This is a genomic window from Propionimicrobium lymphophilum DSM 4903, assembly GCF_000423485.1.
Lineage (GTDB): Bacteria > Actinomycetota > Actinomycetes > Propionibacteriales > Propionibacteriaceae > Propionimicrobium > Propionimicrobium lymphophilum.
Genome location: NZ_KE384026.1, coordinates 57672 through 171512, shown reverse-complemented (window position 1 = coordinate 171512; position 113841 = coordinate 57672). Strand labels below are relative to the sequence as shown.

Annotated in this window: 99 protein-coding genes, 1 tRNA gene, 1 other RNA gene and 1 pseudogene (1 of these 102 cut by a window edge); 50 read left to right on the top strand and 52 right to left on the bottom strand. The window is 54.1% G+C overall.

All coding sequences use genetic code 11. The features are described from left to right. The coding region (locus G556_RS10725) for an InlB B-repeat-containing protein (RefSeq protein WP_036916246.1) at positions 1-2369 on the bottom strand (2369 nt) is incomplete at its 3' end. 650 nt (positions 2370-3019) lie between these two features. After that, complete coding sequence (locus tag G556_RS0108300; RefSeq protein ID WP_028822437.1) at positions 3020-3868, bottom strand: HAD family hydrolase; 849 nt, start codon at positions 3866-3868, stop codon at positions 3020-3022. A 271-nt stretch (positions 3869-4139) separates the two neighbouring features. On the opposite strand from G556_RS0108300, the gene G556_RS11485 reads away from it, so the two are divergent. Further along, entirely contained in the window at positions 4140-4391 is a 252-nt protein-coding gene (locus tag G556_RS11485; RefSeq protein ID WP_155941790.1) for a hypothetical protein, read from the top strand. Here G556_RS11485 and ssrA read toward each other — a convergent pair. The 7 genes from ssrA to prfB all read right to left on the bottom strand — a co-directional run bounded on the left by ssrA (position 4370) and on the right by prfB (position 11472). Next, positions 4370-4738, bottom strand: a transfer-messenger RNA (tmRNA) gene (ssrA, locus tag G556_RS11325). The genes G556_RS11485 and ssrA overlap by 22 nt on opposite strands. Before the next feature lie 85 nt (positions 4739-4823). Next, complete coding sequence (locus G556_RS0108285; protein ID WP_028822436.1) at positions 4824-6668, bottom strand: DUF2207 domain-containing protein; 1845 nt, start codon at positions 6666-6668, stop codon at positions 4824-4826. Further along, complete coding sequence (gene smpB, locus G556_RS0108280) at positions 6665-7141, bottom strand: SsrA-binding protein SmpB (RefSeq protein WP_028822435.1); 477 nt, start codon at positions 7139-7141, stop codon at positions 6665-6667. Before smpB ends, G556_RS0108285 begins: the two co-directional genes overlap by 4 nt. Positions 7142-7320: 179 nt before the next feature. Further along, positions 7321-8652, bottom strand: coding sequence for a M23 family metallopeptidase (locus G556_RS11140; protein ID WP_051176807.1), 1332 nt, complete (start codon positions 8650-8652; stop codon positions 7321-7323). Positions 8653-8679: 27 nt separating this feature from the next. Then, positions 8680-9594, bottom strand: coding sequence for a permease-like cell division protein FtsX (gene ftsX / locus G556_RS0108270; protein ID WP_016455869.1), 915 nt, complete (start codon positions 9592-9594; stop codon positions 8680-8682). Between the two features lie 21 nt (positions 9595-9615). Next, positions 9616-10302: a cell division ATP-binding protein FtsE gene (gene ftsE / locus G556_RS0108265; RefSeq protein ID WP_028822433.1), complete on the bottom strand. Its 687-nt coding sequence runs from the start codon at positions 10300-10302 to the stop codon at positions 9616-9618. A gap of 60 nt (positions 10303-10362) precedes the next feature. Continuing rightward, on the bottom strand, positions 10363-11472 hold the full coding sequence (prfB, locus tag G556_RS0108260) for a peptide chain release factor 2 (protein ID WP_016455867.1): 1110 nt from the start codon (positions 11470-11472) through the stop codon (positions 10363-10365). A gap of 102 nt (positions 11473-11574) precedes the next feature. Here prfB and G556_RS0108255 point away from each other — a divergent pair, with 102 nt between their 5' ends. Together G556_RS0108255 and G556_RS0108250 are read left to right on the top strand one after the other, a co-directional pair. After that, entirely contained in the window at positions 11575-12042 is a 468-nt protein-coding gene (locus G556_RS0108255) for a GatB/YqeY domain-containing protein (RefSeq protein ID WP_028822432.1), read from the top strand. 65 nt (positions 12043-12107) lie between these two features. Beyond that, positions 12108-14321, top strand: a complete 2214-nt coding sequence (locus G556_RS0108250; protein ID WP_028822431.1) for an NADP-dependent isocitrate dehydrogenase — start codon at positions 12108-12110, stop codon at positions 14319-14321. Here G556_RS0108250 and G556_RS0108245 read toward each other — a convergent pair. Together G556_RS0108245 and G556_RS0108240 are read right to left on the bottom strand one after the other, a co-directional pair. Then, positions 14318-15646, bottom strand: coding sequence for an MATE family efflux transporter (locus G556_RS0108245; RefSeq protein ID WP_028822430.1), 1329 nt, complete (start codon positions 15644-15646; stop codon positions 14318-14320). The genes G556_RS0108250 and G556_RS0108245 overlap by 4 nt on opposite strands. A gap of 181 nt (positions 15647-15827) precedes the next feature. Further along, positions 15828-15901 (bottom strand) — tRNA-Val (locus G556_RS0108240). An 88-nt stretch (positions 15902-15989) separates the two neighbouring features. Here G556_RS0108240 and G556_RS0108235 point away from each other — a divergent pair. Then, positions 15990-16691, top strand: a complete 702-nt coding sequence (locus G556_RS0108235; protein WP_028822429.1) for an HNH endonuclease family protein — start codon at positions 15990-15992, stop codon at positions 16689-16691. Here the strand turns inward: G556_RS0108235 and G556_RS10715 are convergent. Both G556_RS10715 and G556_RS0108225 read right to left on the bottom strand, forming a co-directional pair. Then, positions 16688-17497 (bottom strand): cytochrome c biogenesis CcdA family protein, encoded by an 810-nt coding sequence (locus tag G556_RS10715; RefSeq protein WP_051176805.1) that lies wholly within the window; start codon positions 17495-17497, stop codon positions 16688-16690. The genes G556_RS0108235 and G556_RS10715 overlap by 4 nt on opposite strands. After that, positions 17494-18207: a DsbA family protein gene (locus G556_RS0108225; protein ID WP_036916245.1), complete on the bottom strand. Its 714-nt coding sequence runs from the start codon at positions 18205-18207 to the stop codon at positions 17494-17496. The genes G556_RS10715 and G556_RS0108225 overlap by 4 nt, the downstream gene beginning before the upstream one ends. 205 nt (positions 18208-18412) lie before the next feature. Here G556_RS0108225 and G556_RS0108220 point away from each other — a divergent pair, with 205 nt between their 5' ends. From G556_RS0108220 to G556_RS0108210, 3 genes are read left to right on the top strand one after another with little or no spacing between them, the layout of a single operon-like run. Then, on the top strand, positions 18413-19210 hold the full coding sequence (locus G556_RS0108220) for a sirohydrochlorin chelatase (protein ID WP_028822427.1): 798 nt from the start codon (positions 18413-18415) through the stop codon (positions 19208-19210). A gap of 56 nt (positions 19211-19266) precedes the next feature. Further along, a complete protein-coding gene (locus tag G556_RS0108215; protein WP_081675560.1) occupies positions 19267-19854 on the top strand; it encodes a DUF3000 domain-containing protein in 588 nt (195 codons plus the stop codon). Further along, the gene (locus tag G556_RS0108210; RefSeq protein ID WP_036916244.1) at positions 19851-21056 is read left to right on the top strand and encodes an HRDC domain-containing protein; all 1206 of its coding nucleotides are present in this window, start codon (positions 19851-19853) and stop codon (positions 21054-21056) included. Before G556_RS0108215 ends, G556_RS0108210 begins: the two co-directional genes overlap by 4 nt. Here the strand turns inward: G556_RS0108210 and dxs are convergent. The 3 genes from dxs to G556_RS0108195 form a co-directional block, all read right to left on the bottom strand. Next, positions 21045-22949, bottom strand: a complete 1905-nt coding sequence (gene dxs, locus G556_RS0108205) for a 1-deoxy-D-xylulose-5-phosphate synthase (protein WP_051176804.1) — start codon at positions 22947-22949, stop codon at positions 21045-21047. The genes G556_RS0108210 and dxs overlap by 12 nt on opposite strands. A 130-nt stretch (positions 22950-23079) precedes the next feature. Then, complete coding sequence (locus G556_RS0108200; protein ID WP_051176803.1) at positions 23080-24483, bottom strand: FtsX-like permease family protein; 1404 nt, start codon at positions 24481-24483, stop codon at positions 23080-23082. A gap of 74 nt (positions 24484-24557) precedes the next feature. Further along, on the bottom strand, positions 24558-25256 hold the full coding sequence (locus G556_RS0108195; RefSeq protein WP_036916294.1) for an ATP-binding cassette domain-containing protein: 699 nt from the start codon (positions 25254-25256) through the stop codon (positions 24558-24560). Positions 25257-25359: 103 nt separating this feature from the next. Between G556_RS0108195 and G556_RS0108190 the strand changes: the two genes are divergently transcribed. The 3 genes from G556_RS0108190 to G556_RS0108180 all read left to right on the top strand — a co-directional run bounded on the left by G556_RS0108190 (position 25360) and on the right by G556_RS0108180 (position 27760). After that, the gene (locus G556_RS0108190) at positions 25360-26106 is read left to right on the top strand and encodes a sensor histidine kinase (RefSeq protein ID WP_233418210.1); all 747 of its coding nucleotides are present in this window, start codon (positions 25360-25362) and stop codon (positions 26104-26106) included. Continuing rightward, positions 26103-26771 (top strand): response regulator transcription factor, encoded by a 669-nt coding sequence (locus G556_RS0108185; RefSeq protein ID WP_028822420.1) that lies wholly within the window; start codon positions 26103-26105, stop codon positions 26769-26771. Before G556_RS0108190 ends, G556_RS0108185 begins: the two co-directional genes overlap by 4 nt. Positions 26772-26857: 86 nt before the next feature. Then, entirely contained in the window at positions 26858-27760 is a 903-nt protein-coding gene (locus tag G556_RS0108180) for a universal stress protein (protein ID WP_016455852.1), read from the top strand. A 61-nt stretch (positions 27761-27821) separates the two neighbouring features. Here the strand turns inward: G556_RS0108180 and acnA are convergent, their stop codons facing one another. Together acnA and sepH are read right to left on the bottom strand one after the other, a co-directional pair. Continuing rightward, positions 27822-30497 carry an aconitate hydratase AcnA gene (acnA, locus tag G556_RS0108175; protein WP_028822419.1) on the bottom strand — a complete coding sequence of 892 codons (2676 nt, stop codon included), beginning with the start codon at positions 30495-30497 and terminating at the stop codon, positions 27822-27824. A gap of 72 nt (positions 30498-30569) precedes the next feature. After that, positions 30570-31667: a septation protein SepH gene (gene sepH / locus G556_RS0108170; protein WP_028822418.1), complete on the bottom strand. Its 1098-nt coding sequence runs from the start codon at positions 31665-31667 to the stop codon at positions 30570-30572. Positions 31668-31924: 257 nt separating this feature from the next. Between sepH and G556_RS0108165 the strand changes: the two genes are divergently transcribed. Beyond that, entirely contained in the window at positions 31925-32218 is a 294-nt protein-coding gene (locus G556_RS0108165) for a DUF4193 domain-containing protein (RefSeq protein WP_016455849.1), read from the top strand. Here G556_RS0108165 and G556_RS0108160 read toward each other — a convergent pair. Continuing rightward, complete coding sequence (locus G556_RS0108160) at positions 32215-32487, bottom strand: DUF4235 domain-containing protein (protein ID WP_016455848.1); 273 nt, start codon at positions 32485-32487, stop codon at positions 32215-32217. The genes G556_RS0108165 and G556_RS0108160 overlap by 4 nt on opposite strands. 59 nt (positions 32488-32546) lie before the next feature. Between G556_RS0108160 and dut the strand changes: the two genes are divergently transcribed. The 3 genes from dut to G556_RS0108145 are packed head-to-tail and all read left to right on the top strand — an operon-like array spanning position 32547 to position 34871. Next, positions 32547-33017 (top strand): dUTP diphosphatase, encoded by a 471-nt coding sequence (gene dut / locus G556_RS0108155; protein WP_211219454.1) that lies wholly within the window; start codon positions 32547-32549, stop codon positions 33015-33017. Between the two features lie 28 nt (positions 33018-33045). Next, positions 33046-33732 carry a DUF3710 domain-containing protein gene (locus tag G556_RS10710; protein WP_036916243.1) on the top strand — a complete coding sequence of 229 codons (687 nt, stop codon included), beginning with the start codon at positions 33046-33048 and terminating at the stop codon, positions 33730-33732. Further along, the gene (locus G556_RS0108145; RefSeq protein WP_028822416.1) at positions 33729-34871 is read left to right on the top strand and encodes a class I SAM-dependent RNA methyltransferase; all 1143 of its coding nucleotides are present in this window, start codon (positions 33729-33731) and stop codon (positions 34869-34871) included. Before G556_RS10710 ends, G556_RS0108145 begins: the two co-directional genes overlap by 4 nt. Before the next feature lie 29 nt (positions 34872-34900). Here G556_RS0108145 and G556_RS0108140 read toward each other — a convergent pair whose 3' ends face one another. After that, a complete protein-coding gene (locus G556_RS0108140; RefSeq protein WP_155941789.1) occupies positions 34901-35326 on the bottom strand; it encodes a hypothetical protein in 426 nt (141 codons plus the stop codon). A 174-nt stretch (positions 35327-35500) separates the two neighbouring features. On the opposite strand from G556_RS0108140, the gene msrB reads away from it, so the two are divergent. Further along, positions 35501-36442: a peptide-methionine (R)-S-oxide reductase MsrB gene (msrB, locus tag G556_RS11940; protein WP_028822414.1), complete on the top strand. Its 942-nt coding sequence runs from the start codon at positions 35501-35503 to the stop codon at positions 36440-36442. On the opposite strand, the gene G556_RS0108130 is transcribed toward msrB, so the two are convergent. Genes G556_RS0108130 through G556_RS11935 form a run of 3 tightly spaced genes read right to left on the bottom strand, consistent with a single transcriptional unit; the run spans position 36439 to position 38427 of the window. After that, positions 36439-36735 carry a DUF5960 family protein gene (locus tag G556_RS0108130; RefSeq protein WP_016455842.1) on the bottom strand — a complete coding sequence of 99 codons (297 nt, stop codon included), beginning with the start codon at positions 36733-36735 and terminating at the stop codon, positions 36439-36441. The genes msrB and G556_RS0108130 overlap by 4 nt on opposite strands. Then, positions 36725-37075, bottom strand: coding sequence for a hypothetical protein (locus G556_RS0108125; RefSeq protein WP_028822413.1), 351 nt, complete (start codon positions 37073-37075; stop codon positions 36725-36727). The genes G556_RS0108130 and G556_RS0108125 overlap by 11 nt, the downstream gene beginning before the upstream one ends. Beyond that, on the bottom strand, positions 37072-38427 hold the full coding sequence (locus G556_RS11935) for a Y-family DNA polymerase (RefSeq protein WP_233418216.1): 1356 nt from the start codon (positions 38425-38427) through the stop codon (positions 37072-37074). Before G556_RS11935 ends, G556_RS0108125 begins: the two co-directional genes overlap by 4 nt. A 276-nt stretch (positions 38428-38703) precedes the next feature. Between G556_RS11935 and G556_RS0108115 the strand changes: the two genes are divergently transcribed. Continuing rightward, positions 38704-38922 carry a DUF6767 domain-containing protein gene (locus G556_RS0108115; protein WP_036916242.1) on the top strand — a complete coding sequence of 73 codons (219 nt, stop codon included), beginning with the start codon at positions 38704-38706 and terminating at the stop codon, positions 38920-38922. Here the strand turns inward: G556_RS0108115 and G556_RS0108110 are convergent. Further along, positions 38919-40043: an alkaline phosphatase family protein gene (locus tag G556_RS0108110; RefSeq protein WP_028822410.1), complete on the bottom strand. Its 1125-nt coding sequence runs from the start codon at positions 40041-40043 to the stop codon at positions 38919-38921. The two genes, G556_RS0108115 and G556_RS0108110, sit on opposite strands and share 4 nt — an antisense overlap. Next, on the bottom strand, positions 40040-40615 hold the full coding sequence (locus G556_RS0108105; protein WP_016455838.1) for a DUF5998 family protein: 576 nt from the start codon (positions 40613-40615) through the stop codon (positions 40040-40042). The genes G556_RS0108110 and G556_RS0108105 overlap by 4 nt, the downstream gene beginning before the upstream one ends. A 68-nt stretch (positions 40616-40683) precedes the next feature. On the opposite strand from G556_RS0108105, the gene G556_RS0108100 reads away from it, so the two are divergent. The 4 genes from G556_RS0108100 (at position 40684) to G556_RS0108085 (ending at position 46585) form a co-directional block, all read left to right on the top strand. After that, positions 40684-41733 carry an App1 family protein phosphatidate phosphatase gene (locus tag G556_RS0108100; protein WP_016455837.1) on the top strand — a complete coding sequence of 350 codons (1050 nt, stop codon included), beginning with the start codon at positions 40684-40686 and terminating at the stop codon, positions 41731-41733. A 45-nt stretch (positions 41734-41778) separates the two neighbouring features. After that, positions 41779-44181, top strand: coding sequence for a DNA gyrase/topoisomerase IV subunit A (locus G556_RS10705; RefSeq protein WP_233418215.1), 2403 nt, complete (start codon positions 41779-41781; stop codon positions 44179-44181). Between the two features lie 27 nt (positions 44182-44208). Beyond that, on the top strand, positions 44209-45129 hold the full coding sequence (locus G556_RS0108090; protein ID WP_016455835.1) for a DUF368 domain-containing protein: 921 nt from the start codon (positions 44209-44211) through the stop codon (positions 45127-45129). A 61-nt stretch (positions 45130-45190) separates the two neighbouring features. Further along, complete coding sequence (locus G556_RS0108085; RefSeq protein WP_028822409.1) at positions 45191-46585, top strand: MFS transporter; 1395 nt, start codon at positions 45191-45193, stop codon at positions 46583-46585. Here G556_RS0108085 and G556_RS0108080 read toward each other — a convergent pair. Further along, positions 46582-48645, bottom strand: coding sequence for a DNA gyrase/topoisomerase IV subunit B (locus tag G556_RS0108080; protein ID WP_028822408.1), 2064 nt, complete (start codon positions 48643-48645; stop codon positions 46582-46584). The genes G556_RS0108085 and G556_RS0108080 overlap by 4 nt on opposite strands. Before the next feature lie 79 nt (positions 48646-48724). Between G556_RS0108080 and G556_RS0108075 the strand changes: the two genes are divergently transcribed. The 4 genes from G556_RS0108075 to G556_RS0108060 all read left to right on the top strand — a co-directional run bounded on the left by G556_RS0108075 (position 48725) and on the right by G556_RS0108060 (position 52490). Next, positions 48725-49693 carry a 2-hydroxyacid dehydrogenase gene (locus G556_RS0108075; RefSeq protein ID WP_028822407.1) on the top strand — a complete coding sequence of 323 codons (969 nt, stop codon included), beginning with the start codon at positions 48725-48727 and terminating at the stop codon, positions 49691-49693. Positions 49694-49815: 122 nt separating this feature from the next. Continuing rightward, positions 49816-50013 carry a DUF7455 domain-containing protein gene (locus tag G556_RS0108070; RefSeq protein ID WP_016455830.1) on the top strand — a complete coding sequence of 66 codons (198 nt, stop codon included), beginning with the start codon at positions 49816-49818 and terminating at the stop codon, positions 50011-50013. A gap of 129 nt (positions 50014-50142) precedes the next feature. Further along, positions 50143-50334 (top strand): hypothetical protein, encoded by a 192-nt coding sequence (locus tag G556_RS10700; RefSeq protein WP_211219453.1) that lies wholly within the window; start codon positions 50143-50145, stop codon positions 50332-50334. A gap of 197 nt (positions 50335-50531) precedes the next feature. Continuing rightward, complete coding sequence (locus tag G556_RS0108060; protein ID WP_155941788.1) at positions 50532-52490, top strand: hypothetical protein; 1959 nt, start codon at positions 50532-50534, stop codon at positions 52488-52490. A gap of 175 nt (positions 52491-52665) precedes the next feature. On the opposite strand, the gene G556_RS0108055 is transcribed toward G556_RS0108060, so the two are convergent. Then, the gene (locus G556_RS0108055; RefSeq protein WP_028822405.1) at positions 52666-54228 is read right to left on the bottom strand and encodes an RNA polymerase sigma factor; all 1563 of its coding nucleotides are present in this window, start codon (positions 54226-54228) and stop codon (positions 52666-52668) included. Between the two features lie 320 nt (positions 54229-54548). On the opposite strand from G556_RS0108055, the gene G556_RS0108050 reads away from it, so the two are divergent. Continuing rightward, positions 54549-55484 (top strand): sigma-70 family RNA polymerase sigma factor, encoded by a 936-nt coding sequence (locus G556_RS0108050; protein WP_016455826.1) that lies wholly within the window; start codon positions 54549-54551, stop codon positions 55482-55484. 54 nt (positions 55485-55538) lie between these two features. Here G556_RS0108050 and G556_RS0108045 read toward each other — a convergent pair whose 3' ends face one another. The 3 genes from G556_RS0108045 to G556_RS10695 are packed head-to-tail and all read right to left on the bottom strand — an operon-like array spanning position 55539 to position 59451. Then, the gene (locus G556_RS0108045) at positions 55539-56927 is read right to left on the bottom strand and encodes a mannitol dehydrogenase family protein (protein WP_028822404.1); all 1389 of its coding nucleotides are present in this window, start codon (positions 56925-56927) and stop codon (positions 55539-55541) included. Next, positions 56924-58339: a glucuronate isomerase gene (gene uxaC / locus G556_RS0108040; RefSeq protein WP_028822403.1), complete on the bottom strand. Its 1416-nt coding sequence runs from the start codon at positions 58337-58339 to the stop codon at positions 56924-56926. The genes G556_RS0108045 and uxaC overlap by 4 nt, the downstream gene beginning before the upstream one ends. A 59-nt stretch (positions 58340-58398) precedes the next feature. Continuing rightward, positions 58399-59451, bottom strand: a complete 1053-nt coding sequence (locus G556_RS10695; protein ID WP_036916240.1) for a LacI family DNA-binding transcriptional regulator — start codon at positions 59449-59451, stop codon at positions 58399-58401. Between the two features lie 193 nt (positions 59452-59644). On the opposite strand from G556_RS10695, the gene gndA reads away from it, so the two are divergent. Together gndA and G556_RS0108015 are read left to right on the top strand one after the other, a co-directional pair. Then, positions 59645-61108 (top strand): NADP-dependent phosphogluconate dehydrogenase, encoded by a 1464-nt coding sequence (gene gndA, locus G556_RS0108030; RefSeq protein ID WP_028822402.1) that lies wholly within the window; start codon positions 59645-59647, stop codon positions 61106-61108. Between the two features lie 793 nt (positions 61109-61901). Further along, on the top strand, positions 61902-62324 hold the full coding sequence (locus G556_RS0108015) for an LPXTG cell wall anchor domain-containing protein (protein ID WP_028822400.1): 423 nt from the start codon (positions 61902-61904) through the stop codon (positions 62322-62324). Positions 62325-62394: 70 nt separating this feature from the next. Here the strand turns inward: G556_RS0108015 and G556_RS0108010 are convergent, their stop codons facing one another. Together G556_RS0108010 and G556_RS0108005 are read right to left on the bottom strand one after the other, a co-directional pair. Continuing rightward, positions 62395-63276, bottom strand: coding sequence for an acyl-CoA thioesterase (locus G556_RS0108010; protein WP_028822399.1), 882 nt, complete (start codon positions 63274-63276; stop codon positions 62395-62397). A gap of 10 nt (positions 63277-63286) precedes the next feature. Next, positions 63287-65161 carry an AMP-dependent synthetase/ligase gene (locus tag G556_RS0108005; RefSeq protein WP_028822398.1) on the bottom strand — a complete coding sequence of 625 codons (1875 nt, stop codon included), beginning with the start codon at positions 65159-65161 and terminating at the stop codon, positions 63287-63289. A gap of 166 nt (positions 65162-65327) precedes the next feature. Between G556_RS0108005 and G556_RS0108000 the strand changes: the two genes are divergently transcribed. Further along, a complete protein-coding gene (locus G556_RS0108000) occupies positions 65328-68117 on the top strand; it encodes an FAD-binding and (Fe-S)-binding domain-containing protein (RefSeq protein ID WP_233418209.1) in 2790 nt (929 codons plus the stop codon). Here G556_RS0108000 and G556_RS10690 read toward each other — a convergent pair. After that, positions 68114-70021 carry a M3 family metallopeptidase gene (locus tag G556_RS10690; protein WP_051176801.1) on the bottom strand — a complete coding sequence of 636 codons (1908 nt, stop codon included), beginning with the start codon at positions 70019-70021 and terminating at the stop codon, positions 68114-68116. The genes G556_RS0108000 and G556_RS10690 overlap by 4 nt on opposite strands. Positions 70022-70061: 40 nt before the next feature. Between G556_RS10690 and G556_RS0107990 the strand changes: the two genes are divergently transcribed. Both G556_RS0107990 and G556_RS11730 read left to right on the top strand, forming a co-directional pair. Continuing rightward, positions 70062-71351 carry an MFS transporter gene (locus tag G556_RS0107990; protein ID WP_028822396.1) on the top strand — a complete coding sequence of 430 codons (1290 nt, stop codon included), beginning with the start codon at positions 70062-70064 and terminating at the stop codon, positions 71349-71351. A 176-nt stretch (positions 71352-71527) separates the two neighbouring features. Next, a complete protein-coding gene (locus G556_RS11730) occupies positions 71528-73969 on the top strand; it encodes a helix-turn-helix transcriptional regulator (protein ID WP_051176800.1) in 2442 nt (813 codons plus the stop codon). A gap of 309 nt (positions 73970-74278) precedes the next feature. Here G556_RS11730 and G556_RS0107975 read toward each other — a convergent pair whose 3' ends face one another. Further along, positions 74279-74617 carry a hypothetical protein gene (locus G556_RS0107975; protein ID WP_028822395.1) on the bottom strand — a complete coding sequence of 113 codons (339 nt, stop codon included), beginning with the start codon at positions 74615-74617 and terminating at the stop codon, positions 74279-74281. A 627-nt stretch (positions 74618-75244) separates the two neighbouring features. On the opposite strand from G556_RS0107975, the gene G556_RS0107970 reads away from it, so the two are divergent. From G556_RS0107970 to modB, 3 genes are all read left to right on the top strand, one after another. Next, positions 75245-75622 carry a TOBE domain-containing protein gene (locus G556_RS0107970; protein WP_028822394.1) on the top strand — a complete coding sequence of 126 codons (378 nt, stop codon included), beginning with the start codon at positions 75245-75247 and terminating at the stop codon, positions 75620-75622. A 44-nt stretch (positions 75623-75666) separates the two neighbouring features. Further along, positions 75667-76461: a molybdate ABC transporter substrate-binding protein gene (gene modA / locus G556_RS0107965; protein ID WP_028822393.1), complete on the top strand. Its 795-nt coding sequence runs from the start codon at positions 75667-75669 to the stop codon at positions 76459-76461. A 69-nt stretch (positions 76462-76530) separates the two neighbouring features. Beyond that, the gene (gene modB / locus G556_RS0107960) at positions 76531-78057 is read left to right on the top strand and encodes a molybdate ABC transporter permease subunit (RefSeq protein WP_028822392.1); all 1527 of its coding nucleotides are present in this window, start codon (positions 76531-76533) and stop codon (positions 78055-78057) included. Here the strand turns inward: modB and G556_RS0107955 are convergent. The 4 genes from G556_RS0107955 to G556_RS0107940 form a co-directional block, all read right to left on the bottom strand. Next, entirely contained in the window at positions 78051-78899 is an 849-nt protein-coding gene (locus tag G556_RS0107955) for a GNAT family N-acetyltransferase (protein ID WP_028822391.1), read from the bottom strand. The genes modB and G556_RS0107955 overlap by 7 nt on opposite strands. Next, positions 78899-80044 carry a flavodoxin-dependent (E)-4-hydroxy-3-methylbut-2-enyl-diphosphate synthase gene (gene ispG / locus G556_RS0107950; protein WP_028822390.1) on the bottom strand — a complete coding sequence of 382 codons (1146 nt, stop codon included), beginning with the start codon at positions 80042-80044 and terminating at the stop codon, positions 78899-78901. The genes G556_RS0107955 and ispG overlap by 1 nt, the downstream gene beginning before the upstream one ends. A gap of 8 nt (positions 80045-80052) precedes the next feature. Beyond that, positions 80053-81258 (bottom strand): 1-deoxy-D-xylulose-5-phosphate reductoisomerase, encoded by a 1206-nt coding sequence (gene dxr / locus G556_RS0107945; protein ID WP_028822389.1) that lies wholly within the window; start codon positions 81256-81258, stop codon positions 80053-80055. 140 nt (positions 81259-81398) lie between these two features. Beyond that, the gene (locus G556_RS0107940; RefSeq protein WP_233418208.1) at positions 81399-81881 is read right to left on the bottom strand and encodes a histidine phosphatase family protein; all 483 of its coding nucleotides are present in this window, start codon (positions 81879-81881) and stop codon (positions 81399-81401) included. Positions 81882-81911: 30 nt separating this feature from the next. Here G556_RS0107940 and cbiB point away from each other — a divergent pair, with 30 nt between their 5' ends. Genes cbiB through G556_RS0107905 form a run of 7 tightly spaced genes read left to right on the top strand, consistent with a single transcriptional unit; the run spans position 81912 to position 89697 of the window. Next, entirely contained in the window at positions 81912-82883 is a 972-nt protein-coding gene (gene cbiB, locus G556_RS0107935; RefSeq protein WP_051176832.1) for an adenosylcobinamide-phosphate synthase CbiB, read from the top strand. Beyond that, positions 82876-84315 carry a cobyric acid synthase gene (locus G556_RS0107930; protein WP_036916288.1) on the top strand — a complete coding sequence of 480 codons (1440 nt, stop codon included), beginning with the start codon at positions 82876-82878 and terminating at the stop codon, positions 84313-84315. The genes cbiB and G556_RS0107930 overlap by 8 nt, the downstream gene beginning before the upstream one ends. Further along, on the top strand, positions 84312-84887 hold the full coding sequence (cobO, locus tag G556_RS0107925; RefSeq protein WP_024110592.1) for a cob(I)yrinic acid a,c-diamide adenosyltransferase: 576 nt from the start codon (positions 84312-84314) through the stop codon (positions 84885-84887). Before G556_RS0107930 ends, cobO begins: the two co-directional genes overlap by 4 nt. After that, positions 84881-87289 (top strand): bifunctional hydrogenobyrinic acid a,c-diamide synthase/histidinol phosphate aminotransferase CobBC, encoded by a 2409-nt coding sequence (locus G556_RS0107920; protein ID WP_028822385.1) that lies wholly within the window; start codon positions 84881-84883, stop codon positions 87287-87289. Before cobO ends, G556_RS0107920 begins: the two co-directional genes overlap by 7 nt. Next, positions 87282-88352 carry a nicotinate-nucleotide--dimethylbenzimidazole phosphoribosyltransferase gene (gene cobT, locus G556_RS0107915; RefSeq protein ID WP_028822384.1) on the top strand — a complete coding sequence of 357 codons (1071 nt, stop codon included), beginning with the start codon at positions 87282-87284 and terminating at the stop codon, positions 88350-88352. Before G556_RS0107920 ends, cobT begins: the two co-directional genes overlap by 8 nt. Then, complete coding sequence (gene cobU / locus G556_RS0107910; protein ID WP_028822383.1) at positions 88352-88882, top strand: bifunctional adenosylcobinamide kinase/adenosylcobinamide-phosphate guanylyltransferase; 531 nt, start codon at positions 88352-88354, stop codon at positions 88880-88882. The genes cobT and cobU overlap by 1 nt, the downstream gene beginning before the upstream one ends. Further along, on the top strand, positions 88879-89697 hold the full coding sequence (locus G556_RS0107905) for an adenosylcobinamide-GDP ribazoletransferase (protein ID WP_028822382.1): 819 nt from the start codon (positions 88879-88881) through the stop codon (positions 89695-89697). The genes cobU and G556_RS0107905 overlap by 4 nt, the downstream gene beginning before the upstream one ends. On the opposite strand, the gene rlmN is transcribed toward G556_RS0107905, so the two are convergent. After that, positions 89670-90779, bottom strand: a complete 1110-nt coding sequence (gene rlmN / locus G556_RS0107900) for a dual-specificity RNA methyltransferase RlmN (RefSeq protein WP_028822381.1) — start codon at positions 90777-90779, stop codon at positions 89670-89672. The two genes, G556_RS0107905 and rlmN, sit on opposite strands and share 28 nt — an antisense overlap. 74 nt (positions 90780-90853) lie before the next feature. Here rlmN and G556_RS0107895 point away from each other — a divergent pair, with 74 nt between their 5' ends. Beyond that, a complete protein-coding gene (locus tag G556_RS0107895; protein WP_016455797.1) occupies positions 90854-91138 on the top strand; it encodes an ACT domain-containing protein in 285 nt (94 codons plus the stop codon). Between the two features lie 3 nt (positions 91139-91141). Continuing rightward, positions 91142-92494, top strand: coding sequence for a PFL family protein (locus G556_RS0107890; RefSeq protein WP_028822379.1), 1353 nt, complete (start codon positions 91142-91144; stop codon positions 92492-92494). Here G556_RS0107890 and G556_RS0107885 read toward each other — a convergent pair. From G556_RS0107885 to rpsB, 5 genes are all read right to left on the bottom strand, one after another. Then, positions 92491-93243 carry a phosphatidate cytidylyltransferase gene (locus G556_RS0107885; RefSeq protein ID WP_231376311.1) on the bottom strand — a complete coding sequence of 251 codons (753 nt, stop codon included), beginning with the start codon at positions 93241-93243 and terminating at the stop codon, positions 92491-92493. The two genes, G556_RS0107890 and G556_RS0107885, sit on opposite strands and share 4 nt — an antisense overlap. Positions 93244-93354: 111 nt before the next feature. Continuing rightward, entirely contained in the window at positions 93355-93909 is a 555-nt protein-coding gene (gene frr, locus G556_RS0107880; protein WP_255325100.1) for a ribosome recycling factor, read from the bottom strand. Positions 93910-93968: 59 nt separating this feature from the next. After that, the gene (pyrH, locus tag G556_RS0107875) at positions 93969-94682 is read right to left on the bottom strand and encodes a UMP kinase (RefSeq protein ID WP_028822378.1); all 714 of its coding nucleotides are present in this window, start codon (positions 94680-94682) and stop codon (positions 93969-93971) included. A gap of 129 nt (positions 94683-94811) precedes the next feature. Continuing rightward, entirely contained in the window at positions 94812-95621 is an 810-nt protein-coding gene (tsf, locus tag G556_RS0107870; RefSeq protein WP_028822377.1) for a translation elongation factor Ts, read from the bottom strand. 23 nt (positions 95622-95644) lie between these two features. After that, a complete protein-coding gene (rpsB, locus tag G556_RS0107865) occupies positions 95645-96490 on the bottom strand; it encodes a 30S ribosomal protein S2 (protein WP_016455791.1) in 846 nt (281 codons plus the stop codon). 256 nt (positions 96491-96746) lie between these two features. Here rpsB and G556_RS11130 point away from each other — a divergent pair, with 256 nt between their 5' ends. Together G556_RS11130 and G556_RS10675 are read left to right on the top strand one after the other, a co-directional pair. Then, positions 96747-97670 (top strand): M23 family metallopeptidase, encoded by a 924-nt coding sequence (locus G556_RS11130; RefSeq protein WP_051176797.1) that lies wholly within the window; start codon positions 96747-96749, stop codon positions 97668-97670. An 8-nt stretch (positions 97671-97678) separates the two neighbouring features. Further along, positions 97679-98038, top strand: a pseudogene (locus G556_RS10675) (sugar phosphate isomerase/epimerase family protein); the annotation flags it as partial. Between the two features lie 40 nt (positions 98039-98078). On the opposite strand, the gene G556_RS0107845 reads toward G556_RS10675, so the two are convergent. Further along, positions 98079-98981: a tyrosine recombinase XerC gene (locus G556_RS0107845; RefSeq protein ID WP_233418207.1), complete on the bottom strand. Its 903-nt coding sequence runs from the start codon at positions 98979-98981 to the stop codon at positions 98079-98081. Positions 98982-99085: 104 nt separating this feature from the next. Between G556_RS0107845 and def the strand changes: the two genes are divergently transcribed. The 3 genes from def to G556_RS0107830 all read left to right on the top strand — a co-directional run bounded on the left by def (position 99086) and on the right by G556_RS0107830 (position 102404). Next, on the top strand, positions 99086-99664 hold the full coding sequence (gene def, locus G556_RS0107840; protein ID WP_016455787.1) for a peptide deformylase: 579 nt from the start codon (positions 99086-99088) through the stop codon (positions 99662-99664). A 102-nt stretch (positions 99665-99766) separates the two neighbouring features. After that, positions 99767-101395, top strand: coding sequence for an NAD-dependent malic enzyme (locus G556_RS0107835; protein WP_233418206.1), 1629 nt, complete (start codon positions 99767-99769; stop codon positions 101393-101395). A gap of 31 nt (positions 101396-101426) precedes the next feature. Further along, positions 101427-102404: a bile acid:sodium symporter family protein gene (locus G556_RS0107830; protein ID WP_028822374.1), complete on the top strand. Its 978-nt coding sequence runs from the start codon at positions 101427-101429 to the stop codon at positions 102402-102404. Here the strand turns inward: G556_RS0107830 and G556_RS0107825 are convergent. Further along, positions 102401-103210, bottom strand: coding sequence for an ABC transporter ATP-binding protein (locus G556_RS0107825; RefSeq protein WP_028822373.1), 810 nt, complete (start codon positions 103208-103210; stop codon positions 102401-102403). The two genes, G556_RS0107830 and G556_RS0107825, sit on opposite strands and share 4 nt — an antisense overlap. 108 nt (positions 103211-103318) lie before the next feature. Here G556_RS0107825 and G556_RS0107820 point away from each other — a divergent pair, with 108 nt between their 5' ends. After that, positions 103319-104641: a threonine/serine exporter family protein gene (locus G556_RS0107820; RefSeq protein WP_028822372.1), complete on the top strand. Its 1323-nt coding sequence runs from the start codon at positions 103319-103321 to the stop codon at positions 104639-104641. A gap of 341 nt (positions 104642-104982) precedes the next feature. Further along, positions 104983-105375, top strand: a complete 393-nt coding sequence (locus G556_RS0107815) for an Rv1486c family protein (RefSeq protein WP_155941787.1) — start codon at positions 104983-104985, stop codon at positions 105373-105375. Here G556_RS0107815 and fabI read toward each other — a convergent pair. The 5 genes from fabI to G556_RS0107790 all read right to left on the bottom strand — a co-directional run bounded on the left by fabI (position 105372) and on the right by G556_RS0107790 (position 110898). Further along, positions 105372-106142, bottom strand: a complete 771-nt coding sequence (gene fabI / locus G556_RS0107810; RefSeq protein ID WP_028822370.1) for an enoyl-ACP reductase FabI — start codon at positions 106140-106142, stop codon at positions 105372-105374. The two genes, G556_RS0107815 and fabI, sit on opposite strands and share 4 nt — an antisense overlap. A 3-nt stretch (positions 106143-106145) precedes the next feature. Next, positions 106146-106862, bottom strand: a complete 717-nt coding sequence (fabG, locus tag G556_RS0107805; RefSeq protein WP_028822369.1) for a 3-oxoacyl-[acyl-carrier-protein] reductase — start codon at positions 106860-106862, stop codon at positions 106146-106148. Positions 106863-106948: 86 nt separating this feature from the next. After that, entirely contained in the window at positions 106949-108151 is a 1203-nt protein-coding gene (locus G556_RS0107800; RefSeq protein ID WP_028822368.1) for a dicarboxylate/amino acid:cation symporter, read from the bottom strand. A 97-nt stretch (positions 108152-108248) separates the two neighbouring features. Next, entirely contained in the window at positions 108249-109208 is a 960-nt protein-coding gene (cysK, locus tag G556_RS0107795; RefSeq protein WP_028822367.1) for a cysteine synthase A, read from the bottom strand. Positions 109209-109446: 238 nt separating this feature from the next. Continuing rightward, positions 109447-110898 (bottom strand): sodium/glutamate symporter, encoded by a 1452-nt coding sequence (locus G556_RS0107790; RefSeq protein WP_028822366.1) that lies wholly within the window; start codon positions 110896-110898, stop codon positions 109447-109449. Between the two features lie 390 nt (positions 110899-111288). On the opposite strand from G556_RS0107790, the gene G556_RS0107785 reads away from it, so the two are divergent. Beyond that, a complete protein-coding gene (locus tag G556_RS0107785; RefSeq protein ID WP_028822365.1) occupies positions 111289-113346 on the top strand; it encodes a cation:proton antiporter in 2058 nt (685 codons plus the stop codon). Between the two features lies 1 nt (position 113347). On the opposite strand, the gene G556_RS0107780 is transcribed toward G556_RS0107785, so the two are convergent. Then, positions 113348-113841: the 3' end of an ABC-F family ATP-binding cassette domain-containing protein gene (locus tag G556_RS0107780; RefSeq protein ID WP_036916239.1), read on the bottom strand. Its footprint extends 1105 nt past the window's final position; 494 of the gene's 1599 nt are visible here — the last part of the coding sequence; its start codon lies off the right edge, out of view; it ends in the stop codon at positions 113348-113350.

Here is a 113841-nt window from a genome sequence, read left to right as displayed (position 1 = left end):
ACGGTGTACTCACTGCCCTTATCAACAGTCGCACCATCCATGCTGCCCTTACCGCCGTTAGCGTCATAAGTGACGTTTACCGGGATTTTCTTCCAAACAGCTTTCACCGTGGTGTCCTTGTCAACGGTAATCACGGTACCCGCAGGTACTTCTTTGCCGTCAACTTCCCAGGCTTTAAATTCCTGAGTGTCATCCGGAGCATTGAAGGTGTTTTCAAGCAGGGTATATTTACTGCCCTTCTTCAAGGTTTTGCCCGTCATTTCACCACTGCCGCCATTAGCGTTATAGGAAACCTTCACCTCGATGTCCTGCCAAATGGCTTTTATAGTGGTGTCTTTCTTAACTCGGATTTTATCTCCTGCTTTGTGTTCGTCAGTGTCAATCAGCCAGGTCCTAAATTTCTCGTTCGCGGGAGCCACAAAAGCATTGGGTAGAATCTCATATTCAGCGCCCTTATTTACGGTCTTACCTGACATTTCGCCGGTGCCCTTGTTGGCATCGTAGCTGACAGTGGCAGTTTCGAGGGGCTTGCTCGCCGGATCTGAATCGAGCTTATCGGTGTCACCTTCGAGGCCACCATTGTCCTTAGCGGTTGCCGTGATGGTTCCCCCAACTTTGACGTCTTCGACACCCAGCGTTATCACACCGGTGTCCGCATCAACGCCAGTTCCGCTCCATTTATTGGTGCCTAAATCTCGCTTTGCGGTGACGGTTTTCTCCGCTCCATCAGCATCCTTATAGGTGACGGTGTAAGACAGCAAGTCGGTATCATCACCGGGATTTTCATAAGCCGGTGGAGTAATGGTGACTGTGCCGGTATTAGTATCTACCGCAATCGCAGGAGACTTAGGTGCGATATTTTTCAACAGATCTTTAGCTGGGATTGTTATTTTGGGTTCAGCCCCTTCTTTTATCTTAACTGAACCATCATCATTTTTTTCCGGAACAAATATCCCACCATTGTCCCAGTCCCAATCACCTGCTACATCATTACCACTAAATATCTTAACATTGCCGCTGTCATCAAATTGTATAACTGCCGGAACTCCATCCCAGTCTCCAGTTCCGTTTGGTAGTTTAGATTCTCCATTTACTGTATATGCTTTTCTTATAACGGCATCAATTGCTTTTTTATCGTCACCAGTTAATTTTCTGGGGTCTCTAACTTCTGTTTTTTCTACCGGTACCGGTTTAACAGTTGTTGTGGAACAAGATACAAATTTATGGGGTTCTTTTACAGAAACACCAACTATTTGGTCGAGAGTTAAACTATCCCATGCTTGTAAAGTATAGGAAAAAGTTCCATCGCTTTGTACATTTACCTCTATTGGCGTAGATGAGTCTTTATCAACTGAACACTTATTTTCATTAGTATATTGACCTTGTTTACCCTTATTAACATTAACGACTAATTGTACTTTTATGCCGTCAAAAGGTCCCGGTCCGGCCAGTTTTCCCTTAACTACATTGTCTACAATTGTAATACTGTCAATCTCAGGCGCTCTTGAGGTCTCTGTAACTTGTTTTATTGTTAAATTTGTAGCTTCGACTTTGCCTGATGTCGAACCATCAGTATAAGTTACTTCATAATAAGCATGGTCAGTGCTATCAATGGAAAACTTAACAGATTTAATATCCCCTGCTATTCCGCTATTCGCATCTTTCAACTTTTGAATAGCTTCTGTTTGTTCATCTTTATTAACTATATTGAATGAAGTTTGCTCTATCCAAATTTCGCCTGTCGGCATTTTAAGAGTAACTGTAGATGCTTTAGATGGCTGTGCATTTTTAGTTACCTCCGGTGATTTGTCTTCACCTATTTGTTGGTAAACAGTAACCGTATCGCCTTTTGCAACTTTAACGCCCCCAGGTAGATCTACCTTCCAGGTTTTTCCAGTTGTAGGTGTAACAGAAAGATTGGCTTTTTCAGCGCCGTCTTCACCTTTTAATGATACATGGACTGTTGCTATTACAGTTACATTCTTTTTACCAACTTTAACTTTAGTTTTTGCTAAATTGGCTCCGGAAATCGTTGTAGCATCGTACAACACATCATTAACGGTCGGTGCTTTTACAGCTGCACCAACGGGTTGCCCAATAATCTCCGGCCCTATCTCTAGCCCGTCGCCTGACTGCGAAGTAGCTTCTACGCCTGGAGTGTTTTCTGGCGTCGGATTGACGCTTTGTTCGTCAGCCTGGGAGCTAATCTGTAGATCCTCGGCATGAGCCAGGGACGGGGTCGATAGCGTAAAACCCAAGGCGCAGGCCAAGGTTACTATCAGTACTTTTTTAAGAATAAGAGCTGGTTTAAGCAGCGCTCTGCCGGCAAGCGTTGCAAAAGAACCGGGCTTGTCCTTGAGGTCGAACATGAGACCTTCCTGTCCAGGATGCTAGTTGAGTCCATTCCCCTTAAAAATTACCACTGTTTCATCCAGGAAACCAAACCGTCGAGCTCAGGTTGATGGTTACAGCTACATAAAGATATCTAACCAAATAAAACAGATTAGCTATAATTCCATTACGCATAATTTATAGATGCAAAAATTGCTATACTTAAATTAATTATTTTTGGTAATCAAATCATTGATTAACGGTGATTTGGAATGAATGTCTACAAAAAAACGTGAGAAACTTTTACTGCTTAATTTAGAAGGTCTAGCTTCGTGCAGTTACTCCACGTCCGCTCTAGGTTATAGATCCGGCCTGCGAAACCGTAAACCTTTTAGCGACTCGCACGCTTTTTGGCGGAAACAATACTTTTTGTCGCTTGCTTCTCTGAGAATTCCGTCGGCCTAGAAATCTGACTAACTGAGCCATGCGAGCGACACCTCAGACAGCTAGACGGGGGGCGTATCGATCACACCCTGGTGGGCTACTACCTGCTTGCGTCCAACGCGATGGCGGACGGCTCCGATCCGATCCCCCCCCCCATTCCGAGCCACTACCGCCGGCCGCAGCACCGCAAGAGGGAGCTCCGAAGAGCATGAGGAGGAGCCACCCGCGGCCAGCCCAGCGAAAACTAGAACCCTAGGTCGAAGAGCTCGTTGAGCACGGTGAGCACACCGTTATCCGCGTTGGAGGGCGCTACGTAGCGGGCGCACTCCAGTACATCCGGCTGGGCGTTAGCCATCGCGAAGCTAAAGTCGGCGTGTTCGAACATAGGAATATCGTTATTGAAGTCTCCGAAACAAAGGGTCTGGGCCGTGGTTATCCCCAGGCTGGCTTGCAAGCCAGCTAGACCGGTGCCCTTCGTGGCTGCCGCGGGGTTAACATCAGTCCATAGCTCCCCGCTGCGCACCACATCGACTCCTGGGCCGAGGGCGTGCAGACGCGGGATAACCTCCACGAGAGGATCGGAGAAACTTAGCACCCCGATTTTGTACAAGCCCTCCGTGTGAGGCAGGAGATCAGCGACGATCTCATTGGCGTGGTAATAAGCAAGAGCTTCGTCCAAAAAAGCGCGGTCGGTGCGCTCGGCATACGCTTTTTCACCGCAGAGGACCGTGCCCACGTCCTGGCCCGCGCGCGCGAGCTCCCGCACAATCTCTACCACGCGGGTGCTCGTGGCCTGAGGGAGTGTCGTCGTCGCTAGGGGTATACCATCCCGGCGAACATTCGCACCGTTTTCCGCGATAATCGGCATACCCTCCACGTGGGTGGAAAACATATGCGCGAGCATTTGATACTGGCGCCCCGAGGCTGGGCAGAAAATAATGCCGCGCTCGCGCAGACGGTCAACCAGTTCGTTACCCCATGCGGGAAACACTTTCCCGGGGAGCAAGAACGTCTCGTCCATATCAACGACAACAAGCTTGACACCCGCTGCGGCCGCGCGTAAGGGCGCGAGATCGGTCGGCGTAACAGGCACAAAAACCCTTTCTGAAAAGATGCCACAGGGACAACGCCGCTGCGGCGCGGCGCGTAATTTCGCGGCTAGCCTGCTCAAGGCTACCACATCCCAGCTGGTGGCCCAGCGGTGGCCGAGGCTGCGTTCAGCTTGCGAATCAGGCGTGATCTTTGAAGCTGATGCTGATGGAGCCGTCAGTATCTATGATGGCTTGCTCTACTAGGATGTTCCATGCCTCTTCACTGTATTCGAGTGGCGGCTGGGTGGCTAGACAGTCGCGGACTAAGGAGGCTTGTGCTGGGCGGGTAGTGAGGTCAGCGATCTGGTAATTGATTGCCTGACGTTCTTGTTCTTCCTATTGGAAGCGTTTCTCGAGCTTTTTGTAGCGGCTGTCGTATTCACCCGGGTCGCGCGTGGTGATGGCGTTTTCTGCGATGGTGAAAACCAAATCGGCTTTGACGGTTTAGAAGCCGCCAAAGCCGAAGGTAGGGTTCGCGACATAGTGTTCGACACGCATGTCGTGAGTGGAGGTGGCGAGAATTGAACTCGCGTCCTGACAAGTCAGTCCAGGTTTTCTCCGGGCGCAGCCGACGTTTTCGGTATTCTCGGCTTCTGCACTCATGTCGGCAAGTTGCAGCCAAGCCTAGCTTGATAAAAGTCCCGCACGCCGCCTCAAGCAAAAGACGTGCAGCAAGCCTTCTAAACGAGGCCAGGAACCGGACGGAAGGCTACATCCGGGCTGACCCTTCGATCACTACAATTAGGCAGCGAGAGCGAAGTCAGTGCGATTGTTGGCACTTATTGTTTTCCAAGGAACATTAACGAGTCGACCTTGGCTTCTCGGCCCGCTTCTCCTAGAGCTACTCTCCCCAGTCGAAACCAGTCACCCCCATTTGGGGTTAATCCCCTATTTATTTATCAAACAACTAACGCATCCGCGCAATTGGACATTCCATAGTATCAAGCAGCCAGTAAGCTACCAACTGCTCATGCTAGATCCGCCGCCGCCACCGCCAGAGTGGCCTCCAGAGAAGCCGGATCCGCCACCAAAGCCAGAGCTGCCGCTCTGAACAGGTTCAGGCGAAGCAGCTTTTTGCACATTAGATGCCATACGAGACCAGGAATTGTAATACATCATGTCATAGAAGTTAGGTCCGTAGTACCAATACGGCGTGTTGTTAGGTATGCGCCCCATCTCAATCAATTTCCTGCATACCTTCGTCCATCTGTCAGCCTCGCCAAAGACAATCGCCCAAGGCAAATATTGACTGAAAATATCTTGGCCTTCTTCGAACCTGAGTTGATCGGCCTCTGCAGTCGCAAGGTACTTTCTGAACCCCACAACTTGGTCAGTAAATGCAGTTCCAACAGCAGTTCTAGTGCCACGCTTAGTCTTATGCATCACCCAGATCATTGCGAAAATCGCAGGAGTAAAAACCACTGCTAAGAAAAGCGTCATTTTATTGGACACCAAATCCAGCAGGGAAATCCCGCTGAACCCGATGGGTATAAAAGAGAATAGAAGCAAAGTCGAACCATTGATACCGAAACGTTTTCTGCCACCGAGTTTCTTAAACAGACCCTCATTCAATAAACCGTTAGTTACTTCTTTCCTTAGCCTGGAGTGTTCTGACTCGAGTTGCCCATAGTCGTCAAGATGAACTTCATCGCCAGAATTATTAGCAAATAATGAGTCGAGCATCCGTTGTTCATAGGGCAATACCGGATCTGGCGAATATGCCTTTCGAATGCTCATTCCACCGTCCGCCACCTCAGCCTTAATCTGTAAGTGACCACGTACCGCCAAGGAGACTAAAGTCGCTGTCGTCTCTCTTGAATTAAATACGCCATCTTCTAGCACTCCAGCGTATGCAACGGGAAGATTAGGTGGCGTGAAGAAAACTGGGATCAGTGCCTTGCCATCGTCTTTAATGATTGGAGCATTCTGGAAATCAGTCGGTATATTTCCCGGCGCAACCGCTTGGAATCTATCATCCCTACGTCGACGCAAATATCGACGCGCCACAAAAGCACTAGCAATGCTCATTGCAACAGCACCTACTCCAGAAGCTGCTGCAAAGCGCTTAAGTTTCCTTTGTTCCTGAAGCTGCTTATTCTCAACCAGTATCGGCTCTGCGTTTTTCACCGCACCTTGCTCAAACCCTGCAGCTACCGTAAAGATATCTTGGCTCAAGTTAGGTGATTGATTGAAGATTGCTTCGCCATCTTCAATTTTCGAAATATGACATGGTGTATGGCTATGCACAGAGCCAACAAAGCACTGGACTTTTTGAACACCTTGTGGCGCCTTAACTCTAACTTCAAGATTTTCAATTGTTGGCACTGACGACGTCAAAATATCCCAGTAAAGCTGCTCATCACCATCTGCAGTTCTTAGCGCACCGCGGAGCTCGTAGGAGAAATTATAGGTTGCAGTTGGCGTTAGAACGAGCTTATCCGAGCTGCCAATTCGATACCTAAGCTGTTCCTCTCGCTCACCGGTATCAAATTTCTCAGTGCTAACTTCCGCAGACGCATCTGGGCTAGTCACCTGCATATTCTCATATTTGAATACTGCATCGTGTTGTTCATCCCAGGCTTCTCGGACTATGAAATCTCGATTAATTCCGTGTCTTCCAGAACCACTGCCGAAACGCCAAACCAGAGTCTCGTTAACCTCAATAACTCCGTCTTCACGAATGTTGTAAACAGCTTTGAAAGAATCTATCGAGTCGCTAGTGGCACTAGCAGTGGTCGAAAACCCGAAACAGCCCAGGAGCGCCAGAAAAATAACGGAGAAAACTGCAGCAAATTTTTTCATCGGCCTTGTTTCCTCCTGATGGAGAGTTCTCTTTCAACGTCTCTGGCCATATCCCGAGCAGCAATAGATTGTCGCTTATCCCACTCCTTCTTACCAGTTCCCACTGCTACCTCCACTTTGGCGTAGCCGTCTTTGAAGTAGATAGCAAGCGGAACAAGAGTGCGACCAGCACCAGAAAGCGCACGTTCAAGGCGATGGATTTGTTTCTTATGTAACAAAAGTTTGCGTTTGCGCTTTGCCGCATGGTTATTGAAGGTGCCAAATTCATATTCAGGGATATGCACATTACGCAGCCAGATTTGACCACCATCTATAGTGGCAAATCCGTCGGCCAAAGAAGCACGACCAGCGCGCAAAGACTTAACCTCGGTGCCGGTAAGGACCATTCCGGCCTCCACCTTCTCACCTATGTTGTAGTCGTGCAGGGCCTTTTTATTGCGCGCAACGACCTTTTCGCCTTTTTCTCTGGGCACTATTCATTCCCTCGCAGTGTTAGCTGAATGTCCGTATCTAGCTTACGGCAGCAGCGAAAACGAAAAAACGGTTCCCACAATCAATAAAAGAAAAAGCTTAAAGACTCTCTTATTAAAATTAATGCCCCTTGCGCATTAGCTAGAACATCTTGCCATCCACAAGGGGCAATACCAATGTTTTATAGATAAGGAGCTGCGTCGGTAATCTGTCCGTTTACCCAAAGCTCAAAGTCAAGATGGCATCCGGTCGAATACCCGGTCGTGCCCACATAACCGATCACTTGGCCCCTGCTGACTGACTGACCTACCCCAACTACGAAACTAGTCGCATGGTTATAAGCCGCGGTCATGCGGTTCCCTCCGACCACACCGTGATCAATGACGACTCGGTTACCGTATCCCCCAGAATATGCGGTAGGCACATACTTAACGACCACTCCTGATTCTGCGGCATAGATAGGAGCACCACAAGGGGCACCAATATCAGTTCCCGTGTGAAGCATGTTGTATTTGAGGATCGGGTGGAATCGCCATCCAAAAGGCGAAGTGTAAGGTCCGTTAGCGGGTTTAAACAGCCTGCCACTCCTGCTAGGTGCGGGCGCTGGTGCCGAGCGAGCAGCCTGGCTCTGCTGCTGAGCCTTAGCGGCCTGTTCTGCCTGACGAGCTGCTTCGATTTGGGCGGCTCTTCTCTCAGCTGCAGCGTCGCGAGCATTAATCTGCTGAGTAACCTGGTTCATCTGAGCCTGCATGGAATCGCGATTAGAGATTGCTTGATTAACCGCCTGCTTAGCACTAGCTTCGGCCTGCTCGTTGGCGGCCACGAGTTCGTTGACCTTAGTCTTCGCGTTCTGAGCAGCGAGGCTTGCTGCCTTCTTGGTTTCAACCTGCTGAGCAGCACTATCACGAAGCTGTCGCGCTTGATTCTCGGCAACAGCCTTATCTTCTTGCGCCTTCTGGTTGTCCAGCTGCATCTGAGTTAGTCGCTTAATCTCGCCAACGTTGCTGTTGTAGAGAGTTTGTGCCCACTGGACTCGAGAGTTGATGTCCGATGTGTTGCCGTTTTCACTGAGCAACATACCGATGCTTAGCAACGCAGTATTTTGCTGGTGCATGGTACGCATCTCGGCAGCAGCCTTATTACGCTGCTCGTCGATAGCTTTCTTGCCCTTGGTTATCTTCTCATTCTGCTCATTAAGCTGCGCCTCTGCAGCCCCAAGTTCTTTAGCTCGTTGCTGTTCGGCGTCGTTTGCTTGAGACAAATCGGCTTCTGCTTTAGCAAGGACTGCTTGCGCATCTGCCAATTCGCTGCGGGACGAAGCTAACAGCTTCGATGCTTGGTCCAGCTTTTCGTTGGAGTAATTGATGCTCGAGTTTGCTTCGTTAATACGCCCAGCCAACTGATATTTCTTGGCATCAAGTTCATCGGCGTCGGCGGGCACTGCCAGAGAGAAGCACGTGACGAATGTGATTGCACCCACCAGGCACTTCAGCGCTTTTTGATTTACCGCCACTACTATCACTCCAACGTTTCATGCCGGTCACACCTTCAGGTAGCGCCGGGTTACGAATAACGTTGGAATAATAGAGAGCACCACGCCTAATAAAGCAACCGATCCGACGGCCAACCAGGCGTCGCTCCACGTAATCCAGGGTAAAGCCTTAATTGAGACTTTAGCTTTCTGATCAATTAAGAAGTAGTAGGTAGCAAGCAGCGAAATACCCGAAATAGTTATCGCTATGAGGCCTGCAAACAACGCCTCAAGCAGGAACGGCAACAAGATATAAGAGTTCGATGCGCCCACCAAACGCATGATCCCGATTTCCTTGCGTCTGGTGAACGCGCTCATCGTGATCGTGTTACCGATTTGGAGCATAGCTGCAACCAGCAAGAGCCCGGACATCCCCAGTGTGCCCCACTTAAGCCCGTTCAAAACACTGAAAACAGGGTCCAGGACCTCGTGCATGTCGAGCACATTCTGGACTCCAGGCAATTTTTCTGCCTCTGCGACCACTCCCTGATAATTCTGCGGATCCACCAGCTTTAGCCGGAAAGAGTCCTGCATTTGTTCGACGGTTAGGCTATCCAACAAAGGAGAATCGGCATAGGTGCGACGGTATTCGTCATAAGCATCCTGCTTCGACTCATAGAAAACCTGCTCAACCTGCGGGTTAGCTTCGAGCCTTTCCCGAATCAGGTCTCGTTGCACCTGAGAGGTGTCTTGGCCAGGCTCACAATTACCGCCAGCCGTGCTGCCCGCACTGTCTTTAGCGCACAAGTACACCGAGATCTCAATTTTGTCGTACCAGCGTCCCTTGACGCGGTCCACCTCGGCAAAGGTCAATACAGAAAGACCAAAAAGGGTTAATGAAACGGTCATGGTTACTATGACCGAAATGGTCATCGAGAGGTTTCTCTTAAGACCGGACCAGGTTTCGCGGAGTGTGTAACGCATTATTTTCCTTTCGAAACTGGCTTACGCCGTGCCGTAGACACCGCGCGCCTGGTCGCGGATGAGTTTGCCGTCTTCAAGTTCGAGAACCCTACGTCGCATTTGGTCGACGATGGTCGAGTCGTGCGTAGCCATGATGACGGTGGTGTTACGCCTATTTATTCGATCGAGGAGCTTCATGATACCAACGCTCGTTTGGGGATCGAGGTTGCCAGTGGGCTCGTCAGCGATCAAGATTTTCGGATCGTTTACCACCGCCCGCGCGATAGCAGTGCGTTGCTGTTCGCCACCCGAGAGCTCTTCCGGGAGTCGGTCGTCTTTGCCGCGAAGCCCAACTAGCTGAAGGGTATCGGCAACCTTCTCATCGATTTCTGCCGGTGGCCTGCCCAAAACCTGAAGACCGAAAGCAATATTTTCAGCCACGGTTTTCCCCGGAAGCAGACGGAAGTCTTGGAACACCGCGCCAATCTGGCGACGCAACGCCGGAACCTTCCACTGGTGAAGCTTGCCAAGGTCTTTTCCTAGCACAAACACCCGTCCAGAAGTTGGCCTGTGCTCGCGAATAATCATCCGCAGAAAAGTGGACTTGCCGGATCCAGAAGCCCCAACAAGGAAAACAAACTCGCCTTTTTCTATCTCTGCGCTAACGCGACTCAGCGCAGGCTCCGTCTGGCCTGGGTAGACCTTGGAAACATCTTCAAACGTGATCACTTTTGAAGGCTAACCTAACGATTTAACCAACTGGTGACATACACGCCTAAGCGGGAATTCTTATGCGTTTTCCTGCTGACGACGCCACCGGATCCCAGCCTCAATGAATTCGTCGATCTCTCCATCGAACACTGCATCGGTGTTACCGGTCTCGTAATTTGTGCGGTGGTCTTTAACCATTTGATATGGGTGTGTGACGTATGAGCGCATCTGGGAGCCCCAAGAATTGCCACCATCGCCCTTTAGGGCAGCCATTTCGGCCTCCCTTTCCTGACGGGCTCGCTCTAACAGGCGAGCTTGAAGAACTCGCATAGCGGCAGCCCTGTTCTGGATCTGGCTCTTCTCGTTTTGGCAGCTAACAACTATTCCGGTTGGCAGGTGAGTAATTCTAACCGCAGAGTCGGTGGTGTTAACCGACTGGCCGCCGGGCCCGGAACTGCGGAAGACATCGATTCTGATGTCCTGTTCGGGAATGTCGATGTGGTCGGTTTCTTCAACTACCGGCAGGACGTCGACACCCGCGAATGAAGTTTGCCGACGCGCCTGGTTATCGAAGGGACTAATCCTAACCAGCCTGTGAGTGCCCTGCTCTACACCCAACGTGCCGTATGCGTAGGGAGCCTTTACCGCAAATGTGGCGGACTTAATTCCGGCCTCTTCCGCGTAGCTGATGTCATAGACCTCGACCGAGTAGCCGTTGCGTTCGGCCCAGCGTTGGTACATCCTAAGCAGCATTGAGGCGAAATCTGCTGCATCTACGCCTCCGGCTTCGGAACGAATCGTCACGAGTGCATCTCGCTCGTCGTATTCCCCATTTAAAAGAGTGCGAACCTCAAGAGCGTCGATTTCTTTGCTCAGGGCAGTTACTTCTTTGCTAGCTTCGGACGCAGCTTCTTCGTCGGCTTCCTCTGAAGCCAACTCAATGAGCACCTGGACGTCTTCCAAGCGACCACGCAATTTCTCTACCCTCTCGACCTCTGATTGAAGCCGCGACAGCTTGCTAGTGACCTGTTGTGCGTTTTCTTGGTCGTCCCAAAGATCGGGTGCAGCGGCCTGCTTCTCAAGGTCGTGAATTTGATTTTTCTTTGATTCAACGTCGACGACCGCCTCGATAGAGCGCATGGAATGCTCGAGGTCTGGAAGCTTTTCAAGAAGGTCTGCGATAGCCACGACAAACAAGTCTACTGCACCAGTGCAACGTGCTGACTAAGCCAAGCAGGAAAATTGTCGTTGCTTAGTGCCAATATAGAAATAAAACAATAAGGAGAAGACATGGGTACCCTTAAAACTCAGCTAAAGAAAGACCTGACCGCCGCGATGAAAGCGAAGGACGAGCTTGCCAAATCGACTATTCGGATGGCCCTGGCCGCCTTCCTGAACGCGGAGGTTTCGGGCTCTGGAAAGCACGAACTTTCCGATGCCGAAGAATTGAAGATTCTGACTAAAGAGGTTAAGGCTCGCGAAGAGTCCGCTCAGACTTATATCGATGCGGGAAGGCCAGAGCTAGCAGAGTCGGAAACTGCTGAAGCAGAGTTCTTACACCGCTACCTACCCAAGCAGCTAAGCGAAGATGAACTGGCGAAATTGGTCGACGAAGCAGTCGCAGCTGCGCAGGCTGAGCTAGGCGAAAAGCCCACCATGCGTCAGATGGGATCCATCGTAAAGGCCGTAAACGAAAAGGCTGCTGGCGCCGCAGATGGCAAGACCGTCGCCACGATGGTTCGCTCCCGACTGAGCTAATAAAAGATGTTATCTTAACGTCAAGATATCCGATCTGATCTTTTCGGCTGAAAAGGAAGTGTTTCATGCCCATCATCTACACGAAAACGGACGAGGCTCCCGCGCTAGCCACTGCCTCACTGTTACCGATCATCGAGGCCTTCACGAAGAAGGCCGGAGTAGATATCGAGGTAAGCGACATTTCTTTAGCCGCACGCATCCTTGCTGCTCTCAAAGAGTGGTTACCAGCCGAAGATCAGGTCGTGGACGCACTGGGCAAACTTAGCGAACTTACACACAGCCCCGATGCGAACATAATTAAACTCCCAAACATATCTGCTTCTATTCCCCAGCTAAAGGCAGCAATCGCTGAGCTTCAAGATAAGGGCTTTTCGGTGCCCGATTACCCCGACGAGCCAGTTAGCGACGAACAGGAACGAATAAAGAAAGCCTACGATTCGGTAAAGGGATCAGCGGTGAATCCCGTGCTTCGACAGGGTAATTCCGATCGTCGCGCTCCCCTTGCCATCAAGAATTATGTTCGCAAGCATCCCCACGAGATGAAGCCTTTTGCTAGTGACAGCTTGACGAATGTCGCAACGATGCAGGATGAGGACTTCGCCCATAACGAAAAAACATTCGTCTCTAACAGAGATCAAATCCTGACTGTTCAGCTCAAACAGAATGACGGAACCGTGGTCTCGTTACGGGACGATCTTCGCCTTGCAAAGGGCGAGATTTTCGATGCCACAGTTCTGAACTCGGCAAAATTAGACGAATTCCTTAAAGAGTGCGTTGCCCGGGCAAAATCGCAGGATCTGCTGTATTCGATTCACCTGAAGGCAACCATGATGAAGGTAAGCGATCCGATAATTTTCGGCCACGCAGTAAGAACCTTCTTTGAGCCAGTTTTTGAAGAATACGCGAAGCAGCTTGCCGACGCCGGAGCTCGTCCGAACGATGGTTTGGCTCAGGTGCTTGCCTCCTTAGAAAATCTCGAATCTCCTGAACGCGAAGAGATTAAGCGAGCTTTCGCTGAATCGCTAGAGTCCGGGCCACGTCTTGCGATGGTCGATTCCGATAGAGGCATCACGAATTTGCACGTGCCCAGCGACGTGATCATCGACGCTTCGCTGCCCGCCATGATTAAAGCGGGCGGCAAAATGTGGAATTCCGATGGCAACCTTCAGGACACGCTGGCCGTCATCCCTGATAGCTCTTACGCGGGTGTTTACCAGACTGTTCTTGACGACTGCAGAAAGTTTGGCGCTTACCAGCCCGAAAAACTCGGCACCGTTCAAAATGTTGGTTTGATGGCGATGGCCGCGGAGGAGTATGGCAGCCACGACAAGACATTCGAAATTCCTGCTGACGGTGTGGTTCAGGTAGTTAACGACAGCGGTGAGCTGTTGCTCGAGCACGTTGTAAAAGCTGGAGACATCTGGCGTGGCTGCCAAACCAAGCGCGTAGCCGTCGAGGATTGGGTAAAGCTAGCAGTAAACAGGGCCAGGACGACAGGAATGCCAGCCATATTTTGGCTGGCCCAGAATAGGTCTCACGATGCCAAACTGATTGAGTTGGTAAACAAATTTTTACCAAACTACGACACCGTCGGCCTGGAAATAAAGATTCTGGACCCGGTCTCGGCGACGAGATATACCCTCCAGCGACTGCGTAACGGAGAAAACACAATTGCCGTAACCGGAAACGTTTTGAGGGACTACCTCACCGACCTTTTCCCGATCATCGAGGTGGGCACTTCTGCGAAGATGCTTTCCATAGTCCCTTTGCTGCACGGCGGCGGAATGTTTGAGACCGGTGCTGGTGGCTCGGCTCCTAAACATGTCCAGCAGTTTGTTTCAGAAGGACACCTCAGGTGGGACTCGCTTGGCGAATTTATGGCGCTGGGCGCTTCCCTAGAGCAGTACGGGGAGTCCAACGGGAACGAAAAGGCAAATATTCTTGCCGAGACCCTAGACAAGGCAATAGAGAGCCTGCTCGAAGACGATTGCTCACCGAGTAGGACTGTCGGAGAAATCGACAACCCAGAAAGTCATTTTCACCTTGCTAAAAGATGGGCACGCGAACTCTCCGCACAAGACGAAAACGCAGAGTTGTCGAGAGTTTTTTCGCCACTAGCAGAAAAACTCTCTTCGGACAGCGAACGGATTGTCTCGGAGTTTCGACAGGCTCAAGGTTCAGCTGAGGACCTTGGCGGATATTATCTTCCTGCTAACGATAAATTAAGTTCTGCCATGCGTCCCAGCAAGACACTAAACCGAATTATTGAAAGCTTTTAGTCGCCCACTCGAATCCATTTATTGCTGCGCTGGCGAATCCAGAGCGTAACGGCTCTGAGCGCCATATACCATCCACCGTAGGCGATCCACAGCCAAACCAGCCCTGGGTTAGCCTGCAGGCCCAACCAGATCCACAAAACGATGGCGGGGATGAAGCAAAGCAGATTGAATGCGCTGACTTTAGCCAGATAAACGGTATCTCCTGCCCCCATCAACACCCCGTCCAGCACGTAAACATAGCCAGCTAGTGGCTGACAGATAACGACCACCAGCAACGTAACGCTAATAGCACCCTGAACGTCTACGTCTGGTGAAAAAAGTTTAGGTAACAGCCACGAACAAGCTAGGACTAATGCGGCTGCACCCGTCCCACCAAACACGCCCCAACGAGTCATCTGCCTGGTGGCGCTTCGTACATATTTCACGTCACCGGCGCCTAAGTATTTTCCGGTTATAGATTGGGCCGCGATTGCAACAGCATCGAGTCCGTTAGCCAGCAAATTCCACAGGTTCAGAACGATCTGATGCGCTGCAAGCTGCGTAGTGCCGAGTTTCGCTGCGCACGCAGAAAGCATCAACATCCCGATTCTCATGGCCAATGTTCTGACCAGAATCGGCACTCCCCCGCGCCATGCGCTAGCTACGCCACTCATTTCTGGGCGCAGACTGATCTGATGTTGAATGGCTTTCTTCCAAACAATAGAAACGAGTATTACTGCCATCAGGTATTGAGCGACGACGGTTCCGACAGCGGCACCAACCACTCCCCAACCGGCGGTAAAAACTAGAACTACAGATAACGGAACATTCACGACCGCAGCGAGCAAAGAGACAAGGAGCGGCGTCCTCGTATCTTGAAGCCCCCTGATAACGCCGGTTGCTGCCTGGACAGAAAGCATGGCAGGCAACCCAATCGCGCTGACCGCAAGATACTTCGTGCCTTCAGAAATAACCGATGGCTCCGCAGCAAAGAGTCCAAGTATCCAGCCGCCGAATGAAGCCGTCAAAGTTGCGACCGCTATGCCGATGAAAATAGCTAGCCAGATTGCGTCTACTCCAGCCTTTAGACCGTTGGCGAGTTTTCCTGCGCCGAGCGCCCTAGCCGTGGCCGCAGTGGTCGAGTAAGCCAAAAAAACGCAGAGCCCGACTATCGTCAATAAAACTGTTTGCGCTAACCCAAGACCGGCGAGTGAATCAGTCGACCAGTGGCCCACGATTGCCGAATCGACAAGGAGCAAAACAGGTTGTACGAGCAAAGCGCCAAGAGTAGGAACCGCGAGACGCAAAATTTCTTTCGCTGCCGTCGGCTTCCTGGCTTCATTCATAACTTGGACCTCTGGAATAAAAATAGGTTTCTACTCACGATTTACGAAAATGACTTTCTAAAGCAAGAATTTTTTACCCGGTATAAATAAATGCGGGTTAAATTCCCGCAAAAAACTTGACAGGAAATCTTTGGGAACGATTAAAGGCCTAGTCAGAGGCTGAAAATCTGGTTTAAATCGGTGGGCGCACACGGACTCGAACCGCGGACCCTCTGCTTGTAAGGCAGATGCTCTAACCAACTGAGCTATGCGCCCGATTTGCGATGCTGAATCGCACGAGTTGTAAGTTTAAACGTCTTTTACCTAAAAACTCAAACTGAACAAACCACATATTATGAAACGCATGAAGTCACGAGCAGATCGTAAGAAGGAGTCGGTCCCCGGCTCCATCAAGATAGTTACCGCATTAGTTTTCGCCCTCGTGGCAGCTTGGGCATTTATTGGGGCTCCGAACCCGCACGAAGGCGGGAAAACAAACGACTCTGCATTGGTTGCGAAAGCGAAACAATCCTTGGGCAGCTTGAAGGTGGAACAGCCAGATCGAAATGGCGACTACGAACGAATCCGCTTCGGAGAATCCTGGGAAGACGTCGATGGAAACGGGTGCTACACACGAAACGACGTCTTAATCAGAGACTTAAGTGACGTCGAATTTCGTCCAGGATCGAACTGTGTGGTCATTGCCGGCAAATTAGTGGATCCCTACACCGATCAAACGATTGAGTTTTCAAAATCCAGGTCCGAGGAAGTACAGATCGACCACGTCGTAGCGCTCGCAGAGGCGTGGCGCTCTGGCGCATGGGCCTGGAACGATAACCAACGCCTGCAGTTTGCTAACGACCCGTTGAATCTGTTGGCAGTTTCCGGCGAAGCTAACGACGACAAAGCTTCAGCCGATGCAGCAGGGTGGCTGCCACCGAATAAGGACTTCCGCTGTGACTACGTGGCACGTCAAGTGATCGTCAAGCAGAAGTACGCACTTACGGTGGACAGCAGGGAGCTAAAGGTCATTTCTCAGCTCTTAGACGGCTGCAAAGTTTCCTAATTTCTTTGTTTCGGAGTTCGGCTTACGGCCCACCAAGCCAGCAGGCCGATAACCACAACGAGCAAAATTAGAACGACGACATCCGGCACGCAGGACGCGATCTTTCCGAGGCTAATTTCAAGTTGCTGCTGAGCACCCGCATCGAGCAATCCACCAAGAGCGCCGGTTGCGTCCGAAGCTAAGAACAAAACACCCAGGCCCACAAACAACAAACCCGAGACGATCGCCCAGAGCGTGGTTTCAAAAGGCCCGATTTTAATTACTCGTGGACGCAGTTTGCTAGCCAAATCCACCTTGTCCCAAAGCAACGCCAATATTGCCAGAGGCACCGCCATTCCAGCGGCAAATATGGCGAGGAGAAAAGCGCCGTAAAGGGGAGATGAAGAAATTGCAGCCATGGTCAAGATGGCACCTAGTAGCGGACCGGTACACGTTCCAGACAGCCCGTAGACCATCCCCAACACCAAAACTGATAGCGCGCTAGATCCTCCTCTAGCCCGCAGCCCTGGGATGGGCAGCGAAAAGCCAAAGACAATACACAGGCCGATAACGATGAGTACGATTCCGCCGGCTAAAGAGATAGTTTGGCGATGCTCGGCAAGCAATGTCCCCATTGTTCCGGCAGCGAGCCCTAATGGAACCAACGTGAGCAGAGAGCCTATATAAAAGATTCCAACCCGCCCAAGCAGGGTACGAAGTCTTGCCCCGAACGCAATCGCAAAGAACGAAGGAAGCAACATTGCCGAACAGGGGCTAAACACCGCCGCTATGCCGCCTAAAAACGCTGCAGCAAATCCGATATTCACCGTTGAGAAGCCTTAGCTAGTTCCTCTTCAATTACTGATTCAAACGCATCCAAGGGCTGAGCGCCTTCCAAAGCTTGCGTGCCGATAACAAAAATCGGAACCGAAGAGATCCCAAGCTGTTTCGCCTCCGCGTAGTCGCGTTGAATAAGCTCGCTCAGCTCATCGCTTTCCAGATCGGACTTGAATTTATTCATATCGGGGACCCCGACCTTCTGGGCGGTTTCAAGAACCAGCTCCTCACTGACCGGCGGGTGTCCGCTATTTGGCAGCGCCCGATAAAGAGCCAGTTGATACTCATGGTATAGCCCCTGCTCCCCTGCTGCTCTAGCAGCCATCGCCGCATATATGGAGTCGTCACCAAAGACAGGCATATCCCTGAACTCGAAGCGCACTTTACCCTCATCGAAATAGTGCTGAAGCTTGGGCAAAGTCTGCTCAGCGAAAAGGGAGCAGAACGGGCAGCGGAAGTCTGCCCACTCGATTAGTGTTACCGGAGCATCAACGTCACCCATAGCCATGCTGTCAGAGGCATCGCGCCTGGGAAGGTTTAAGTGGAATCTCTCCTGGTCTGATAACTGGACTGAATTTGTTGAGGCCTGAGCACCAGTTTTCTTTTCAGCTTTATTGCTATTCGAAGATATCGCTAGCACTCCGATGATCAGTACCGAGATCACTGCAGCAACAATCGTGACAATAGCTTTTCGGCTCATTCGGCCTCTCCTTATTTAAGCATCGTGTACGACTAACCCTACCTATTTATTCTTATTGCAAGTTCGGCAATTTCACGACCATTCACTTAGCTGTTTTTGGTTTGCCAACCGCAAAACAACAAAGTTTGTCTCCATATCTCGAATCATGAAATGATCTGATCAAGGTTTGAAATAGTTGGTTTCGAGTTTTGGGGAGGTGACCAGCATGACAGCCCCAGCATTAGCTCTGGTGTCTAATGGTCCCGCTGAGATAGCAACCGAACAGGTTGTTCACGCACTTCGCAAAGAAATGCAGATTCGTCGCCCGGAGCTTTCCATCCATCTAGCTTTTTGCGGCAAGACATCCCCCACAGGCAAGCAGACGCTGAAGGCCCTCGATAGTCGCGGTACCAAAGAGACTGTTCTAGTTCCGCTAGATTTCACCAGCGTTGCTAGCGCCACAGAAGACGTGGTTGCCATGCACGAAAGCCTCAAGTCCGCTTTCCCTCAGATGAAGATCGGGCTGGCAAAACCAATCGGACCCGTCTCAGAGCTCCTCAACATTATCGATGAGAGGCTGCGAGCCGCCTTGACGGCAAACCGCTGCCTGGAGTTAGACGGCCTGGTACTAGCTGCACCGAGCTTTGGCGACACCCGTGGCTCAGGGGTGCTGCTTCGCCGAGCTCGTCAATGGTCGTCACACCACAAACTACCTGTGGTATTTGCTTGCGGTGACGGAACTGGTTCATCCGTGAAATCGGCCATTTCCTCACTTCACGATCAAGGCAGAAGATCAATTGCCGTCGGATCTTTGTTCTTAACTCCCGACGATTGCTATCAAGCGCTTTACGAAAATGCTTTAGCCAACCGAGCGATAGCCATCAGTTCGCCTTTCGGTCCAGACCCTCGACTGTGCAATCTGATTATGGCTCGCTATTCTTTCGAAGCCATGAAAATGCTCGACATGGCCTTCGAGAATCAAAAGCAGGCGCCTTCTAACATTGCCCAGCTCCACCTGGGATAGCCTGAGCATAGGCGCGCCTACCGCAGCACGGCCCCTGAACCCCGTAGGGTTCAGATGTGTCAGTTAAGCCTTCGGTCGCGAAACTGCCGACGCATCAATTCGATGATGTCTGCAGTGGAGTCCTGAATTTTCAATGGCGCCCCGAGATTAAAGTTTCGCAGATGCCGTCTCCTCAACGAATTGCGCCGTTTTCTGTCGCAATCGAGGCTGACATCGATCGGCTCGGCGAAGAAGTCGGCACTGCTCGTCTCGTCATTCTTCACGACCCCGACGGCAATCCAGCCTGGGACGGCACTTATCGTTGCGTGTCATTTGTGCAGGCGGACGTAGACATCGAGATGGCGATGGATCCGTTACTAACCGAAGTAGGTTGGAATTGGCTGAGCGATTCTCTGGGGCAGTCAGATGCCGAATTCCACGCCGCATCCGGAACAGTTACTGCGGTGACCAGCAGGAGCTTCGGTGCCCTAGCTGAAGAGCCGGACACAGCAGAGATTGAAATCAGGTCCTCATGGACTGCAAACATCGATGACCGGGGAATAATTCCCCACCTAGAGGCCTGGCAACAGCTTATGTGTTTCACATGCGGCATGCCGCCGCTAGCTCCCGGAGTGGTAAGCCTAAGCAGGCGAACGAATAAATGAAGACTTTGACCCATCCGGCAGAAGAGCCGGTAATTGTTAACGACGAGCTGTCCTGGAATCGGATGATCAATAAGGTATCCGAGGCTGAAGGACCAATCGCCATCGACGTTGAAAGGGCGCAGAGCTTTAGATATTCAGACAAGGCCTATCTTGTCCAAATAAAAAAAGATGGCGCCGGGATTTTTCTAATAGATCCGATAAGTTTCGAGCACGGCAAAATTGCAGATTTCAGCGAATTGAATGAGGCAATCGGCGATTCCCAGTGGATTCTGCACGCAGCGACACAGGATTTGCCTAACCTGTGGCAGCTGAATATGCGTCCGGCAAGCCTCTTCGACACCGAGCTGGCGGGCAGACTACTCGGATACGAGAAAGTTAACCTGGCCGCTATGATCGAACACTACTTCGATCTCCACCTCGAAAAACAGCATTCCGCTGACGACTGGTCGACTCGCCCCATCCCTCAAGATTGGATCGCATACGCGGCCTTGGACGTCGAGCTTTTAATCGATCTTCGAAAGAAAATGATCGTAGATCTCGAAGATGCAGGCAAGGAAGAATGGGCGAAACAAGAATTCGCCCATCTGGTTTATTGGGCAGACCATCACGAACCGAAATGTGCTGATGAGCGTTGGAGACGAACTTCGGGGCTCCAGGACGTCCACACCAGACGTGGGATGGCTCTGGTTCGTGAGCTTTACGAGCAACGTGACAAGATCGCCCGCGAGCTGGACAAATCGCCGCACAAAGTTTTGATAGACAAAGCAATAACCGAAATCGCTAGCCAAGCAAGCGAAGAAAGCGTCCCAACCATCTCGAAATTGCGCAGGGTAATGGGATTTAGACGTCGTGAGCCTAGGAAGCACATGTCTGCCTGGGAAAATGCGCTGGACACGGTAGCCGGGCTTGATAAATCCGACCTACCGCAACTCAGGGTGCACAAAACCGGAATTCCCAAACCACGAAATTGGCAACGGATCAATCCCGAGGCTGCGGAGCGCTGGAACCGGATCCGGCCAAAAATTATCGAAAAAGCTCAAACGCTAAATCTTCCTGTCGAGAATCTAGTTTCCCCCGCAGCACTTCGTGAGGCGCTCTGGCAGCCCAGTGAAGACATGGAATCGCAGCTAACTGATTTGGGCGTTCGGCCATGGCAACGCCAAGAAATCCTGGAGATAATCCAATCAGGGCTAAGCGCTTAGCCGGCTAAAGACGACCTGCGAGATCGCCTCTGGAGTCAGGCCCATCTGCTCAAGCAATTCTCCGCGGCTGGCGTGTGGAAGGTACTTTCTGGGCACCCCGAAATGACACATGTTCGGATTTCTAGAGGAAATCTCGAGTTGTTCGCCCATGCCACCAGCCACAAGGTTGTCCTCTAGCGTTGCTACCAGTTCGTACTTCTCAGACAGTTCGACGAGCTCGCTACTGATCGGCAATGCCCAAACTGGATCGACGACATCAGCAGCAAAGCCCAAAGACTCGAGTTTTTTTGCGGTTTCGAGCGCCAGAGCAGCAAACTGACCATAGCTAACGATCAACACCCTTGGGTTGTGTGAGACCTTGAGAAAATCTATGCCATCCTCGGTTTTCACGGAAGGCACAGGTTGCGAAAGCTTTTCTTTAGAGTACCTGATTACGGTTGGCACGTCGTCGACATCAACAGCCGTACGCAATGCCGCACGCAAACGCTGCTCGTCACGAGGAGCTGCAAGCCTCAAGCCAGGAACGATCGAAAGCAGCGGCACATCCCACATACCGTTATGGCTTGCTCCATCAGTGCCAGTTACACCGGAGCGGTCCAAGACGAACGTAACACCGGCCTTGTGCATACCCACGTCCAGCAAAATTTGGTCGAAAGCTCTATTCAAAAACGTGGAATAGAAAGCTACGACTGGGTGGATTCCGGTGGCCGCCAGCCCCGCCGCAAAAGTCACGGCATGCTGTTCAGCGATTCCGACATCGAACGTGCGCTCGGGAAACTCTTCTGCAAACTTAGCCAGCCCCACGGGATGAAGCATCGCCGCGGTGATGCAAGCGACATTCTCTTTATCTCGCCCAATTTTGACGATTTCGTCGGAGAAAATATCTGTCCACGATTTTCGATCGTCAACGACGAGCTTCTTACCAGTTACATCATCAATTTTTCCAACTGAGTGGAAAAGGTCTTCGGAGTACTGCTCCGCAGCTTTAAATCCTTTGCCTTTTTGAGTGATCACGTGGACGATAATCGGGCCACCATAATTTTTAGCCTGCTGCAATGCCACCGCGAGGGCTTCTAGGTTATGCCCGTTTATCGGACCTAGATACTTTATGCCGAGGTCAGAAAACAGGCTCTGCGGGGCAAGCACGTCCTTGATGCCAGCCTTCAAGCCGTGCAAAAGTTCGAATAAGGGCTGACCAATGAGCGGCGCACCCTTGAGCGTCTTTCGTAGAACGTTCAGGGTCTCTTCATAACGCGGGTCGGTTCTGAAACCCGATAGTTGGCGAGAAAGACCACCGACAGTTGGAGAATAAGATCGACCGTTGTCGTTGACGATAATCACTAGCGGCAAATCCTCATCAACCGCGATATTGTCGAGGGCCTCCCAGGCCATTCCACCGGTCAAAGCACCATCGCCGATAACAGCTACAACTGTGCGATTCTTTTCACCACGCAACCTGATGCCCTTCGCTATTCCCTCGGCCCAAGAAAGCGACGTCGACGCATGAGAATTTTCCACCCAATCGTGTGCAGATTCTTGCCTAGATGGATAACCGGATAGCCCATCTTTTTGTCGTAGGCACGGAAAGTCTTTCGCCCGACCAGTCAATATTTTGTGCACGTAGCTCTGGTGGCCGGTATCGAAAATAAACGGGTCATTTGGTGATTCGAAGACGAGGTGCATTGCCAACGTAAGCTCCACCACGCCCAGATTCGGCCCTAGGTGTCCGCCAGTTGCGCTTACGTTTTTGATCAAAAACTTACGGATCTCTTCTGCCAGATCGAGAAGCTGCTTGTAGTCGAGTTGACGCAGATCTTTGGGGTCATCGATTTTGGCGAGCAAAGGATAATAAGCGTCGAGCATGTCGCTCTTACCCACGCTTTTGGCCCCCATGCAAAGCCCCTTTCGATCGCTTCAACTTAACAACATTCAACTGTAGCGCCCCGAAGGGCTATGACGAATTAGGCGTGACCAAATCGTCATAACCCTTCTGAAACCAGCGATCGAATTTTTCGGCTAGCTATCAGTCATTAGCTCTCACTTGCTGCTTGAGCAGGCTTGCCTGCAGTGGGTGGCAAGCAAGTAGCGCAAGAGCAGTAGCACCTAGTCCCAAGCCGATGAGCAGGAGCATCGGCCCCACAGCGGTGTCTACTGATTTTCCACTCATCTGTTGGGCAGCAGCCTGCATGGGCATAGCGAACAAGATTCCCAATGCGGCCCCCGAAATGACAGCGAAGGATAGCGGACCCAGCGTCTCAAGCCACATGGCCTTCAGCTCGAAGCTCCTGGGCGCGCCCATTCGGGCAAGCGAACGCGACTGCGGGGCGAGTTCGATGGTTTGTGAGGCCTGGCTGATCAAAGTGGAGGCCGCGGTCAGCAAGAACCCCACAGCAAGCGTAATCATCGCTCCTTTGTTGAAGTCCCAAAGACTCAGATCTATGAAGGTTTTTATTGCTGAGCCGTCCGCCAAGTCTGTGTTTAGCGTTATCGGCATCATCGAAATGTAGCCGGCGATAAATGCAAGCAGCCCCATGCCAGAAACCAGCCGCCAGGTAGCTTTCGGGGTCGCAATTACTCGTCTGGAGGCCAGTTTTACGCTTGCGAATGGCAGTTTCGCGATCAGCTTCGCCGCTAATTGCAGACAGAATGGCCCAACGATGTTGAAGCCAAAGATGACCAACAACAAAACTGCGGAAAATAGCAGGAAGGTGAACAACACGTTCTTCGATGCTCCCCCACCAAGATTTATGTTTGCCACGGCGAGGAATCCCGCCACGAGAATAATGACGAAGAGCACTGCCCTCCACGCCTTCAAAGCTGGGCTATTCGTCCTGCGAGCTACGCCTAGCGGCGATACGCGGACCTGTTGCATTCCCCACCAGGAGGAGAGCACCCCTAGTAGGACGATAAAGCCGACGACGGCTAGAAATCCCCACCACGGCAGAAGCATCTCTTTAGGAGATATTTTTTGGGCCATGATCGTCAGCCCAGACCACATGCTCAACGTCGACAAGTAGATGACCGTTCCTATTGCGCAACCGATTACGGAAGAAACTACGCTCTCCAGCATGGTCATGCGAGTCACTTCTCCGCTTGTCAGGCCTAGGAGCCTCAGCGCAGCTAGGCGCTTTTCGCGGCCTTTGGCCCCCAGAACAGCCGCTTTTGACGCAAGAGATACCACTGAGGGGACGATAAGAGCGCAGGCCAGGATAGCTAGCGCGAAATAGAAGTCGAGGACTTTATCGAAAGATGGATCCTCCTTTAGCACCTCCGCTATTAGCCCTGTCGGGTGATATGCCCTGTTGTAGAACATCCAGGTGCCACCTGCGACTGTTAGCGCAAGTGCGCTACAAACCGTGTATGCGAATATCGAAGCTATCGATAGCAGCGATTCGCCTTCGTGTTGAGATGTTCTAGCCCGAGCCATTCGTACTGTCAGTTTTGATAGTCCATGTGCCGAGCTATTTAGAAACGGTTTCTTAGAGTTGGTCGGGGTTGTCATTAGCCCCTCCCCTGTTCGCGATCTAAAAGACGATCTGCGTGGATAAGCCCGTCACGAATCTCAACGAGTCTCGAGCACCATCTAGCAACGTTTACGTCGTGCGTAACCACAACCAATGCGGCTCCCACTTGGCGGGCTACGGTAGTCAGCATCTGCATGGTTTCGTGCCCAGTTGCCTGGTCTAGAGCACCTGTGGGTTCATCGGCGAAAATGACGCTTGGGTTGCCAACTAGCGCTCGAGCCGTAGCCACTCTCTGAGCCTGGCCGCCAGACATGTCGCCGGGGCGCCTGTTTCTCATATCGCCAAGGCCTAGCTTGGATAGCATCTCGTCTGCTGCTTTTAGCGCCTTAGAACTAGCCGAACCCGTTAGCATCAGTGGTAGCGCAACGTTCTCTCTGGCAGGCAGTTCTGGAATCAACTGCCCGTCTTGGAACACGAAGCCGAATTGAGAGAGCCGAAGTCGGGATCGTTGTGCGTCGCTCAACCCGCTAAGCTCGACATCTAGATAGTGGACGCTACCCGACTCTGGAACTAGCACTCCGCTTAGGCAATGCAGCAGTGTCGATTTGCCTGACCCCGAAGGCCCCATGATCGCTAGCGATTCGCCCTGCTTAATGGCAATCGTGACTCCTGCTAGCGCGCGAACGTCACCAAAATTTTTCGTAATGTCGTGTGTTCTCAACACGACGTTAGGCATTCCATTCATGAGACCTATTTCATCTTTTTTTACCGGTTGCTTAGAACAGTGCCAGATCTGCTCTTTTAGGTATTGCTAGCACTACTGCCTAGAGCGATAATCGATGACTATCATTATTAAAATGATCTTCAGGCGCCGCAATCTCCCTAACTCTAATGAGTCTGAGACCGCTAAAAAGATAGCTGACTTGGTGCAATCTAGAAAGGTCATTGTTGACGCCTATGAGGTTGAGAGGCGACGCATCGAGCGAGACCTGCATGATGGCACCCAGCAGTACCTAGTTCTTGCCGCAATGAAATTGGGCGAAGCTCAGCTTTCACACACCGCCTGCTCCGATCCGCAGGTCGCAAAATTGTTGGGTGAAGCTAAAGAGGCTATTCAAAAAGGCCTCGATTCTTTGCGCCAGACTGTTAGAGGGATACATCCTCAAGTTCTCAGCGAGCTCGGACTTCATGCGGCATTGTCGGACATTGCAAACAGGTCTATCGGTCGCATAAAAATAATCTGCCCGAATCCTTTACCGAAAATTCCAGAGGGAGTTCTGGCGGCCGCCTATTTCTTTTCTACCGAGGCAATCGCGAACGCCGCGAAGTACGCCCCAGACTCAAACGTAACCGTTCTCCTCACTTCTGATGACAGCCTGACCATTTCCGTGGTTGACGGCGGCCCTGGCGGGGCCCAGTTGAGACCGGGCCACGGCCTGGCTGGAATGCAGGAACGGCTAGCAGCGTTCGGTGGCACGATGAGTATCTCCAGCCCTACTGACGGCCCTACCCAAATCCGCGCGACCCTCCCGTTACTCATCGACCGAGGCAGCAGCGCAATCAACATTGACGGGAGCGAAAGATGACCGAAAAAACTTCGCTCATCATTGCCGACGATTCGGCCCTCCTTCGCGAAGGTCTAGCCGGTCTTTTGGAGCGTCAAGAGTTTGAAATAGTCGGTCATGCTAGCGACGCAGACCAGCTCCGCATTCTGCTGAACGACCTGGAAGCGAACGATGCTCTGCCCGATGTCTTAGTTACCGATGTGCGGATGCCACCTACCATGACTAACGATGGTCTACAGGTAGCTTTAGAGGTTAAGTCGAAGAATCCTCAGCTGGCAGTTATGGTTCTGAGCCAATACGTTGCGCCGAGCTACGCCCAGCAGCTGTTCGCGCTGCCCTCTAGCGCCGGTGGCTCAGGCTATCTGTTGAAAGACAGGGTCAGCGACGTGGTGGATTTCATTAATTCGCTGCGGATAGTTGCTTCTGGCGGAGTGGTTATCGACCCCGAGGTTGCCCGGGCGATGATGAATAACTCACGCTCTGGGCTGGGCAGACTCACGCCTAGGGAATTTGAGGTCCTGGAGTTGATGGCCCAAGGACTATCGAATAATCAAATCTCGGAGAAATTGTTTTTGTCCTCTGCCGCAGTCGCCAAGCATGTCTCTAACATTTTTTCCAAGCTAGGGCTAGAACCTGGAGAAGAAAACCGTAGGGTCAGAGCAATTCTGACTTTCTTAGCTTTGTAGCTTCGTTGGCAAACATTTATCTAAATCACAAACCTGCAACATTTTCAATGAGATAATTACCTGATAACAGGATTTAAGGAGGAGAAATGACATCGACAGACATCTCCAAGGTGCACAGCACTGTGGTGGGCATTGATGGATCTGAAAACTCCTATCTAGCCACGCAGTGGGCCGCCAAATGGGCGAAGAGCCACGGTACGGGCCTGACCATCGTCATGGTTCAGCCGGAAGTTATGCTTCCTCGCAAGTCTCACGTGTGGAAGGCGATGCTCGAGGCCAATTACAACGAGCGCCAGAAGGACAAGTACCTAGCTCGCCTGCACAAAGCTGAACTTCAGGCAAGGGAAGTTGCGCCCGCCATTGAGGTCTCAAGCATTTTGCTAGAGGGGGATGTCGCAGGTTCTTTGGTCGAAATAACCAAGAAGTCCGAAACCCTTATCTTGGGCAAGCGTGGCTCAGGGCAGGCAAGCATCTTCACACTTGGTGGCGTCGCTGACTCTGTGGTGACTAACGCTGGTGGAACAGTGATCACCATTCCTCACGACTTTAAGGAACGACCTGGTGGCCCCGTCCTGGTAGGCATCGATGACGATTCTCGCGCTAAGCAGACCGTCCGTTACGCCTTCGAGCAGGCAGACAAACTCGGCGCTCCCCTCGTCGTTATGCACGCTTGGTACGCACCACCGGCTGCCAGTGAGGCGACAATGGTCGTTCTCGTCGACGCAGACGAGATCAACGAAGAAAGCCATGCCTTCATTCAGTCCACAGTGGCTGAACTAGCGCAGGAGTACCCGAACGTCAAAGTCACCTCTAAGGTTGTAAATGCCAATCCAGGCGACGCGTTGGCCGCGGAGTCTAAGAACGCTCAGCTAATCGTCGTTTCTAGCCGCGGACGAGGAGGCTTCACCGGTTTGCTGCTGGGAAGCACCAGCCGCCGAGTAGTCCGGCTAAGCAGCGCTCCGACAGCCGTCATCCGTTGTCATAAGTAGACAAAATCTCATAAGTAAACAAAAATGCGGCCAGCACAAAAGCTGGCCGCATTTTGTTTGGTTACTTGTTCAACAGGGAACGCAGTACGTACTGCATAATTCCACCATTTAGGTAGTACTCACGTTCAGCCGGGGTGTCGATGCGAAGCTTCGCGTCGAACTCCGTTACTGCCCCTTCCGGTGAAGTCGCCGAAACCCTCACGGTTTCTGGAGTCTGGCCGGAATTGAGCTTGCTTACACCGGTGATCTCGAAGATCTCCTCCCCGCTTAAACCTAGTGAATCGGCGTTCTGCCCCTCGGGGAATTGAAGCGGTAATACGCCCATGCCGATAAGGTTGCTGCGGTGAATGCGCTCGTAACTGACCGCAAGAACAGCTTTAACGCCCAGCAGCATCGTGCCTTTCGCCGCCCAGTCGCGCGAGCTTCCAGAACCGTATTCTTTACCCGCCAAAACGACCAGAGGCTTATTATGCGCCGAATAGTTCATTGCAGCCTCATACACGGTTGTCACTGGGGCATCTTTTCTTGTGAAATCCCTGGTGAACCCACCCTCTGTTCCAGGAGCGAGCTGATTGCGCAACCTGATGTTGGCGAAGGTCCCGCGAATCATCACTTCGTGATTACCACGCCTTGAGCCGTAGGAGTTGAAGTCTTTTCGCTCGACTCCGTGCTCCAATAAATATTTTCCTGCCGGAGAATCCTGCTTGATAGCGCCTGCGGGGCTGATGTGATCCGTTGTTACGGAGTCGCCAAGCTTAAGCAAAACTCGTGCTCCGCTAATGTCACTAACTGGTTGCGGTTTGGCCGGCATCTGCTCGAAGTATGGCGGCTTCCTCACATATGTGGATGCGTCATCCCATTCAAAGCTATCGCCTGTGGGAGTCGGCAAACTTTGCCAACGCTCGTCACCGGCAAAAACGTTCTCGTACGAATCTTGATACATCTTGGTGTTGATGTATTTCCCTACGACCTCGTCGATCTGCTGAGGGCTAGGCCAGATATCGCTTAGCATCACATCGCTGCCTTTCGGGTCCTTGCCGAGAGGCTGCGTAGTGATGTCATAATCCATGTTTCCTACCAGCGCATAGGCCACCACTAGAGGCGGACTGGCCAGATAGTTCATCTTTACATCCGGGTTGATTCGACCCTCAAAGTTTCGGTTGCCAGACAGCACAGAGGTGATTACCACGTCAGATTCGTTGGCGGCCTTCGAGACTTCATCTATGAGAGGCCCCGAGTTACCGATGCACGTCGTGCAGCCGTAACCGACAACATCGAACCCAAGCTCCTCCAGGGGTTCGAGAAGACCAGAATCCTCTAAGTAATCGGTGACGACCTGGGAGCCAGGAGCAAGCGTGGTCTTAACCCACGGCTTACGAGTCAGCCCCTTAGCGACTGCGTTCCTAGCAAGCAACCCAGCGGCGACCATAACGGAAGGGTTTGACGTGTTAGTACAAGAGGTAATTGCGGCAACGCCTACCGTACCGTTGGTCAAAGTTACTTTTTCGCCATCGATGGTTGCCTCATAGGCGCGGCTGTTTTGAGTCACATAGTCGCCTACTGTTTCCTCAAACGTTTCAGCAGCTTGCGACAACGCGATCCTGTCTTGCGGACGCTTTGGGCCTGCAATCGACGGATGCACATCCGCAAGGTCGAGCTCCAAGTATTCGGAATAATCTGGCTCGGCATTTGGATCGAACCAGATGCCCTGTGCCTTTGCGTAGGCTTCAACAAGATTGATCTGGTGCTCATCGCGTCCTGTCAGACGCATGTAGTCGATCGTCGCTTGATCGATCGGGAACACCGCGATGGTCGAGCCGTATTCAGGGCTCATATTGCCAATGGTCGCGCGGTTAGCAAGAGGCACCTCGCTAACGCCAGGTCCGTAGAACTCCACGAACTTGCCGACGACGCCGTGTTGGCGCAGCTTCTCGGTGATCGTCAGAACCAGATCTGTTGCAGTCGCGGCAGCGGGCAGCTTACCCGTCAGCTTGAAGCCAACTACACGAGGGATAAGCATGCTGACAGGTTGACCCAGCATCGCTGCCTCGGCCTCAATGCCGCCGACTCCCCAACCGACGACGCCAAGACCGTTAACCATCGTCGTGTGCGAATCGGTTCCTACACATGTATCCGGGTAAGCGAGAAGAGAACCATCGGTTTCCTTCGAGAAAACGACCCTAGCAAGGTGCTCGATGTTGACCTGGTGGATGATGCCGGTGCCGGGCGGAACAACTTTGAAGTTATCGAATGCGCCTTGGCCCCAGCGCAGGAATTGGTAGCGTTCTTTATTGCGCTGATATTCGAGTTTAGTGTTGATCGCCAAAGCCTGTTCGGTGCCGAACGCGTCCGCGACAACGGAGTGGTCAATGACCAACTCAGCCGGGCTTAGCGGGTTGATTTTCTTGACGTCTCCGCCAAGCTCCTGCATCGCATCGCGCATTGCAGCAAGATCGACCACGCAAGGGACCCCAGTGAAGTCCTGCATGACCACTCGAGCGGGTGTGAACTGAATCTCGTGGGAGGGCTGCGCCTGGCTGTCCCAGTTGGCCAGCGCCGAGATGTCATCTGCGCTGATGTTTTTACCGTCTTCGAGCCGAAGGAGGTTCTCCAAAAGAACTTTCAAGCTATACGGAAGACGGACCCGACCTTTAACGGCATCTAGTCGATAATAATCGTACTTTTTACCGTCTACGTCTAGGGAAGATTTTGCTTTGAAACTGTCGAGACTGGCCACTTAAACCTCCAAGATATCTTGATGTCAAGATATCTCAATTGGACAGTCAGCTCAAAAAGGGTGCCCTAAGCTCTAGTCTTCTTTTTTAGGCGCCCCGAAGATGATTTCGTCCCAGCTTGGCACAGTGGCACGCTTTCGATTCTTCCGCTTCTTTGGCGCCTCGCCTTCAACCAACGGATCCTGCTTGGCGGTCTGCGGCTTACGGAGTTTACGATTACTGGGTTTAGCAGCCTTTTCAATGGGCCTCTCAGGCTCGCCAGCCACTCGGACTTCTTCACTGGATTCAGTCTCGAGTTTCGTCTCCACCCCTTCAGGAGCCTCTTCAAGCTCATCCGTGACCGATTCCTCTTCAAGGATGGGTTCGGTGTCCTCGTCATTGGCAGGAGGACGAGTCAAACCGGTGTAAATCCGAACGGAATCTTCGTTGAAGCCTGACAACATGTCATAAAGAACGTCCAGGTCTTTATCGTTGTTGGGGACGATGTCATAGACGCCATTTACCTGCTCGAACTGGGCCGGAACATAGTCTTCAGGATCTTCATAATCGACTTCGGCGTCAGGCAAAACCGCAGGCGGCCTGACGCCACCATTTTCTTGAGTGGCTCGAATGAGGGCCATCTCGTCGTGCAGATCGAGGGTCGGCTCGGATTCCAGCTCTTCTTCCTCAAGCGCCAGGGGCTTCAATTCGTAGTCACCAATTAAAACCCTGGCATTGTCATTGGCTGCGATGCTGTAGCGGCCGTGTAAGTCGAAGTTGAACAAAGCGACTGCATTGTCACCTTTCTGCGGTGGAGCGTCGTAAGCCAACTCGTCGAGCTCACCGTCTAGCGGCTGCGGGCTGAACTGGAGCGCCGGCCAAGACACCTGAACAAACCAGGCCTTATCTTCGCCACGCCAAGCGTCCCAATGCACATCATCGAGATTCACATCGTTTGCCTCGAGAGTAGCGTTAACTGTTTCTGCTAGCTTTCTGGATGAATTTAGCTCGCCCCTTTTGCGCACCTGGCACTCACCTGCGAGCGACACGGCGTGCTCGCGCTCGGCTAAAACTGGCCCAGCAAAGGCGTCAATATACGACTCGCTGACGCCTGCGGCCTTGGCCACCTCAGCCACCGTTTCGCCCCCACGTAGACGAGCCTGAATATCGCGTGGGCTAAGTGCGCTTTCCATGTAATTAACTCCGAAAAATAAAGCTTCTACAGCATCACTAGATCTATACCCTGCCAACTTAGCGCGACTGGCCGAAGTTATTCGACCCATTTCACGCAAAGCACCCGGAAATAAAAGACGTAACCGAAGTGGTTTAACACTAAGCGATTAACAATCAGTCCCCTGGGCATGGTATTAAGTCCACTAAGTGATAGCTTAGCCGCTGACAACACGAACTAACCGTTAAGGTTCAATTCAACTAGCTCTAAGGAGAAGAAATGGCGACTGACTACGACGCTCCACGCAAGTCCGACGAGGAAATGCGTACCGACTCTATTGAAGAGTTGAAGGGACGACGCGACAATAATTCCGGAAACGTAGACGAAGACGAAGTTGAAGCTGCTGAATCGTTCGAGCTTCCCGGAGCCGATCTATCTAACGAAGAACTAACCGTCAGGGTGCTGCCCCGACAGGCCGGTGAATTCACCTGCGCTGGCTGCTTCCTAGTGAAGAGCAGTAGCCAACTGGCCGAGGTACGCGGGGACCAGTCTTACTGCGTCGACTGCGTTTAGTTTTGGGCTCTTCGCGCCGCCCTCGCCTGGCCGACTAGTTCGTAGCGATTCTTAACGAAACGCTGCACAGCAAGCTGCGAGACTGCGGCGCCGACAGCCGTCGAAGCGACCCACATGAGCGCCTCGCCAGAAGTCGCTTCCAGATCGTAGGGATCCGGCGGCTCGTTGCCAGTTACCTTCTTCCAAACAGCAGTAATCAACTTCTGCGTCGCAAAGGTCGCTACCGCTCCAAGGGCGGTGGCGACAACTTTTGTCTCAATATTGGCCATCGAGGTTCCTATCCATACGTTGTGGTCTCATCCATCATAACCAAGGTAACGTTGGGAGAGTGAATAATCCTTTGAGGGTTCAGCTCAAACTGCTCGACCCAAAATTGCCAGTTCCGACCTACGCGCACCCTGGTGACGCAGGCGCTGATCTGTACGCACGAGTTGACGTCCAGATCGCCCCTCACGAGCGTAAAACGGTGCCTACCGGTATCGCTATCGCACTGCCCGATGGGTATGTCGGGCTGGTCCATCCCCGCTCTGGATTAGCAGCTCGGGAGGGCCTCAGCATCGTTAATTCTCCCGGAACCATAGATTCGGGGTATCGTGGAGAAATCAAAGTTTGCCTAATCAACACCGACCCCGAAAAAACGATTAGCCTTCGACGCGGTGACAAGATCGCACAACTTGTCATTCAACGTTTTTGGCAGGCTGATTTCGAAATAACAGATAACTTAGGCGACACCGAACGCGGCGAGGGCGGCTATGGCTCTACCGGAGGTGTCACAAAATGGGGCGAGAAGCTAGGCTAATCGCGTAAGAGCGTTAGGAGCAGCATTGATGTTTGGCCGTAAGAAGCGTAAAGGCGCGGAGCAGGACGAAGCCGAAGAGACCACGAAGGCTCCGGCACGCGCTGCCGAAGATCCTTGGGAAAAGCTCGATGCCAGCAAGGACTGGCGGGAAGACGGCCCCTTCGATATTTCCGAAGTGGATCTGGATGCGGACGACATCGAGCGCCTCGATTTTGGCGCGCTGATCTTCACTCCCTTTGAGGGCATGGGAATGCAGCTCCAGATAAATCAGCAGACGAACTCAGTTCAGGCGGTACTCGTTAACAGTGGCCAGTCTGCGATTGAGGTCGCACTTTTTGCCGCTCCCTCCCAATCGAGCCTGATGCGCCAGGTCAGGGACGACATGATCCGTTCCACCGAACAGTCCGGCGGCGAAGTAACACTTGCCGAGGGGCCGTTCGGAACTGAGATCCGTCGCGTGCTTCCGCTTCAAGACAAGGACGGCAAACGCGCCTACCACATTTCGCGCACTTGGTTTGCCGAAGGACCGGGGTGGCTGCTGCGTGGCGTTCTGATGGGACAAGCTGGAATGGCCGAAAATCTCGAAGGCCCCGCGGAGCTTCTCTACGAGTTCTTCTCGAACATCGTTGTGAACCGCGACGAATCGCCACACGTGCCGGGACACGTCATCGAGATGGAGATTCCCGAACAGATCGGCATCACCAAGCAACAGTGACATACCAGGTTAGGCTCGGGGCGATCGCCCACGGCGGATCATGCGTTGCGCGAATAGACGGCCGAGTCGTATTTGTCAGGCACGGGCTACCAGGCGAACTCGTCGAGGTATCCATCACCGATTCCACCAAGGATCGTTTCTGGTGGGGCGACGTGGCCAAGGTGATCGAGGCTTCGCCTGACCGCGTCGATCCGCCTTGCCCGGTGGCGTTCGCATGTGGTGGATGTGATTTTCAGCACGCAGATCTGGCCGTACAGCGGGAGCTAAAAGCGCAAGTTATCGCGGAGCAGCTTCATCGACTTGCAGGCATTAATTGGCCCGTTGAGGTTGAATATGTTCCTGGCGATGATCCTGCTGGCTCTGGGCTGGGATGGCGCACCAGGATGCGCTACCTGGTCAAAAACGGCAGGGTCGGGCTGCGCGGGTGGCGAAGCAATAATTTAGTTGAGCTACCAGAGGGTGGATGCCGAATAGCTCACCCGAAAGCAAAAGCAGGCTTAGAAAAGTTCGCTAAAGGCGCAAAGGAATTGCAGGTATGCGTCGCCGATAGCTCTGTCAGCGTTCTGGACGAGAAGAACTCAGCTTTGAGTGGACCAAAAGTTGTCTCTCAAACCGTATTGGGACGCGACTACAAGGTCAGGGCCGATGGCTTTTGGCAGGTACATCCCCTCGCCGCAGAGGTCTTGAGCCAGACCGTAATGAAGTTCCTTTCTCCTCGTAAAGGCGAACACGCACTCGATCTCTACTGCGGGGTCGGATTATTCGCCGGGGCGCTTACAGATGCAGGATGCATTGTGAGCGGAATCGAGATCGCCAAACCCGCAATCCGAATGGCCAGGCAAAACGTGCCGGAGGCTAAGTTCCACGCCGGCGACATGGCACGAAGCCTGAACGCACTGCCTCGACGCACAGACCTGATCGTATTAGACCCGCCCAGATCTGGCGCTGGAGCCAAAGTCATCAAAAGACTCGCCACGCTCGGTGCCCGAGCGATCTGTTACGTCGCCTGCGATCCTGCCGCTTTAGCTAGAGACCTAAAGACTTTCTTCCAAAATGGTTATGAATTGCGCCAGCTGAGGGCATTCGACTTGTTCCCCATGACGCATCACGTCGAATCTGTTGCCCTACTCAAAAAGTAACACTTGCTCGCTTCTCTAAGTTTTTCTATTTAGTCTCGGATTTTAAGGCCAAGCAAGATAGCAAGAATCATCGCACCGACTATCTGAGCGCACAGCAAAAGGCTAAAAAGCGTGTCGAAACCCCACAAAAATGGGCTTGCAGGATCTATTGCGTCCTCGGATATGGCCTGATAAAAAGCTATTTTGACCAGCTCCGGAACCAGAATCAGGCTAAAGGCCAGGAAACAGAGATTTCGGCTACTGCCCCAGCCTTCGAGAATCTTTGCTCGTTTTTCTGCACATGCGTTTACGATCACTATGGCAACCAAAACGCCAGTTACGGCATTGGCTAGCCAGATCGTTGTGGTCAGCAGAGTCGGTAGATAGGGCTCGACAGTTAGATTCATTTTTATAGCCCCAATAAGCTGTGCCGTCAAGAAAATACCAGCAGCTATCAGCAATAATCTTTTATTCATCTTTTACCCCTATTTTCGCAACGCGTATTCATAGCATCTCAATTGCGTCTTTTCTTTTTAGCCGAAGATTAGAAATTTCTCCCATTCCAAATTGTTTTCTCCGACGAAGAAATAAACACCGTGCCTCCAGCGTTTTAGCCAACATGTGCCGGCTCGTCTTTTTAAGGAGAAGTTGTGGGTAAAGAACTAGAAAAACAGATCCTTCTTGCTGCAGGGTGCTTCTGGGGTGCTCAGGGTTACTTCAAGAAGATCGAGGGCGTGCTAGGCACTCTTGTTGGTTATGCGAACGGGAAAACGATTGATACCGACTACAACTTATTGAAGCTAACCGACCATGCCGAGACCGTTCAGGTTGATTACGACGCTAACCGAATTTCCTTGGCCGAGATTCTGCGTCACTACTTCCGAATCATTGATCCGCTTTCCGTGGATCGTCAAGGTAATGACGTCGGCAGGCAATACCGAACAGGAATCTTCTATGTAGATGAAAGCGACCTGCCAGTAATCCAAAAATCTATCTCGGCCCTAGAAAAGGAACTCGGGCAAAAGAGCGCAATCGTCGTCGAGCCGCTAGAGAACTTCGTACTGGCAGAGGACTACCACCAGAACTACCTGGACAAGAACCCTTTTGGATACTGCCACATCAATCTTGCGCTCGCGGACCAGCCGCTAGCGTCCTCATACGTAATGCCGAACTTCGAGAAGGAAAAAGAGAATCTTTCCGAGCTTTCTTACGATGTCACGCAAAACGCCGGAACTGAGGCGCCTTTCACCAGCGAATTCGCTCACCCCGGCGGGCGCGGAATATATGTAGATATCGTCAGCAAAGCCCCGCTGTTTTCCTCCAGAGACCAGTTCGACGCCGGCTGCGGCTGGCCGAGCTTTACCAAGCCTATTTCTCCCAAAGAAGTCACCTACCACTCGGATAAGTCGCTCTGGATGGAACGCATCGAGGTTAAGAGTTCCCAAGCGGAAAGCCATCTCGGGCATGTCTTCGACGACGGGCCCTACGAAGAAGGCGGGCTGCGCTACTGCATCAACGGCGCAGCCTTAGAGTTCATCCCCGAAGATCAGATGGAATCGAGAGGCTATGGCGAATACCTGGCGGACCTTTAACCTGGAGTGCGGCCAGTTCTTCGCTCGAGGTATCTGAAATTGACCACTGCAGGATTGTCTTCTTGCCCGCTGCGCTCAAACAAAAAATAGTAGTTGGAACCGTCCTTGGTGTAGTCGCCGCTTAGCTTGAAAAAATCTATGCCGGTCGCGACCATCATTTTAAGGATGTCATCGTTTAGGAAGGCAAGCGGAACCGTAGTGTCGGCTACCTCGTAGAAGTCATCCTCGAATTTTTCGTAATTTCTTGAGAAGTAGTCGAACTGCGCGCTGCCCTTATCTAGTTCACTGCGCATGTTCCACGAGTTCCAAGCTGAGAATTTCATCCAGGCCGAATTCGTGCACTCGACCTTCTGAGCGAAAATGAACCACTCGATCGCTCAAATCGCATATTTGGCCGCAGTACGGTTCTTTCCTAGAAGTGGTGAAGCAGAGGATGGTCAGCTTGTTCACATACACCTGTGAGAGCTGAAACACCTTCTCCTCTTCGGGCATTTTCAGCGAAAAATCCACCTTGTCGCCTATCGAGGACAGCGCACTAGTGTGCTCGGAGAGGAAAAGCCCCATCCACTTGACCATGCCGCGATCCCTGTACTCTCTTGCGGCTTTGAACGGCAGATACGAGCGGTCGATCATACTATTCCATCCAATCCACCGCAGTGTCCGCCGATCAACTTGCTTCGCTCGCGGACCCTGGATCCTTCCAGCAAGGAACTCGCCTTCTGCACCGCAAGATAAGAGAATCTATCCCTGATCTGATCGACGGCACGATCTAGTTTGTCTTCCCGTTCCAACTTGGCCACGTCATCGAAGAGCGTGTAAACGCCGCAGGACTCGTCGACCAGACACTCGTAGTTGACCCCGATACGTCGCACGCTGCCGTAAACATATTTGTTCCTGAACAGGCTGATCACCGTGTCGGAGAGCACCTGGGTGGATTGGCTCGGGTTTATTTTCGCCCTGGCGTTAATAGAGCGGAGCTCGTCGCGGTGGGAAAACCCAACATGGACTCCAACAACTGTCGCCTTTTTGTGGATCCGCCTGAGCCTAACCGCCACCTGCTCGGCCATCTCGCGAAGCACAAGCTCGATCTCGCACTTGGTGCGGTAGTCCCTAGGCAGCACCTGCGAGTTGCCGAGCCCCTTCGACTTGGGAATATAGGGCTTGCTCAATTTGCTCTCGTCCACTCCGTTCGCGTGGAACCAAAGCTGGACGCCAACCACGCCGAACTCTTTCTTCAACCGATTTGGGTTTGAATTGGCCAATTCTTTGATCGAGAAGATCCCAAGCCTGTTTAGCCTTCTAGCTGTCCTCTTCCCTATTCCCCAGAAATCGGTCAGCTTTTTTATGCCCCAAACCTTCGTTTCGACGTCTTGATACGACCAATTAGTTTTCATCGTAGGAGCTTTCTTAGCTCCGTTGTCTAAGGCGAGTTTGGCCAGCAACGGGTTCGAGTTGCTCATTCCGACGGTAGAGAAAATGCCGGTTTCTCTTTGGATATCTGCCTGTATCTGGCCAGACACCAGGTTCAGTTTTTCGGCCCTCGACATGTGGTCCGCAACAAAAAAGTCCAGAGAACCGCTTAGATCGACAAATCCTTCGTCGATCGAATAGGGATACACCTTGTTCTCAGGCGCATACCTGCGGAAGATGTTCTGGATCTTCAGATTTTCTTCTATGTAGAGCGCCATCCGAGGCGGAACTATCAAGGTGCGCTGCGCCCACTCCTCGACGGAGCGAACATACTGTTTAGTCAACCGAACATTTTGGCTGGCAGCGTTCGCGTAGTTAAATCTGCGGGTTCTAACGTCGAACGGCAGATCCCTGGCCCTGCCCACGTTGTCTTTACCAAAAACCTGTTTGAACACCGGAGAACTGGCAAGGATAAGACCGTTTGCGTTATCCGCCCTGCTCATTACGCAAAGAGAGGTTTTTAGCGGGTGCAAATTTCTTTTGACGCATTCGACGCTTGCATAAAAGCTTTTCATATCCACGAAAGCGATATCGGAATTCGGCTCCCTCGAATAATCTATGTACCCCACTAAAATCACCTCCCTTCGTTAGCATTCTGCGGCGCCTGGCAAGCGAAGTAGCACGAACCGAACAAGCCCAATCACGACTTCAAGCCAAGGCAGGTAATCGAATATTTGTACGATAAACCTAAATCAATATTAGATCAAATGTTCGATACTTGAGTGGTGGATTTGCACTCCAGAAGGGGCAGCAGGTTAGCTCCGCACAGGTTGAGGGAGCATACTGGCTACATGCCAGCTAAATTCGCTCCGAAACCGCGCTGCCCATTGCGCCCGGACGATTACTGCAGTCTGTGCGTTCCAGGAGCAAACGGCCCGCAAGATTGCGGGCTCGTCTATCTGGTTATGAGCGATCCTGAAGCGCGCGAGATATACGCTAAAAAACGCCGCGAGCGGCAGGCCAGGCTGCGTGCAGAGAAGGCAGTACGAAAGCAAGATAAGGCAGGCTAGCCCTCGTCGATCAGCAGCGGAACCATCATCTCAGCAGAAGTTAGCGAGCCATGCTGTCCCACTAGGTTGAACTCTCTAGGCTGGGCAAGAGTCATAAGTGAATAATCGTATTTAGCGGCCACCAAAACATCGCCGATGCGGTCGCTAACGTTAGGCGCCACCTCGCCAAACCAGCCATCCTCAATGGCTTCCTGTTTGGTGTAAACCTTTGCCCTATCGCCCAGCGCCTTGGCCCAGCGAGCAGCTACATCGGATGGATAATCCGTGTAGAGCTGACGCATCCTGCCCTCGCCAGCCACCATATCCACTTCGCTTGTCAGGCCGGGTATGTCTTCAATGACTATTTGATGACGCTCGGGGACGTCGACCATCCCGTGATCGCCAGTCACCATCAGGCAGACGTCTGACGGAAGGGCGTTCCGCAACGATTCGAGGTATTCATCGATCTGGTCGAGAACCTGACGCCACTCCACCGAAACGCATCCGTAGCCGTGCCCGGTGTGGTCAAGCTCCCGCTCATACAAGTAAACGAAGCTTCGCTGACCCTCCGCAGCCGCAGAAACAGCCATCTCGATACGTTCGTCGCGGGGTTCGTCGTCAATGTATCCCCAAAATTTTGCCCCGCGCTGGGCGCAACCGGTCAAGCCACTGTCGACGAAATGGTCGATAGAAACGTTGCTCACCGCCACCCCGGATGAGGCCATCTTCTCGAACCAGGTTTTACGTGTTTGAACCTTCTTTGGCTCAAGATCCGTATTCCAAATGAGCGGATTGACGTTCTCACCAGCCAACCGGAAAGTGTAACCCACAATGCCGTGTTGGCCCGGGGTTACGCCCGTGCCTAGCGTAGTCAGCGATGTGGCAGTGGTGCTCGGCAAAGCGCAAGTTAACTTTCGAGCCGAAGGCAGCAGGCTACCCAAGTAAGGAACCCTGTCCCTACTGTTATGCAGCAGCTCGTAGCCGAGCCCGTCGACAAGCACGAGGACGTACCTTTTTACGTGCGGGAGCCCAAGCACATCCACCGCATCTGCCCAATCAGGGGCAATGTGGCTGGCTATGGCCGGCAGCACATCAGCTAAAGTCGACCTCCCATAGTTTGGTCGGACGAAAGCGTAACTCATCGCACTCTCCTCTGCAGTTGCGTAGCGAAGTGTACTAGACGCTCGACTTCTTCCTGGCCATCAGCTGCCGGGCTCATCCGAATGACCATGTCCTCGGAGGAGCTAACGCCCGTATAGCCATGATCAGCTTCGCAGGCCGGATCCGAACAGCCCGCCGGTTCAAGATCGATTCTACGAGTCGTTCGCCACCCGAGGGTCAACCAGGTCTCGACCAAATGCGGAGCGAACATCTCAGGATGCTGGCTAGCATCCGGACGCATCCGCTGATTAACAACCCGCGTTAGAGTTACCGCCCCTAAATCTCGCAGCGGAACCGAATCTACGGAGCTCGTGGCGCTGATCCCCCGCGCTTCGTCGGCTACCTCATCCGTGTGGCAGCAGAGCAGACGCGAAGGCGTTAACACCAGAACAGTCATGTGCCGCCCCAGGGAATCGTGGGCAAAAGTCGGCTCGTAATGAACCAAGAACTCGGCTATCGCCTCGTCACCCAGCGATGAATAGACCGATTCCAGGATCAGCGAGGGGAAGAAGCCACGGCCAACGATTGCCTCTCGCAAATCGCTTTTATGCACAGAATTATCGCTGCTGAACGGTTCCACAATGCCTATCTTGCCATGCTGAGCGGGTAGTGTGAGGAATCATGAAACATCGTCGAAGTCTGCAGCTTCGCGTTCAGGACGCATTCACAAAGTTCATGAATCGCCACTTACGCAAACACGATTGGAAACCCCAGATCGTTCCGTTCACCGGATACGGCACGGCCGACCATGTTCGCGTACTTGCGCGCGTAGTTTTAAGGCCCTCGAAACCCAAGTCTCACTTGGGGATGTATGCGGAGCAGTTTCTCAACCAGCGCGGTTGGCGAAACTTTTTCAGGATTCCCGTGCCGGGCTTTCCCGTCACCATCGAGGCCGGAGAGCACACCATTCACGCGCGAACCGACCACGCGGGATACATAGATCTTCATGTCAAGCGTCCTGGGTTAGAGCCAGGCTGGCACAATATCGCGCTCGAAAGTGCAGAATGCAAGACGATGATGGCGCCGGTGCAGGTAGTGTCGGCCGACGAAACATTCGGGATCATCAGCGATATCGATGACACGATTATCTCTACATGGCTACCCCGTCTTTTCTTAGCTGCCTGGAACTCCTTCGTGATGACTGAGGGGAACCGTCAGGCGGTGGCAGGAATGGCCAGAATGTATCAGAAGCTGCTAGACGATCATCCGGGCGCGCCGCTCGTCTACGTCTCGACTGGATCTTGGGATACGCTGCCTTTCTTGAATAGGTTCATGAAGCGTCATGGATTCCCCAAGGGGCCGATGCTTCTTACTAATTTTGGGCCTAGTCAGACGGCATGGTTCCGCAACGGACGCGACCATAAACGCTACTCTTTGTTCGAGTTGGCACGGGATTTCCCGAACATCTCGTGGCTGTGCGTAGGCGACGATGGTCAACACGACCCGATGCTCTACCGACAATTCTCGGAGCTGATGCCAGACCGCGTCAGAACCATCGCCATCCGAGAGCTATCGCAAACGGAGCAGATTCTTGCGCACGGTTCCACCACGATGCTTGCCGACAACAAGGACGCGCTTTGGAAGCCAACCATGGTTCCGGAGCTGAGCGGAGAAGACGGCGACGAACTGCTGTTGCAGTTGCAAGAGCAGAAGGACAAGGAGAAAAACTAGGTGGCAAAGAATTCCACGCCTGTTCAGGACGAAGACGAACGGATCATGGATGTAAACGTCTCCAACGAGATGGAGACGAGCTTCCTTGAATACGCCTACTCAGTCATCTACTCCAGGGCCCTGCCCGACGCCCGCGACGGCCTAAAGCCGGTGCAGCGACGAATTCTGTACATCATGCGCGAGATGGGTTTGCGCCCAGATAAACCGCACATCAAATGTGCTCGCGTGGTTGGCCAGGTCATGGGTCTGTTACACCCGCACGGCGATACCGCCATCTACGACGCGCTAGTTCGTTTGGGCCAGAACTGGGCTATGCGCCTTCCATTCATAGATGGCCACGGCAACTTTGGCTCGCTAGATGCTGGCCCTGCGGCTTACAGGTACACCGAGTGCCGTCTCGCTCAGCCGGCGCTTGCCATGACCGAAGGCCTGGAAGAAGACGCGGTCGATTTCCGACCGAACTACGACGGTAAGGAAACAGAACCGGCTGTTCTTCCCGCCGCGATCCCTAACCTGTTGGTCAACGGAGCCACGGGCATCGCCGTTGGCATGGCCACTAACATGGCTCCGCACAACCTCATCGAGGTGGTCGGCGGCCTTAGATACCTGCTGAAGAATCCAGACGCTGAACTCGACGAGTTAATGCGGTTCATCCCTGGCCCCGACTTCCCCTCCGGAGGAAAAATCGTCGGCCTCAAGGGGGTCCGCGATGCTTACGAGACGGGGCGCGGTTCTCTGAAGCAGCGCGCCACGACCCGAATCGAGCAAGTGACGGCTCGTCGTAAAGGCATCATCGTCACTGAGCTGCCTTATATGGTCGGCCCCGAGAAGATCATCGAGCAGATCAAGCAGTTGGTTCAGAAGAAGCGCATCAAGGGCATCTCTGATGTGAAGGATCTGACTGACCTTGAACACGGCACCCGCCTAGAGATCACCGTAAAGAACGGCATCAATCCCGATGCTCTTCTAGAGCAGTTGTTCAAGATGACGAAGCTCGAAGATAATTTCGCCATCAACAATGTGGCACTGGTAGAGGGCCAGCCGCGCACGCTGAACCTTAAGCAAATGCTCCAGGTTTATCTCGATCATCGCTTGGACGTCACGTTGCGCCGAGCGAAGTTCCAGTTGAATAAGGCTACCGAGCGGCTGCACCTGGTAGAGGGCATGTTGTTGGCGATCGTGGACATTGACGATGTCATCGACATCATCCGTTCTTCGGAAGATGTCGCCGAGGCCCGCACAAGGCTAATTGAGGCTTTCGAGTTGAGCGAGGCCCAGGCCAACTACATTTTGGATCTACAGTTGCGCCGTCTCACCAAACTGTCGAAGCTGGAGCTCGAAGCAGAGCAAGACGAGCTGCTAAAGCGAATTGCCGAGTTGAACGAGCTGATAAACGACGAGGGCAAGCTAGCCGAAAAGGTTAGCGACGATCTGAGCGAAGTAGCCAAGAAATACGGCACGCCTCGCCGCACGGTTCTGCTGGAGGATTCCGGCTCTCAGGTTAGCGCCGCTACCCCGCTGGAAGTCCCCGATGACCCCTGCTTGGTGATGCTCGGCTCGACTGGGCTTCTTGCCAGAATGGAATACGAAGAAGACAAGCTGCCGTCGCTTGAGGGACAAAGGGCAAGACACGATGCGATTATTTCTTGTGTGAGAACAACCGCAAGAGGTGAGTTTGGTCTGCTAACGAATACCGGACGCCTGTTGCGCGCCCAGGCTATCGAGTTGCCAACTGTTCCTGTCACCGCTCAGGCACCAAACTTGCAGGGTGGTTCCAGGGTGCAAGAACTATACCCGCTCGAATCGAACGAAGAGGTAATCGGCCTTTGCCGCATCACCGAAGAAGGCCTAGGTCTAGCGGTTGGCACGGCCAACGGCGTCGTCAAACGGGTAACGCCGAGCGTCCTCACCAAGGATGACTGGCCGATCATCACGCTAGAAGATGGCGATAGCTTGGTCGGAGCTCTCGAACTTAGCGACGAGAAACAAGATTTGGTGTTCATCACCTCTGACGCTCAGCTTCTCCGATTCGAGGCGGCAAAGGTTCGTCCCCAAGGTCGAGCAGGTAAAGGTGTGGCAGGCATCAAACTTGCCGCCAAGGCGAAGGCGATCTGGTTTGGTGCTGTTCCTGCCGACGACTCGGTTGTCGTCACCGTGTCCGGATCTTCCGATTCTCTTCCGGGAACGGAATCGGGCAGCATTAAGGTCAGCGAGTTCGACGAGTTCCCGACAAAGGGTCGTGCAACGGGTGGGGTCCGCTGTCACCGATTCCTCAAGGGTGAAAATGTTTTGCTCCTAGCTTGGGCTGGAAGCAAACCTGTCGTAGCATCAGCAAGTTCGGGCTCCCCGATCGACCTGCCTCCTGCCACAGGAAAGCGCGACGGCTCTGGAACTCCGAATCCCCAGCCGATCGCAGCTATCGCTAGCAAGAAACTAGATTTCGCCTAGCCCGCGACTAAAGACGAAAGAGCAAAAATGAGTGAAGATAAATACGCCTACCTGGATCAGCCCGAGAGCGTAAAAAACTGGTTGGTTCGCCTGTTAAAGGGCATCCTCGTGGGAATCGGTTTCATCCTCCCGGGACTTTCGGGCGGCGTTCTTGCGGTCATTTTCAAGGTCTATGACCCAATGATCCGTTTCCTCGCTAAGCCTTTCCACCGATTCGGACGCCAGGTTCGCTACTTCTTGCCAATCGGAATCGGCGCATGCATCGGAATTCTGCTGTTTTCGATCGTGGTTGCTGCGGCGTTTGGCAGGTTCGCGCCTCAGTTCATCTGCCTGTTCATCGGATTCGTGATTGGCACTTTCCCCTCGCTATTCCGAACCGCCGGTAAGCAGGGTCGCAAGCCACTTCACTGGGTGATCATGTGTATCTCGGCTTTGTTTATCTTTGCTCTGATGATTTGGGGAGGAAACATTGCTTTGAACGTGACCCCGAACATCCCGGTCTGGTTTGGTTCGGGCGCCCTGATCGGTCTGGGCGTAATCGTTCCGGGCATGAGCCCCTCAAACTTCCTGATTTACTTCGGCCTGTACGACAAGATGGCTGAGGGCATCAAGGGCTTCGATATGGGCGTGATCATTCCGCTTTTCATCGGCCTTCTCGCCTGCGTCCTGCTTCTTGCTAAGGCAGCGGCATGGGCGTTCGATAACTACTACGCGGGCATGTATCACGCGATTCTTGGCACTGTTATTGGTTCTTCTGTAGCTATCTTCCCGACCGTCGTATTTCCGGCTTTCACCGAATCGGGCCTAACCGAAATGGGCCTTTCGATGCCTGTAGCAGTGATATTCGCGTTGCTCATGTTGGCGGCTGGTGTCGTCGCCTCTCTAGCATTCAGCAAGCTCGAAGATAAGGTCTCAGACGAGCGCGAAGCAATCGACGCAAGCGCCTAAATTTTCGATCGGTTGACCGTGTGGTTACACAAACTTGGTTCCAAGCCGGTACGGTGCTTTCGTGACCTCTAAAAGCTTCGAAGCACGTACCGCGCTAGGGACTAAGACTCCTGCATCCAAGCGAAGGATAGTTAGCTGGGCGATGTGGGACTGGGGAACTCAGCCCTTCAACACGGTGATTACTACCTTCGTTTTCAGCGTTTACATCACTAGCGCTGCATTCGGAGATCCGAATACCACTAGCCAGGCGCTTTCTATTTCCACCGCCCTAGGCGGCATTTTCATCGCTCTGGCTGCTCCTGTTTTGGGCCAAACGGTAGATCGTTACGGTAAAACCGTCACGGTTCTGAAGTGGTTGACCTGGACCCTAGCGGCGATTTCTGCTGGCTTGTTCTTTGTAAGACCAGAGCCTTCATATCTGTGGCTAGGCTTGGGGCTTCTTGCTTTGGGGTCTGTAATCAGCGAGATCGCATCGGTCAGCTACAACGCCCTACTAGATGATGTCGCCGGCGAGCGCAACGTTGGGCGCGTGTCTGGATTCGGCTGGGGAATGGGCTATCTGGGCGGCATCGTCGTGCTTTTGCTGCTTTACTTCTGCTTCATCTCCCCCGAAGTTGGACTGTTCGGCGTCACTAGCGAAAATGGGATGAATATCCGAGTCTCCATGGTTGTTTGCGGCTTGTGGACTCTACTTTTCACGATTCCAACGTTCCTAGCACTTAAAGACAATCCGGGCAAAGCTCCGATCAAGATCGCCGGTGTGGATGAACTGAAACGACGCAAGCCTGCGTTCGTCTGGGCTTGGTTCGCCCCCGTGTATGCCTCATACCGCGAGTTGGTGCGCACTATTTCCAGGCTCTGGAGGATCAGCCGTCACACCGTCTACTTTTTGATTGCCTCCGCGCTATTCCGCGATGGTTTGGCAGGCGTTTTTGCCTTCGGCGCCGTAATTGCCGCAGGCACGTTCGGATTGTCTCCCGGCGAAGTTATCATCTTCGGAGCCGCTGCCAACATCATCGCTGGCATCGCCACGATCGGGTTTGGTTTGCTCGACGACAAGCTCGGTCCGAAGACCGTGATCATGATTTCTCTGGGCTGCCTGGTTGCATGTGGAACGATAATTTTCTTCTTCCACGACGCGGGCAAGAATCTCTTCTGGGTTGCCGGCCTGGTTATGTGCGCGTTCGTCGGACCTGCGCAATCGGCGTCTAGGAGCTTCCTAGCCAGGCTGATCCCTGAGGGAAAGAGCGGCGAGATATTCGGTCTCTATGCCACTACGGGACGAGTCGTATCGTTCCTCTCCCCGACTCTATTCGGGCTGGCCATCGGGCTCGGCGCGCTGATCACTGGCGGCAGGAACACCCAGTATTGGGGAATCCTGGGCATCGTCGTAGTGCTAGCTGTGGGCATGGCAGTTATGGCCGCCGTCAAGCAGCCAGAAAAACACAGCGTTTAGGCGTCGATCTGATCGTTGCTTAGCGAGTAGGCGCCGTCCACGATGAAGTCCCTACGCGGAGCGACTTCGCTTCCCATGAGCCTTTCAAAAGTCTCCGCGGCCTGTATTCCGTCGTCGATGGTAAGGCGACGCAGCAACCGGTGCCGCGGATTCATGGTGGTGTCTTTTAGCTGGTCGGCGTCCATTTCACCAAGGCCCTTGTAGCGCTGCGGCTCCTTAAACTTGAGCCCCTTCTTCGTTAGCTCTGCGAGCTTGCGCTGATATTCGGGATCCGAATACGTGTAGATGTATTTGTCCATACCTTTTTTGGGGTTGGTCAACTCGAATCGGTGCAGCGGCGGAACAGCTGAATACACCTTTCCCGCCGCCATCATCGGGCGCATGTACTTGAAGAACAACGTCGCCAAAAGGCAGCGAATGTGCGCGCCGTCGGAGTCAGCATCCGCCATAAAAATGACTTTGCCGTAGCGTGCGGCGTCGAGATCGAAGCTCTTCCCCGAGCCAGCGCCAACAACCTGAATGATCGAGGAGCACTCCGCGTTCTTTAGCATGTCTGCAAGAGATGCTTTCTGAACGTTTAGGATCTTGCCACGAATCGGTAGTAGCGCCTGGAATTCGGAATTCCTGGCGAGGTTAGCGGTACCCAGAGCCGAGTCGCCCTCCACGATGAAAAGTTCGCAGCGGTCGACGTCGTTGCTTCGGCAATCCTTAAGCTTGGGTGGCAAAGAGGAGTTCTCCAGCGCTGTCTTACGGCGCTGCACCTCGCGCGAATGCCTTGCCGCTACCCTGGCTCGAGAAGCATTTACGACCTTCTCCATGACCGTTCTGGCCTGCGGACGCTCGCTGGGTTTGTTAGAGGTCAAGAACTTACCAAGCTCGGCTTCTACAACGCTTGCTACCAACCTAGAAACCGGCGGCGTGCCCAACACTTCCTTAGTCTGGCCCTCGAACTGCGGCTCAGGGAGTTTGACCGTCACGACCGCCGTCATGCCCTCCAAGACATCTTCTTTAATGACGTTGTCGCTGGATTTGAGCAGCCTGGTGCCTTCCAAGGAGTTGTTGAAGGCCCGCAGCAAGCCACGCTCGAAACCGGTTACGTGCGTTCCGCCCTTCGGAGTGGCGACGATGTTCACGAAAGAACGAGTCAGCGTGTCGTACTGGTTGCTCCAGCGCACTGCGATGTCGATGTCCAGGTCTCGAACGACGTCCTGTGGCGTCATGGACCCGTTCTTGTCGAGCACCGGAACTGTCTCTTCGAACTGGGCACTGCCCTGCAGACGAAGAATGTCGGTTACGGGCTCGCTTTCGCTCAGATAATCGACGAATTCAGTGATGCCACCCTCGTGGCGGAAGAATTCTTCGACTGGCTCTTCTGGACGCGAATCCGTCACCCTCAGGGCTAGGCCTGGCACCAAGAAACTGGTCTGACGTGCCCTATTAACTAGTTTCTCGATGGAAAGCTCAGCGTCTTTCAAGAAGATCTGTCGATCGGGCCAGTAGCGTACGCGCGTACCGGTCTTTTTCTTGGCAACCTTGCCGACCTTGCGCAGCCCATGACTTGGTTTGAACTTTGCATCGGGGCCTTCGCCGTCGAACTCGCCGGGCACACCGCGTTGAAAGCTGATCTGCCAGGTTGCTCCGTCACGATCCACCTGAACGTCGAGTCTTGAACTAAGAGCGTTTACCACTGATGCACCAACGCCGTGCAGACCGCCCGCAGCGCCATAGTTTCCAGTGCCGAACTTACCGCCTGCGTGTAGCTTGGTGTAAACGACTTCGACACCAGTCAGGCCGGTGCTTGGCTCGACATCGACTGGAATGCCTCGGCCATTGTCCGAGACAAAGATGGAACCATCGGCCCGTAGCTCCACTGCGATTTCTTCGCCGAAGCCAGCCAAGGCCTCGTCGACCGCGTTGTCGATGATCTCCCAGAGGCAGTGCATTAGGCCCCGCGTATCGGTAGACCCGATATACATTGCGGGGCGTTTACGGACGGCCTCCAGCTCTTCCAGAACAACTAGGTTCTTGGCTCCGTACGAGTTGTTTTTAGCGTTTGGCACACCGCGACTTTACCCGCTCTGTGTCGCGGACTCGAATATTTAGGCTTCCCGCGAGTCTAATCACATTAAGATTTTCTCCATGGCAAAGATCATCGTTACCCATCCACAAATCGACGAGTGCCTTGAAAATCTGCGCGCAAATCACGAGGTTATCGGCGGCAAAGAGTTCATGAGCGCCGACGAGCTTGCAGAACAGATCGTAGATGCCGATGCTCTGCTTTCTGGGCTTTCGGATCGGTTGGATGCAAAGATGTTGTCTAAGACGAAAAACTTAAAGGTCATTGGCCAGTGCGCTGCCGGTTTCAACAACATCGACATGAACGCTGCCAAGGAAGCTGGAATCGTCGTTACCACCACGCCTGGTGTCCTATATGAGTCCACCGCTGACTTGGCGTTTGCCTTGTTACTCTCGGCCACCCGCCGCATGGGAGAAGCTGAACGACACGTTCGCGCCCGAAAGCCGTGGCGCTACGACCACACATTCATGCTTGGAAAGTGCATCCAGGGCGCGACGCTCGGAATCATCGGTCTCGGTCAGATAGGCGAGGCCATGGCAAGACGAGGCGCCGCCTTCGGCATTAATATCATCTATACCGCTCACAGCGACAAAGACACCACGGCCATCGATTCAATCAACCCGAACACGTCCCCCACTAAACGAGTCACCACCGAGGAATTGATCGCACGATCGGATGTGATTTCACTGCATTGCCCGCTCACCGACGAGACCCGCCACATTCTCGATAAAGATGCCTTTGGAAAGATGAAGTCCGGCGTTTACATCGTCAACACGGCGAGAGGCGCTTGCATTGACGAACGTGCTCTGGTTGAGGCGCTCAAGTCCGGGAAGGTGGCAGGTGCCGGCTTGGACGTTTACGAGAACGAACCCCTTATTGAGGAGGAACTCTACGGGATGGAAAACGTGGTGCTTCTCCCCCACATTGGCTCCGCGGCGACCAAGACCAGGATTAGCATGACTGCACTTTCCGTTGAAAACATTGAGCTTGTTCTATCAGGCAAGGAGCCCAAAACTCCGGTTACTCGATGAGGCAATAGCAACCGAATAGAGAACGCCTGGTTGTTTTGTTTACCTGGCCAAGTATTGTTGGGAACAAGTTGAACCGAAATGTAGTTCTACCTACGTAAGGGCTGAACGAAGGATTGATATAGATGCTTACCGATGTGAGGGAAGAAAAGCTTACTGCTGCCGACCGTTGCGACCGTTGCGGCGCCCAGGCATACGTGCGGGTGACGCTTCCATCCGGCGGTGAACTAATGTTCTGCGCACACCACGCGCGCGCCCACGAGGACAAGCTGCGCCAGGTTGCAATCAGGATTCAGGACGAAACCGCAAAGGCAAATATCTAAATAAAGCTTCATTAATTAGGCGTCATGAGCCCATCAGGCTCGTGACGCCTAATTTTTATAATGTCCGGCTTACGATGTAGCCGTGGCTATTGAAACATTGGCTTTTCTGCCGCGTCCAAGCACATGGCTATGACACCAGAGCGCCACACGATGGTCCATTTTGAACAGCTTATGAACGACCGCGGCACCGACCACGGAAAGATGTTCGCCCGTCAGCCTTTTGCCAAGCCATTCGATTACGAGCTCGCCAAAGCCTTCATCGATTACCAGCTAGAAACAAAGAAAGACGTCACGAGTTTCTGGCTGCCGAAAGAAAAATGATTCGTCAGCTGCCTTTCCCCGCTTTTGGTTCTTGAAAAATGTCTGCTCGCCCCATGCAGAAAAGATTTTCTTATCCTGCGACCTCATGAAACCTCGGGGGATATTTTCCCTTTACGAGTGTTAAAATAGTTTCGACGGGAAGGAAAAATCAACATTTCTAGACGCCCCCTGTGCGCCTAGATGGAAGAAGACAATTCATGAATTTTAGCAAGAAGAGCCACGGTCTAATTGTCGCCAGCGGGTTAAGTTTTCTGCTGGCTTTTTCGCCGATGGGCTCAGCATTCGCTGAAGAAACCAGCACAGAAGAGGCAGCAAACGTCGTGGCAGCAGGAACTGATCCTGCAGCTAAAAACCTGGAAGAGACTAGAAATTACACAAACCCGGATCTCTCTGTTTTGCCAGACAACGTTAACTGGGATGGCGAACGCGAAGGTCTAGGATCCGTAAACACGTTTGATGGGGCCGTCAAGCTACCAAACACTTCCACTCCTTACACGGTTGTGGACACCAAGAAATTCCCCGGAACTGATGGCCCGCTGATTGGCAACGCCGACGAATTCGGCTGGGATTTGAATAACGGCGCTGTAAGCATTTCGAAGGAAGGCAAGGCCTACACCAACGGAACAGGTGAATCGGGAATAATTAATCCCGAGAGCAAGAAGAACATCCTCTGGTTGGGCCAGTATGCACCGCAAGGCGAGACAAGCAAACCGAATGAAGCCACGCCAGCTAGCAAACAGGAAAAAGAAGCGTCCATCGTTAAACGCTTCTACCACAATTGGGGTCTACCTCTGGACAAACTGAAATTCTCCGTGGAAGAAGGCGACTTCTGCCAATACAAGAGCGGCCACAAGCTCTACTGGGCATGGGAGAATTGCGACACCGAAGGTGTTGATCCTTCTACAAAGACGCACTTCACGAGCCACATCAACGAAGGAATCGGCCGCTACAGGATGATGGGCCGCTACACGTTCGGAGATGGCTCATACCGTCAGACCGATTTCGTGTACAGCGTTTCCCCGCATTTCAACGTTGGCGTTAAGCAGGCTGTCGACGTAACCCCAGGAAGCGAGATCGTGATCACTCCTTCTTGGGTTTCCAACGGCAACGCAAACGGAACCGACCAGCTTCAGTTGCGCATCTACGATGCAACGGGCAAGCAAATCTCCGACTTCCCCTACTGGTCTACTGATCGTCCCGTGATGCTGTACAAGGGTTCCACCAACCGGCCAGAAGTCGGCACGCAGGGATTTGTTTGGAAAGTGCCAGAAGGCGTTACTCGAATTTTCACTACTTTCAGGCAGGCAGACGAAACAGCTGATCACACCGGGCTAGCCGATAAGAGTGCCGTCGCCTTAACCGGGTTTACTGGCGCTACCGTGACGACTGGATCACACCTGACCATGGCCGCTGCTGCGACTAACGATCCTGCTAAGCAGATCGTCAACAAGCCGTTTGACTTTGAGCTTGTCGTAACCAGCGATGGTTACGCCGCTACCGCTAACGGTGAATTCTCCGCGGAGCTCCCCCAGGGTGTCACTGCTGAGTCCGTTGTGGTCAAGACTGCCGACGGCAAAGAGGTTGCGGGAACAATAAAGGACGGCAAGATCGTCGTTCCGCTGTCCAAGATGAACGTCGGCGATAAGGTTACCATCCTTCTCAAGGGCATTAAGCTTCCAGTCGCACAGAAGTGGAATCTGTTGAACCCGGTGCTGTCGTACAACACCTTCGCGCTTAATGGAGGCTACACAGACGCTGCCGAGTTCACCGACTCATTCCACATCGTCCACCCGTACACGATCTCTCTAACAGCTCAGCCCGTTTCTACTGTTGACCAGGGCACTCAGACCGACCCTACGGACACCGCTGACCAAGGAACCCAAACCGAACCAACCGACACCACCGGCGGAGCTGCAAACCAAGAATCTGACAAAAAGGCCGAGGCCGCAGATCAAAATGCTGCACAAGCCAAGCCCGATTCGAACGTTGCAAAACCTGCTGAACCAGCAAAGGCAACGAAGGGCAAGAAGCGTGTGGCAAAGTCTAAAGGACTTCCCACTACCGGTTCAGGCTCTCTAGGTGCCATCGGCGTTGCAGGAGCAATACTGCTTGCTGGAGCTACCGTGGCAGCTACTCGCCGCAACAGGAAGAACTAGTAGCTACAAAAAATAATTGATAAAGGCCCAGGGCTGATTACTCTTGCCCTGGGCCTTTGTCATGTCCTGGCTTTAGGCATTCGGTTAATTACGCATTTTCCTAGGCTTTTTTGCTGCAAGAAAAATGGAGGGCAAGATTTCCTTACCCTCCATTGCTAATTGCCTGCTCGCCTTATCACTCCAGGTAGTCGCGCAGAATTTGCGAACGAGACGGGTGACGCAGCTTACTCATCGTCTTCGACTCGATTTGACGAATACGCTCACGCGTGACGCCATAAACCTTGCCGATCTCGTCGAGAGTCTTCGGCTGGCCATCGGTCAGACCAAAACGCATCGAAACCACACCTGCTTCGCGCTCGGAGAGCGTGTCTAGGACATCGTGCAGCTGCTCCTGCAGCAGGGTGAAGTTCACCGCGTCTGCCGGAACGATAGCCTCGGAGTCCTCGATCAGATCACCGAACTCAGAGTCGCCGTCCTCGCCCAGCGGGGTGTGCAGTGAGATCGGCTCGCGACCGTACTTCTGCACCTCGACAACCTTTTCGGGAGTCATGTCGAGTTCTTCAGCCAGCTCTTCAGGATTGGGCTCGCGACCAAGATCCTGCAGCATCTGGCGCTGGACTCGAGCCAGCTTGTTGATGACCTCAACCATGTGGACCGGAATACGGATTGTGCGAGCCTGATCGGCCATCGCACGAGTGATCGCCTGCTTAATCCACCAAGTTGCGTAGGTGGAGAACTTATATCCCTTTGCGTAGTCGAATTTCTCAACTGCACGGATAAGGCCCAGGTTGCCCTCCTGAATCAGATCAAGGAAGAGCATTCCACGCCCGGTGTAACGCTTAGCAAGGGAAACAACCAGTCGAAGGTTAGCCTCGAGCAGATGGTTCTTGGCATCTTGACCATCTTCGACGATCCACATGTAATCGTCGATATCTTCAGGTTTCACGTCGCCGTTGCTGACGGATTCCTCGGCGAATAGCCCAGCCTCGATGCGCTTGGCAAGGTCGACCTCTTCAGCGGCATTAAGCAAGGCAACCTTGCCAATCTGCTTCAGGTAGTCCTTAACCGGGTCCGCAGTGGCACCAGCAGTGACTACCTGCTGCGCGGGCTCATCGGCGTCGTCCTTATCGGAGAGACTGAAGCCCTGTTCCTCGTTGATCTTCGCCTCGTCCTTCGCGGCCTCGGCGGAATCGAACTTGGAATCATCGACATCGTCTAGGGAACGCTTCTCACCGCCGACGGTAACGACCAACTCGTCACCTTCCCGCTTGACGGTGACAGACTTACCGCCGCCAAAGTTCTTGGCGACCTCCTGCTCGTCGTCCTCTTCTTCGAAGTCATCCTTTAGATCATCTGCGAGGTCGCTTTCAACATCAACCTCGTCGTCGAGCTCATCCTCGTTTACGTCCTCGGGCTCAGCGACTTCGTCGAGTTCAATTTCGTCTACTTCTTCGGTTTCTACCGGCTTTACTTCTGCCTCTTTAGCCTTAGAAACCGCAGTCTTCTTGGCTGCCGGCTTCTTTGTAGCAGTCTTCTTAGTGGCAGGCTTCTTGGCCGCTGTGCTCTTACTGGCGGTCTTCTTGGGTGCGGAAGTCTTAGTCTTCGAAGTCGAACGAGCAGCAGTCGTTTTCTTCTTGGGAGTTTCCGCGCTCTGCGTTTTAGATGCCGAAGCCGTGCTCTTTTTCTTTGCAGTGGAACTGGCTTTAGCTGCAGAAGCCTTTGTGGTGCTTGGCGACACTAACGTGACCTTCCAAATCTGTTACAATATCCGGCGAAAAACATTCGGGCAGGCTAGAGACCTACCACGTCTATCTATTGTGGCACCTGGTACCAAATTTCTAGCCCCCAAACGAGCCGAAGACTGCGACTAGAGGCAGATTTTTAGAAAATTATAACTATACCTGTGACATAAAACACGCACACTGATACGCCAGAGGTCTGATTGTTGCCAAATTGAGAAACAAATCCGGAACTTTTCGCGTTGCAGCTACTGAACCTAATAGCTGTAAACAGTTTGGCTTTAGATAGATATTCATTTCGATATTAGGAGGCACGTCCATGAGTTCCAGAGCCCGTGCACGCAATACAGAAGGCATCGATGGCAAAGACTCCGTTGGCCTTTACTTGGAAGCCATCGCCAAGACTCCTCTCCTTACAGCCGAGGAAGAGGTCTCGCTGGCGCGCCGCATTGAAGCTGGCTTGTTCGCCCGCAAAATTCTCGATGGCACCGCTGAGACAAGCGTCAAAGCCACACAGGAAGAGCTGTTAGAGGTTGCTCAGGACGGACAAACCGCCATGCAGCACTTCACCAGAGCAAACCTTAGGCTCGTGGTTTCCGTTGCTCGCCGTTACGGACGTTCGCAGATGCCGCTCCTAGACTTAGTTCAGGAAGGCAACACCGGCTTGATCCGCGCCGTCGAGAAGTTCGACTACGCGAAAGGTTTCAAATTCTCCACTTATGCGACCTGGTGGATCAGGCAGGCAATTAGCCGCGGCATCGCTCAGCAGGGACGTGTCGTGCGCCTTCCGGTTCATGTGGCTGAGCAGGTTAACCAGATTGCTGCGGTGCGTCGCAACTTGGAGCGCGAGTTGGGACGCGAACCAGAGATCTCAGAGATCGCAGAGGAACTGAATCTCGAGGAGGGTCGAGTTATCGACCTCATTCGTTACTCCCGCGAGCACGTCAGCCTGGATGCTCCGGTCGAGGAAGAGGGCGACACCTCTTTGGGCGACTTGATTGCCAGGGAGACCTCCCCCGGTCCTGACGAAGTTGTGCTCAGTCAGGAGGACCGCGATCGCCTTGATCATCTCCTGGAGAACCTGGATGAGCGTTCCGCAGACGTCGTTCGTAGGCGCTACGGACTGTTGGATGGCCGCCAGGCCAAACTCTCCGATATCGGTCAGGTCTGGGGCATCACCGCGGAACGCGTACGCCAGATCGAACGCGCCGCGTTGAATGTGCTTCGCGAGAAAACTGCTGTTCCCGTCGGATAGTTCTCTTAGATACAAATAATGCGGTGGCTTTTAGCCACCGCATTATTTACTTTTCTAGGCCTTTAAAGATTCGAGTTCTTCGGCCTGCTCGAGAACTGCGTCAACAATCCTTTCGTCGTCGATCTTCAGCCACTTGCAGACATTCTCGACCGCCTCATCGAGCTCTCCCGACACTAAGGGCTTCAACTCATCGGCGCCGGCGTCTCCGATCGGAGCACCAATTCCGCGCAGGTGCAGCACCCATGCTGCAACCGCACGAGTCGCACCTGTGGCCACGGTTCCGTCCTTAATGAGTCCCTGAATCGTCGGGACGATCCGGATAGGCAACTTCTGCGTGCCGTCATTGGCAATCTGGGCTAGCAGATGCTTGATGCGAGGGTTCTTGTACCTTTCGATGAGGGCGTTGCGGTAGTCCTGAATCTCTTTCTGCGGAAGCGGTAGCTGCGTTGCGGCGTTATCCCACCACTCCTCTACCCAGCCTCGAACACGCTCGTCGCAGATGGCGTCGTAAACGGTTTCGTGGCCAAGAATAGAAGCCGCATACGCCATTAGCGAGTGCGAACCGTTTAGCAGGAACAACTTGCGCATTTCGTGAGGAACAACGTCATCGACGAACTTAGCGCCCATCGTTTCCCACTTGGGACGACCTGCCTTAAACTCTCCGGCCAGCACCCACTCTGCGAACGGTTCAGTGACCACAAGGCCTTCGTCTCGGATACCAGTTTCTTCGGCTACACGGTCGCGATCTTCATCAGTTGCTCGGGGCGTGATCCTATCAACCATGGTGGTGACGAATCCCACGTTCTGATCGATCCACTCGAGCAACGATTGGTCTACCTGCTCGGCAGCCTGACGAATGATGCGCTCGGCCATTTCGCCGTTTTCAGGAATGTTGTCGCAAGGAACGAAAGTGATAGGACCAGCATCTGCGTTGCGGCGAGCCAGCAGCCCTCGAATGAACTTTCCTGGCCCGGTGAAGACCGGAGATTCCAGATCCCCACTCTTCAATAGCTCGATGTCCTTCTTTACCAATTCGTCGTTGAGGTCGAGGTTACCTTCGTTGTCACGGCAGTAACCGGCTTCGGTGATAGTCGATGTCACGATCGCCACCTTGGGATCAGCGAATAGCTTGGTCCACGCCTCGTGCTCGTGCGAACGATAGGTGTGAGATACCGAACTCATCACCTCAACCTTGTCCCCATCAGGGTTCTGGATGCACAACTGGTAAAGACCTTCTTGAGCATCCAGTGCGTCGTCTCTGGGAGATTCGCGCGGCTCAAGCGTCGTCCGTCCAGCGAACCCGGCTATGCCCCACTCGTCGGCGTCCTCAGCGTGTTCGGTATACCAGGCCTGATGAGCGCGAGTGAAGTTACCGATTCCTAGGTGAATGATTCGGGTCGGGGCCGCCGGGCGGCCGTGGTCTTTACGGTTTAACTTGCTCACAGATTGAACACCTTCTTTGGTTGATCTACGACCAGGCGCCTTGCCTGCTCGATTGCTTCGTCTTCATCGAGGCGATGAGTAGCCACAAGCGACGCCAGGTGAACCGCATCAAGGCGACGAGACATGTCGTGTCTAGCGGGAATGGAACAGAATGCTCTGGTGTCGTCGATCATGCCGGACGTGCGGCTGAAACCGGCCATTTCCGTAACGGACTGCTTGTATCTGAGAATGGACTCCGGAGCGTCGATGAACCACCAGGGAACGCCTATGTAGAGCGACCTGTAGTAGCCAGCAAGAGGCGCAATTTCGCGGCTAAACACGTCCTCATCCAGCGTGAACAGCACCAACTTTAGATTCGGGTGGTTACCGAACTTGGCGAGGGCTGGCTGCATAGAGCGAGTCACCTCGAGAGCGTAAGGGATATCGCCGCCAACGTCAGCCCCGTATTCATCGAATGCTTGTGGGTCGTGGTTCCTGACCACCGCCGGATGCAATGTCATCGTTAGGCCGTCTTCACTGGCCATCCGGATCTGGTCTACCAGCAGAAAACGCCTTAGTTCCGTCGCCTGGGCAGGACTAATTAACGAGGTTCGGGCCAACTGATACAGATTTTCCGCCGTCGCCCTATCTACGACGTTGGTTTGCAGGTCGGCGTGTGAGTGATCCGTGCTGATCGCGCCGTTTTCTTTGAAATACGCCCGGCGGTTCTCCATCGCTTCAGTGAATCCCGAAAGAGTATCGACGCTAACCTCAGAAACTTCTCCGAGACTGTTTACCAGCTCATTCCAATCTGCTCGCCCAGGCTCAAGATATTTATCGGGACGGAAGGTTGGAACGACACGATGTTTGGAGCTGAACTCCTGGTTAGCGTGGATCGCCTGGTGATCGGCCAGGTCGTCACAAGGGTCATCGGTTGTTGCAATGAATTCGATGTTGAATTTGTCCATCAGCTCGCGTGGGCGATGCGCTTCGTCGTCTATCCAGCCCTGGATTTGGTCGTATATTACGTCCGCCGTTTCGGGGCTAGGACGCTCGGTAACACCAAAAATGCCTACCAACTGGTCCGCCATCCAGTAACGCATCGCTGTGCCGTTGTAATCGCTCCAATGTGCGCAGAATGTCCGCCAGGCGTTGCGATTATCTTCCTCAGACATCTCATCGCGGCCGACACCCAGCTGCGACAATTCGACGCCGTTAGCGTGCATGATTCGATTGATGTAGTGGTCTGGGGTCAGCAAAAGCTGGGCAGGATTTCCGAATGAAGTATTCTCGCTGAACCAACTCGGCGGCACATGCCCGTGTGGAGAAATGATGGGCAGGTCTTTTGTTGTCGAATAGATCCGGCGGGCTATCTCTCGTTGAGTTGACTCTGCCGGAAATAGGCGATCTTCATTCAGTGTCAGTTTTGGCATGTACCCAATTCTGATTGGTTTTTAGTTCAGCTGGGCCATGTTGCCAGTTATTGCTGGGCCTACCTGAGCCTTGCGTTACGGGTATCGATTCGAGTGCGCCGAATCGGGCCAGTCGACTCGCGAACAATCAGCTTCATTGGGAGCACGACCGAGTTGCTCGGTGGCAGCCTGGCGGGTTCCTTGTTGATCAAAGCCAAAGCGATCTTGGTTGCGCCCTCGCCTAGCTGCGCTAGCGGAGCCGCGACCGTGGTCAGGCCAGGGGTGACAAGATCGGAGGCGAAAGTATTATCGAAACCAATGACAGACAGATCACCAGGAACAACGAACCCAGCATCCTTTGCGGCACGGCTCAGGCCGATCCCGATCATGTCGTTGTAGCAGATAGCCGCGCTAACGCGCTGTTCCATGACCCGCTTGAAGACGCTGTAGCCGCCCCTTACTGTAGGCGCTACGGGACCGATCTTGTGATCAATCAGTTCCAGCTCAAAACAACCCTCGCGGAACGCCCGCCAGCGCGCTCCGTCGGCCCAGGAAGCGGAGGGCCCTGCCACGTAGCAAACCCTGCGGTGGCCCATTTCTGCCAGGTGCTCAAGAGCCCTGCGCATTCCCCGCGCATTATCCGTGGTGACACACGGTAGGCCAGCCACCATTCGGTTCAAAACGACAGTCTGCACTTCTTTTGCGACGCTGCGAAGCGCAGTGTCGGAAACCCTCGAGGTAGCGATGATCAGACCGTCAAGGACAGGAGAAGTGCGCTCGTGAAGTTGACGTTCCAGGTCTGAGGACTCTTCCGTGTCCACCAAAAGGATCGAGTATCCGCGTTTGTTAGCTACATGCTCGGCTCCACGAATGATGCTGAAGAAAAACGGGTTCGTAACGTCTGTCACTGCAACACCGATAAGCTTGGTTTTGGAACTAGGAACTGTGCGGGTAACCTGCTCGGTCCGATAACCGATTTCTGCAGCTACCTGGTGAATCTTTGCGGCCGTCTTACTGCTCACACGCCCGGGGCGAGAAAAGGCTCGTGACACCGTGGAAGGGCTCACACCCGCAGCTTCAGCAACGTCGTATATCGTTGCCGGCTTGTCATCCTCTGACCTTCGTTGCGTCATTTTCTCATCATACCCCTAGATAATGAACAGTTCGAGCATCTCATGATTATCAAGTCTTGTTGCCACTATGGCAACCTTTTATTTACTTTAGTTAGGAAACAAACGACAAATATCCGCAGGCTAAACATTTCTGGATATAGCGTTGAGCCAAAGCAGCGGAAGCAGACCGCGCCAGAAGTTTTTAAGGAGAAACATGTCGATGCAAGCAGCACAGGGGCGGGGAAAGGCCAATATCGGCGTCGTCGGAATGGCCGTCATGGGTTCCAACCTGGCTCGTAACCTTGCACACAAGGGCTACACGGTGGCGCTGTTTAACCGGTCCCCCGAAAAGACGCGAAAGGTCTTCGCCGAGCACGGTCACGAGGGCAATTTCATTCCAGCAGAAACTGTCCAAGAGTTTGTTAACTCAATCGAGCGTCCGCGTTCAATCATTCTTATGGTCAAAGCTGGCAAGGCTACAGACGCCACCATCGAACAACTGATGCAATACCTTGATGAGGGCGACATCATCATGGACGGTGGAAACTCCCACTTCCGTGACACCATTCGTCGGGAGAAGGAAGTTTCTGAAAAGGGCTTCCACTTCGTCGGCACCGGCATTTCTGGCGGCGAATACGGAGCTCTTACTGGTCCGTCGATAATGCCTGGCGGCACACCCGAAAGCTACAAGACCTTGGGCCCGATGCTCGAAGATATTTCCGCACACGTCGGTGACGAGCCTTGCTGCACATGGATCGGCCCGAACGGTGCCGGCCACTTCGTCAAGATGATTCACAACGGAATCGAATATTCCGACATGCAGGTCATCGGTGAGGCATACGAGCTGCTTAAGGGCGCTGGCCTTAGCACCGATAAGATCGCTGATATCTTCGCCGAATGGAACGAAGGTGAGCTGAGCAGCTATCTAGTGGAGATCACCGCCGAAGTTCTTCACCAGAAGGACCCACAGACAGGCAAGCCGCTGGTTGATGTAATCAAGGACCGGGCTGGCATGAAGGGCACCGGAACTTGGACTGTCGTCACCGCTCTCGAACTAGGCGTTCCGGTCAACGGAATTGCAGAGTCTGTTTTCGCTCGCGCCACTAGCAGCCACGACGATCTCCGCAAGGTTGCTCAGGCGTCGTTGAAGGGCCCTGATCGCAAGGTACAGGTCGAAGATGTAGATGCTTTCGTTGAGCAGGTGCGACAGGCGCTCTGGGCATCGAAGGTTGTGGCCTACTCCCAGGGTTTCGACGAGATTCGTACGGGCGGCATCGAATTCGGCTGGAATATCTCTGTGGCTGATTGCGCGAAGATCTGGCGCGACGGCTGCATCATCCGCGCGAAGCTGCTCAAAAACATCTCGCAGGAATACAGCGCTGATCCCGATCTTGTTTCGCTTATGTGCGCTCCCTCAATCGCGCCAAAACTGGACGAGTACCAGAACTCTTGGCGTGAGGTAGTTGCTATCGCTGCCCGTTCGGGTGTCGCAGCACCCGTGTTCTCTAGCTCGCTGGCCTACTACGACATGGCACGCGCGCCCAGGGTAAATGCGGCTGTAACTCAGGGCCTGCGTGACTTCTTCGGCTCACACACTTACGAACGTGTGGACGCCCCGGGCCACTACCACCTGGACTGGAGCGGAGACCGCAGCGAAATAAAAACCAGCGACGAATAATATATTTACGCTTGAAATTAAATCTCAAGCCGGCTTTTGGGTTAGGTAAAAAAATATTTTGCCTAACCCAAAATGCCTACAAAAATCATCATTACATTTTTTGAAAGCACTCTTTCCACTCATTCTCACCCTAACTCTCAAGCCAGGATTCATGTTTTCGCCCCCCCCCTTGACAGCAGTGCAGAACGATAAGTTACAGTAGGTGCTGGATTTCTTGTTGAACAAGAGTTTTCAAATTTAGAAATCAAGATTGGGGCTATTCAAATCCTGCAACTTATCTGAATAGCAAAACGAAAGGAAATGAAATGAAGGCAAAGAGCCTTGCCGCTGGCATCACAACCGGCATTCTTCTGGCTACCGGTTCCGGTATTGCTGCATACGCTGCACCTACCACCCCCCCCGCTGTGGTGATGTAGCTGCTCTTCAGCAAGCAGTTGAGGAACAAGCCGGCTACGTAAAAATTCAGGAAGGCACTCTAAAATACGCTGAGGATGCTCTTCGCAGCGCTGCTGGTGATATTGCTGGCAAGATTGCGTCTGCAGAGCAAGCCGTACAGGAGGCCAAAACTGCACTGGATAACGCAGAAAAGGTTATCCCTGAAAAAGCCGAAGCTGTAGAACAGGCAGAAAAAGCTTACAACAAAGCAGTTGAAGAACTGTCTAAGAAAATTGATAAGTACGAGTCCGTAAAACAAGAAAATCCTAAGAATCCTAATGAGGTAGTTTACGCTTCTGCAGTAACTCTTGCCAAACAGAACCGTGACGCAAAGGATGAAAAGCGTGCAGAAGCAAAGATGGCTAAGGCTGCTGCCGAGGCAAATGTAGCCAAAGCTAAAGAGAATTTGGAAGCTGCTGAGAAAAATCTTTCAGTTCTTAATACTAGAGATCCCGAACTTCGCGTTTCTAATGCCAAAGCAACTCTAACTGAGCTGCAGGTTGAGCTTAGCGCCCGCAAGGACCAGCTGCAGAAGGCTCAGGAGTGCGTTGCCGCTGCTCCGAAGACTGATCAGCAGAACGCTAGCACCGCGAACGCTGCTGAGCAGAAGGCTGAAGCTAAGAAGGCAGACCAGAAGGCAGCAGACAAGAAAACTGACGCTAAGAAGACCAACAAGAAGGGCCTGCCGACCACCGGTGCGGCTGGCATCGGCCTGGCAACCCTCGGCCTCGTCGCCGCTAGCGGCGCAGCCATGGTTACTGCTTACCGCAAGCGCAAGTAGTAGCTAACTAGCTAAATAATTTGTTGGGCCGCATCTTCAAGATGCGGCCCAACATTTTTACCAGTATTTTTTATTTTATTAACAAGTCGCTCATGGCTTCTCTAGTGCTTTCGGGAAGACTGATGGACCGGCCGGTCGAAGGGTCCACCGACACCAGAACCACTTGTCCCCTGGTCAATGGGTTTACATCCTCTGGGCTGCAAAGCTCTGCCGCCAAGGTCAGGGACTTGTTTCCCACTTTCGTCACGGCGGTGCGTACCTCGTAAGGCTCAGGTCTATAAGCAACCTGATGGATGTATTGGACATCCTGGCGAACAATCACCCAGCTCAGGCCTCCTTCTTGGCCCTCGACGTTGATTCCTGCCCGAGCGGTCGAGGGATCAGCGCTTACTGTGGTGTCGATTCTTCCGAGCATCAGATAGTTCAGTTGCACCACGTTGTTCACGTGGCCGTAACCGTCAATATCGGACCAACGCGGTTGCGCAGCTGTCTTGTGCCCTCCCCCATTAAGGTTGGGGATCGGGAGAGCTTCAGCTGGCTCGCGCTCAACCCGCCATTGGTTGAAGAAAGCTCTTTCGGAATCATTGAGCCTGCGCGGATACTGCGCGTCGAAGTCGAAGGGGCAAAGCGAAGTTGTCGCACTGACGCACAGTCGCCCGTTTTGGGTTATCCGATACGCCATCTCGAACTTAGCTCCACCGACCTTTGAAACACCAACCTCGACGTCTAAATAATTTGGCGAATAGAAAATTGGCGCATGGTAGGTGATCTCATGCGAAGTGACCACAACACCGGATCCCAAGAGGCTCTGCTGATCAGACCCTGATTCCAAAATCTGAGTCCTCGCTTGCTGCATGAGCTCGACGACAGAGACGTTATTCACGTGCCCTTGCGCGTCAATATCGGTGTAGCGAAGCTGGATTTTCGCGGTAAACCAATTGTCCTTTCCCATAGAATGCGCCTTAAACCGTCAGGTCCGATCTGGAGGCTTCTTCGTACATGGCGTCGATCTGGTCGGCGTACTTTTCGTAAACCTTGTTTCGACGCACCTTCAGGCTAGGTGTCAGATCGCCATTTTCTTGGGTCAGCTCGTGATCCAGGATCGTGTAGCGCTTAACCTGCTCCCAGTTCTCGAGATAAGAGTTCGCCTTTCGAATAAACCGGTCTATCGACTTCTTTATCTCGGGAAGCTGGGTCAGTTCCGCATACGACAGGTTTTCGTGCCCACGCCTCTTCGCCCAGAGCTCGAGCGCAGGCCGATCAAGCGTCACGATTGCCGAGCAGAACTTTCTTCCCTCGCCGATGGCGATCGCCTGGTTGACGTAGGGAGTGTTGGCCATGATCGCGTTCTCGATCTTCTGCGGGGCAGCGAATTTGCCATTCGAAGTCTTGAACAGGTCCTTCTTGCGATCGGTGATGAAAATGTTGCCATCCTCGTCCATGCGACCAATATCCCCGGTGTGGTACCAACCATCTTTAAAGACCTCCGCAGTCTCCTCTGGCATATTGTGGTAGCCACGAGCGATTATCGGGCCGCGCAGCAGAATCTCGTTCTCCTCGCCAAACTTCACATCCAAACCAGGAACTGCCTTGCCTATACTGCCCAGTACGGGTTCATCTGGAAGATTCAAGAACGCGACAGCCGAAGTTTCGGTTGCCCCATAGCCTTCGATTAGGGGTAAGCCAGCCCAGTAGAACCATTCCTGAACCTGTCGGGAAAGCTTCGCGGAACCAGAAATCATGAACCGCATCTTTCCGCCCATTTTCTCGCGAAGCTTCGAAAAGACGAGCTTGTCAGCCAGCGAATACTTAAATCTCATCCACAAGGAGAGCTTCTTGCCAGCCATCCTGATCTTCAAAGCGTCCCTGCCGGTAGCAAAAGCCCACCGGGAGATATGCCCCTTGAGAGATTTAGCCGGATAAATCGTGATGACGGCGGAACGAATCTTCTCAAAAATCCTCGGCACGCCTACCATGATCGTGGGGTGAACCTGCTGCATTCCGGACATGATGTGGTTTACACGCCCATCCACCGAGCAGCGCATTCCGACGGCAATGTGCAACGCGATCAGGTCGCGGCCGAAAACATGGGATAGCGGCAGCCAAAGGTAGAGATTGTCCTCGTGGGTCACCAGGTGGCTAACCATGTGCTGCAGCGCTTCACCTTCGTGGGTCCAGTTCCTGTTGACCAGCTCCACGCCCTTGGGGGTGCCCGTGGTGCCCGAGGTGTAGATCAGCGTGGACAGATCCGAAGGTTTGATCGTCTCGATCGCGCGATCGACGCAACTTGGGTCTTCCTTCAGCAGCTGGTCGCCAGCTTCCAAAAGCTGCTGCCAGGTCAGAACGAAGTCTTCGGACTTGTCTTGGCGGTCGTCGTCTATCAAGACAATATGCTCGATCTGATCGACGAGGTTCTCGTGCTTGGTTATCTTTTCCAGCTGCGAGGAATTCTCGACGATCGCAATCTTCGTTGTCGAGTCAGTCAAAATGTGGACTTCCTCGTCGTTGTGCGTATTTGGGTAAACCGTGGTGGTCGCTGCCCCCGCGCAGGCAATCGCTAAATCGGCGAACACCCATTCAATGCGTGTGGAACTGATGATGGCGACCCGCTCCTCCTTGCGGATGCCAAGACTGATCAGACCAGCCGATAACCTGTCCACTTGTTTTTGTGCTTGGAACCAGGTGATCTCCTGCCATGACTCGCCGTCAATTTTCGGCGGAACATAGTAGGCAATACGGTCTGGGCATTCGATAACCCGTCTGCGGAACATCGCCGGATAGCTGGGTGCTGCCTTGCTGTCTAAGTATTTGACTGCTTGCGAAACGTCGCTGCTCATTTAGATTCTTTCCGTTTCAGATAGCAAAAGTACTCTTCCACATTAGGAGATAACACCAAAGCAAGTGCTATCTAAACGCCCAATTTTCCGAATAGATGTTTGGTTGGTTTCGTCGACAAGTGGGCACAGCGCCACATTCGGCTCGCTTAGTGGCAGACTGGAGGCGATGTTTGCCACAAAGAAAGCCCCAAGCCAACCACTGTTGGGTAATTTCACCTGCCTAGATGAATCCTCCTTGACAAAGGCGATCTATTCGTCCGACTCGTCTATTTATAGGGTTGTTCCGAAGGTGGTGGCTACCCCGAAAACCAGGTCCGAGCTCATTGACCTGGTTCGAGCCGCGCTGAAGGAAAAACTGCCTATCACTGCGCGTGGCGCTGGCACTTCTTGCGCGGGTAACGCCGTCGGCAGTGGTCTTGTAATAGATATGCGCAAGCATCTGAACAAAATCATTGAAATAAACCCGCAAGAGCAGACGGCAACCATAGAGCCTGGGGTTGTTCAGTCTGCGTTGCAGGAGGCAGCAAAGCCTTACGGATTGAGGTTCGGCCCGGATCCTTCGACTGCAAATCGATGCACAATCGGCGGCATGATCGGGAACAACGCCTGCGGACCGCGTGCGCTGGGCTACGGTCGAACTTCTGACAACGTCGTCGAACTCGAAGTGCTCACAGGTACCGGAGAGCTGATTACTCTCACGCGAGACGGCATAAAGGGCATGAGCGACAAACCGCTTCGCAATTTTGTCAACTCCAACCTTGGAACCATCCGCACCGAATTCGGGGCATTTAGCCGGCAGGTTTCCGGTTACAGCCTCGAACATCTACTGCCCGAGAACGGGTTCAATGTGGCCGGATTTTTCGCGGGCACGGAGGGTACGCTTGGCGTCGTCACCAAGGCGAAGGTAAGGCTCGTCAAGGATGCACCCCTAAAGACTACTATTGCGCTTGGCTATCCGACGATGCCGCAGGCAGCCGACGATATGCCAATTCTGCTGAAGTATTCCCCTACTGCCTGTGAAGGCATGGACCGCAGACTTTCCAATTTGGTCGCCGAGCGCATCGGCTCGCACGCGGTGCCCGAACTGCCCAGCGGAGATGCCTGGATATTCATCGAGCTTGTGGGCGACGACGCCGAAGAAATTTCTGCGAGAGCGCATTCGATGGTTGAAGACTCGAATTGCACCGAAGGTTGGGTCGTAGCGGATCCCTCCGCAGCAGCCAGGCTCTGGGGCATCAGGTCGGATGCTGCAGGACTTGCTGGTGTAGCCCTAGAGCGCCCAGCATACGCAGGCTGGGAAGACTCCGCCGTGCCGCCAGCAAAACTCGGCGATTACCTCCGCGACTTCGAAAAGCTTCTCGCCAAATTCGACCTGCACGGCCTGCCATACGGACACTTTGGTGACGGTTGCGTGCACTGCAGAATCGACTTTCCTTTAGAGGACGCCGACGGGCCCCAGCGTTATAAAAATTTCGTAATGGCAGCGGCGGAACTTGTTGCAGGTTACGGCGGCTCCGTCAGCGGCGAGCACGGCGACGGCCGGGCGCGCAGCGAGCTGCTAGCCAAAACTTACTCGTCTAAGGCGATTGAGCTTTTCGGCCAAATCAAGAATTTCTTTGACCCGAAGAATCTTCTCAACCCTGGTATTTTGGTGAATCCGGTTTCGGTATCCGACGACATCAGGGCTTTCCAGTCCCGCAAGTCGGCGCTTAAGGTAAAGCATCCTCAATTCGCTGCAGATGTACATCGTTGCACTGGAGTCGGAAAATGTCTGGCGAATACTACTGCCGGTGGCGGCGTTATGTGCCCCAGTTTCCAGGCCACTGGAGACGAAAAAGACTCGACCAGGGGCAGATCACGTGTTCTTCAAGAGATGATCAATGGCAACTTGATCAGCGAGGGCTGGCGCTCGCCGGAGGTTCGTGAGGCGCTTGAATATTGCCTCGCTTGCAAGGGGTGTAGACGCGATTGCCCGACCGGCGTAGATATGGCTTGGTACAAGTCGAACGTTTTGAACGAGGCCTTCAGCGGCAGAATCAGGCCGATAAATCATTACTCGTTGGGTTGGCTGCCCAGGTGGGGACGTCTGGTCACCAGCCTGCGGATCGGTTGGCTAGGAAACTTTTTCCTGCAGACCCCCGGCCTCAAGCATGTGATTCGCGCGGTTGCCGGCGTAGATCAACGCAGGCCACTGCCCCGCTTCCGTTCCGGCAAGTCAGCGCGCAAGACCCAGGCTCGCAACGGCTCGGCGCCACACGGCAAGGTTGCTATCTGGGTCGATTCGTTCACCGACGCCTTCGCGGGCGGTCAGCTGGCGGCCCTACTGCTGGTCTTGATCGACGCGGGCTACGACCCCCAGGTCATCGCCGAGTCCGCCTGCTGCGGCCTGACCTGGATCACCACCGGCCAGCTCGACGGTGCCCGCCGCCAGCTCAGGCACGCGCTGGACGTCCTCACCCCGATCGCCGAAGCCGGCACCCCGATCGTGGGCATGGAGCCTAGCTGCATGGCGGTTTGGCGAAGCGACGCGCCCGAGCTTCTTCCAAGCGACAACCGAGTCGACACTGTAGCTTCGAGCATCACAACGTTGGCAGAACTACTGGTGGCCACCGATGATTGGCAGGCGCCGGACCTTTCGGGCCACGAAGTGATCGCACAGCCCCACTGCCACCACAGTTCGGTGCTCGGTTGGCAGGCAGACGCGAAGGTCCTGGAACGGACCGGAGCAAAAGTCACGAAGCTTGCAGGCTGCTGCGGGCTAGCGGGCAATTTCGGCGTCGAAAAGGGACACTACGAGGTTTCGGTAAAGGTTGCAGAGCACGATCTACTGCCGGCAATTAAGGCTCATCCGGGTGCCGTAGTGCTAAGCGATGGCTTCAGCTGCCGCAAGCAGGTCACGGACCTCACAGATAGCGATGCCGTGACGCTTGCGCAGCTTCTTGCCAGGCACTCCTAGGAGTCGTGACGTTCTAGCAGGTATTTGACGTCGTAGGGCTTGCCGCGGAACTTTGCGTAGTTGTCGATCAGCGGCACGGAATCTCCCACGGCCAGAATCTGTCGGCGGAATTTTTCGCCGTTTTCGCGCCTCAATCCGCCGTTTTCGTCGAACCACGCGCAGGCGTCTGCGTCCAGTAGTTCCGACCACATGTAGCCGTAGTAGGCCGCGGCGTATCCCCCGCCCCAAATGTGGCTGAAGTAGCAGCTGCGGTATCGCGGTGGAATGAGTGGGAAGTCCACTCCCGCCGCTTTGAGTGCTTTCGCCTCGAATGCGTCCACCTCGGCTGGGTTGCTCGGCAGTTCATCTGCCGCTGCGGTGTGCCAGGCCTGATCGAGAAGCATCGATGCTACTAGCTCGGTGTCGGCATAAGCCTGATCGAATTTTGCGCCGTCGATCAGCTTTTGGATCAGCTCTTGAGGCAATTGAGCGCCACTTTGCCAGTGCTTTGCGTATCTTTCGATGAGCGTTGGCTCCCATGCCCAGTGCTCGTTCACCTGGCTGGGGAATTCCACGTAGTCTCGTGGCCCGTTCGCTCCAGCGAGGCTAGGATATCGTGCCTCAGAAAAGAGCCCGTTTAGACAGTGGCCGAACTCGTGGAAGATGGTGATCACGTCGTCCCAAGTCATCAATGTTGGTTTGCCAGGTTCGGGCTTTACGTAGTTGCAGTTGAGCGTGACTACTGGCAGCTTGTCACTGAGTTCGCTTCTCACGACTAGGTCGTTCATCCACGCCCCGCCCTGTTTGCTTGGCCTGGCGTATGGGTCGACAATTATCCCGCCTAGAAGCCCATCTTCATCGTGGACCTCGTAGACACGGGCATCTTCGACGTAGCCCTCCTGTTCTATCTGCTTGAAGGTTAGGCCGTAGAGTTCGTTCGCCTGGGCGAAAATTCCGTCGTTAAGCAGGCGCTCGAATTCGAGGTACGGCTTCAGAATTTCATCAGATACGGCGTAGTGTCGACGCTGCTTTTCCGCCATCCACTGCCAGTCCCACGCCTCGAATTTTTCGCCAGGAAACAGCTTTTCGAACTCATTTTGGTAGGCCTTGGAATCTCTTTCTGCCGCCGGTATCGCTTGATCGCGAACTGCCTGTAGGACCTCGGTCAACGCTTCAACCGTGGCAGCCGTGCCCTCGTCGGCCACGTATTCGGCGTGGTTTCTGAATCCCAGCAGTTTGGCTCTCTCCAAAAGCAGCTTGGCCGTTTCGATGATCAGTTCTCGAACGTCGGATTCACCAGTTTTACCGCGTGCGGTTGAAGCCTTGAAGATGTGTTCGCGGTCTTCACGGTCGTCGAGTTCGGCGAGAATCGGCTGACCTGTCGTGTTGATAAGCTCTACGGTCTTTCCAGCCACCTCGACGCTGGACTCATTCCTGCCCGCCACCACTAGCTGATCCCACTTGGCACAGTTCGCCGCCAGTTTTGAGTTCAGTTCGCGCAGACGCTGTTGGTCCTCGTCGGAAAGCTGCACTCCGGAGCGACGGAAGTCTTTCAGGGTTAATTCCACCCAGTGCCTGTCTTGGTCGTCCAGATCGGTCTTCGAAAGAGCCTCTATTTTCTCGTACAGAGCGCGGTTTTGATAGATCTCATCGGAGTGAGCCGCGAATAGCGGGGCATATTTTTCGTTAAGGGCATCCAGTTCGTCCGTGGTGTCGGAACTCATGACCGTCTCAAGCAGGGCGAGTAACTCACTCAACTCCTCAGCGGCCTTTTCCCAAACCACGATCGTATTCTCGACGGTGGGCCGATCGTTAGCTACTATCTCATCGATTGCCGATAGCTCGTTGGCCATGGCCCGATCGAAGTCTGTCGCGAATTCTTTGGCTGAGCGGCCGAAGCGCGGAAATACAAGCTTACTGTTCACGCATTAAACCCTAGCCCCATTGACAACTATCATTGGGCCTGTGAGTGAGCAGAAGTCTGAGCAGAGAAGTGTCTGGAGTTACCCGGGTTTCGCGAACGTCATGGTGGCTGTTTTTGCCGCTTTTGGTTGCTGGGCGCTGCTTCTTCCTGTGATACCGAAGGCAATCTTGGACGGCGGCGGTTCGGCCGGGCTAGCAGGCGCCTCGACCGGTGTGTTTATGGGCGTAACGGTGATCTCTCAAACCCAAACACCGAGATTGATCAGACGATTCGGCTACGTGCCAACAATGGCTTTTTCGGGGGTTTTACTCGGCCTGCCCAGCCTTCTCCACATTTTCAGCATATCTGCGCCCATCGTGTTCTTGGTAGCTACCCTCCGCGGGGTCGGTTTCGGAACTCTTTGTGTCTGTGAGTCGGCGCTGATCGCTTCGCTTGCGCCTCTCAAACTACTTGGCAGGGCGTCGGGCACGCTCGGCGCTATGGTGGGCTTGGGAGAACTGCTTATGCTGCCGCTCGGCTTGGTGTTGGCTTCCACCCTGGGCAGCTACACGCCGGTTTACATCATCGCAACAGTCGTTGGCATCGCGGGCACGATATTTGCCACCAGAATCCCGCACGTAGAACCGGCCAGAAAGTCGAGCACGAGGCTATCCGAAACAAGAGTGTCGACATGGAAGCTAGTTGCCGTCCCCGCCGCGGCAATGTGTTTCACCGCAATGGGTTTCGGCGGCATTTCGACGTTCCTGGCCCCTGCAGTCATAGACCTTGGAATCGATCATGCGGCATTAATTGCTGGGCTTGGCCTATCAGTCGTTGGTTTGGCACAGATGATCTGCCGATACTGTGCTGGAGTGTTCGCAGACGCCAAGGGAGCAGGAAGGCTCATCGTTTGGGCTGGCCTACTGGCGACTATCGGCATCGGAGGCGTTGCCATAATTCTGGTCACGAACATCAGCGGCTGGCTGATCTTCGCCGCGCTGGTCTGCTACGGAGCCGGGTTTGGTGTGGTGCAAAACGAGGCTCTTCTCCTAATGTTCGGCAGGCTTTCTAAAGACAGGAACGAAGTCGCCTCCGCTATCTGGAATGCCTCGTTCGATTCGGGAACAGGGATTGGCTCTTTCGTCCTCGGTATCGTCGCCACAGTCGCCGCCGGAGACAGCCAGTTCTTCTGGGTTTTTGCGGCAGCGGCTGCTCTTGTAGGCTCGGCGTTCTTGGTTACCCTAATTGATCTGATAGTAGGAAATCACAGAATTGCAGAGGAGAACAACTTAAAGGCGGTTATCCGCAGATTCATCGGAGCGATTCATATCACCGCTATCCCCAAAAAATAATGAACACACGAACTGAAAATAACATCTTTAAGATATCTTTTTCGCCCGTGCTCGTTCAATACCTACTAGGGCATTTCTCCAAATAAGGAATCATCTGTAAAACGGCTAGCCAATCGCCCCATTGACGCCTCCGCCTGCGCTAACATTCAGTCTATAGCTAGAAAAAGGACTGATCGATGGATGTTTATTTTGAGGATCCCTACCTCAAAGACGCCCCACTTCCGTCACGCTGGCCGGCGACCGAAGAATATCCTCCTGTCGGGAAAACGAAAGTCTTAGAGGCAATTAGACCGAGGATCACCAAGGAATTTCTTCATGGCCGACTAGCAGTAATTAACTGCAGTAGAGAATTTTTGCCTTTTGAAATAGCTACACACTGCCTGGGCTCATTTTGCGATCACGAACTTTTTTCCTGCAACCTCGCACCGGGCGATCCGATTCCCGAGGGCCTAGCTAAGGCTGAGGGCGCTGTAGTCGTTGGCATATCCGGAACCCAAACGGAGCTAGAAGAACTCTGGTCCAGGCTCCATCCCATATTGTTTTTTCGGAAAGACCACAACAGCGCGATTGTAATCGAGTCGGACACTGAAGAACTGCCGTCGATTATCCGCACCGACGCAGATTCGATCTTCCTCTCGAGCCAAATGCGGCTGACAGATGAAGAACTATCACAGGTTTTTGACAAAGTCACCAGCACAAACGTTTCCATCCGGATGGAGACCACCGGCGGCGCTGCCGGCCTGGTCGCTGCCCTCTCAGAAGATCATTTTTCGTACTGGACTAAAGAGTTTGATGAAATCAGCCTTGACTGGGCGAGGAGGATTTTCGCTAACTACGATTTAAAAGCGATCGAGCCCTTCACATGGGCCCCCAGTTTGTCCAACAGCGCATACGAAGAATTGTCTGGGCTGAATGTCTCGGATGTAGACAACTTTTCCTTCCTGATTACGGTGAACAGAAATCGTAGATTCATTCCTTACGCTCTTTCTGTTCAGCTTCACCGCTTCATCGAAAACGAAGAACCAGGGCACAACCCGGCCTATCGAAAGAATCTGATCGAAAAGATCTTTCAGATGAACAACACGATGGTCGTCGATCAGATCAGAATGTTGGCCTGGTTGAGCGCCTGGGAAAAGCTGGATTCGGTTCTCAAATACCGCATGGCTTGGTTGAGTCTGCTCTCTGACGAGCAGCGAAAACTTTTCGCCTGCACGTTTCCCAGCTATCCTCCACTGGACTTGAAGTCGCTTTGCGTAGCGAATGATTACTTGCGTCTAGGGGATTCGAAGTTTAGATATTGGGCCGGAGGCGTCCGGGCGAAACTGAAATATTTGCTTCCGCATTCGGGGCAACACCCCAAGGGCACCCTCGTTAACGAGTTGGTAGAGAACATCGTCTTATACGACAAGCCAGCCAAGGCTATTACCGTAGACTTCACCCGGTCCCGGATCAAGCATTACGTGAAGAGGTTCTCAGAGCTGGTCAACGAGGCCGATAAATTTGAGCAGTATTCCGAAAATGATATTGCTCTGCTCGTCGAAGTTATAAACGGAATAATCGACGCTGGGTTGATTTCAGGAATGTACCGAGAAATCACAGAATTAGTGCGCATCAACAATCTTCTTTACAAGACATACCCAGATTTCATAAGTAATTTTAGGAATCTGCGGGCTAACATGCTCGCCCGCGCCGCCCTAGTCGAAACTTATAATCTTAACGTTCCTCAGGGTGTTGAATACCTTGAGGAATTTGAGTCCAACTGGAGTGGGCTAAACAAGCAGGCTGACGAGATTTATGAAATCGCGTTGATGCACATCCGAATGCGAAAATTAAAATCTCGGCTTGCTGATTTTCAAATACAGGATCTGCACGAATCTTATTCTCCATATCGAGCCACGTTGTTGACTTTATTCAGGGCAGCAGAAACTTCTCGATCGACGGCAATTTCTTATGCCAAAGGAATTCTCGACCATGTCTCCTGGCTAGATATTCCTAAATGGCAGTGGTGGAGCCTGCGCAGCATTCTGATTCTGCTTTACGCCAACGAAGGTAAACCCAATGAGGGAGCCGAGTTGCTGACTAACGCTTGGTATCCGGAATATTGTCGGGAGATTCTCGGGGCAAGGCTGCGTCTGGCTAATGGCGAGGTGACCAGGGCTTTGGAAGAGACGAACAAGATTTTGGATGTTCCTGCGCTTCCGATTTTGTGGAGAATCATCTGCTACACGGTAAAAATTTCGTGCTTAGAGATTTTGGGCCGTCCCGCTTCCGAAATCAGTTCAACATTGGACATTGTTAAATGGTCCGACATACCAGAGCTCGTTCCGACCTTCCCTATTAGCGCAAGAAGAGCCATCGTCGACAGATTAGATCCGAGCGAGATCATCGGTTCGGGCAGCCTGGAAGAGGTTGTTCCTGTTAAACGACCGGTTCTGACCCCACGTCAGCTGGAGATCCTGCGCCTGTTGGCGACCGGAATGAACCAGCCGAAAATCGCTGAGACATTGTTCATCAGCAGGGAGACTGTTAAGTCTACTTGTCGCGGAATTTATAAGCGCCTTAACGTCAGTGGCAGGGTTCAGGCTGTTGCCGAGGGCAAGAGGCTAGGAATGATCTAGGGGTCTCCCTTCAGATTTTTCGTCCTGAACTTCCTCGTCTTTTTCTTGTTTATAACGGGAACCTTGTTTAGCTTGACGAACACGTATACCAGGTTTGGCAGCTCGCGGTGATAATCGCGAGTGCCTTTTTAGCTTTTCATGACTAACCCATTCTTGTTGAATATCGCGTGATTATTTAGTCGCGAGTCGCTGTCGCCTTCTGCCGAGCACGATTGTTGTCGTGCCCAAGCCGAGTAGGGCGAGGACAACGAGCACGGTGTTACTTATTCCGCCGATAAGCAGAAGTTCTACTTGTAGGGGACGCGGAGTTCACGATGCGATAGACCGCATGCTCCCCCGGCTGAACGCTACCCGGCTTTGTTCTGTCGACCTCTTGCCAGCCGCCTTTTTGCGCATACGAAACAAACTTCTCATCAGAGGCCTGGGAGAGATATAGTCTCCAGGTTTGACCGTTGCGCTGATCAAATCCTTACCAGCCTCGGGCTTGGCGTTCAGGACTTTAACAGCCTTGTCCTGCTGGAGAGCGATCAGCTGAAAATTTTCTGGCTTAGCTCGTTCGTACAGTCCGTCCAAACCATTGATGCCCGGAACGACTTCCTTCTTAAGAGTCAGCGTGGGCTTGGGCTTGTTGACGAAAGTGCAGGTCATTGCCTGACCAGTTGCAGGGTTCGGATATTATTATCGATTCCTGCAAAATCCCATTTTCGTGAGTAAGCTTCAGCAGAACGTTCTTCCTTGTGTCATCCATGGCACAAGATAGAGACCAATCATAATCCTTCATTTCCGTTGAATTATTAGCTGCTGTTTCACGGAAATAATAAATTAAGCCAGGACGAATAATCACCGGACCGACTACTACGTCACGCTGAAGTCCATCAACTTCTCCACCAGCTATTTTTTGATGCTAAATGCTAAAAATTCGGAAGCGATCCATCACCCTGCAGAGGCTTGTTATCGGAATGTTTACCCCCATGCCCACCGCTTAACCCTTTTCACGCCCCTTAAGCGAATAGAGAAGTGAGGTTTCCAGCTAGGAGAACCCTTGCCCATCTAAAGCGCATTAAGCCCCATAGCAGGCAAGAAAACCGCGCAAAGAAACTTTGTCACCTGTTAGGTAAACTATTTTTGTCGGCTCAGCAATGATGTTTCTTCGAGCTTTAAGCGCAATCAAAACTGGCCGCTTAGAAAATCTTAAAACAGAAGTTTTTAGCCAACTTAAAACGCACACGAGGGAAAAAGTAGAAAATTTTCCCTATTACTAGATAGGATCAGAAAATGATGAGTTACAGGATCTCTGAAGTTGCAGCACTTCTTGGAGTTTCCGACGACACCGTCCGCCGCTGGTTGGAGGACGGAAGAATAGAGGCCGTTGAGGGGTCGTCACCTCGAAAGGTGACCGGTGTCTCCTTGGCGAACTATCTGTCCCAGGAACACCAGCTTTCCGGATCTCACGATGTTTCGACGAGGAACATGCTCAAAGGCCTAATCATCGAGGTAAAGAGCGACACCGTGATGAGCCAGGTAGTTATGCAGTGTGGCCCCTTCAGAGTCGTATCGCTCATCAGCACAGAGGCCGTTAAAGATCTGGGACTAGAACCAGGCGTGATCGCCAACGCCCAGATCAAGGCCACGAACGTATCCATCGTTAAATAGCTTGTGCTTAAAAGGCGCTAGCTAGACAACAGAGAAGGTGAACAATGAAGCGTTTGCTAGCTCTAATTAGCGCCTTGTTACTGAGCATGACACTGGCTTCCTGCTCAAACGGCGAGAACACCAAAACGAGCGAGAGTGCCTCCACAAGCGAAAACCTAGGTTCCGTGACCGTTTTCGCAGCAGCATCCCTGCGCGACGCGCTACAAGAACTTAACGAAGAAGTATTCCTCAAGGAGCACCCCGACACCGAGGTAACTTTCAACTTCGACGGTTCACAGAACCTCGTCAACGGCATTCATGAGGGCCAGCCAGCAGATATTCTGCTAACCGCGGACCAAAAGAGCATGACCAAGGCCACCGACAACGGTGACGTGGAAGCAGACCAGTCCTACGCGACCAACACCCTGGTTATGGTTACCCCCGCCGACAACCCGGCCGATGTTAAGGAGTTCACCACTGGCAGGCTGGCCGGCAAAAAGCTGGTCATCTGCGCCCCTGACGTGCCCTGCGGCAACGCAACCAAGAAGCTTGCTGAGCAGAACGGCGTCGAGCTTAACCCGGTCTCTGAGGAGCAGAACGTCAAGGATGTCCAAGCAAAGATCACCACGGGTGAAGGTGACGTCGGCCTGATCTACAAGACCGACGCCATGAACGCCGGCGACAAGGTTCAGGTCATCGAGATTCCTGGCGCCGACAAGGTGGTCAACGATTACCGCATCGCAGTGGTAAAGAACGCATCCAACAAGGATGGCGCTCAGGCCTTCATGGACGCCGTTCTTTCCGAGGCCGGCCAGAAGATTCTGGCTAAGTACGGCTTCACTCCCCCGACCAGCAATTAATAAGCAAAAAACAACGCCCGGCTGCTGAGGTTAACTACCGAGGCACCTGGGCATTTTTAAGTAAGAGAAATGAAGAAAGCCAAATATGCGCCCTGGTTGTTGGTGCCGGGAACTATCGCTGCAGCATTTCTGCTCATCCCATTAGTCACGATCGTAATCAGGACTCCCTGGACTAACTTTTTCGATCTGATAGCCACAGACGTCAGCATTGATGCTCTCGTTCTTTCGGCAAAAACTTGCGCCATAACGCTCTTGATCTCACTCGTGGTTGGAGTTCCCCTCGCCTTCGTATTGGCGCATCTGCCAGATACGTGGTGGGCCCGGCTGATACGGACCGTCGTCACGCTTCCGATGATGCTGCCGCCAGTCGTTGCAGGTTTGGCGCTGCTGCTGACCTGGGGGCGTCGGGGCCTTATTGGCGAACACCTGAGTGTGCTTGGCATCGAGATCGGCTTCTCCACGATCGCCGTAGTCATGGCTCAAACATTCGTGGCGATGCCCTTTCTAATTTCTTCTCTAGAAGGCGCCATCCGCTCTTCTGGAATCGAATACGACGAGACCGCAAGATCGCTAGGCGCCAGCCGCAGCAGGACTTTCTTCGAAGTTACCGTTCCGGTCATGCTGCCCGCGATCATCAACGCCGGATGCATGTGCATCTCCAGGGCCCTGGGCGAGTTTGGTGCCACAATCACCTTCGCCGGATCTTTGCAGGGCTCGACACAGACGATGCCCCTTGCTATCTATCTGCAAAGACAGTCTTCTCAAGACGAAGCACTGGCGCTTGCGGTTGTGTTGATCATTGCCGCAATTATCGTACTATACGGCGGAAATCTTGTCGCTTCGCTTCTGCCAGGCGCTAAAACCCAATCTCAGTTGAAAGCAAAAAATAAAGCTAAAAACAGGAAGGCTGAGCTCATCGAGCAGCCCGACACGACACCAATCCAGATAGCAAAGCCAACCAGCGCGAGGCCATCAGCATGCACATCGATACACGTCGATGCTGCTGTTGCGGACAGGGGCGTCCACCTAACCACAAACATCCCGGGAGGGGTTTTGACCTCTGTAATGGGCCCCAACGGATCTGGAAAGTCGACGCTACTTGGTTTGATTTCGCAGACGCTAGAACCTATCTACGGATCGGTTCAATTCGATCCCCCAAACCCGCAGATTGTTTTGCTTCAGCAAAAACCCCTACTCTTCCCACACATGAGCGTGCAAAGCAATGTCGAATTCGGGCTTAGGGCACGAGGCTTACCTCGCGAAACCGTGAAGACCAGGGCAAAGGCCGAATTGGCAAGCGTCGGCCTAACCGCGATGGCGAACAGGCGGCCTAGCCAACTCTCCGGTGGTCAAGCTCAGCGGGTTGCCATTGCCAGGGCCATGGCGATTGACCCAGACATCGTTCTGCTCGACGAGCCGATGGCAGGCCTAGACGAAAGATCGGCGGACGCTGTGCGGGAAGACCTTGCCGCGCGGCTTGAGGCGTCCCCGTTCACCGCTGTCCTTGTGACTCACGATGTAGAAGACGCGGACAGGCTAGCAAGCAATAAGATCCTGATTCGCCACGGAAGGGTGGCTAAAGAGGAGTCTCAGTAGAGGATAGTGCCCAGGCAACCGAACTCCTGGAACCCCACCTTTTCGTAGAGTCTCCTGGCTGAAGTGTTGTAATCGTTGACGTAGAGCGACACGACGTCGTAATCGAGCGCGCATAGCTCAATTACCTTAGCTAGCGCACCGACGCCCAATCCTCTGCCACGCAGCTCGGGAGCGACCCAAACGCCTTGAATCTGGCAAAAGCTCTTGTAGCTGCAGCCGATATCAGTTTTGAACCAAACCTCGCCATCCTCGCAAGCGCCGAACGATCTCCCCTGCCTGATCAGCCTAGAGATATAGGACTGATAGCTGTTGAACTCGTCCAATGGAGAGATGCCCAGCTCCTCGGTGTACATTTTTACCGCAACTTCGAAATAAGGCCGATAGTTTTCCGGGCCTATCCGGCATACCCTTTCGTCTGCGGTTGCCAACGAAGTGTTACCGATCGCCAGTAACGGCTGCCTAGCTCGAATCTCTCTAGGCCTAGCCCAAGCCCTGGGCCAAGCGGAAGCCAGCGTGCGGAAGAACTTCTCCACGTTTGTGCTGGAGCCCATGATGGCGCTGGCCTTGCGAATTGGCCCCACGCGCCGCACAAAACCACCAACTGCCTCATCGGTTAGCTCATCGTTAACGCTGGCCAAAACGATGTTCACGCCATCGTGGCAGACATCGATGAGCCTTCCGTTCGACCAGTATCCGTAAAGGCAACAACCCAATCGATCGATATTGAAACCACCGTCGACGAGCCTGGAAAGCAAAAAGAGGTTCTCAATCGGCTTCTTCTCCAACAGCTCGACTAGCTCTCCGATTTCCCTGCGCCGAAGCCTGTGCAGGCCATCCGGCACTAGCTGATCACTACCTCGGGGTGGCCGCTCTGCTCCATGGTCTCGGCGATGCGCAAGGCGTGACCCATTAGAGTTTCGACGATTTCGTCCTCGGGAACAGTCTGGATCACCTTACCCTTGACGAAAATCTGACCCTTACCGTTGCCGGAAGCAACTCCTAGGTCGGCTTCGCGAGCCTCGCCGGGGCCATTGACAATGCAGCCCATCACGGCGACTCGAATCGGCACGGTCAAGTGACCCAAACCCTCGTTTACTTGACGAGCTAGCTCGTAGACGTCCACCTGGGCGCGCCCACAGCTTGGGCAACTAACGATTTCGAACTGGCGAGGACGAAGATTTAGCATCTCGAGGATCTTGATGCCGACCTTTACCTCTTCGACCGGAGGCTCAGAAAGCGAAACGCGAATCGTGTCGCCGACGCCTTCGGCGAGCAACGCGCCGAACGCTACCGCAGACTTGATAGTGCCCTGGAAGGCGGGACCCGCCTCGGTGACGCCGAGGTGAAGAGGATAGTTGCAAGCCTCAGACAGCCTGCGATATGCCTCGACCATAATCACCGGGTCGTGGTGCTTGACCGAAATAGCGAAATCGAAGAAGTCCACGTCCTCGAAGAGCCTGGCCTCGTTCAGCGCGGACTGCACCAGCGCACCGGCAGGATCCTTCTCGTACATCCCGAGCAGACGCTTATCAAGTGAACCCGCGTTGATTCCGATGCGGATGCTGGTGCCATGATCTTTGGCGGCCTTCGCAATCTCGGAAATCTTGTCGTCGAACTTCTTGATGTTACCGGGGTTAACGCGCACACCCGCACAACCTGCCTCGATTGCAGCGAACACGTATCTGGGTTGGAAGTGAATGTCGGCGATTACGGGAATCTTAGACTTGGCCGCAATTGCTGGAAGCGCATCTGCATCGTCTTGGCTGGGGCAAGCAACACGAATGATGTCGCAGCCCGCAGCGGTTAATTGAGCGATTTGTTGAAGAGTCGAGTTGATATCGGCAGTCAGCGTGTTGGTCATCGATTGCACAGTGACGGGCGCGTCGCCGCCGACATAGAGGTCGCCGAGCTTAACCTTCCGGGTCTCGCGGCGAGGAGACAAAACCGGCGGCTTCTTCGCAGATGGTGTGCCTAGATTAACGCTCATCAGTTCCTCTACTTTCCTTCGCTCTCGATGATCTCGCTCGCGCGGCCTCTAGCCCACGCATCTGCGTCGAGGACGCTTTCCAAACTCAGGTCTTCATCAGATACGTGCCCATTAGCCAGGTGGTCGTCCAGAACCTTTCCAAGGATGTCTGAGATATCCAGAAAACCTATTTTACCTTCGCAGAATGCGTCCACACACACCTCGTTGGCGGCGTTATAGACGGCGGGCGCGCTGCCAGAGGCTTTGCCCGCCTTACGCGCCAGCTCCACTGATGGAAATGTTTCGTTATCGAGAGGTTCGAAGGTCCACTCTTGGGCCTTGCTCCAATCGACGGGTCGAGCCGCCTCGGGCATACGGTTGGGCCAAGTCAGAGCCAACCCGATAGGCAGCTTCATGTCTGGCGGGGACGCCTGGCAGATTAATGCCCCATCGTTAAACTCAACCCCGGAGTGCACCATAGACTGCGGGTGCACGACGACCTGGATTTGGTCGAAGTCGACGTCGTATAGAAGTGCCGCCTCGATGAGTTCAAGACCCTTGTTGACCAAGGTCGAAGAATTGATGGTGATCACCCTGCCCATATTCCAGGTGGGGTGGGCCATTGCCTCCTCGACCGAGACATTCTTCAATTCATCTCGGGTCTTACCTCTAAATGGGCCGCCCGATGCGGTAAGAATGAGTTTGCTGACCTCTTCGCTGCGGCCGCCTCGCAGGCACTGCGCGAAAGCTGAGTGCTCGGAATCAACCGCGACAAGCTGGCCCTCTGCCGCAGCCTCGGTTACTAGTTTTCCGCCGATTACCAGCGACTCTTTGTTAGCCAAAGCCAAAGTTGTGCCCGCCTTCAAAGTGGCCAGCGTGGCAGTAAGCCCAGCCGCTCCGGTGACGGCGTTCAAAACGATATCGGTGTCCATCGCGGCTAACTCATCAGTGGAATTTTCACCGCTGATCACCTCTGGACGATAAAGCTCCTCTTCGATGAGTCCCTCTTCGATGCCGATGTTTTCGTAAGCGGCCCAAAAATCGCCGACGCGCTTTTCATCGGTGATCGCCACTTTTTGCGGCCTGAACTCATAAACCTGTTTGGCCAGCAACTCTGGCTGAGAACCATACGCGGCAAGGCCGTCGATCATGAACTCTGAGCGTCGAGCACCAATTACCTCGAGGGTTTGGGTGCCGATCGAGCCGGTTGAACCTAAAAGAACTACGCTTCGCACATTCTCTAGTCTGCCACTTTTATCGCACCAACCCAGAAACGTGTGTTAGCTCGCGTGGGTCTTAAGATTGACTACCGCTATGAGTAAACTGGGTTGCCAGTGGACAGCTGCGACGACGAGGTAAGGGAGGCTCCATGGAACTACCACACAACTGGAAGAACCTGCCCGTAGCCAAGCTTGACCCATTCGACGTCTCGGTGGCCCCCACCAAGCAACAAGGTGCGAAGTATCTTCAGGCAGTCTGCGTGGCCTACGACAATTGCAGGATCACCGCTCTCGGAAAGAATCGGCACGAAGCCGCTAAGCCTGGCCGCGACGTCCGCAACGGATTCACCGCCACCCCAAGCCACTTCGCTAATATGTTTGCCTTCAGGCACAGGCTCGGCCGTAAGTTCGCTAGGCAGTTTGCCCTCCAGGATTCCCCAATCCTGTTCGCGAAGCAGCGGGCTTTTGACGGGTTCGAGGCCAAGACGCCCACCGATTATTTCGGCGGTTTGGATTGCCCTAACCTGATCGCTACACCAAATAGTTTTGGCCCCCGAAGCGACGAGTTCGCTCGCGGCCCTCTCCGCTTGCCGGACGCCAAGATCGGTCAGCGGCGGAGTCATATCTTGACCAAGCACCCGTCCCTCTACATTTCCAACTGATTGGCCATGACGAACAAGAAAACTCTTCACCAGATCAGACTATCCGCAGGCATCCCAGTCGGCATCGCCCTGGACGCCATCGTCGCGGATCCACCGAACGAATTACACCCGGTTGCGTGGTTCGGCAGCTGGGCGGGATTCCTCGAACGTCACATGTACAAAGACAATTCTTTGGCGGGCGCCTCTTATTGGCTCGCTGCCGTCGCCCCGGTGGCGGCATTCGGCGTTGGCCTGGACCTTTTCGGCAGGAGATTCCCAGCTTTACGCCCGATCGTCACATCCATCGTGACCTGGGCGGTGACCGGGGCGCGCAGCCTGCAATCTGAAGGCGACAAGATGGCCGAGAAGCTCGATTGGGGTGAGCTAGCTGAGGCACGTCAACAGCTAGGAAATCTTTGCGGCAGGGATGCCAGAGGCATGGACGAGCACGAGCTGGCCCGCGCAACAATAGAATCGATGGCTGAGAACGCCTCGGATGCTGTTGTGGCGAGCATATTTTGGGGTGCTGTCCTCGGCAACACCGGCATGCTAGTGCACCGAGCCGCGAACACCCTCGACGCCATGGTCGGCTACCACAACAACCGTTACGAGCACTTCGGCAAAGTCTCAGCGAAGATTGACGATGCGCTCAACTACATCCCGGCGAGGATAACCGGCCTGCTAGGCATACTCTCTGCGCCCAGCGTGGGCGGAAAAATCGAACAAACTGCCCGTGTTGTTTTCAAAGATTCCCGAAACCACCCATCCCCCAATGGCGGCTGGTGCGAATCGGCTTGGGCCGGCGCAATCAACGTGAGACTTGGCGGAAGGAACGTGTATCCCGGTGGAGTCGTCGAGGATCGCGGGACGCTGAACGCGCAAGGGCGCAAACCTGCAGCTCGAGCGGTTAGGAAGGCAGCGAAGCTAGTTGGCGTGGTAACAGCGGCTGCTGCCGGAATTGCCGGTGCTGCCCTATTTATTCGAGGTGGACGTGGCTAAAGGAATTTTGATCGCAGGCACTTCCTCTGATGCAGGTAAATCTGCGGTAGTCACAGGAATATGTAGGGCTCTGAACAATCGAGGAGTTTCTGTTGCACCTTACAAGGCACAGAACATGTCCAACAACTCGATGGTCTGCCCGGACGGAGCCGAGATCGGCAGAGCGCAATACCTGCAGGCTCAGGCCGCTCGAGTCCAGCCGAACGCCCTTTTGAACCCCGTTTTGCTAAAGCCGGGAAGCGACCGTCGTTCGCACATCGTGCTCATGGGCATGGCGGATGGCACGCTAGAATCCGGCGAGTACTCCACCGGCAGGAAGCATCTGGCAGAGGCCGCTTTCGAGGCGTACCGCAAGCTAAGTTCGCAATACGAGGTGATTGTATGCGAGGGTGCCGGCTCCCCAGCAGAGATTAATCTGCGCAGCGGCGACTACGTGAACATGGGGTTAGCCAGGCAGTTCGATCTGCCGGTGGTTTTAGTCGGAGACATCGATCGCGGCGGTGTGCTGGCATCCATCTACGGCACTTGGGGCCTGCTGGGCCCAGAGGACAGGCGACTGCTTAACGGATACATAATTAATAAGTTCCGCGGCGATCAGACTGTTCTAGACCCGGGCCTCAAAGAGATCAGCGAACGAACTGGGTTGAAAAATTACGGGGTGCTGCCCTGGATCGGCGGCGTTTGGACTGACGGCGAAGATTCGCTCGAAGTGGCTCGCTGGCGAGGCCAGACCGGCGACGAGGGCACGCTGAAAGTCGCCGTGGTTCGATTCCCCCGCATCTCCAATTCAACCGATGTCGATGCTTTGGCCGCAGAGCCGGGAGTCTTCGTCCAGGTGACCACGCAAGCATCCGACCTGGTAGACGCCGACCTGGTTGTTCTTCCTGGCAGCCGTTCCACCACCTCCGATCTTGACTGGATGAATTCCAGAGGGATTTCCGATGTAGTCAGAAATCGTCATGTCGAGGGCAGACCGGTGTTAGGCGTTTGTGGCGGATACGAAATGCTCGCACACGAGATTCACGATGAAGTTGAAGGCTCAATCGAGCAGGCGGAGGGGCTTGGGCTGCTGCCTATTGACGTGCGTTTCAGCCCCGAAAAAACAGTTCGGCAGGCCGCCTACAAGTGGCACGACATGTTGGTTTCGGGTTACGAAATCCATCACGGCAAAATAACCAACAATTCTCCCGCAGAGGAGTTCCTCGACGGCTATCGTTCTCAAAACACCTTCGGTACCATGCTTCATGGCAGCCTGGAAAACGATGATTTCCGCAGACGACTGTTGCTTGAAACCGCGCAGATCAGCGGAAGCCGTTGGCGTCCAGACCCCGAAGCCCCAGCCTATTCGCAGCGCAGAGAAGACATGATCAATGCGCTTGCGGATTCGATCGAGCAAAACGTCGACCTGGACGCGATGCTGGAGGCCATGTGAGCAGCACCAGAGAAAAGCGCCACAAACCACGGCTAATCGTGCACACCGGCGACGGCAAGGGAAAGTCCACGGCTGCCTTCGGCATGGGGCTGCGCTCTTGGGCGCAAGGTTGGAACGTCGGAGTCTATCAATTCGTGAAGTCCGGTAAATGGAAAGTTGGTGAGAAACTCGCATACGAGACGCTCGCCAAAGCTCATGAAGATAACGGAGTCGGTGGCTCGATATCTTGGTACACGCTAGGCGAAGGATTCACCTGGCTTCGCAGCAACGACCACACTGACCAGCAAAGCCTTGCCCAGGAAGGCTGGGACTTGGTGAAAAAACATTTAGCGGAGGAAAAGAACCGCCTGTATATCCTCGACGAGTTCAACCACGTTTTGTCTCGAGGTTGGCTAGACATCGACGAGGTAATCGACACGTTGGGCAGGCGGACAGGCAATCAAAACGTTGTCATTACCGGCAGGAAAGCACCTAAAAAGCTCATCGACGTAGCGGATTTGGTGACGTCAATGGACAAGATCAAACACCCCTTTGACAAGGGAGAACGTGGACAGGCAGGAATAGAATGGTGATGCCGAGGATAGTTGTCGCGGCACCGGCTTCAGGCCAGGGCAAGACGACGGTCTCTATCGGTCTAATGGCCGCGCTTCGGCAGGCAGGCCACAAAGTAGCTCCATTTAAGGTCGGGCCCGACTACATCGACCCTGGATACCACACCCTTGCTGCGGGCAGGCAAAGCCGAAACCTGGACCCTCACTTGTGTTCTGAAGAGCTTATCGGCCCGCTTTTCAAGCACGGCTTTGAAGAACCAGAGCCTGCCGACATAGCCGTCATCGAGGGAGTCATGGGGCTTTTCGACGGCAAGCTGGGCACGGTTAGCAGCAACGGTGCATACGGGTCTAGCGCTCACATCGCGAGCCTCTTGCAAGCGCCCGTAGTTATTGTCGTAAATGGTTCGGGAAGCTCAATTTCCGCAGCCGCAGTTGCCCAAGGCATGGCCACCTATAGCCCCAAAATTAATGTGGTGGGAGTCATCGCAAACCGAATCTCCAGCCCTAAGATCGCGGATGAATTGGCAAAGGCTTTGGAGCAGACGGGCTTGCCCTTGCTCGGTGCTATTCCTACTAATCAGCAGGTGTCTGCGCCATCTAGACATCTCGGGTTGATTCCTGCTGCCGAGAGGGACAGCGCTCAAGAGATGGTCGATACCGCAGGACGAATAGTCGCGGAAAACGTCGATCTCGACGAGATAATTCGGCTCGCCTCGCAGGCTCCCGATTTAGATGCCCAGGCGTGGCATCCGACCACCAAGCCTGTTGACGGCAATCCCAAAATCGCTGTTGCCGGTGGCAGCGCGTTCACCTTCAACTACCCGGAAACATTTGAACTACTCGAGGCAGCGGGCTGCGAAATAGCTTGGTTCGACCCGCTTACAGACTCCCAGCTGCCAGAGGACACCGCCGGCCTCTACCTGGGCGGTGGCTTCCCTGAGGTTTACGCGGGCAGGTTAGCCGATAACAGAAGCCTGACGGCTCAGATTGGCAAGGCGGTCCGGGCCGGGCTGCCAACTGTTGCAGAGTGTGCAGGGCTGCTGTACCTGTGCAAAGAAATCGACGGACTGCCGATGAGCGGGGCCCTAGATTTTACTGCGTCTATGACTCCCCGTCTTCGGATGGGCTATCGCGACTTTGAGCCTACGAAAGACTCAGTTATCTACCGGGTCGCAGAGAAAGTCAGATTCCACCAGTTCCACCGAACCAGAATTGATGACGAGCAGGACTGGTACTTCACAGAGACCACACACGCCACTTATCAGCACACTCATTGGGCTGCCTACCCGCAATTCGCCCAGCGTTTCGCTCAAGCCGCGAGCCAGTGGGCGGCAAGCCCTAAATGCGTTTCTTCTTTCGCTGTTAAATTCTCCTCCAATTCCTCCACCCAAGGAGATGGATTCGCCGATCTGAAGCACCACGGAGACGCCGAGCTGGACAAAAGCCTCGTCGATCTTGCTGTTAACGTCAGGGCGTCTAAACCCCCTGAGCTGATCCACCGAGCGCTAGCGCAAGACATCGATAACTGGAGCGCATACCCGAGCGCTAGAGAAGCAAGACGAGCGATAGCCGAACACCACGGCGTGTCCCCCCAGATGGTTCTACCGACCGCCGGAGGCACACAGGCTTTTAATCTAATTGCTCAAGCGCTTCGGCCCAGCAACCCGCTGGTTATCCACCCGCAGTTCACCGAGCCCGAACATGCGCTCAGCCAGGTGTGCAAACAGGTTTACCGTAAGGTTCTGCCCGAACCATTCGAGTTGGACATCGAAATAGACGAAAAGTTTGACTTCGTCGCTGTCGGCAACCCGACGAACCCTACCGGAGTGCTGCACGGGAAAGAGCAGCTTCTCAAGTTGGTCCGCAACCACAGAGTGTTACTTGTCGACGAGGCCTTCATGGACGCAGTGCCCGGGGAGCCGGAGTCGTTAATCGGGCCGCAGATGACTGGCATTTTAGTCGCCCGGTCGTTAACCAAGACGTGGAGCATTGCGGGTGTGCGCGCAGGATACGTCGTCGGTGATCCGAGGCTCATAGCGGCGCTTGAGCACATTCAGCCATCGTGGTCAGTCTCCACCCCGGCGGCCACCCTCATGTGTGCGACGACCACGCCGGATGCTCTCGAATACGTTTCGACTAGCAACGTCGAGCTAGCTCGAAACAGGCAGTGCCTAATTTCGCAGCTTTCCAAAGCAGGTTTCGAGGTCGTCGGAAATCCTTCGACGCCATTTGTACTGGTAGATGCTGCACAGATAGGCGACGATCCCGCGTCGACTCTACGCGAGCACGGATTCGCCGCACGCAGTTGCGTGTCTTTCCCCGGGCTTGGGCCTGGCTGGCTGCGAATTGCCGTTCGAAGCCCAGAAATTTCCGCTAGCCTCGCCGCTGCTCTAAAAGAGCTAAAAGGAGAAACCAGTGACTGAGTTGTTCCACAAGACGATAAAACAAATAGTTCCCGTTGACGAAGACGTTAGGGCCAGGGCGGTTAAATTCCACGCCAACCTGACCAAACCGCCGACATCTCTTGGCTATCTCGAGGTAGTCGGTGAACAGCTTTCGGCAATTTCCGGTCAGTGCCCGCCGCCGCTGCCTTTGCCTGCGCGAACCTGCGTCTTCGCAGGCGACCACGGCATCCAAGCACAGAAGGTTTCTCCCTGGCCCCAGACAGTCACAGAACAGATGGGCACGAACATCGCTCGCGGAGGCGCCGCAATCAACGTGCTATCCAGGCATGCTGGCGCAGACGTAGTGCTTTACAACGTCGGCGGGCTCACGAAGCTGCCCGAGAGCGAAACCTGTATCGACTGCCGAATCGCACCGGGAACAAAAGACATGACCCAGGGCCCAGCGATGAGTGAGAAAGAGGCCTACCAGGCGCTGGAGATCGGCATCAAAGCCGCTAAAGACGCGGTTGACGCCGGCAAAAAATGCCTCATCGCGGGCGAGTTGGGAATCGCAAACACAACACCGGCGGCAGCCCTGATCCGCGTTTTCACCGGGGCTGGAATCGCCGAGGTAACCGGCAGAGGCTCAGGGGCGGACGACGAGATGCTTGAGCGCAAGAAATCCGTAATCGCCACCGCCATTGCCGTTAATGGCGCAACCAAAAAGAAGCCGCTCGAGGCACTTGCGGCAATCGGCGGATTCGAACACGCGGCCATGGCAGGTCTAATGCTCGGCGCTGCTGCCGCCAAAGTGCCGATCATCGTTGACGGCGTGATCGCCTGCTCCGCAGCGCTCGTCGCCGCGGCTATCTGCCCGGAAGTTTTGGGCTACATGATCGCAGGTCACGACGGTGAAGAGCCTGGCATTAGGGCTGCTTTGGATAACCTGGGTCTTCGCGCGCTCCTCAAACTCGATCTAAGCCTCGGTGAAGGATCCGGAGCAGCGGCAGCACTGCCGCTCGTCACTGCTGCCGCGAAGATAATGAACGAAATGGCAATCTTTGGCGAAGAATCTGGCGTTAGCGGAGAGAAGGAAAACTAATGAGGCTGCTCGTCACGGGAGGCAGCAGGTCGGGTAAATCCGCTTACGCGGAAAACCAGTTGATCGACCTGGAAAACGTCGATTACCTGGCCACCTCTTACAACGACCCTGCCGACGCCGAATGGCAGCACCGGATAAAGCTGCATCGAGAGCGAAGGCCACAGACCTGGAAGACCATCGAGACATTAAAAATTGCAAGTGAGATCTCTAAGGATTCTTCTGCGCCTCTGATGATCGACTGCCTAGGCGTTTGGCTAAGCAGGGTCATGGACGAACACGGCTTTTGGGAGAGCCTAGATGCCGGACTAATTCAGCCTTCGGTTGACAAAGTGATCTCCTCTCTCGAGAAGACCTCCAGAGACGTCGTCCTCGTCACAAACGAGGTCGGCTGGTCGCTTGTTCCACCCGATGCAGGTTCCAGGGCCTACCGTGACGAACTCGGCAGGCTCAATGCGAAAGTTGCTGAGGTTTGCGACAAGGTGGTTCTATGCGTAGCAGGACAGCCACTGACCATTAAGGGACAGAAGTGAAGACAACAGTAACGAACCCATTCATAACTGCTCTTGCGATGTTTACCACGCTGCCGGCCCCAGACGTCGGCATAGTGGACAGATCAAGGAGCGCGAGGACGATCGTCTGGCTGCCCTGGGTCGGTATGTTGTTGGGCGCCCTTGGCGCCTTCTCTTGTGGACTAGTAATGATTTTGGGCGGCGGCCCGCTTCTCGGTGCAATCTGCGGCCTTGCCGTCCTGACGGTTTCTACCGGCTTTCTTCACCTGGACGGTTTAGCAGACACCGCTGACGGGCTCGGCTCCCGAAAGCCAGCCGAAGAGGCACTGCGAATCATGAAGCAATCCGACATCGGCCCGATGGGTGTGTGCGCGATTGTTCTAGTTCTGGCTATTGACACGTTCGCGCTCAGCTCCTTCGCCAATACGAACGCTAACGGCGAGCTGTGGGCACACGATTTCTGGCAGCAAATTGCGCTTCTAGTCACGGCTCCGATGGTGGCAAGGATGGCCGTTCTGATCGCGACGCGAGTTGGTGCGGAAACAGCCAGACCAGGCGGATTCGGGGCGCTATTCGCAGCGGTGACCAAACCTGTCACGATAGTCATCAGCCTGATTGCAATGGTGCTAGTAGTTGCCACTGCTAGCGGATTTGTTAGCGGCTTCAGCGCTTACGAAATCGTTCACTGGGTCATAGCCGCACTAATAGCGGTCGCGATCGGCACCTTGTGGCAGAAGCACTTGGTCAAGCGTTTCGGCGGCTCCACCGGAGACACCTTCGGATCGCTAATCGAGATAACCCAGATGTGCTATTTGCTTGCCTGCGTGCTGGGCTGAACCTTGCCCTCGCGGACAGCAGCAGCTAGCTGCCCACAGGCACCGTCGATCTCTCGGCCTCGGGTTTCGCGCATCGTCGTCGGCACTCCCGATCGCTCCAAATGCTCGATGAAGGCCTTTTCGTCAGACTTTCGGCTGGCGGTCCACTTGCTGCCAGGAGTCGGGTTCAGCGGAATAAGGTTCACGTGGAACCACCCCCAGTCTCCCCTGGCGTGTAGTTTCTTCGCCAACATATCTGCGCGCCACGCCTGATCGTTGATATCGCGCATCATCGCGTATTCGATGGAGACCCGCCTGCCCGTCACCTTTGCGAAATTCCACGCAGCATTTAGCGTGGCATCGACGCCGTAACGCTTGTTGATCGGGATCAGTTCATCGCGCAGCTCGTCATCTGGTGCGTGCAGCGAAAGCGCCAGATTGAACTGCATTCCCTCCTCGGCGAGTTGGAGCATTTTGGGCACTAGGCCGACGGTAGAAACGGTTATGCCGCGCGCGCTCATCCCAAAACCGTCCGGTTTCGGTGTGGTCATCGCGTGGATGGCCCCCATGACCGCCTTGTAGTTGGCCATCGGTTCGCCCATCCCCATGAACACGATGTTGCTGACGCGGTTATGGCCGGGAATTAAACCTTCTTCGAGCTGCTGGTTGGCGACCATCAACTGCTGCAAGATTTCAGCGGTCGAAAGATTGCGCTGCAGACCGCCCTGGCCGGTGGCGCAGAACGGGCAGCCCATGCCGCAACCTGCCTCACTGCTGATGCAAAGGGTTACCCTATTTGGGTAAGCCATCAAAACGGATTCAACGATCGACCCGTCAAGACCACGCCAAGCGACCTTTACAGTTTGACCGCCATCGGCGCTTTGGGTGCTAACCGGCTCCATGAGGTTCGGGAAAAACTTATCCGAGACTTTTGCGCGCATCTCCTTGGGCAGATCGGTCCAGGAATCTGGATCACTGTTCAGCCTGCCAAACCAGTTATTGGATATTTGCGCGGCACGAAATTTAGGAAGCCCCAGCTCGACGACGGCGTTCTTACGCTCGTCGATGTCCAGATCCATCCAGTGCAGCGGGGCTTTCTTCATGAATCAATTGTTTCAACTTGCCGCTGGCAAACACAAAATGCATTGCCTCGCGTGGTCAGACTAGGATTAACCATGTGAACACCCAAGACATGACTGCAGTCGTAACGGTCACCGGCATCGACCACGTCGGAATCGTTGCGGCTATCGCCAACGCCCTCGCAAAACTGAACGTGAATATCGTCAACATCTCTCAGACCCTGATGGACGGCTTCTTCACGATGATGCTGGAATGCCACTTCGACCCGGCTGAGATGTCCATCGAGAAGCTGCAGGCCGGCCTAGACGAGGCCGCCAAGGCAGAGAAACTTCTGGTTCGGGCGCAGTCCGAGGCCATCTTCAAAGCGATGCACGAGCTGTAAGCCATGGCGACATTCGAAAACGTTCTTGAAACAGTACGGATGATCGACGAATATCGGCTAGATATTCGAACGGTCACCATGGGCATTTCGCTGCTGGATTGCGCCGCGGCGGACGTAGATTCCGCATGTGATCGCATCTATGACAAGATCACCAGCAGGGCCGAGAAGCTTCTTGAGACCTGCGAGAAAATCGAGGCGGAACTCGGTATCCCGATCATCAACAAACGCATCTCTGTGACGCCCATTGCCATCGTCGCTGCTGCGAGCAGGGCCAACGACCTGACACCGTTTGCTAAGGCCCTCGACCGTGCAGCGAAAGCCTGCGGAGTCAACTTCATCGGCGGCTTCTCTGCGCTAACGGAAAAGGGAGCTACTGGCTCCGATCTAGCGCTGATCAACTCGTTGCCGCAGGCCCTCAACGAAACCGATCTCGTTTGTGGCAGCGTTGCGATTGGCTCTTCGCGCGCGGGCATCAACATGGACACTGTGGGCCGCATGGGGCGCATCATTAAGGACGTGGCCGCCGCCACCGAAAACGGCTTTGGCGCAGCCAAACTCGTGGTGTTCGCAAATGCGGTGTCCGACAACCCGTTTATGGCGGGAGCATTCCACGGCGTCGAAGAGGCCGACTGTGTAATTAGCGTGGGCGTTTCCGGCCCGGGCGTCATCAAGAGCGCAGTGGACGCTGCCCCCGACGCAACTATGGGCGGCCTTGCAGAAACCATCAAGAAGGCATCGTTTAAGGTCACCAGGATGGGCCAGCTGGTTGGCACTTTGGCGGCTGAAAGGCTCGGCGTCGACTTCGGCATCGTCGATCTTTCTCTTGCGCCAACACCTGCTGTAGGCGACTCCGTCGCGGAGATTCTAGAAGAAATCGGCCTGGAACGCGTCGGCGGTCCGGGGACCACCGCAGCCCTTGCACTGCTAAACGACGCGGTCAAGAAGGGCGGAATGATGGCATGCAGCCACGTCGGTGGGCTTTCCGGGTCCTTCATCCCTGTTAGCGAGGACGCCGGAATGATCGACGCCGTCAACGAGGGCGTGCTGACCATCGAGAAGCTGGAAGCAATGACAGCCATTTGCTCCGTAGGCCTTGACATGATCGCCATCCCCGGCGGCACCTCGGCAGCGAGCATTTCGGGCATCATCGCAGACGAGGCAGCGATCGGCATCATGAACAACAAGACCACAGCCGTGCGCGTCATCCCTGTGCCGGGCATGAAGGTTGGCGACGAGGTCGAATTCGGCGGACTACTTGGGCACGCGCCGATCATGAAGGTTAGTTCTGCATCTTGCGAGAAGATGATCGGACGCGGAGGACGAATCCCCGCCCCGATTCACGCATTCAAAAACTAAACCAACAGGTACATCAGCAGCCAGAGCACGGGCGCGGAAGCGAGCAGAGAATCCAACCTGTCCATCGCTCCCCCGTGCCCAGGCAACAGATTGCTCATGTCCTTAAGGCCGGTATTTCGCTTAACCATCGACTCGACCAGATCGCCCAAGGTGGCGGTAAGCCCGAGCACCAGGCCGATTGCTACGCCCACGTACCACTGCGAATCAATCAGCAGCTCGGCCAATACCGCACCGATAGCTGCCGAGCTCAACAACCCACCGAACAAGCCCTCCCAGGTCTTTCCTGGGCTAATCTTGGGCGCCAGCTTCCGCTTACCGAAAAGCGAACCGAACAAGTAAGCTCCGGTGTCGCTGCACGGAACGCAAGCGAATAGAAATACCAGCCTCAACCCACCATCGGGTTGTGCGAGCAACAAGCCAGCAGGGGCACCAAGAATGCCCAAGTAGCCGATCGTGAAAAAAGACGCAGAGGCATCTTTAACGAAATTCTCAGCGCCCCTCCTAAGATGGCCGAAAAGCGCGAAGAGAGATGTGAAAAGCAGGATGGCGAAAACAGCAACCAATCCGTTGCTGCTGTTTTGCCACACGCTAAAGCCGTAACCGGCTGCAACGGAAAGCGGAACACCAATCAAAATCGGGAGCCGCTCTCCATGCATCTCGAGCTTGTCCAAAGCTCGAAGGACTTCCCAGGACCCAGCGAATAAAGCCGTGGCCCAGAAAGACACGAAAATCCAGGGTTGCCAAAGCAAACCGGAAAATATCCAGACCAGCAAACCAGACGCTACGGCAATTGCTGCCGGAAGATTGCGGCCAGCACTTTTCTTGCGCCTGGATTGCGGCGTTTTGGGCGAATTCAAACCTTAGACTTCCATCAGTTCGGCCTCTTTGGCCTTCAGCAATTCGTCAACCTGGTTGGTGAACTTCTTGGTCTCGTCCTCGATCTGCTTCTCACCACGACGAGCGTCGTCCTCGCCGATGTCGCCGTCCTTCTCGGCCTTCTTTATTACGTCCATAGCAGAGCGACGATGGTTGCGGATAACTACCTTGGCATCTTCTGCCTTGTCGCGGACGATCTTGATGTATTCCTTGCGGCGATCTTCGGTTAGCTCGGGGAACACGACGCGAACGGCATTACCGTCCACAGCCGGGTTAACGCCTAAGTCGGAGTTGCGCACTGCCTTCTCGATCTCGTTGATGCAACCGCGATCGAACGGGGTGATCATCATGACGCGTGGCTCTGGAGACTTGAAAGTGGCCAATTGCTGTAGCGGAGTCGGAGTTCCATAGTATTCAGCGGTCAACTGATTGAACATCGCCGGAGTCGCGCGACCAGTGCGTACCTTGGAGAAATCAGTCTTAGCGAACTCAATTGCAGACGCCATCTTCTTTCGGACGTCTTTGATAGTTTCATCAATCATTTTCTAAACCTCTTACTTGTCGTTAATGCAAGCCTACCGGTGGCTAGCGAAAATATTTATGGGCGAACCAGAGTGCCGATGTCTTCGCGGTTAACCACACGGGCGATATTGCCCGGCTGATCGAGCTGGAAGAAGACCATGTCCAGATTGTTGTCGCGGGCAAGGCTGATCGCCGTGGCATCCGCTATCTTCAGGTTCTTTGCCAGGAATTCGTCGTAGCTGAGAGTCTCGTAACGCTTTGCATCCCGGTTTACACGAGGATCGGAATCGTAGACCCCGTCTACGCCGTTCTTGCCCATCAGGAGAACCTCTGCACCGATCTCGAGCGCGCGCTGTGCGGCTACGGTGTCCGTGGAGAAATATGGCATACCAGAGCCTGCGCCAAAGATGACAACGCGACCCTTCTCCATGTGACGCTCCGCCCTGCGCGGAATGTATGACTCTGCGACTTGACCCATTGTGATTGCGGTCTGCACCCTGGTCGGAACACCTGTTTTCTCGCAGAAGTCTTGCAGCGCCAGAGCGTTCATCACGGTGCCGAGCATGCCCATGTAGTCTGCACGGTCGCGGTCCATTCCGCCCTTAGTAAGTTCCGCGCCGCGGAAGTAGTTGCCGCCGCCAACGACGACGGAAACCTGCGTTCCGTTTTCGACGATGCTGGCGATCTCCTCAGCCACCCTGGATACCACTTGGGGGTCAACCCCGAGTTGGCCACCACCAAACGCTTCGCCTGACAGTTTCAGTAATACCCGCTTGTAGGGTTGCGGCACGGTTCCTCCAAGTCTTCGATTAAAAGCTTCTTGGTTAACTTTAGCCGTTAGTAGGTTAAGAGTCCTAGTTGTGGGCATAACAGACCGGGGCGGCTCCAAATGGAACCGCCCCGGTTGATAAGGATTTAATTAGCCACCAACGGAGAAGCGAACGAACTTCTTGATGGTAACGCCGTTCTCCTTAGCCAACTGGCCAACAGTCTTCTTGTCGTCAAGAAGCGAGGCCTGCTCCAGCAGGGTGAAGTCCTTAACGAAAGCGTTGACACGGCCTTCGACGATCCTAGGGATGATCTTTTCGGGCTTGCCCTCTTCCTGAGCGGTTTCAGTGGCGATGCGCTCTTCGCGCTCGATGACCTCAGCCGGGATATCTTCGCGGGAGAGGTAATCAGGACGCATGGAAGCGATCTGCATGGCTACCTGGTGAACGAAGTCGACATCGTTCCCCTCGTACTGAACCATGACACCGACCTGCGGAGGCAGGTTCGGGTCGCGACGGTGCAGGTAGACGTGGGTCGGGTCCTCGAAGGTGGCTACCTTAGCCAGCTCGATCTTCTCACCGATGCGGTTGCGCAGATCCTCGATGCGAGTCTGAATGGTCTCGCCACCCAGGTCAAGCTCCAGGACCTCTTCCGGAGAGTTAGCCTTAACGGACTCGGCAGCCTTGACGATCTGGTCGCCTAGCGAAACGAAGTCGTTGCTCTTAGCGACGAAGTCGGTCTCGGAACCAAATTGGATCAGGCAGTTACCCTCGTTAGCAACGAGGCCGTTGTCCGCGCTACGGTCGGTGCGCTTTGCAGCCTTAGCAGCGCCGCGAACGCGAAGAACCTCAACGGCTGCCTCGATGTCGCCATCGGCCTCAGTGAGAGCCTTCTTGGCGTCCATCATGCCGGCGCCGGTCATGTCGCGCAGCTTCTTAATATCAGCAACACTAATTGCCATTGGTTTTTCCTTTCGAAACCGAATTACTTATCGGCTGCCGGGGCCTCGGCTTTGGTCTCTTCTTTGGCCTCATCTGCGGGCTTTTCTTCAGCCGGCTTTGCATTCTCGTCGGAGTTCAGCAACTCGCGTTCCCAATCCGGCATGGGCTCGCCGGACGCCTGATCGTCGGTGTTCTGCTTGGAACGCTCGACAAGACCGTCGGCGGCAGCGTCAGCAATAACGCGGGTCAGCAGAGCGACGGAACGGATGGCGTCGTCGTTGCCCGGAATCGGGTAATCGACCTCATCAGGATCGCAGTTGGTGTCGAGGATGCCGACTACCGGAATGCGAAGCTTGTGAGCCTCGTCAACCGCCAGGTGCTCCTTCTTAGTGTCGACGATCCAAACAGCCTGCGGCAGCCTGCTGAGATCGCGGATACCGCCGAGGGACTTCTGCAGCTTCTCGAGCTCGCGGGAGAAGCCAAGGAGCTCCTTCTTGGTGAAGCCACCGGGCTTAACGGTCTCGAGGTCCATACCCTCCAGTTCCTTCATGCGAGCAATTCGTTTGTTGATGGTCTGGAAGTTGGTGAGCATACCGCCGAGCCAACGCTGGTTGACGTAAGGCATTCCGACTCGGGTTGCCTGTTCTGCGATGGCCTCCTGGGCCTGCTTCTTGGTGCCGACGAAAAGGATCTGGCCGCCGCGAGCAACGGTTTCCTTAACGAAGTTGTATGCCTTGTCGATGTACTTCAGCGACTGGCGAAGATCAATGATGTAGATGCCGTTGCGCTCGTTGAAGATGAAACGCTTCATCTTCGGGTTCCAACGACGGGTCTGGTGGCCGAAGTGCACACCGTTTTCTAGTAGCTGGCGCGCGGTTACCACTGCCATGGGTTTTCCTCTCGGTTTTGAAGGCCACGGACTTTCCGCAGCCGCCTGGCACGCCGACCATGCCCACTCGAATAATCGAGAACCTTGGGCACCGCCCGGATTAGCACCGATTGGCGTGCGCGTTGTCGATAGACGAACTACCGCACGTCAATTGTATGGATTGTCAGGCGAGGATTCCAAACCAGTGCAACGCCCGATTTCTAGATAGATGTTGTCCGAATGAACATTCTGAAGTTTTAAGACAATAAATGATTTCGTGAACAAGTTTAACTGCCTACTTTTGGCCGCGGTAAGCTCTATCTTCCTGTTTCTCCAGTGCCTGTCCGTCGCCACTGCTTCCCCAAGCCGCGTCCCTCCCCTGACCGGGCCCATAACCAGGGCTTTCGATTTACCCGAACAGAATTGGGCGGCGGGTCATAGGGGAATTGACTTTGCGGGTTCAAAAGGCGAGCAGGTGTTTGCAGCATCGGCCGGAAGAGTTACATGGGCTGGCCAGGTTGGGGGCGTAACAATGGTTACGATTACGCATTCCGATGGCTTGCGCTCCACGTATCAACCGGTTTCCCCGTCAGTCGAGCCCGGACAACAAGTGTCAGTTGGCGCCAAAATCGGATCACTGCTTGAGGGGCACCAAGGTTGCCCGGGCGAGGCTTGCCTACACTTCGGCGTTCTCGACAAAGACAAATACCTAAATCCCCAAGACTGGCTGGGCGGGACAGACGGTGGCCGAGTGCGGCTACTGCCGATGAAAGCTCATCCAAAAAAAGTGCCTCTAGGCTTGATGACTGGTGACGCCTCGGGCCCCTGGCCTGTTCCGGGCGTGGTCACGTGCGAATTCGGCCCCAGAACAAATCCAATAACGGGAAATAGCGAAATACACGATGGCACCGATATTGGCGCTCCGTGCGGAACACCGATCAAAGCTTGGTCTGACGGAGTGGTTACCTTCGCGCAAATGACAGCCGGCTATGGAAACCGCGTAGTACTAGCCGAGAGCCCCGGAAACGAGACCTCATATTCCCACCTACAAGGATTCAACGTCGCCGCGGGCCAACGCATTAAGTCAGGTGACGTGGTGGGTTTTGTTGGCACTACCGGATATTCAACCGGATGTCATCTTCATTTCAGCGTGGTCCGTGACGGAAAATTCATAAATCCTCGCCAAATTGCCAGGGAATAATTAAGAATATTTGTCTCGACACCGGCCACATGGCTTGCGCCGGTGCAGACGTCGTCACTTTAGCCAAACGTTACGCCAACCGTGTCGACATCGTTCACGCAAAGGACATCCGCAAGGACATGACCGACAAGCTTCTTCCCGGAGAGATCACTTGTCCCGAGGGCGTAAAGGCGGGCATGTTCGCACCGATCGGTCAGGGCGACATGGACTTCAAGGCAATCGTCGCTGCCCTCACCGAGGCGAACTTTGACGGCTATTACGTGCTGGTGCAGGACATCATGATCGATGGCGAGCCGGCTCCTGGCGAAGGCTCGATTAACAACGCAAAGGCTTCCCTCGAGGCGCTTATGGCTTTGGCAAAGAACTAACTCAATTTTGATTTTTGCCCCGACTGTGTCGGGACCATTTTCATGCCCTGGGGTGCGCTTGTTTGAATGCGGATACCAAGCGCTCGTTTGTAATATGTGTGTAAATCTGGGTTGTCGCCAGCGAGGAGTGTCCGAGCATCTCTTGCACGCTACGAAGGTCCGCTCCGCCTTCAAGCAAGTGCGTCGCCATTGCGTGGCGAAAACCGTGCGGGCCAACGTCAGGTGCCTGCGGTAGGGCATCGAGAGAATTGTGCACAACCCTGCGAACGACTCGAGGATCTATTCGTCCGCCGCGTAGCCCCAGAAAAAGCGCATAACCAGATTTATCGGTGACTAATTGCTGCCGAGACTGAAGCCAATTCTGGATCGCTCGTTGAGCGGGGGCGCCGATCGGAACGGTGCGCTGCTTGTTTCCTTTTCCGATTACGGTCACAGTGCCCCGAGAAGTATTCAGATCGTCGATGTCCAACCCGCACAACTCACTAACCCTAATTCCGCTGGCATAAAGCAATTCAAGAATTGCCTCATCGCGCCTGTTTTGAGGTGTGTCTTCCGTCATCATCGCGTCGATTGCAGCGTCGAGCACGGTTCGCATTTGGTCTTGAGTGAGGGTATTTGGTAGGCGTTTTGGCACTTTTGGAGTCTGCAGCTTGCTTGCTGGATCAGATTCGATGTGCCCATTTTCACGTAGCCAGCGGAAGAAAGTCCTTACCGCACCGATTCTTCTAGCCAGAGTCGAAGGCTGAGCTCCTGCAGACTTCATCGCGGCTAACCAAGCACGCAAATCAGCAATACTTATCTGAGAAAAATCGGAATGCCGCCCAGACACAAAATCTATGAGGTCCTGGATATCACTCGAGTAAGCATCAACAGTGCGCACCGAGCGACCGAGCCGAATCCGCTGGTCGCTGGCGAATTGCTGCTTGAGTTTTTCCATGGACATGTACTCAATCTAGGCCAGAGGCGGCATAGTTAATCTTTGAAACACGGATAGAGTAGTTTTGCTAGTAACAGGTAATAAATTCATCTATTTTTTCGGAGCGTTCGATGGCATCACCTAGTGAATGGGCACAGAAGGGCAAAATCAGGAGGGTTACCCGCTGGACCGAGCCGGTGATGCACCAACAGACAAAACCCGTCACTGATTTTGACGAAGATCTGCGCCAGCTTGCCGCAGACATGTTTGCGACCATGGAGGCTGCGGATGGTGTCGGACTGGCGGGCCCGCAGGTTGACGAGTCACTCGCCATCTTCGTTTTCAATTGCCCCGACGAAACCGGAAAAATGCATTCCGGCGTCGTCTGCAACCCGAAGATCACACTGCCTGAAGGAAAAGAGCGCCAACTCGATGCCACTGAAGAGGGCTGCTTAAGCTGGCCCGGCGCCTACCAGACGCTGGCTCGTACAGACCGCGCGATTTGCGAGGGACAGGACGAAAACGGTGATCCGGTTCGTATCGAGGCCACCGGTTTGCTCGCACGCTGCGTTCAGCACGAGACAGACCACCTGAACGGAATGGTTTTCGGAGATCGCCTCTCCACCCGCGCTCGTCGCCAGCTGGATAAGAAACAAGCGGAAACTGACCACCTATATCCGGCGGATTGGCCGATAACCCCCAAGGGATAAGCCTAAGCTTGTGGGCATGCGCAGGGAGTTTCTTTTTTGCCAGGCCCACAACGCGACACGGTGAAAATCGCGCTTCGCGGTCGGGACGTTTTGAGCGACCCTATGATTAATCAGGGTACCGCTTTTACACATGAAGAACGCGCTGCGCTCGGCATCACCGGCCTGCTACCTGGCGGCGTCATGTCCATGGAGGAACAGATCCGCCGGGTTTACAAGCAGTACCAGTCCGAGCCAACAAACTTGGCTAAGTACACCTATCTGAACTCGATGAGGGATCGCAACGAGTTTCTGTTTTACAGGCTCCTTACCGACCACATCGAGGAAATGATGCCGATTATCTATACCCCGACGATTGGCGAGGCGATCCAGGAATACTCCCACTGGTTCCACCGTCCGAGGGGCATTTATCTCGACATTGACAACCCAGAGCTCATCGAGTCTTCGCTGCTGCAAGACCGCACTCCGGCAGAAGATATCGAGTTGATCGTCGTCACCGATTCCGAGGGCATCTTAGGGATCGGCGATCAGGGTGTCGGAGGCGTCGCGATCACGATCGGAAAGCTGTCGGTTTACGTCGCTGCTGCCGGCGTCCACCCGCACCACGTGCTACCGGTCGTGCTGGACACCGGCACCGACAACCTGGACCTACTTAGCGACCCTGCCTACCTGGGCGTGCAGCATCCGCGAGTCCGGGGCGAGGAATATGACGAATTCATAAACAAGTTTGTCAAGGCGGTAAAGAAGCTATTCCCCAACGCGATGCTGCATTGGGAAGATTTCGCAGCTGGAAACGCAACCCGAATTTTGAACCGCTACCGCGACGAGATCTGCTCTTTCAACGACGATATCCAAGGCACCGCATCAGTTGTGGTGGCAGCGATCTTGTCTGCAATTAGGTCCTCGGGGACGAAGATCTGCGAGCAGCAAATCGTCATAAACGGTGCTGGTAGCGCGGGCATCGGCATCGCTAACCAGCTAGTTAATGTGATGATGACCGAAGGCATTAGCGAGAAGGAAGCGCGGAGCAAATTCTGGGGTCTGTCCAGCCGCGGTCTACTGGTTGAGGACGGCGTCTTAAGAGATTTCCAGGCGCCGTTCGCCAGGAGCCGCGAGGAAGTTTCCGGCTGGGACGTGGAAAATCCACGGAAGATAACTCTCGCCGAAGTCGTGGAAAACACGCAGCCGACGATTCTCATCGGCACCTCTGCTCAGGCAGGCGCCTTTACTGAAAAGATCGTCAAGAAGATGGCCGAAAAGGTCGAGCGACCCATAATCATGCCGCTTTCCAATCCAACAACTAAAGCCGAGGCGACCCCAGAAAACTTGATCAATTGGACTGACGGGCGCGCGCTGATCGCTACGGGCTCACCTTTTGATCCTGTTGAGTACAAGAGCACGACTTTCCACATCGCCCAAGCAAACAATGCGCTGGTATTTCCAGGGATTGGGCTGGGCGTGATCGTCTGCAAGGCAGAAAAGGTCTCGGACAACATGATCGCTGCAGCCTCTTCTGCGGTTGCCAACGCCGTGACCGATCGCCGCCTGGGCGCCTCCCTACTGCCGCCAATCAACCATCTGAGATCCATTTCGGCGCAGGTCGCAATAGCCGTCGTAGAAGCTGCCAAAGCAGAATGGTTGGCTCGAAAAGAGGTGCCGAGCCCTATAGAGGCGGTTTACAAGAACACTTGGAAGCCGATCTACCCGAAGGTTGAAGTGGTCAATTCCCTTTAGCCAAGTAACAACGATGATTTAAGCTTGCCTGGTGCTTGAAAAGATCGATTGGTTTTTAACCGGCATCATCGCCTTCGCCCTCTTGGGCACTTTTCTTCCTGCTCCCCTACCAGCCATGGGGGCAGTTGATTGGTTGGCGAAGATCATGATCGCCATCCTGTTCTTTCTCTATGGCGTTCGGTTAAAGCCGGAAGAGACGATTGCTGGTCTAAAGCACTGGCGATTGCACGCCACTATTCTCAGCTACACGTATGTGGTGTTCCCTATCATCGGCATTTTGATCGGTTTTTTTACGCCGGGTCTGATCAGCACCGAAACCTACCGCGGGCTGCTTTGGGTGTGTCTGTTGCCATCAACCGTGCAATCGTCGATTAACTTCACTTCTATCGCTAGGGGCAACGTCGCCGGGGCAATCGTTAGCGCGTCAGCATCTAACTTGCTCGGGGTCTTCATCACACCTGTTCTTGCGCTGTTACTAATGAGCACCACAGGGCTAAAGCTGCAGGCGTCATCCATTTTGGACATCGCGGCTCAGATCTTGTTACCTTTCCTGCTCGGACAATTCTCTAGGCGGTGGACCGCAGACTTCGTAGCGAGACATCCAAAGCTCAAATACTTCGATCAGGCGTCGATCTTGGTTGTTGTCTACAAGGCCTTCTCACAAAGCCACCATGAGGGTATTTGGGGAAGAACCAACATCTATGACCTGATAATCATCTGCATTTTCAGCGTGGTCGTACTGGCCTTCATGCTCTGGATAACTTGGGAAGGAGCTCGAATTCTCGGGTTTAACCGCGCCGATCAGATAGCGATTCAATTCTGTGGCACAAAGAAATCGCTAGCCACGGGAGTCCCTATGGCTAGCGTCCTTTTCTCGGGTGGTGTAGGCCTAATCGTACTGCCGCTGATGGTTTTCCACCAGGTGCAGCTGATAGCGTGCGGCGCGCTCTCAAGCCACTACTCCGCTAAGGACGAAGGGTGGCACCAAGAACCCGGACGCAGGGGCTAAACGCTCCAATCTGCTCTGGCCGCCCGCACCGCACGGGCACTCCAGCGGCCGTCATCATAGAAGACCCTGAGTGGCATGTGATACGCCTTGCTCATCAACTCGTCGGTCAGTACTTGCTCGATCGGCCCGGAAGCCACGATTTTGCCCTTGTCCAAAAGCATGGCGTGCGTGATACCCTCAGGAACCTCTTCCAAGTGGTGAGTGACCAACACGGTGGCAGGCGCGTATGGGTTTGCGAACAGATCGGAAAGAGTTGCAACCAGAATCTCCCTACCCGCTAGGTCTAGACCAGCGCCAGGCTCGTCGAGCAGCAGAAGCTCAGGATCAGACATCAAGGCCCTAGCAATCTCGACACGCTTTCGTTCGCCCTCGCTAAGCGTTCCGTAGGTTCGATCCGCCAAATCCTCGATCATGAGAGCGGACATGAGCTGATTCGCCCGGTCGTAATCCATCTCGTCGTAAGCCTCGCGCCACCGTCCGATGATGCCGTAGGCGGACGAAACGACGACGTTACGCACCTTCTCCTTGTTCGGAATGCGATGTGAAAGCGCAGCGGAAGTAACTCCGATTCTCGGACGCAATTCGAATACGTCTACCGCCCCCAGGTATTCGCCAAGCAGCGAAACTACTCCGCTAGTTGGATGCATCTGGGCAGCCAAAATTTGCAGCATGGTTGTTTTACCGGCCCCGTTAGGCCCGACGATCAACCAGCGCTGACCTTCTTCTACGACTAGATTCACGTCGTCGAGGAGTAAGGAGTTACCGCGCCTAACGCTGACCGAGGATAATTCTGCAACCACTGACATATTGTAAAATCTAGCTAACTTAGCAACCCGTCGCTCGAGTGCGTGCGTATCTGCATGAACTTTTCCGTGCGAGTCCCTCACCCGAGCGAGCTTTTTGGAAGTGACTAGATGACTCAGCAGGAAATCAACCGCACGCGGATGGGTCGTGAGGCGCTTGCGGTGCTACGCGTTGGAATGCTGATGATGGGCGCAGGCACCGGTGGCTATCGAGTCTTACGCGGCATGAAGCGCGTCGCTAGAGCGATGAATTTCGATGGGGTAAACGCAGACGTATCAATCAATTCGATCACATGCACGCTGCGTAGAGGTAAAACGTTTAGGACGGTGGTTGCCAACCAGGCAAACCCGAGCGTGAATTCTTCCAGGATCGCCGCCCTAGAGCATTTGACTCGCCACTCTGCTGCTCCGCTTAGGCTCGAAGATCTGAACGATCAACTCGACGAAATAGAGTTCAGGATGGCGCCGCGCTGGCCGGTCTGGGTTCAGGCGCTTGCCGCGGGCGTAGCGTGCTGTGGTTTCGCAGTGTTGAACCAGGTCTCTCCCGCTCAGATTTGGATTGTCGCCGTAGCAGCAGCGATCGGTCAGCTGGTTCGGGTGCTCATGACCAAGAAGCATTTTAACCAGTTGGGAACGGTTGGGTTGGCGGCAGCTACGGCGTTCCTCACCTATACGCTGGTCTCGCTAGTGGCAAGCGCGATCGGGCATCTTCCGAGCGCTACATTCGCTACCGGACACGTCGTCTCCGTGCTGTTCCTGATTCCCGGTTTCCCACTATTTTCGGCTCTACTAGATCTAAGTAGATTCGATATCCAAGCCGGCCTTTCAAGGCTTACTTATGCGTTTTTAATCATCTTCGCTGCCGCAACCCCAGTCGGTTTGGCGTCATGGATCATCGGGCAGGCTCCTTTGCCGTCACAGCCCGATGCGGTCCCTACCAATTGGTATTTATTCGCAGCCATCGCCACGCTTGCCAGCACGGCAGGATTCGGGATCTTGTTCAACTCAAACCTGAAGATGATCTTCTGGGCCGCGTTGGCCGGCTGCTTCGGCAACACTACAAGGCTCATTCTCACGCATTACGAGCTCACCCCAGCTCCCCTGGCATGTTTCATCGGCGGTCTGTTGATCGGTCTATTAATCACCGTGATAAACCGTTTCGACAGGACGCTGCCGAGGATAACCCTTACGGTTCCTGCCTCTTTGACGACTGTTCCCGGAGTCGCCATTTACCGCTTCGTCTACTGGCTCAACCAAGGAGACATGACGCAAGCGCTATCGAACTTGACGACGGCAACCCTTTGGATCACTTCCGTTGCGGCAGGCCTGATCGTAGCCAGGATGGTCACCGACAGGAATTGGGCGTTTGCGCATCCAATCGATTTCTCGCACACTGAGCCCACAGCTACATTCACTAAAATCGAGGAGTCTTGACCGAGCTAAATCTGCTGGAGGCTTTGCGCCTAGCAAGCGTCCTCAATTCACTTCATTTTGGAGAAGTCGATGCTGCAGTTGCGGAGGCACGACTTCGATTGATGGACAGGACTAGTTCAGGTCAGCCGCATCATGTGTCAGATCCGAACGGAATTTGCGGGCTAGAAACTGAAAAATTAATCCCCATCAGGCTGGTGCTATCTAAGGCAGAGAACCAAGGACTTGGGCCGTGGTTTTTGCTCACCCCGACACCAGGACGACATGGCGGCTTTCGTTCGGCCTCGGAATCATTGATTCAAGCTATGGAAACGGGAGCGCTAGTAGTCGAAGCAAGCGGGAAAATGGCGTGGCTTCCGAAACCGATCGGCCCTGCCATGCAATGGCTACTCGTAGAGGCGCAACGCCCGACGTACCCGATTTCACCGGCCGAGGCATCCAGGAACCTTTCGGAGGCAGTTATAGCCATCGGGGCTAAGCTGGCAGCAATCGACAACCCGGCTGGGACACGCCCCGACGAGGCCCTTTCTGTGCATCTAGGCGAAGCGTATAACACGCGCTGCCAACGGCTGCTGGACCGCGCAATGTTTCTGCTAAAAGTTGCAGACGAGGGGCTAAAGGCGACTTCTCGCGCGCTAACGACTGAAAACGTGCTGGCGCGCGAGAAACAGTTAAGAAGCCTTAGAGCCGCCTGCCTTGACGCTATCAGCGCCTCGGCAAGCTGGCCGAAAGGTTAGGCTCCGGTGGACGAAAGACCGCCGTCCACGTGAATCATTTGACCGGTGGTTGCCAGGAAAAGATCGGAGAGCAGTGCGCAAACAGCTTTTCCAACCGGGTAGGCGTCCTTAGCGTCCCAGCCGAGGGGTGCACGCTCCGCCCAAACCTTGTTGAAGTCAACTTCCCCGGGAATCGCCTTCTTAGCGATCGTGTCGATTGGGCCTGCAGCCACCAGGTTGCAGCGAATGTTATCCGGGCCAAGGTAACGAGCTAGATAGCGGCTGGTCGACTCCAAAGCGGACTTCGCAACACCCATCCAGTCGTACGACGGCCAGCTAAGCGAGTTGTCAAAGGTCAAACCGACGATGGATGACCCAGACCCCAGAAGTTCACGAAGAGACATGGTCAGCGACTTAAGCGAGAACGCGGAAGTCTGCAGAGCAACAGCCACATCCTCCCACTGGGTGCTTAAGAATGCGCCGCCAAGAGCCCTCTCGGGGTTGGCATAGGCTATGGAGTGGACGATGCCGTCCAGGTGATCAAAGCCGTTTTCACGAAGCTGGCCTGGAAGTCTCGCCATCGCTTCATCGTCGTTGACGTCGAGGGCAAGAACCTCGGGCGTTGGATCAATGTGTTTCACAACACGCTTGGTCAGGCTAACCGCACGCGGAATGTTAGTCACGATCACCTGGGCGCCCTGCTGAGTGGCGAAATCCGCCACCGCGTAGGCGATCGAGGTGTCCAGCGTGACGCCGGTTACCAGAATCTTTTTGCCTTCAAGAATCATTTTTTAGTGCCCCATTCCAATGCCACCATCGACGGGAATTACCGCTCCGGTGATGTAGCTTTGCTCATCCGCGACCAGGAATTTGACGGCATTTGCGACGTCTTCGGTGGTGCCCATCCTGCCCACAGGAATCCTCTTGTTGTAATCAGCCTTGACGTCATCGGGAAGAACGTCGGTCATGTCAGTCTCGATAAACCCGGGAGCGACAACATTAATAGTGATGCCCCGTGAACCAACCTCCCTGGACAGGCTGCGCGCCATGCCGATCAGGCCTGCTTTAGAAGCGGCGTAGTTCAGCTGTCCGGGTGACCCCATGAGCCCGACCACCGAACCCATCAATACGATGCGGCCGAACCGAGCCCTCATCATGGTTCGTAGGACTGCCTTGACGCATCGATAAACACCAGTCAGATTGACCTCGATGACTTTCTGCCAAGAGTCTTCGTTCATTCTCAACGCAAGGCCGTCTTCCGTGATGCCGGCATTAGCGACTAGCACTTCAACCGGACCGAGCTCGTCAGCCACCTTCTTGAAGGCCTCGTCTACGGCGTCTTGATTGGTGATATCGCAGGCTACTCCGAGGGCACCTTCCGGAGCCTTACCGCTGCCGGAAAGGCTTGCCACCTTGTAACCCTCGCCAAGCAGCTTTTCACAGATTGTCTTACCAATACCGCGGCTGCCGCCGGTAACGACGGCAACCCGAGAAGTTTTTTCGTTCACAGAACAAACCTATCTGTTTGGTTGATCACTTGCTCGTCGGTTATCCGCTAAAAAGCAAAGCTCTTTATTGTCAGGTATCGCAAAAACTAGCTGGCTTGCTGTTCCTTAGCATTCTTGCGTTCGCTCCTAGCTACCAGTACATCGGTGATTATCGATAGGGCGCCGTCGCCTGTGACGTTCGTAGCGGTTCCGAACGAATCGATTGCGATGTAAGTGGCGATCATCAGACCGACCTGAGCCTCGTTGAAGCCGAGCATGCTCGCCAGGAGTCCAGCCGCAGTCATGATTGCACCGCCCGGTACGCCAGGAGCCGCAACCATGGTGATTCCGAGCATCAGAATGAACCCGACCATTAAGTGAGGCGAAATCATGCCGCCCGAAAGCATGATCACGGCGATAGCAAACGACGTGATCTTTACCGTCGAACCGGCTAGGTGGATCGTTGCGAACAGCGGAATCGTGAATGCAGAAACGGCCTCGCTCACGCCCATCTTCCTGGCCTGACGAAGAGTGACCGGAATGGTCGCAGCGGACGAAGAGGTGCCTAGCGCAGTCATGTATGCCGGAAGCATGGTTTTGAGCATCTTGAGCGGATTCTTGTGTGAGACGATGCCGGCAACTCCGTACTGGATCAGCAGCAGGATTACCGTCAGAATGAAGACAAAGATAACCACTCCGAGGAACGTTATGATGACCTCGAAGGCTTGTCCCGAATTGGTCATATTCAAGAAGATGCCGAATATATAGAGCGGCAACAGCGGAATAATGATCTTCTCGATCACGGCGATCACGATGTCGCGTAGCTCAACAAATCCCTTGAAGAGGGCATCACTCTTGATTCGAGTAATCCCCACGCCGACGACGAAGGCCAGCACCAAAGCCGTCATGACGGATAGAAGCGGAGGCATCTCGATAGTGAAGTATGGCTGAAGCATGGAGTCTTCAGGATTATCAACCGCCTGAATGTGCTTGCCGCTGAGCAACCTAGGCAACACGGCCATGGACGACCCAAAGGCCATGAATCCTGCAAAAATCGTAGAACCGTAAGCGATCAAAGCTGTAACGGCGAGCCACTTCCCCGCAGCTTTCCCAAGCTCCGAGATACCGGGAGTGATCAGGCCAACGATTATCAGCGGAATCAAAAAGTTTAAGAAGTTACCAAATATCGAGTTGAAGGTAACGAAAACTCGAACGATCTCGGAAGGCAGGAACATACCTACGGCGACGCCGAGAATAATTGCTAGCAAGATCCTGGGGAGCAGGCCCAGGCTAAATTTCTTTTTCTCCACGCTTGTAGCATATTGATTATTCGTTATACCGAAAATTTATGACCACAATATGGTTAAAGGCCCGGCCGAAGCCGGGCCTTATATCGATGTTTATCTATTAATTTTCGGTATCGACTTCCTCGGCCTGAGCGAATTCACCGAGCTTGGTGGATAGGTAGCGGTCGCCGGAGTCGGGAAGGACAACGGCGATACGCTTGCCTGCGAACTCCTCACGCGCAGCTAGCACGCGGGCGGCCTGCAGAGCGGCGCCAGAAGAAATACCTACGAAGAGACCCTCGCTCTGGCCGAAGATCCGGGCTTGCTCGATGGAGTCAGAATCCGAGATGTCCAGCACTTCGTCGTAAACGGAGTTGTCGAGGGTTTCTGGAGAGAATCCGGCGCCGATGCCCTGGATCGCGTGCGGGCCAGGCTTGCCGCCATTGAGAATGGCGCTCGTCTCGGGCTCAACGCCAACGATGTAAGCGTTTGGGTTCTTTTCCTTCAGGTAACGTCCAACGCCGGTCAGTGTGCCGCCGGTACCGATGCCAGCGACGAAGGCGTCGACCTTGCCCTCAGCGTCCTCCCAGATCTCTGGACCTGTGGTCTCGTAGTGAACACGCGGGTTGGCAGGGTTGGTGAACTGGCCGAGAACGACGATGGAATCGTCGCGCTTCTTCCACTCGTCAACGTAAGCGATTGCTCCCTTGATGGCCTTCGACCCGGGGGTCAGCAGCAGCTCAGCGCCGTAAGACTGGATCAGGGCGCGGCGCTCCACGGACAGAGAGGCCGGCAAAACGATGGTCACCTTGTAACCCTTCGCGGTGCCGATAGCTGCGATACCGATTCCGGTGTTACCGCTGGTCGGCTCAACGATGTGCGCGCCAGGCTTAAGTACGCCGCGCTTCTCGGCGTCCTCGATCATGGCCAGCGCGATGCGGTCTTTGACAGAACCAGCGGGGTTGAAAGACTCGACCTTGGTCAAGATCTCTGCATTAGCCCCGACCTTTTCTGCGTACTTCTTCGCAACGAGCAGGGGGGTCTTGCCAACGATTTGAGATGCGTCTGTGTAAAAAGTCATTGAAAATCCTTAGAGTATAAAAAGTCGTTTTTGGGTGTGCGAAACAACAGGCAAAAAGCCTGAATTTTTAAAAACAGAAAAATAAGAAAGATAAAAAGAGAAGCGCTTACTAGCGCATGCAGTCGCAACACATCATCGACTTCACGCGACCAAAGTCAACGTGGCGACGAATGAATCCGAACTTCAACATGTCTTTTACGCTAGCAAACGCTTCCCTAACACCCAAATGAAGGTTGCACTAATCGAACTCGTTCTTACCACCGACGAAACTACCGCCGAGGGTTGCTACATGGCCGAGCGGAGCTGACTTCTTGGATCCATGCCTGCTGAGCCAGATACCGACGAAGATTGCTATGACAGCTAGTCCTCCCCAGACTCCCACGACCGCCCAGCTTGCAGAAGCCAACACCAACATTGGGGCGAACGATACCGCGGCGATCTCAACCGGCACCACGGGGATATAGGCGTAACCGAACTGTTCGATAGTTCCCGACTTGAGCTTAGGGTCGACGATTCGCAACAGAGCCAATCCGGTTGAAACAGCTCCAGTAGCCCAGCCCCAGGTGAATATCTGACGCTCGAACCAGCCGTCTCCCATCATTCGTGGCGCAACAACGAAACCTAGGAATACGCAAAGCAACAAACCAACCAAGAAAAGAACGCCCAGTGCGCCGACGTGGTCTTTAACGAATGCAGGCTCGATGGATGCAATGCCGCAGACGACGAGGATGTCGGTAGCCATGCCAGAAATAGAGCGCAGCGAATCAGTATCAATTAGGTGAGAGCTCTTCGTGGAGTTCATCACAAGCCGCATGACGATGCCCACCACGAAAGAGATGGAGAAAAGCGGGAAGCTGATGTCGGGCAGCCACATCTTCAAGACTTGATTGATGCCGTAAGCGCACAGGCAAGCAATCGAGATGACGCCAACATTGAACGTCAAAGACTCAACCGTCCCACCGGAGAAGGTGTGGGTGCCTATTGCTGGTCGGGTCTCCGTCTGGTCGAGGATGCCCGTCCTGATGTCTCGCGGCAACGAATCCATGCCCTTGAAGGCCTCGACCTGACCGCGACGAGCACCGATATTAGCGATGATAATTCCGCCGATAACGCCCGCGAGCAAGCCCACCGTCGCAGAGGAGAAGGCGATAGAAGCCATGCCGGGATCACCAGCCTCGTTGAATACGTCGCCGACCGCGGCAGCAGTTCCGAAGCCACCCGCCCAACCGGTGAACAGCATCAGACCGATCGAATCCGGAGAATCAAAAAGTGGTTTCAAGACCAGAAGGCAAAGACCCATGCCGACCGCGACCTGGAGCGAATACATGAGGACACCGTAAGTGGCGAATCCCGCTACGGAGCGGTTGATCTTGCGGACGTCGAAGTCATCCGTTAAAGCCATGCAGGCGAATACGACCACGATCAAGATTGACGAATAAGTCGAAACCTGAGAAGAAAGCGGAATGCCGTTGAACTGCAGGCTGCCGATCTTCCAGCCATGTTCTCGGGCTATAGCTCCGAGCACGTTTGGCCCCAAGAGTAGACCGAGCAGTCCGGCGATGACGCTTGCCGGCACGAGCATATTCTGTAGGAAACGAATTCTGGCTCGAAGAAAAACGCCTATCGAGAGCAAAAGCCCAATGAATCCGAGATCCACCAATGCCGTCCAGGCAGTATAGGTTTCGGTCATTCGTTCTCCTTAAAGTTCCTCAAGCCAAGCGGCAGACGCGTGGCGCGATCAAAAGATTTCTGAGTTCGAAACGTCAATTATCGTCGTACACTTCGCGACTGACAAGAATGCGATTTTAGGAACTGCCGTCCCAAATCAACAGCATGATTATATTCTTAAAAATCAACTGTCCCGGAACATTCTGGCAGAGGTTGAACAACGCGGTTTCATATGTCCAAAACGAGCAGGATTCGAAACCCTTACCGCAGCAGATAGCTCGACTCCGCGAAGACTAAGAGAACGATCCAACCAGCGTCTTACAAGATTGGCAAGCCCCAGACTAACCCGTATTTACGAGTTTTGATGCAATAAAATATCGGCTGGGTTCATCGATCACCGTGAAAGGCCACCATGCACGCGTTTGAGTTGATATTGGTTCTATTCACCATAGTTTTGGTCTCGTCAATTCTCGACCAGCTATTGTCTAGGCTGTCGCTGCCGCTCGTCCAGATAGCCATGGGAGTAGTCGGCGCCCTGGTTATCGGGGAGCCCTTCCAAATGACCATCGACTCGCACCTGTTTTTGGTGATATTCATCGCTCCGCTGCTTTACGACGAGTCCCGACGGGTTTCCAAGCGAGCGCTGATGCGAAATATCGTGGGCATCCTTTCCCTGGCTATCGGCCTGGTGGTGGCAAGCGTCTTCGCGGTTGGCTTCGCGCTCAACTGGATATCGCCGTCCATCCCTCTCGCAGCCGGGCTCGCCCTCGGGGCCGCGCTGGGCCCGACTGACGCGGTCGCGGTCTCAGCGCTGTCAAAAAGCACAAAACTCACAGAACGCCAAACCGCGTTACTTTCTGGCGAGGCCCTGATTAACGACGCCTCTGGCATCGTGTCGTTTCAATTCGCGGTCGGGGCGGCCGTGACAGGCATCTTCTCGGTGGCGAACGCTGCGGGAGCATTCGCGGCTTCGTTCGGCGGCGGGCTGCTGTTCGGCGTGGTGATGGGCGTAGTGGTGCTCTCGATACTGCGCGGCGTCAGGGGCATCGGTCTTGAGTCGACGGTCTTTCACGTCACTTTCGAGATATTGACCCCGTTCGTCATATTCCTGCTCGCCGAGGGGATCGGCGTCTCTGGCATCCTCGCCGTAGTCGCGGCAGGTTTGATGATCGCTTTAGCCCCGAACAGGGCAACCGCCTATACTGCCCGGGTTTCGCTGGTATCCCACGGTGTTTGGGAAGTTATCGCCTTCATCTTAAACGGCATAGTCTTCGTCTTCCTGGGCTCACATCTGCCAAGCGTCTTCACCCATTCCTGGGAGGACGCGACAAACCAGCTATCGCTGGCGGGTCTGGTGTTGGTGCTGACAGCAATAGTTGTGACGCTTCGCTTCGTGTGGGTTTTGATTCTCGATTGGCACATGATGCGCATTGGGCGGCTACTGGGAGTCCACAACTACAGGCAGCTGTTGAAGGGTGCCTTGACGACGACGCTCGGCGGGCCGAAGGGCGCCGTCACCTTGTCGATTGCGATGACCTTGCCCGTTACGCTGACCAACGACGCGGGAGTACCGATACGCGACGAGCTGATTTTCCTGGCGTCGGGCACAATTCTCTGCACGCTGCTGCTGGCGAACTTCCTGCTGCCTGTGCTCTCGCCCGCCGAATCGAAGGGCCAGAGCCAAGAGCGAACGAACCAGGTTCGGACGATGGTCTTGAGTAATCTGGTCGAGGCACTCAACGCCAATTTCGGCACTCGCTACCCGATGGCGGTCTCGATGCTGATCGGCCGCTATAACCACGAGATAGCCGAGCTGACCATGAGCAAGGATTTTGACGCCGCGATTCGCAGGCTGCGCCTGAATTTGTTGCTTAAACAACGCGAATGGCTATCCGACCTGCCGGCGCAGGGCAAGATCAGCAACGTTGTTTTCGAATCGATCGGCCAGACTATAGACCGGCTGATCCAGGTCGCAAACCACAAATACTCCTCTCGAATCGGGCTACGCAGGGTCTGGATGCGAATCGTTCACGCTCTAAAGGAGATCCGTGCGGCCCGAAGCCAGCACGACGAGGTGACGACACCCCACCAGCTTCGGGACGCCCGAATCGCGCTCAGCCGTCGTTCTGTCGATTACCTGAATAGCCTTGAACCGAAGCCGCAGATTCCACACGAGGCGATCGACTATCTTTTGGGCGACAACCAGAGGCTGCTCGCAATGTTGCAGCGCTCGGCGCAGGACGATGAGGCCGTCTCCGACAAGGGCCACCAGCCGGCAAAAGTAGGGATTAGGGCGCGCCGCACTCTTGCCGAGCAGCTCGACCTGATGGAGGCCGAGGCTCTTCGGCTGGAGTTGGGCTGTGTTCAGCAGCTTCTTGAGGACGACCTGATAACTAGGGCGGAGGCTGCCGAACTGCGCGATGAAATCTATCTCCTGCAGATGAATCTGTCAGACTACAGCTCGCACTAGCCTATGAAAGCTCAATGAGTTCGGCGTAATATTCGCTCCACAGATCCTCAGAACCGTCGGGAAGGACGATCACCTTGTCCGGATTCAGCGCCTCGACGGCTCCCCTATCATGCGTGACGAGAACCATGGCGCCCTGGTACGCGCGGATTGCGTTTAGAACTTCTTCGCGGCTTGCGGGGTCCAGGTTATTGGTCGGCTCATCAAGCAACAAAACGTTTGCCGAGCTGACAACTAAACAGGCCAAAGCCAACCGAGTCTTCTCGCCGCCGGACAACACACACGCTGGCTTGTGATCGTCGTCGCCGGTAAATAAGAAGGAGCCGAGTACCTTGCGGGCGTCGGTCTCATTCATCTCGGTTGCGGCGCGCATCATGTTCTCGAGCACGCTCTCTTCGGGATTAAGCAGATCGTGTTCCTGCGCGAAATAGCCGAGTTTTAGACCGTGACCGTATATGACTTCTCCGATGTCCGGCTCTTCGATCTTCGTCAGCAACC

Coding starts and splice junctions, on each gene's coding strand:
- G556_RS0108090 (WP_016455835.1), top strand. CDS start 44,209: ATGAGTGAAGATAAATACGCCTACCTGGATCAGCCCGAGAGCGTAAAA.
- G556_RS0108060 (WP_155941788.1), top strand. CDS start 50,532: ATGAATTTTAGCAAGAAGAGCCACGGTCTAATTGTCGCCAGCGGGTTA.
- G556_RS0108075 (WP_028822407.1), top strand. CDS start 48,725: ATGGCAAAGATCATCGTTACCCATCCACAAATCGACGAGTGCCTTGAA.
- cobU (WP_028822383.1), top strand. CDS start 88,352: ATGAGGCTGCTCGTCACGGGAGGCAGCAGGTCGGGTAAATCCGCTTAC.
- cbiB (WP_051176832.1), top strand. CDS start 81,912: ATGACGAACAAGAAAACTCTTCACCAGATCAGACTATCCGCAGGCATC.
- G556_RS0108285 (WP_028822436.1), bottom strand. CDS start 6,668: ATGAAAAAATTTGCTGCAGTTTTCTCCGTTATTTTTCTGGCGCTCCTG.
- G556_RS0108235 (WP_028822429.1), top strand. CDS start 15,990: ATGAAGTCACGAGCAGATCGTAAGAAGGAGTCGGTCCCCGGCTCCATC.
- G556_RS11730 (WP_051176800.1), top strand. CDS start 71,528: ATGGATGTTTATTTTGAGGATCCCTACCTCAAAGACGCCCCACTTCCG.
- tsf (WP_028822377.1), bottom strand. CDS start 95,621: ATGGCAATTAGTGTTGCTGATATTAAGAAGCTGCGCGACATGACCGGC.
- G556_RS0107920 (WP_028822385.1), top strand. CDS start 84,881: ATGGTGATGCCGAGGATAGTTGTCGCGGCACCGGCTTCAGGCCAGGGC.
- G556_RS0108185 (WP_028822420.1), top strand. CDS start 26,103: ATGACCGAAAAAACTTCGCTCATCATTGCCGACGATTCGGCCCTCCTT.
- dxs (WP_051176804.1), bottom strand. CDS start 22,949: ATGGGGGCCAAAAGCGTGGGTAAGAGCGACATGCTCGACGCTTATTAT.
- rlmN (WP_028822381.1), bottom strand. CDS start 90,779: ATGAAGAAAGCCCCGCTGCACTGGATGGATCTGGACATCGACGAGCGT.
- G556_RS0107975 (WP_028822395.1), bottom strand. CDS start 74,617: ATGACCTGCACTTTCGTCAACAAGCCCAAGCCCACGCTGACTCTTAAG.
- G556_RS0108250 (WP_028822431.1), top strand. CDS start 12,108: ATGCCCATCATCTACACGAAAACGGACGAGGCTCCCGCGCTAGCCACT.
- G556_RS0108110 (WP_028822410.1), bottom strand. CDS start 40,043: ATGAGTTACGCTTTCGTCCGACCAAACTATGGGAGGTCGACTTTAGCT.
- G556_RS11935 (WP_233418216.1), bottom strand. CDS start 38,427: ATGAAAAGCTTTTATGCAAGCGTCGAATGCGTCAAAAGAAATTTGCAC.
- G556_RS0107970 (WP_028822394.1), top strand. CDS start 75,245: ATGATGAGTTACAGGATCTCTGAAGTTGCAGCACTTCTTGGAGTTTCC.
- G556_RS0108130 (WP_016455842.1), bottom strand. CDS start 36,735: ATGCGCAGTGAACTAGATAAGGGCAGCGCGCAGTTCGACTACTTCTCA.
- gndA (WP_028822402.1), top strand. CDS start 59,645: ATGTCGATGCAAGCAGCACAGGGGCGGGGAAAGGCCAATATCGGCGTC.
- G556_RS10700 (WP_211219453.1), top strand. CDS start 50,143: ATGACACCAGAGCGCCACACGATGGTCCATTTTGAACAGCTTATGAAC.
- sepH (WP_028822418.1), bottom strand. CDS start 31,667: ATGGAAAGCGCACTTAGCCCACGCGATATTCAGGCTCGTCTACGTGGG.
- modA (WP_028822393.1), top strand. CDS start 75,667: ATGAAGCGTTTGCTAGCTCTAATTAGCGCCTTGTTACTGAGCATGACA.
- G556_RS0108125 (WP_028822413.1), bottom strand. CDS start 37,075: ATGATCGACCGCTCGTATCTGCCGTTCAAAGCCGCAAGAGAGTACAGG.
- G556_RS0108195 (WP_036916294.1), bottom strand. CDS start 25,256: ATGCCTAACGTCGTGTTGAGAACACACGACATTACGAAAAATTTTGGT.
- modB (WP_028822392.1), top strand. CDS start 76,531: ATGAAGAAAGCCAAATATGCGCCCTGGTTGTTGGTGCCGGGAACTATC.
- G556_RS0108005 (WP_028822398.1), bottom strand. CDS start 65,161: ATGAGCAGCGACGTTTCGCAAGCAGTCAAATACTTAGACAGCAAGGCA.
- G556_RS0108165 (WP_016455849.1), top strand. CDS start 31,925: ATGGCGACTGACTACGACGCTCCACGCAAGTCCGACGAGGAAATGCGT.
- rpsB (WP_016455791.1), bottom strand. CDS start 96,490: ATGGCAGTGGTAACCGCGCGCCAGCTACTAGAAAACGGTGTGCACTTC.
- G556_RS0107845 (WP_233418207.1), bottom strand. CDS start 98,981: ATGTCCATGGAAAAACTCAAGCAGCAATTCGCCAGCGACCAGCGGATT.
- G556_RS0107790 (WP_028822366.1), bottom strand. CDS start 110,898: ATGACCGAAACCTATACTGCCTGGACGGCATTGGTGGATCTCGGATTC.
- uxaC (WP_028822403.1), bottom strand. CDS start 58,339: ATGCCAAAACTGACACTGAATGAAGATCGCCTATTTCCGGCAGAGTCA.
- G556_RS0108070 (WP_016455830.1), top strand. CDS start 49,816: ATGCTTACCGATGTGAGGGAAGAAAAGCTTACTGCTGCCGACCGTTGC.
- G556_RS0108255 (WP_028822432.1), top strand. CDS start 11,575: ATGGGTACCCTTAAAACTCAGCTAAAGAAAGACCTGACCGCCGCGATG.
- G556_RS0107825 (WP_028822373.1), bottom strand. CDS start 103,210: ATGTCAGTGGTTGCAGAATTATCCTCGGTCAGCGTTAGGCGCGGTAAC.
- ftsX (WP_016455869.1), bottom strand. CDS start 9,594: ATGCGTTACACACTCCGCGAAACCTGGTCCGGTCTTAAGAGAAACCTC.
- G556_RS0107890 (WP_028822379.1), top strand. CDS start 91,142: ATGGCGACATTCGAAAACGTTCTTGAAACAGTACGGATGATCGACGAA.
- G556_RS0108100 (WP_016455837.1), top strand. CDS start 40,684: ATGAAACATCGTCGAAGTCTGCAGCTTCGCGTTCAGGACGCATTCACA.
- G556_RS0107815 (WP_155941787.1), top strand. CDS start 104,983: ATGGCGTGGCTTCCGAAACCGATCGGCCCTGCCATGCAATGGCTACTC.
- G556_RS0108210 (WP_036916244.1), top strand. CDS start 19,851: ATGAAGACTTTGACCCATCCGGCAGAAGAGCCGGTAATTGTTAACGAC.
- def (WP_016455787.1), top strand. CDS start 99,086: ATGGCATCACCTAGTGAATGGGCACAGAAGGGCAAAATCAGGAGGGTT.
- fabI (WP_028822370.1), bottom strand. CDS start 106,142: ATGATTCTTGAAGGCAAAAAGATTCTGGTAACCGGCGTCACGCTGGAC.
- G556_RS0107835 (WP_233418206.1), top strand. CDS start 99,767: ATGATTAATCAGGGTACCGCTTTTACACATGAAGAACGCGCTGCGCTC.
- G556_RS0108200 (WP_051176803.1), bottom strand. CDS start 24,483: ATGGCTCGGGCTAGAACATCTCAACACGAAGGCGAATCGCTGCTATCG.
- G556_RS0108220 (WP_028822427.1), top strand. CDS start 18,413: ATGACAGCCCCAGCATTAGCTCTGGTGTCTAATGGTCCCGCTGAGATA.
- G556_RS10705 (WP_233418215.1), top strand. CDS start 41,779: ATGGATGTAAACGTCTCCAACGAGATGGAGACGAGCTTCCTTGAATAC.
- G556_RS10695 (WP_036916240.1), bottom strand. CDS start 59,451: ATGACGCAACGAAGGTCAGAGGATGACAAGCCGGCAACGATATACGAC.
- cysK (WP_028822367.1), bottom strand. CDS start 109,208: ATGACTTTTTACACAGACGCATCTCAAATCGTTGGCAAGACCCCCCTG.
- G556_RS0107785 (WP_028822365.1), top strand. CDS start 111,289: ATGCACGCGTTTGAGTTGATATTGGTTCTATTCACCATAGTTTTGGTC.
- G556_RS0108010 (WP_028822399.1), bottom strand. CDS start 63,276: ATGGGAAAGGACAATTGGTTTACCGCGAAAATCCAGCTTCGCTACACC.
- ispG (WP_028822390.1), bottom strand. CDS start 80,044: ATGAGCGTTAATCTAGGCACACCATCTGCGAAGAAGCCGCCGGTTTTG.
- G556_RS0107820 (WP_028822372.1), top strand. CDS start 103,319: ATGACTCAGCAGGAAATCAACCGCACGCGGATGGGTCGTGAGGCGCTT.
- G556_RS0108180 (WP_016455852.1), top strand. CDS start 26,858: ATGACATCGACAGACATCTCCAAGGTGCACAGCACTGTGGTGGGCATT.
- G556_RS0108245 (WP_028822430.1), bottom strand. CDS start 15,646: ATGAATGAAGCCAGGAAGCCGACGGCAGCGAAAGAAATTTTGCGTCTC.
- G556_RS0108015 (WP_028822400.1), top strand. CDS start 61,902: ATGGCTAAGGCTGCTGCCGAGGCAAATGTAGCCAAAGCTAAAGAGAAT.
- G556_RS0108140 (WP_155941789.1), bottom strand. CDS start 35,326: ATGAATAAAAGATTATTGCTGATAGCTGCTGGTATTTTCTTGACGGCA.
- G556_RS0108225 (WP_036916245.1), bottom strand. CDS start 18,207: ATGAGCCGAAAAGCTATTGTCACGATTGTTGCTGCAGTGATCTCGGTA.
- G556_RS0108000 (WP_233418209.1), top strand. CDS start 65,328: ATGTTTGCCACAAAGAAAGCCCCAAGCCAACCACTGTTGGGTAATTTC.
- G556_RS0108115 (WP_036916242.1), top strand. CDS start 38,704: ATGCCAGCTAAATTCGCTCCGAAACCGCGCTGCCCATTGCGCCCGGAC.
- G556_RS0108190 (WP_233418210.1), top strand. CDS start 25,360: ATGACTATCATTATTAAAATGATCTTCAGGCGCCGCAATCTCCCTAAC.
- G556_RS0108160 (WP_016455848.1), bottom strand. CDS start 32,487: ATGGCCAATATTGAGACAAAAGTTGTCGCCACCGCCCTTGGAGCGGTA.
- G556_RS0108050 (WP_016455826.1), top strand. CDS start 54,549: ATGAGTTCCAGAGCCCGTGCACGCAATACAGAAGGCATCGATGGCAAA.
- G556_RS10710 (WP_036916243.1), top strand. CDS start 33,046: ATGTTTGGCCGTAAGAAGCGTAAAGGCGCGGAGCAGGACGAAGCCGAA.